Origin of the sequence: Rathayibacter sp. AY1C1 (assembly GCF_002932105.1) — a bacterium.
Classification (GTDB): domain Bacteria; phylum Actinomycetota; class Actinomycetes; order Actinomycetales; family Microbacteriaceae; genus Rathayibacter.
The window spans coordinates 1-110,361 of the sequence record NZ_PSWH01000006.1; the positions used below are offsets into that span (position 1 = coordinate 1).

Consider the following 110,361-nt stretch of genomic DNA (forward strand, 5'->3'; position numbering starts at 1 on the left):
GAGCCTTTCTCGGGGGAGGAGGGGACGGGGGTGCCGGCGATGCGGGCGACGCGGGCCTCGACGAGGGTCGCGGCGCGCTCGAGGGCGAGGCGGTCGTCCTCGTCGAGGTCCTCGAACAGCGGGGCCAGGGCGGCCTCGAGGCGGAGACGGTGCTCGGCGAGGGCTTCGAAGCCGGCGGGAGTGCCCTCGATCAGCCAGGCGCGGCCGTCGCCGGCGTCGTGGACGCGGCGGATCCAGCCGGCCTCGTCGAGCCGGGCGATGATGCCGGTCATCGTCGGCTGGGTGACGCGGACCCGCTCGGCGAGCTCGCCGAGACGGGAGGGGGAGGCGGTGCGCAGCTCGGCGAGCGTCGACCAGACGGCTCCGGACTGCGCGCCGAGCCCGGTCGCGCCGCTCGCCCGGCCCGCGAACCGCGTGAGGGCGGTGGCGGCGGAGGCGAGACGCACGGGGGCACTGGGATCGGGCACGAGAAACAATATAGCACGACTATGTAGTTCGGTGGAGGGCGCTTCGAGTCCACCCTCCATCGGGCGCACTCACTGACGTTCTCCTCCGCTTCTGTGACAGGATCGTCCGTATTCGCGCGTCCACTCCCGCGATCACCGATGGAAAGAGAAGTCATGTCCCCCAGCGAGCACGACGTCGTCGTGATCGGAGCCGGTGCCACCGGACTCACCGCGGCGCTCCGGCTGCAGCAGCACGGACTCGACGTCGTCGTCGTCGAGGCGCGCGAGCGCGTGGGCGGGCGGCTCGAGACCCGCGTGGTCGACGGGCAGCTCCTCGAGCTCGGCGGCCAGTGGGTCTCGCCGGACCAGACGGCGCTCCTCGAGACCCTCGACGAGCTCGGCCTCGGCACCTACTCCCGCTACCGCGAGGGCGAGAGCGTCTACATCGGCGCCGACGGCTCCGCTCGCCGCTTCACCGGCGACATCTTCCCGGGGAGCGAGCGCACCGAGTCCGAGATCTCCCGCCTGATCGAGGTGCTCGACCGCCTCGTGGCCCAGACCGATCCGGCGGCGCCGTGGACGCATCCGCTCGCCCGCGACTACGACCGCGTCACCTTCGCCGCCTGGCTGGAGCAGCAGAGCGACGACGAGGAGGCGCGGGCCAACATCGCCCTCTTCCTCGCCGACGCCATGCTCACCAAGCCGGCGCACGCCTTCTCCCTCCTCCAGGCGCTCCTCATGGCCGCGAGCGCGGGGAGCTTCAGCAACCTGGTCGACGCCGACTTCATCCTCGACAAGCGCGTGATCGGCGGCCTCCAGCAGGTCCCGGAGCGGCTCGCCGAGCGCCTCGGCGCCGAGCGCGTCCTGCTCGGGCACCCGGTCCGCTCCGTCCGCTACGGCGACGACGGGGTCGAGGTGCGCGCCGACGGCGTCGTCCTCCGCGCCCGCCGCGCGATCGTCGCCGTGCCGCCGAACCTCGTCGGCCGCATCTCGTTCGACCCGCCGCTCCCGCGCCTGCGGCAGCAGGCCCTGCAGCACCAGTCGCTCGGCCTCGTGATCAAGGTGCACGCCACCTACGCCACGCCCTTCTGGCGCGCCGACGGCCTCTCCGGCACCGCGTTCAGCCCGCACTCGCTCGTCCACGAGGCCTACGACAACTCGAACCACGGGGAGGAGCGCGGCACCCTGGTCGGCTTCGTCTCGGACGAGAAGGCCGACCGCGTGCTCGCGCTCGACGAGGCGGAGCGGAAGGCCGCGATCCTCGACTCGCTCGCCGCCTACTTCGGCCCGGCCGCACTCGATCCGGTCGTCTACTACGAGAGCGACTGGGCGTCCGAGGAGTGGACGCAGGGCGCGTACGCCGCGAGCTTCGACCTGGGCGGGCTGACCCGGTACGGCGCGCTGCAGCTGGAGCCGGTGGGTCCGCTCCGCTTCGGCACGAGCGACCTCGCCGCCGAGGGCTACCAGCACGTCGACGGCGCCATCCGCGTCGGCAGGCGCCTGGCACAGGAGATCATCGACGAGGACGGCGCGACCGCACCGGCCCCCCACAGCGAAGGAGCACAGCCCGCATGAGCACCCACTACGCCGTGATCGACCCGGCCACGGGGGAGACCCTCCGCGAGTACCCGACCCTCGGTGACGCCGAGCTGACCGCGGCGATCGGCTCGGCGCAGGACGCGTACTCCTCGTGGTCGCGGACCGTGCCCGTCGCGACCCGCGCGGCGCTGATCGCCCGCGTGGCAGAGCTGCACGTCGAGCGCGCCGACGAGCTCGCGGCGATCATCGTCCGCGAGATGGGCAAGCCGCTCGACCAGGCGCAGGGCGAGGTCGGCTTCGCCGCCGACATCTACCGCTACTACGCCGAGAACGGCGAGGCCTTCCTCGCCGACGAGCCGATCGAGCTCGCCGAGGGCACCGGCTCCGCGCTGATCCGCCGCGCCGGGCTGGGCGTGCTCCTGGGCATCATGCCGTGGAACTTCCCCTACTACCAGGTGGCCCGCTTCGCCGGCCCGAACGTGGTCGCGGGCAACACGATCCTGCTCAAGCACGCGCCGCAGTGCCCGGAGTCGGCCGCCGCCATCGCCGACATGTTCCGCACCGCGGCCGAGGAGCTGGGCGCGCCCGCCGGCGTCTACGTGAACCTCTACGCCACGAACGAGCAGGCCGCGACCGTCATCGCCGACCCCCGGGTCCAGGGCGTCTCCGTCACCGGTTCCGAGCGGGCCGGCGCGGCCGTCGCGGAGCTCGCGGGCCGACACCTGAAGAAGGTCGTGCTCGAGCTCGGCGGCTCCGACCCGTTCGTGCTCCTGTCGACCGACGACCTCGACAAGGCGGTCGAGGACGCGGTCGCCGCGCGCCTGGACAACAACGGCCAGTCCTGCAACGCCGCGAAGCGCTTCATCGTGATCGACGAGCTGTACGACGCGTTCGCCGAGAAGTTCACGGAGGCGTTCACCCGCGCCCAGCCGGCCGACCCGTTCGCGGAGGGCACCCTCCTCGGCCCGCTCTCCTCCTCCGCCGCGACGGAGCGACTCGAGGCGCAGCTGGCGGCCGCGCGCGAGCAGGGGGCCACCGTCCGCGCCAGCGGCGAGGTGACCGGCAACTTCTTCCCGCCCGCCGTGCTCGAGGGCGTCACGCCCGAGATGGACGCCTACCGCGAGGAGTTCTTCGGCCCCGTCGCCGCGCTCTACCGCGTCCGCGACGAGGACGAGGCGATCGCCCTCGCGAACGACACCCCCTACGGCCTCGGCTCCTACCTCTACACGACCGACCAGGAGCAGGCGCTGCGCCTGGCGGACCGGATCGACGCGGGGATGGTCTGGATCAACCTCGTCCTCGGCGACGCGGCCGAGCTGCCCTTCGGCGGCGTGAAGCGCTCGGGCACCGGCCGCGAGATGGGCCGCCCCGCCCTCGAGGAGTTCGTGAACAGGAAGCTCATCCGCATCGCGTGAGACGGGCGCGGGCCGGGCCCCGGAGTCGATCCGGAGCCCGGCCCGCAGCCGCTCGGCCTGCGCCCGCTCACTTCTTCGTCAGCGACGACTCCTTGTGCGCGGCCTTCGCGTCGGTCTTGTCGCTCTGCACGATCCAGTAGGGCTCGTCGTCCGAGGCGTTGAACTTCTGCCCCTCGAACTGGAACTCCTTCGTCTTCTTCTCGACCAGCTCGCCGTGGGTCTCGCCCTGCGAGGTGTTCCAGCTGATCTTGTCGCCCTTCTTCACGAGGCGGCTCCTCTCTCTCGGTCGCGCCGGAGCGCGGTGGTCCCCTCGCGCGGAAGCGCGATGGTGGTGGTGACGTCGACGATCGCCGGAGCGGCGGGCGCCGACGAGAAGCCGAACCGCACGGGCGGCGAGAGCGGGCGCAGCGGGCCGAGGTCCTCCTCCGCCAGCACCGCGTGGACGCCCTCGACGCGGCGGATCGCCCGCACGCCGTAGTACTCGCGGCGTCCGTGCCCGGCCGACCCGGCCGTGCTCACTCCGCGGACGAGCAGGGAGGCGACCGGCGAGATCGCGGTCAGCCATGCCGGGTGCTCGGCGAGCGGTCGCGGAACGATCCGCAGCAGCCGGCCGAGCGCAGTGAGACCGCCGAGCTCCAGTCGCACCGCGAGCGGTCCGGCCGCGACGGACAGGCCGCCCGCGATCCTCCGCCACGACACCGGCGCGATCCGCACCTCGTCGAACGCGTACGTCGACCCGATGAAGTCCGCGACCTCGCGGGTCGGTGCGATCAGGAGGCGGTGGCCGTCGCCGTCCTCGACCATCGCGTCGGCGAACGGGCCGAAGGGGGTGTCCTCCCAGAGGCCCAGCACGATCCTCGTGCCCGAGGACGTGCCGAACCCCGCGATGCGCCCGCCGAAGCGGAGGAGCCGCGGGGTCCGGCCGGTCATCAGGAGGCCGAGCGCAGCAGCGTGAACGAGCCGTCGCGGACGATCAGCGTGGTGACCTCGCCCTCGACGACCTGCTCCGGGTCGCTCGAGGCGGCCAGCCTCCACTCGGCGCCGGGCGCCTCGGGAACGGTGAACTCGACGCCGTTCTCCGCCGCGTTCAGCAGCAGGGCGAAGCTCGCGCTGCCCTCGTGCTCGAACACGAAGGTGATCGAGCGGGCGTCGGGGTTGTCCCAGTCCTCGTCGGCGAAGCCCTGCGCGTCGGAGCGGAGGATGTCGACCGTGTCGGGGCCGCCGTCGCCGGGGGCGCGGCGGAACCACTTCGGGCGCAGCGCCGGCTCCGCGGCGCGGAGGGCGATCAGCTCGCGGGTGAAGGCGAGCAGCTCGCGGTCCGCGTTCTCCCAGTCGAACCACGAGATCTCGTCATCCTGGCAGTAGGCGTTGTTGTTGCCGCCCTGCGTGCGGGCGATCTCGTCGCCGCCCAGGATCATCGGCACGCCGGCCGAGAGCAGCAGCGTCGCGAGGAAGTTGCGGCGCATGCGGTCGCGGCGCTCGTTGACCGCCTCGTTCTCGGTCGGGCCCTCGGCGCCGTTGTTGGAGGAGCGGTTGTCGCTCTCGCCGTCGTTGTTGTCCTCGCCGTTGGCTGCGTTGTGCTTGCGCGAGTAGGCGGTGAGGTCGGCGAGGGTGAAGCCGTCGTGCGCGGTGACGAAGTTGATGCTGGAGACCGGCGAGCGGCGGTCGGCCTCGTACACGTCGGGGGAGCCGAGGACGCGCTGCGCGGTCGTGCCGAGCACCGAGTCGGCGCCGTTCCAGAAGTCGCGCACGTCGTCGCGGAACTTACCGTTCCACTCCGACCAGTCCGCGGGGAAGCCGCCGACCTGGTAGCCGGCGGTGTCCCACGGCTCGGCGATCATCTTGACGGGCGCGAGCACCGGGTCCTGCGCGATCAGGTCGAGGAAGGCGCTGTGCACCTCGGCCTCACCGGTCTGGCGGGTGAGGGTGGTGGCGAGGTCGAAGCGGAAGCCGTCGATGTGCATCTCGGTCACCCAGTAGCGCAGCGAGTCCATGATCAGGCCGAGCGCGGCCGGGTGCGCGACGTTGAGGCTGTTGCCGGTGCCGGTGGTGTCGAAGTAGTTCGCGCGGTCCTCCTCCACCAGTCGGTAGTAGGAGCCGTTGTCGATGCCCTTGAACGAGAGGGTGGGGCCCTTGTCGTTGCCCTCGGCGGTGTGGTTGTAGACCACGTCGAGGATGACCTCGAGGCCGGCCTCGTGGAACGCCTTGACCATGGCCTTGAACTCGTCGACCTGCGAGCCGTCGTCGCCGGCGTGGGAGTACTCGTTGTGCGGCGCGAAGAAGCCGAGGGAGTTGTAGCCCCAGTAGTTGCGCAGGCCCTTCTCCTCGAGGTGCGAGTCCTGCACGAACTGGTGCACGGGGAGCAGCTCGACCGAGGTCACGCCCAGGTCGGTGAAGTGCTTGATCGCGGCGGGGTGAGCGAGGCCGCGGTAGGTGCCGCGGATGTCCTCGGGCACGTCGGGGTGCAGCTTCGTGAAGCCCTTCACGTGCACCTCGTAGACGACGGTCTCCTCGAGCGGGATGCGCGGCGCGGTGTCGCCGCTCCAGTCGAAGGAGTCGGGGTCGGTGACGACGCAACGGGGGACCGCGTGCGCGGAGTCGGCGTCGTTGCGGGTGTCGGCGTCCTCGTAGAACTGGCCGAAGACGTCCTCGGACCAGGTGTACGAGCCCTCGATCGCGGTGGCGTGCGGGTCGAGGAGGAGCTTGGCGGCGTTGTGGCGGAGGCCGTTGGCGGGGTCCCAGGGGCCGTCGACGCGCAGCCCGTAGCGGGTGCCGATGCCCATCTCGGGGACGAGGCCGTGGAAGACGTGGCCGGTCCGCTCGGTGAGGGCGACGCGGGTCTCTGCTCCGGACTCGTCGAAGAGGCAGACCTCGACGCTGTCCGCGGTCTCGGAGTAGACGGCGACGTCGGCGCCGGCGTCGCCGCGGAGGGAGACGCCGAGGGGATACGGGAAGGAACGGGGGGATGCGGGCATGCGTCCATCCTGACCGGGCGGCTCCGGGAGCTTCGCGCCCTTGTCGCCGCGCCCGCCTCCCGCTAATCTTCCAGGCCCTCCCTTCGACACGGCGCCCTCCGCGGGCATATAGTCAGCTGGCTTACTAAATCTCGGAGGAGAGCGTCGTGCGCAACCGCAAGTGGATCGGGCTGGTCGTCATCAGCCTCGGAGTGGCGACGATCATCGTCGACTCGACCATCGTCAACGTCGCCATCCCGTCGATCGTCGCCGATCTCGGGATCACCTCGACCCAGGTGCAGTGGGTGCAGGAGTCGTACACGCTCGTGTTCGCCGCGCTCCTGCTCGTCTTCGGCACCCTCGCGGACCGCTGGGGCCGGCGCCGCATGCTGATCGTCGGCGTCTCGCTCTTCGCGCTCTCCTCCGTCGCGGCGGCCCTCGCTCCGACCGGCGACCTGCTGATCCTCTCCCGGGTCGTGCAGGGCGTCGGAGGCGCGATGGTGCTGCCGACGACCCTCTCGCTGATCAACGCCACCTTCCGCGGGCGCGAGCGCGCCATCGCCTTCGCCGTCTGGGGCTCGACCATCGGCGGCATGACCGCGGTCGGCCCGCTGCTCGGCGGCTGGCTCACCACCGACTTCTCCTGGCGCTGGGCGTTCGGCATCAACATCCCGCTCGGCGTGATCATCGTGGTCGGAGCGCTGCTGTTCGTCGACGAGTCGCGGCAGCCCGACGGGCGGAGGGTCGACCTCGTCGGCGCCGCGCTCTCGATCATCGCCTCCGCCTCCCTCGTGTTCGCCCTCATCGAGGGGCGCACCCTCGGCTGGTGGGGCGTCGACGAGCGGCTGAGCGTCGGCGGCTGGAGCTGGCCGCTCGGCCTCTCACCGGTCCCGATCGCGTTCGCCGTCGCGGTGCTCGCCGGGGTCGCCTTCGTCCTCTGGGCGCGGGCCCGCGAGCGCGCCGGGCGCTCGGCGATGCTCGCGATCGGGCTCTTCCGCCTCGCCTCGTTCCGCAACGGCAACCTCGCCGCGATGATCGTCTCGCTCGGGGAGTTCGGGATCATCCTGGCGCTGCCGATCTGGCTCCAGAGCGTCCTCGGCTACACGGCCGTGCAGACCGGCCTGGTGCTCCTCGCGCTCGCGCTCGGCTCCTTCGTCGCCTCGGGCTTCGCCGGCGCCTTCGGCAACAGGGTCGCGCCGGTGCTGATCGTGCGGGTGGGCCTCGCGGCCGAGATCGTCGGCGTCGCGGGCATCGGCCTGGTCGTCTCCGACTCCACCCCGTGGTGGGCCCTCGTCCCGTTCCTCGCCGTCTACGGCTTCGGCGTCGGCCTCGCGACGGCGCAGCTGACCGGGGTCGTGCTCCGGGACGTGCCCGTCGAGCTCAGCGGGCAGGGCTCGGGCACGCAGTCGACCGCGCGGCAGATCGGCTCCGCGCTGGGCATCGCCGTGCTCGGGACGATCCTCTACACCTCGACCGCGGGGGTCCTCACGACCTCGCTCGAGCAGCAGGGCCTCCCCGCGGAGCAGGTCGCGAGCACCGTCGACGCGGTGGTCGACTCCTCCGGCGCCGCGATCGCCGGGCTCGCCGCGTCGCCGGCCACCGCCGACGCGGCCCGGGCGGCGGGCGAGGCGTTCTCGGACGGCACCCGCTATTCCGCCTTCGCGGCCGCCGGGTTCCTCGCCGTCGGCTTCCCGGCCACGCTCTCCCTCGGCCGAACGGCCGAGGAGGAGGAGGAGCCGGAGGTCAGCTCAGCGGAGCCGAGTCGTCGGCGGTGAAGACGATCTTGCCGATCGTGCGGTCGGCTCCGGTCGCTCGGCGCGACAGCACGTCGACGACGTCGCCCAGCGGATGCACGGCGCCCGGCCGGGGCCGCAGCTCGCCCGAGGCGGCGAGCGAGACCGCGCGCCCGATCCGCTCCGCCGTCGCCACCACGATCATGTTGCGCACCCGCGGGCGGTCGCGGCGGACGAGGCCCGTCGCCTGCGAGACCAGCGCCGGACCGCTCGGCACCAGCGTCGCGATGCGCCCGCCCTCGGCCAGGAGGATCGCCGCGTCGTCGACCGGCAGGTGGCCGGAGACGTCGACGACCACGTCGAAGCGGCCGCCCAGCACCCCGAGGTCGAGCGCGCGGTAGTCGTGCGGCTCGGCGCCGAGCGAGCGGAGCAGGTCGGCGGAGGCGGCCGAGCCGGTGGCCGCGACCGTGCAGCCCGCCCGCACCAGCAGCTGGATCGTCGGATCGCCGATGGCTCCCGAGCCGCCGCTGACGAGGACGCGCTCGCCGGCGCGCACGTGCAGTGCGTCCACCAGGCCCACCGCGGTGCCGCCCGACATCGCGAGCGTGACGGCCTCGACGAAGCCGAGGGAGTCGGGCATCGGGACGAGCGAGCGGCTGCGCGCGATGGACGCGTCGGCGAAGGCGTCGCCGTCGCGGGTCATCCCCACCACGCGGTCGCCGATCGCGACCGAGTGCGACCCCGGGCCGAGCGCCTCGACGGTGCCGGCGATGTCGAGGCCGAACCCGTAGGGACGGGAGCGGCCGACGGCCATGATCCGCGCGGAGCCGGACAGGATCTTCTCGTCGGTCGCGTTGATGCTCGCCGCGCGTGTGCGCACCAGGACCTCGCCGCGACCCGGCATGGGCACCGGCGCTTCCCGCCACGAGAGCAGATCGGGCCCGCCGAACCTGTCGTACCCGAGTCGTCGCATGTCGCTCCCGTCGTCCGTGCCAGCCCCCCGAGCCTAGGGCGTGGCCGCTGAGCGGAGGCGTCGCGGGAGCCCGGCGGAACCCCCTCCGGTGCCCGCGGGCCCGGTGCTACCGTGGCGGCCATGAGCGCAGACGACAGCCCCGAGTTCGCAGGCTTCGAGGCCACCCCCTCCACCGATGCGGAGAAGGCCGACGACGTCCGTCCCGCCGACGCCGAGGTCGAGGAGAACACGACGGCCGACGAGAGCCGCGACCCGGACCACGGCTACGACCCGATGAGCGAGAGCGGCTCCGAGAACGCCCCCGAGGACGAGGTCGGCCCCCGCGAGGACGAGGAGGGCCTGCTTCCCCCCGGCAGCACCGCCGAGGGAGCTGGCACCGCGCTCGGCGCCGACGCCGTCGAGGGCGGCGAGCCCCTGGGCGAGAACGCGAGCGCCGGCACCCCCGGCCAGCTCGCCGACGAGCGCTGGCGCACCAACGGCATCAACCCGCTGGGTTGAGCCTTCTCCCGCGGCGGGCGGGGACCGCCGCGGGAGTGAACACCGCACACAGCTGGCGTTCCGGTTGCTCGGAGGAGGAGCAGGGGTAAGCGCCGTAGCGTTCCGGGAGCGCGGCACGCCGGTCGCGCGGACGGGGAGTCCCATGTCGTTGTTCCTGAACCGCACTCGTGAGGTCCGATGGACCGAGGACGAGAGGCGGGCGCTGGCCGAGGCGGTGGCGGAGGACCGGGCCGACGCCTGGCGCGGAGTGGGTGCGCTCGATCGCACCGTCGTCGTCTCGACCGAGGATCCCGGCGTCCGCGGCGGCGCGCGCTGGCCCACCGATCACCGTGCGTTCCTGCGCGTCGACCGCGGCGCCTCCGTGGTGCTCGCTACCGACGGGCTGAGCGATCCCTTCGACCGGCTCGCGCATCCCGGCACCGGTCTCGGCCTCGAGCTGTGCCTCGAGACGTCCGCCGTCCGCGGCGTCCCCACCGCCGAGCTCTGGAACCACTGGCACTTCCGCCTGCTGTACGAGGCCGCCCGACGGGCCGCCCTCCAGGGGGTGTGCTGCCGCAGCTCCCTCGACACGGCGCGGCTCGCGAACGTCGCGGCGCCGCCCGCCTGGACCGATGAGCAGGGCACCGTCGGTGTCCTCCTGGGCCTGCGCAGCCCCGGCCTGCCCGAGCGGCTCGACCTGGCGACCGGTCACGCCGACCTGGTCACCCTCACGCCGCTGCGGCCGCAGGAGCACGCCCGGGCGTCGGTCGACGCAGGCGCCCGTGCCGAGATCGCCGAGCGCCTCGGGGCCCTGCCGCACGAGGAGCTCGTGCACACGGCCCGGCCGCTCGTGGTCTGAGGAGCGTCGCGGGTCAGGAGCCCTCGGCCGGCTCCGGCACCACGGTCATCTCGCCGGTGTTGTTCGCGCTCGCGATGAACTGCTCGATCCACAGGCGGTTGAGCGACGGGCGCTTGCTGCCGTGGAACCGGAAGTGCAGCGGAGTCGTCGGGTGCACCCAGACGGAGCTGCGGCCGTAGCCGGACGATTCCGGCTCGCTCCAGGAGAGGCTGAACGACTCGTTCCGCCGCATCTTGGTGAACATCGCGACCTTGAGGTGCGCGAGGAGCCGGTCCTCGAAGTCGATCTCGAGTGATTGCGGTCCGTAGATCAGTCGTCCCATTGTCTCCGCCGTGAAGTGGTGCCGACGCGCCGGAGTCCCGGACGGCGTCGCGGGCTCCGTGAGCTCGGGAGCCGCCACGGAGAGGATACCGATCCTTCGGTCCGGAGGGGTGACACGGGTTTCGCCTCCGCCGGCCGGGGGCGTAATCACCCCGTCAACGACGGACGCCCCGCCGACCGGATCCGGGGATCCTGGTCGACGGGGCGTCGGAAGTCGGAGATTACTCGCCGACGCCGCGGATGTTCGCGGCCTGCGGGCCCTTGCGGCCCTGCTCGACGTCGTACTCGACGTGCTGGTTCTCGACGAGCTCGCGGTAGCCCTGCTTCGCGATGGCGGAGAAGTGCGCGAACACGTCGGCGCCTCCGTCGTCGGGAGCGATGAAGCCGAAGCCCTTTTCGGAGTTGAACCACTTAACGGTGCCAGTAGGCATTTCTTTTCCTTATGTGTTAATGACGCCGACCGGGGCCGGCGTCGTCAGAGTCCGCACGAGTGTGCGGTACCCGCTCGACTCGGCCTCCGCGGGTGAAACACGCGTCTGCCGGAGTCGTCCGGGTCGTCTAGGGGCTGAGCTCGCGCCTCCGGGGGAGGGCGGCTCTGCGGGGGAGAACGTCCCGCGGACCGGGCGTGCCGGTGGAGCGGGGGTCGAACGAGGAACGGCGCGGCTTCCGCGGCGTCCTGTGAAGGGCGGTACCCGCGTGCGAGGCGGGCGTTCGAACCGGACGACCGAGGACGATGCTCTCGGTCGGTGCGGTCTCTATCAGGGGCTGAGTCTCTTCGTCGTCGTGCGACTTCTCAGCCGTGGAATTCGGGCGATCGCCCAGGAGATGTCTCGACTCTACGGGATCACTGCCCCCGAGCGCGACCGCCCGCGTCAGACGGCGCGCCGATCCGCGTGCGCGAGGCGGCCGGAATCGCTGTCCGGGCGGGTCGCGGTGTGCCACGATACGACTCGGATCGCGCCGTTCCCCGCCGCCGATCCCCGCCACAGCCTCCCCGCCACAGCCTCCCCGCCACCGTCGCCCCGGAACGAGCCCGGAGCCCGTCCTCCCGAGGTCACCGTGCCCCTGCCTCCCCGGCCCGCCGACGCCGCGGTGCTGCTGCGCGAGCAGCGCGAGGTCGGCGTGCTCTGCGCCCGGCGGGCGGGCGGGGTGCTGACCGCCGCCTCCGCGCTGCACCTGCTCGCCCTGACGCCCGCGCAGCTGACCACGGTGCTGCCGAGCCTGGCGCTGCTGGTCGTCTCGGCGCTCGTGCAGCTCGCGCCCGGCCGATCGGTCGCGACCGGAACGAGGGCCGTGATCCTGGGATCCGCGCTGGACGTCGCGGCACTCGCCGCCTTCCTCTCGCCGGGCGTCGACGCCTCCCTCCGCGCCGTTCTGGGCGGGATCACGATGCTCGCCTCGATGGCGCTGCCGTGCGCGCTGCTCGCCGTCGGCTCCTGGCGGGGCATGCCGTGGGCCGCGGTCCTCGCGCTGCTCCCGGTCCTCGCCCTCGGCGCGGCGGCGACGGGCGCGTCCGGGCGCGCTCCCTTCGTCCTGATCTCGGTCGTCGTCTGCTGGGCGCTGCTGCTGACCGCCGCGCGGTGGCTCGCGGGCAGCGTCGCGCGTGCGCACGTCGGCACCGCCCGCCTCCGGACCGCCCACGACGCCGAGCGCCGCTCGAGCGAGAGCGAGTCCCGGCACCGCGCCGACGCGCGGCTGATGCACGACACGATCCTGGCGACGCTGACGCTGGTGGCGCACCGGGGGGAGGGCGTGCCCGCTCCCGTGCTGCGCGACCGGGCCGCCGCCGACCTGGCCCTCCTGCGCGGTGTGGAGACGGTGGAGGAGCCGGACCCGGACGGGGCGGCCGGGGTGCCGGAGGCGCTCCTCGCGCTCGGTCGGCGGTCGGCGGCGGTGGGCGTGGAGGTGCGCTGGCACGGCGGAGCGCAGCCGCGGATCCGACCGGAGGTGCTCGACGCCGTGGTGCGCGCGACCGGGGAGTGCCTCGAGAACGTGCGGCGCCACTCCGGAGCGGCCCTGGCCCACGTGAGCGTGGCGGAGGAGGCGGGCTCGCTCCGCGTCGTCGTCTCGGACGAGGGGCGCGGTTTCGACCCGGCCGCGGTGGCGGCCGGACGCCTCGGCCTCGCGGAGTCGGTCGTCGGCCGGATCGAGGCGGTGGGCGGCGAGGTCCGGGTCTTCTCGGCGCCCGGGTCCGGCGCGACCGTGCTGCTGAGCGTGCCGCTGTGAGCGGGTCGCGGCAGGAGGAGGGGACGCTCCTGGAGCTGGTCCGGGCGGCGGACAGGAGCCCGGGCGCGCTGTGGAGCATCCGCGAGCGCCTCACCCGGCCGAACCGCCTGAGCGGGAGCTACCTCGGGCTGGGCTTCCTCACGATGGCGGTGCTGCTCGACATCCGCGGAGTGATCTCGTACCTCTGGTCCCTCGACGCGCGGTCCGCGACCTGGCTGAGCGGACTCTCCTGGCTGCTGGTCGTCGCCGCGAGCGCGGTGGGGGTCTCGATCGCCCTCCGCCGCCACGGCGAGCTGCCGCGCCGGGCCTTCGCGGGCGTCCTCGCCGTGGACGTGGCCGCGCTGCTGCTCGAGTTCGCCGACCACGCCCTGCCGACACCGGCTCCGATGTACTACCCGTCGGTCTGCGTGGGAGTGGGCGCGGGCGTGATCGCGCTGATCACCTTCCAGCCGCTCTCGCGCTCGTTCCTCGCTCTGGCGGTCCTGGTCGGGCTCACGGCGCTCGGCCTCGTCGGCCAGGCGCTCCTCGGCGACGGAGGCGCCGCCCTCGCGGTGAGCAACGTCCTCCTCGCCGTCGCGCCCGCGGCCGTGTGCGTCGTCGTGCTCACCTCGCTCGACCAGTACGTGCGGCGCACGCTCGACCGCAGCCTGGCCGACGGCACCGTCCACACCGCGGACGACGAGTTCTCGCAGGTGGACGCCCGCATCGAGGAGCTCCTCGAGCGGGTCCGGACGCCGGTGCCGCTGGACGAGGAGCTGGGCGAGCGGGCGCGGGTGCTCGGAGACGAGCTCCGCGAGGCGCTCGCCCGCAGCCACGACCGCACCTGGCTGAGGATCGCGGTGGAGGAGTCGGCGCTGCTGTCCTCCGCTGTCGCGCTCGACGATCCGAGCGGGGCCGCGGCGCTGCTGGCCCCGCTCGACCGCTCGCGGCTGCTCTCGGTGCTCTGGCTGCTCACCGCCCCCGCGGGGAGGATTCCGCTCGCCGTCCGCCTGGAGCCGGGCCAGGGCGGCGGGGTGGAGCTCGCCCTGGTCGCCGCGGGCATCCGCACCCGCGACCTCGACCGCTCGGTCTGGGGCATCCTCAGCGAGCTCGGCGAGTACCGCACGACGACCGACCACGGCGCGACGAGGATCCTCGTCGCCCACCGGCCCCGGAGGAGGACGACGACATGAGCGACGAGCCCGCGATCACGCTGGCCATCCTCGACGACCACCCGATCCTGCTGGCGGCGCTGGCGGAGTGGATCCGCCGCTCGGGCACGGACATCCGCGTGGCGGCGACGGTCGGCACCTGGACGGACCTGCTCGCGCATCCGGCCTTCCCGACCGACGTGGTGCTGCTCGACATCGACCTCGGCGACGAGCTCGACCTCGCCATGAAGATCCGGATCATCGCGGCCGCCGGCGCCGCCACGATCATCATCAGCACGCACTCCGAGCCGGGCACGATCAGCCGGGCGCTCGAGGCCGGGGCGCACGGCTACGTGGTCAAGAGCGAGCGGACCGAGACGATCCTCGCGGCGATCCGCGCGGCGGCGCGCGACGAGCGCTTCCTGACGGCGCAGACGCGGGAGCTGCTCGGGGCCGACCGCCCGGGCACCCTGACGCACCGCGAGCGGGAGATCGTCCGCCTCTTCGTCGACGGGATGCCGCTGAAGCAGGTCGCCACGCTCCTCGGCATCACCCAGGACGCCGCGCGGAGCTCGCTGCGCAGCGCCCGGGGCAAGTACCGGGCGGAGGGGCTGGCCGTCGGCACGAAGATCTCGCTCCGCCGGCAGGCGCTGCGCGACGGGATCGTCGAGCGCTAGGCGCGCGCTCGACGATCCCGGGGGCCTAGACCGTCTCGGCGCGCTTCTGCCGCGCGGGCTCGGCGGGGTCGGAGGGCCCGTTCCAGATCGAGACGATGCCCCAGACGACGGCCGCGATCGGCACGGCCAGCACGGCGCCGACGATGCCGGCGAGGACGGTGCCCACGGTCAGGGCGATCAGGACGATCAGCGGGTGCAGCTTCAGCGAGCGCGCCATCACGACCGGCTGGAGGAAGTTGCCCTCGAGCTGGTTGACCCCGATGACGACCAGGATCACGATCAGCGCGGCGACCGGGCCGTTGGCGACCAGGGCGACGAGAGCGGCGAGGATGCCGGCGGCCGTGGCTCCGACGATCGGGATGAACGCGGTGAGGAAGACGATGACGGCCAGCGGGATCGCCAGCGGCACCTGGATGATCGCCAGTGCGACTCCGATGCCGATCGCGTCGACCGCCGCGACGGTCGCCGTTCCGCGGACGTATCCGCCCAGCACGTCGACCGTCTTGTGCCCGACGCGCTTGGCGCGCTCGTAGCCCGAGCCGGTGAAGGGGCGCAGGAGGAACTCCCAGATCTTCGGGCCGTCCTTCATGAAGAAGAAGAGCACCACGATCATCAGCACGAGGCCGGTGATGAAGTTCGCCGCTGCGGAGACACCCGCGAGCGCGCCGTTGCCGAACGAGCTGGAGGTGAGGAAGTCGACGACCGACTGGCGGGCGGACTCGATCTGCTCGTCGGTGATCTGGAACGGCAGGTGCTGCACGTAGTCCTGCAGCGAGGTGATGCCGTCGGAGGCGCTGCTGACCAGCTCGTCCCACTGGTTGCGGACCGCGACCGTGATCAGCCAGCCGACCGCGCCGAGGATCGCGAGCAGCCCGATCAGCGCCAGCCAGGTCGCGAGGATCGACGGCACGCCCTTGCGCCGCATCCACGCCAGGACCGGGTGGATCGCCGCGGCGAGGATGAGCGCGATCATCACGGGGATGAGCACCAGCGTGAGCTGCGTCATCGCGAAGACGAGCACCGAGGCCAGCAGGAGGACGATGACCACCTGGAGGCAGCGGGTGGCGAACCGGCCGAGGCCGTCGCTCCAGACCCGCCGCTGCGGATCGGGTGCGCTCGGCTGCGGCGCGGCGGCGCTGGTCGAGGAGTCGTTGCGGTCGAAGAAGCCCATGGAGGGACGGTATCGGCTCGGGCCGACCTGCCGTCCCTCCTTGACACCCCGGCCGCGCCGCGGCGATCCGGGGGTCAGAGACCGGCGGGCTTCTCCTTCGTGCGCAGCCAGGTGTCGAAGAAGTCCGCCAGGTCGGAGCCGGAGACGTTCTCGGCCAGGGCCTGGAAGTCGGCGGTCGTCGCGTTCGAGTAGCGGTTCTCGGAGGCCCAGCGCTTCAGCAGCACGCCGAACGCGTCCGCGCCGATCCGGTCGCGGAGGGCGACGAGGGTCAGGCCGCCGCGGGCGTAGACGGGCGCGTCGAAGAGGCCCGCGGCTCCGGGGTCGGCGACGGCGGTCGACCAGAACGGGTCGTCGGCGGGAGCGGCGGCGACCCGGGCGGCGGACTCGGTGACGCTCGCGCCGCCGGTGTGCTCCTCCCAGAGCCACTCGGCGTAGGTCGCGAAGCCCTCGTTCAGCCAGATGTCGGACCAGGTCTCCGGCGTGACGCTGTCGCCGTACCACTGGTGCGCGGTCTCGTGCGCGACGGTCGACTCGTCCGCGCCGCCGGAGTAGAACGAGCGGCCCTGGGTCTCGAGGGCGTAGCCGATCCGCTCGTCGTCGACCACGGCTCCGGCCGAGCGGAACGGGTACGGGCCGAAGACGGAGGAGAAGTAGTCGATGATCGCGCCCTGCTTCGCGAGGGCCGCCTCGGTGCGGGCGCGGGAGTCGCCGGTGATGTCCCGGTCGATCGCGTCGATGGTCGTCACGCCGCCCTGGGTGGAGCGGACCAGGTCGTAGTCGCCGATGTTCACCATGGCGAGGTAGCTCGCCATCGGGCTGGTCTCGACCCAGCGGGAGGTCGTCCACCCCTTCGACGTGGTGGGGGAGCCGACCGGCAGGCCGTTCGCGACCACCGTCCGGCCCTCCGGGACCGTGATGCTGAAGGTGTAGCGCGCCTTGTCGGCGGGCGAGTCGTTGACGGGGTACCAGGTCGAGGCGCCGTCCGGCTCGCTGGCGACCAGGGCGCCGTCGTCCGTCGACCACCAGCCGAAGGGGGCCCCGGTGCCGTCGACGGGGTTCCCGGTGGTCCCGGCGTAGTCGATGCTCACCAGCGCGGGCAGGCCCTTCCGGAGGGTCCGGGCGGGCGTGACGGTCAGCTCGTCCCCCGACTGCGAGAACCGGGCGACCCCGGCGTTGACGGTGACCTTCGAGACGGTGAGGCCGGTCAGGTCGAAGGAGAGCGAGCGCAGGTCCTTCTGGGGCGCGAGGGTGACCACGGCCCTGCCGCCGAGGGCCCGGGTCGCCGGATCGTACTTCAGGACGAGGCTGTAGGTGAGGGCGTCGAAGCCGCTGCTGCCGAGGCCGGGGAAGTAGGGATCGCCGGCGCTGGTGCCCCCGTCGACGGCGCCCGCGCGGGCGGCGGGGGAGGCGATGGCGGCGGGTGCGAGGAGGAGGGAGGAGGCCACGAGCGCGCAGAGCGCGGCTGACGCACGGAATGTCATGTCGGCACGCTAGCGGGCGGGCGTTTCGTGCGCGTGTCGGCACCGTGCCGAGGAGAAGCCCCGTCGATCGACGGACGGGCGATCACGTTCCTGCCGGGGCGAGTCAGCTGCGGAATCCGTCGCGGTCACGGAGCATCGCACGGTGGAATTACCCATTCGAGCCGCCGGAGCCCCGCGGATCGTTGCGGCGGCGACGGATTCCGCACTACAGTCGCCGTGTTCATACAGGTGCATGGGGTGCGGTACCCGAAGCCGCACTGCACCGCCCTGCTCGGAGCAGACGCCTCCGCCGGGAGGGATGACGATCCTCTCTCCCGGCGGGAGGCGGACCGGGCGGATCCGCCCGGCCGCCGCCGGCGCTACGCCGGGACGCGCACCGTCAGCCCGCCGGGCTCGATCCAGGTGCGGAACGCCGAGGTCGAGCCGAACGGATCGCCGTCGAGCTCGATCTCCTGCGCGTGCTCGAGGCGGACCGTGAGGTCGCGGCCCTTCACGTACCGCAGGGCCGACACCTCCTTGGTCAGGCCCATCAGCTTCTTGCCGACGACGCCGCTGCGGCGGAGCACGCCGTTCTCCCACACCACCTTGAAGATGATCTGCACCCAGCCGAAGAAGCCCTCGGGGCGCAGCAGGACGATGTCGAACTCGCCGTCGTCGACGGCCGCGTCCGGCAGTAGGAGGATGTTCGCCGGCAGGGCGCCGCAGTTGCCCACGATGATCGTGTGCGCGCGCACCTTGCGGGTCTTCGAGCCGTCGAGGCGGTAGCGGAACTCGAGCTGGTTCTTGTCGAGCAGGGCCTTCCGCAGCGCGTCCACGTAGGCGAGCCAGCCGGCCCGCTTCTTGAGGTCGTCGTCGGTGTTGGCGAGCATCTTCGCGTCGATCCCGAGGCCCGCCATCACGACGTAGGCGTGGCGGTCGCGGCCCGTGGAGGTCTCGATGTCGATCATCCCGACGTCGATCGCCCGGTCCTGTCCGGAGAACGCGACGGTCAGGGAGTTGTCGATGTCGTCGAGCGTGAGGTTCAGGTTGCGCGCGAGCAGGTTGCCGGTGCCGGAGGGCAGCAGCGCGAGCGAGGCGTCGGAGCCTCGGAGGGCCTCCGCCACGACGCGGACCGTCCCGTCGCCGCCGGCCGCGATCACGACGTCGGCGCCCGCGGCGAGGGCCTCCTTCGTCTGACCGGCCCCGGGGTCCTCGACGGAGGTCTCGTACCAGAGCGTCTCCTCCCAGCCGGCGGCCTCCTCGGCGCGCTTCACAGCGGCCTTCACCGACTCCAGGTCGACCTTGACGGGGTTGTAGACGAGCGCGGCACGGCGGCGCTCAGGCATCGTCGCGGCTCTCGTCGAGCTCGTCGCCGTTCTCGTCGACACGGCCCGGTCGCACGGCGGCGTCCTCGCGGATGTCGATGCGGGTGTCGCCGGCCTCGGTGGTCGAGACCTCGATGCGGGGGGCCGCGTCGGCCTCCGTCGCCTTCGGGGCGCTGGTCAGCTGGTCGTGGCGGTCGTCCGCGCTCTGGTCGGTCATGCCTGGACGGTAGCAGCGGGCGATCCGCGCCCGCGCGGGCTTGCGTCAGCGGCTGCGTGCCGCCTGGAGACCCCAGAGCACGAGCGGGATCTGGAGCGGGAGGCGCAGCAGCGTGATCGCCCGGGTCCGCGTCCGACGGGCGTCCCGCGCCATCTGCACGTTGCCGGGGAGGACGGCGGCCATCAGGGCGGCGGAGGCGAGACCGCCGGCCGCGCGGGTCCGCGGGTGCAGCGTCGCGGCCGCGCAGACCAGCTCCGCCGCTCCCGAGACGAGGACCCATCCGCGCGCCGAGCCGGGCATCCCTCGCGGGACGACCGCGTCGAAGGTCCGCGGGTGCACCAGGTGCACGACTCCCGAGACCGCCATCGCCGACACGAGCACGAGCGGGCCCGCGCCCAGGCGGCTCATCGGCCCTCCGCCCCGCGCTCGAGCGGAGCGACGTGGTCGAGGATCCGGCGCCACTCGCGCACCAGCGCCAGCCGGCCGGCCCCGTCGACCGTCACGGTGCGCGCCCGCGCGAGGCGGCCGCGGTACCAGCGGCCGTCCTCGGCGCTCGCCACCGGGTCCGCGTCGCCGTGGACCAGGAGCGTCTCGGCGGTCACCCGGTCGAGGTCGTCGGCCCAGGAGCCGTCGCGGAGCGCCGCGAGGTCGGTCGCGGCGCCGCTCGAGCCCTGCCGCCAGCCCTCGGCGAGCATCCGCTCCAGCCGGTTGCGCAGTCCGCCGTGGGTGGCGAGCACCGGGTCGTCGGAGTCGATCCCGAGCGCGTCCAGGCCCGGCTGCGTCTGCGGGAGGGCGGCGGCGATCGCGTCGGCGTCCTCTCCGCGGAGGGTCTCGCGCCGCTCCCACGCGCTGGTGGGGTGCACGATCACGCCGGCCTGCGGGGGCGCGGGGGTGCCGACCAGCGCGAGGCGGTCCACGAGGTCGGGGTGCCGGGCCGCGAGCGAGAGCGCGAACGCGCCGCCGGAGCCCCAGCCGACCACGCCGACGCTGCCGAAGCGGGCGCCCTCGACCATGCGGGCGGTGCGCTCGGAGCGGCGCAGGTACTCGGCGAGGTCGTCCGCGCGGTCCTCGACGCGGCCGTGAGCGGCGTCGACCGGGTCCGAGGCGCCGTAGCCGGGGCGGTCGAGGATCAGCAGGTGCAGGCCCCACGGGCCGGTGACAATGGGGTCGGGGTCGAAGCCGCCGGCTCCGGGAGTGGGGTGGCAGAACACCACCAGCCGGTCGGCGACGGGATCGCCCGCCGCCGAGACGCCCATCCCGCGGCCGGACCGCAGCTCGAAACGGTGGTTCGCCATGTCGCCTCCCGGGTGCGCCGAGGGTCGGCGCGTCGCCCCCAGTCAAGCGGAGACGGCGGCCCGCGCGCTGGGCCTTGTGCCGGAGCGGGAGCAGTCGGACGCGTCCGGAGCGGGCGTGCTCGATGCGGGTGGTGCGACCGTCGTCAACCCCGGTGACGCGCCCTCCGCCGTCCGGTGGACTGGACGGTCCCTCGAGGAAGGACCACCCGTGATCCGCACAGCACTGCCCGCGACCGTCGACGACGTGGAGCTCGACCCGGTCGGCGACGACGGCTGGCGGGTCCGCGCCCGCACCGAGGACCCGCGGGAGCCGGAGGCCGTGCTCGGCTTCATCACGCCGGTCGACGGCGGCTTCGAGGCGCACCGCCTCGGGCTGCCGCAGGAGGACGTGACCTGCCCGTCGCTCGAGGACGCGCTCTCGAAGTACGTCGCCGAGGAGCCGCTGCCCGCGTGGATCCGCACCGCCCGGACGGAACCGCGCACCGGCTTCCTCGGCGAGCGGGAGGTCGTGGTCGGCACCCCCGAGGCCGAGGGGGCGGGCCTCCTGGTCGTGCACGTCGACGGCGAGCTCGCCGGGCACGTCGTCGCGACCACCCCGATCGCCTTCGTCGCCGAGCGCGGCGACCTCCCGCCCCTCGTCGTCGAGTCGATGGACGGGCTCCTCGCGCTCGTCTCGGGACTGCGCCCGTAACCCCTGACCCCCGCGGAGGTCGACCCCCGTGGCAGGCGGTCGGCCGCCGCCCAGCGTGCTGGGAGCGGGCCGGCACCGCCGCCGCCCCGCACCACGGACGACGAAGGGAATCACCATGACCGACTTCACCGACCGCACCGCGATCATCACCGGCGGCGCCGGAGGCATCGGCCTCGCGACCGCCCGCGCGCTCCTGGACGCCGGAGCCCGCGTCGTGCTGGTCGACATCGACCAGTCGGCGCTCGACGAGGCGGCCGCGGGCCTCGAGGCGGAGGGGCGCGTCCTCACCGTCCGCGCCGACGTCTCCGACCCCGACGACGTCGACCGCTACGTGAGCGCGACCGTCGACGCCTTCGGCGGGATCGACGTCTTCTTCAACAACGCCGGCATCGAGGGGAGGGTGGCGTCGATCGTCGACACGGCCCCCGAGGACTTCGACCGCGTCATCGGCATCAACCTGCGCGGTGCCTTCCTCGGGCTCCGCTCCGTGCTGCCGCGGATGATCGAGCAGGGGCGGGGCAGCGTGATCAACACCTCCTCCGTCGCCGGGCTCGACGGCGCCCCGGACCTCAGCCCCTACGTCGCCTCGAAGCACGGGGTCGCCGGGCTCACCAAGAGCGCGGCCCTCGAGGTCGCGGGCACCGGCGTCCGGGTCAACTCGATCCACCCGTCGCCCGTGAACACGCGGATGATGCGCTCGATCGAGGCGGGCGGCGGCGACGCTGAGAAGCAGCGTGCCGCCTACGAGGCCGGGATCCCGCTCGGACGCTACGCCGAGGCCTCGGACATCGCCGCGCTGGTGCTCTTCCTCGCCTCGGACGAGAGCTCGTTCATCACGGGCGCCCAGTACCGGATCGACGGCGGGATGGGCGCCGGGCAGTAGCGGCGCGGGCCGGGCCGCGGGCGGGAGCCGTCGTCGCCGACGCACCGTCCGTTCGCCCCATGTTCACGTGACGCCGCGGAGAAGGGGAGCGAGGATGGGGGCGTGTCCCGTCGCCTCCTCCTCCCCGTCGCCGGCGTCCTCGCCGCGGCCCTCGCCGCCGGCGGGCTGACGCTCCTCGTCTGGACGATCGACGAGACGCCGTTCGCACGGCCCGACGCCGGCTTCGACCGTCTGACGAGCGAGGTCGCCGCGGTGCCCGGAGTCTCCCTCGACGGCGCCGAGCGCTGGGTCGAGGCGCCGGCGTTCGGCCCGCCGACCTCCTGGGTCGGGGTCGCGGTCGAGGAGCCGGCGCTCGCCGACGCCCTCGCGACGGCCTGTGCGACCGAGTACGCGGATCCGGTGCTGTGGTCGTTCCGGGCGACGTCCGCAGGCGGGAACACCCTCTCCTTCGCGGGCGCGGAGGAGCCGACCGCCGCGTGCCCCGCTCCCGCTGTCGACGCGTCGGCCCTGCTCGAGCGGATCGACGGGCTCGGCCGCGGCCTGGAGCTGCACGCGTCGCTCCGCGAGGGGGCCTTCGCCCTCGACTCCTTCGAGGACGTCTCCGGCGGGCTGCCCGCGCTGCTCCCGATCGTCCGGGCGGCGGAGGACCTGCGGGACGCTGCGGGCGCGGAGCGGGGCGCCCCGGTCGAGATCTCCGGTCCCTGGGCCGCGATCACCGTCGGTCCCGGCGAGCAGGAGCGGACCGCCGCGCTGCTCACGACCCTCGTCGAGGAGCACGGCGTCACCGCCTACTGGGCGACCGAGGACGGCCTGCGGATCGTCGCGCCCGACGGCGGGCACGCCGCGATCGAGGCCGCCGTGCGCGACTCCGGGCTGCCGGTGGCCGACCGGTCCCTGCGCTTCGAGGCCGACGAGTCCTGACGCCGGGCGGCCGTGAACGGGTGCGGCCTGGCTCAGACCTCGGTGGCGGGTGCTCGACGGGCTCCCCGGCTCACGACGGGAGGCACCTCCAAGACGGGGACTGCACGCTTCATGAACCGGTCGAAGTCCGGAACAGTGAACGCGGCGTACCCGTGCTCGGGAGTGAACAGGAGCCATATCCCGATCAGCTCCGCGCGGACCGATCCGAGCTGAGTGGACGCGCGCTCCAGAAGCGCCGCGACGTCGCCCGCTTTCTGGGGCTCTGGTCCGAGCTCCGCCATGGCTCGCATGTACGCGGTCTGAAGTGGACTCGCCCGATCGAGTCGCACGCGGAAGAAGGAGCTGTCCAGCTTCGCCTCCTAGGCCTCCCTCGCCAATTCGACGTCCTCCCGGTGGATGCGATCGTTCTCAGCCACCGTCCAGACCTGGTAGCCCAGTTCCTGGATGAAAGAGGGGTATCCGCTCGTGATCTCGACTGCGAGCTCAACAGCGTCGTCGTCGTAGACCGCGCCCTCGGCCGCTGCCGGCTCTCGGAGAGCCGCTACCGCTTCGTCGTGATCGAGCGAGTCGATCCGCGGAAAGGTGAAGAGCCGCTCGGCGTACGATCTCGCATCGCCGACCAGCTCGGCGATCTGCGGAGGACCGGCACCGACGAACGTGACGGGGAGGCTCCGCTGCACGGTCTTGTGGATGGCTTGGATGAGCGCTTAGAGCTGCGGTGAGTCGAGGAACTGGACCTCGTCGATGAGCACGACGATCCCCTCGCCCTGCTCGGCCGCCGCTTCACCCACGGCGACGAGGACGTCCGTCAGGTCCAGTCCGAGATCCCGATGATCGGCCACCCCTTCTGCCGGCGGTACACCCCATCCGATGGACCACACGCCGTCCGCTCCGACAGACACCGCGAAGGCGCTCAAGACCGCGGCGGCGTGCCTCCCGCGGTCGGTCCATCTCGCGCCGGGGGACAGGCGGAGGAGCGCCGCCTTGAGCTGGGATGCCAGCACCTGGCGGAACCGGCCCTTGTCGTGCTTGACCGCCTCGAACTCGATCACTTCCCCGTTCTCCTCCTGGGCGATCGTCCGGAAGCTGTTGAGAAGGACCGTCTTTCCGACGCCCCGCAGACCCGTGATGGTCATCGACTGGTTCGTGCGGCCCCGTCGCAGGCGCGTCAGCAGCGTGCGGAACGCCTGGGTCTGCTCGTCTCTGCCGATGAGGATCTCCGGTCGCGCTCCAGCGTTCGGCGTGTAGGGATTGTCGACGGCATCCATACGGGCCGGTTCAGGAGTCTTACTGTGCTTTATCCAGATCGAGTGAAGCGCAGTAAAGCCATCGAACGGCGCCCGTCACGCGCGCCAGGCCGCCAGCTCCTCCGCAGCCGCCAGGACGCGGTGGGTCGGCGAGAGGTCGAGGACGCGCGCGCCTGAGCGCCTGCGAGGCCCGGATCCCGCCTCCTGGACCCGCGACCCAGGGAACGCTGGCAGGATGTACGGGACGGTCGGTGCGCGAGAGCGCGCCGCACGGACGGCACCGCCCGCTGAGAGCGGCCCCGCCCGGCCCCGTCCCGCACACCTCCACCCGCTCCCGACAGCGCTCACAGCGCCGGAGCGACACATCACCGCGGCCCGACCGGGCGCGCGGTCGGACCCTGCGCCGCGCGCCCGCGTCCAGCCACTCCCTCCCGGAAGAACCGCATGAGAAACGCCAGAACCGCCAAGCCCGCCCGCCACCACCTCGAGCTCCCCAAGCCCAAGCCCCTCGAGAAGGGCGCCATGCGGATCACTCCGCTCGGCGGCCTCGGCGAGATCGGCCGCAACATGACCGTCTTCGAGCACAAGGGCAAGCTGCTCATCGTCGACTGCGGCGTCCTCTTCCCCGAGGAGAACCAGCCCGGCATCGACGTGATCCTCCCCGACTTCGCCGCGATCCGCTCGCGCCTGAAGGACATCGAGGCCATCGTCCTCACCCACGGCCACGAGGACCACATCGGCGGCGTGCCGTACCTCCTCAAGGAGCGCGGCGACATCCCGATCATCGCCTCGACCTTCACCCTCGCGCTGATCAGCGCGAAGCTGCAGGAGCACCGCATCACGCCGCGCACGCGCCCGGTGAAGGAGGGCGACCGGATCGACGCCGGCGTCTTCGACCTCGAGTTCCTCGCCGTGAACCACTCCATCCCGGACGGGCTCGCCGTCGCGATCCGCACCGAGGCCGGCCTCGTGCTGCACACGGGCGACTTCAAGATGGACCAGTTCCCGCTCGACGGGCGCACCACCGACCTCCCCGGCTTCGCGCGCCTCGGCGACGAGGGCGTCGACCTGTTCCTGGTCGACTCCACGAACGCCGACGTCCCCGGCTTCGCGATCTCGGAGGGCGACCTCGCCCCCGCGATCGACCAGGTGTTCCGCACCGCGCCGCGCCGCATCGTCGTGTCCAGCTTCGCGAGCCACGTGCACCGCATCCAGCAGGTCCTCGACGCCGCGCAGCGCCACGGCCGCAAGGTCGCCTTCGTCGGCCGCTCGATGGTCCGCAACATGGGCATCGCCGCCGACCTGGGCTACCTCAAGATCCCGGCCGGCCTCGTCGTCGACATGAAGGTGCTCGAGAAGCTCCCCGCGACCGAGATCGTGATGATCTGCACCGGTTCGCAGGGCGAGCCGATGGCGGCGCTCTCGCGCATGGCCAACAAGGACCACATCATCGACATCGGCCCCGGCGACACCGTGCTGCTGGCCAGCTCGCTGATCCCCGGCAACGAGAACGCGATCTACCGGATCATCAACGCCTTCACCCGCTGGGGTGCCACCGTCGTGCACAAGGGCAACGCCAAGGTGCACGTCTCGGGCCACGCCAGCGCGGGCGAGCTCGCCTACTGCTACAACATCCTGCGCCCCACCGCGGTGCTCCCCGTGCACGGCGAGTGGCGCCACCTCACCGCGAATGCGGCGATCGCGACGCGCACCGGGATCGACGAGAAGGACGTCTTCGTCATCGAGGACGGCGTCTCGATCGACCTGGTGAAGGGCCGCTCGCGCATCAGCGGGCGCATCCCGGCCGACCAGATCCTGGTCGACGGCACCACGATGGGCGTCGCCACCGAGGACGCGATGAACGACCGCATCGTCCTCGCCGAGGAGGGGGCCATCACGGTCCTCGCCATCGCCGACCTCGACCGCGGCACGCTCGGCGAGCCCGTCGAGTTCTTCACCCGCGGCTTCGTCGAGGAGCCGGGCTGGAAGGCCAATGCGAGCAAGGCGATCGACGACGCCGTCCTGCAGGCCGCGGGCAAGCCGGTCGAGCTCGAGGCCATGGAGGCGCTGATCACGCGCACCCTCGGCCGCTGGCTGACCCGCCGCCACCGCCGGAACCCGGTCATCACCACCATCGTCGTCGAGGAGTAGGCGCCTTCCACGCCGCCCTCCGCCTCCGCTACCCCCTGCCCCGCGAGGCGCGGGCGGAGCAGAGTGGGAGGGTCGGCAGGTCGCCGACGCGAAGGGAGAGCGCCATGAGCACCGACCGCACCACGGGTGAGGACACCGAGAAGACCGAGGACCTCCCCGACGGCACCGGGACGGACACCTCCTCCGGTGGCGGCGACACCGACACCGTCTCCGGCGGCGAGCCGGACGAGCCCGCCGAGTAGGGCCGTGAACGACGAAGGGCGGGACCGCGAGGTCCCGCCCTTCGTCGTTCCGCCGATCAGATCAGCGGGCCGTCGCTCTCGCTCGAGCGGCGGGTGACCTGCTCGCCGCTGGCCGGGTCGACGGCCGAGCGCGTGGTCGAGACGGCCTGGCGGCGGCGCGTCAGCAGGACCAGCCCGAGGATCAGGCCGACCGCTCCGGCCGCCATGAGGATGTAGCCGACCAGCCTCAGGTCGATCCCGGACACCTGCACGTCCACCGCGAAGGCGAGGACCGCGCCGACGACGAGGAGGAAGATCCCTGCTCCGATGCTCATTGCGTGCTCCTTCTGACTGCCGCCGGAGCGCACGCGGGAAGCGCGCAGGGGCACCGGCGATCGCCCCACGGTAGACCCCGGGTCCGGCGGCCCCCAGGCCTTCCGGCGGGAGCCTCCGGGGGTGTAGGGCGGTGCGGGTCAGCGGTCGGAGACGCGGAGCATCACGCGGGTGCGGTCGGCGCGGGTGACCAGGCCCTCGATCAGGAGGAACACGCGGTACTCGAGCCGGTACTTCGCCAGGAACACGCGGCCCAGGCGCTCGACCTCGCCGGGGTCGGCGTCGATCTCCGCGGCGGCCTCGACCGGCACCGCGTAGTCGGAGACGCGGCCGCGGCGGTCGCACGGGACGAGGGTCACCCGCGCGTCGTTGCGGAGGCGCTTCACCTTGCCGCTGCGGCGGGGAGTGGTGACGATCAGCTCGTGGCCGTCGCGGGCGATCCAGACCGGGGTCGAGACGGCGTCCCCGGACTTCCGGAACGTGGTGAGCGAGACGAAGCGCTCGTCGGCGAGGGCGGTGAGGTCCTGGGAGAGGGGCATGTCCGAAGTAGAGCGGCCGGGAGCGGTCACCGCAAGCCTCCGTGGCACCTCGATCCGCCCCCGTAGGGTGGAGTGATGACCGACGCGACGCCTCTGATCGGCCCGACCGAGGCGCCCGATCTGCACGTGATGACCTACAACATCCGCCGGCGGATGCCGCGCCTCACCTCCCGCGCCGTCGACCAGTGGGACCGGCGCCGCCCGCTCGTCCAGCGGGTGCTGGAGCAGGAGCGCCCCTCGATCCTCGCCGTGCAGGAGGCGCTGCCGGACCAGTCGGCCGCCGTGCACGAGGCGCTGGGCTCCTCCTTCGAGGCGATGGGCTTCGGCCGGGACGCGGACCGCGGCGGCGAGCGCGTGATGCTCTTCGTGGACCGCAGCCGCTACGCCGTCCGGCACTGGACCCAGATCGCCCTCTCGGACACCCCGGACGTCGCCGGCTCGCGCAGCTGGGGCAACCGCATCCCGCGCACCGCCGTGATCGCGGAGCTGACCGATCACGCGACCAGCCGCGAGCTCACCGTGATCTCGACCCACTTCGACCACATCTCGCGGCGCTCGCGCCAGCGCTCCGCCGAGCTGATCGCCCGCCGCGTCCTCGAGCTCGGACGCCCCGCGATCGTGATGGGCGACACCAACACCGACGTCGACACCGTCCCCTACCGGACGATCCTCGAGGAGGGCCGCCTCGCGGACGCGTGGGAGACGGCGGAGAAGCACCTCACCCACTCGTGGAGCACCTTCTCGAACTACCGCCCGCCGGCGCCGGGCAAGCGGATCGACTGGCTGCTCGTCAGCGAGGGCGCGTTCGAGGTCGTCTCCGCGGGGATCAACGCCGTCCGCTACGGGGGAGCGGCGCCCTCCGACCACGAGCCGGTCCAGGCCGTGCTGCGCTTCACGAACCCGTGAGCGGCTCCGCCCTCGTCGAGACATTCCTGGTGCCCCCGCGCACCCGCGGGGAGTGGACGGCCGACGGCATCCGCGCGATCGGGGCGGCGAGCATCGTGGCGGCCGCGATCGGCTGGGACCTGGTCGACGTGGCGGTGCTCGCGCTCGCGGCGATCGGGCTGGTGCTGCCGCGCTTCCTCGGCATCCGTCCGGCGCTCGACGCCCTCTTCGGGCTCGCGCTGCTCGTGGCGTCCTGGAGCAGCGTCCTCGGCCTCTACGAGGCCTGGCCGCAGTGGGACCTGGTCGTGCACTGCGTGCTCAACGGGCTGATCGCCGCGGTGGCCTACATCGTCGCCGCGCGGGCCGGAGTCGTGCCTGCCGTCGCGGGCGATCGCGGGCCGCTGCTCCCGGCGGTCGTGCTCTGCGCCTGCTTCGGGACGACGGCGGGCGTCCTGTGGGAGTGGGGCGAGTGGGCGGGGCACCGCTTCATCGACTCCTCGATCTTCGTCGGCTACGAGGACACGCTCGGCGACCTCGCCGCAGGTGCGCTGGGCTCGATCCTCGCCGGCGCGCTGATGCGCTTCTGGTCCGCGAAGTCCCGGGTGGTCGGACCGGGCGCCTCGCGCGGCGTCGGAGGTGCGGCGTAGCCTGTCCCGCATGTGCGGCCGCTTCGCGATGGACTCCGAGACCGATGAGCTGATCCGCGAGTTCGTCGCCGCGGGCGGGCGCGCCGAGGACTGGGCGCCCGACTACAGCGTCGCTCCCACCGACGTCGCGCCGATCGTCCGCGAGCGGCTCCACGACGGCGAGCGGGAGCGCGAGCTGGAGCTCGCGTCCTGGGGCTTCACCCCGTCCTGGTCGAAGGGCAGGGGGCCCTCGCCGATCAACGCGCGCCTCGAGTCGGTCGCGACGAACGGCCTGTTCCGCGGGGCGTTCGCCAAGCAGCGCGCGATCGTCCCGATGCGCGGGTACTACGAGTGGGAGACCCGCGCCGACGGCAAGCAGCCCTGGTTCCTGCAGGGCGAGGAGCCGATCCTCGCCGCGGCCGGCCTCTACACGGCCCGCAAGGAGGGCGACGACTGGCGCGTCTCCTTCACGATCATCACCCGCGAGGCGCGCGACGCCTCCGGCGAGGTGCACGACCGGATGCCCGTGTTCCTCACGCCCGACGTGCGCGACGCCTGGCTCGACCCGGCTCCGCTCGCCTCCGCCGAGGAGATGCTCGCCACCCTCGATCGGGCGTCCGTCGCGATGGCCTCGACCGTCACGGCCCACCCGGTCGACCGCCGCGTGAACAACTCCCGCACCGTCGACCGCCGCGACCCGGGCCTGCTGACGCCGGTCGCCTGAGGCCGTTCGCTCGGAAGGCGCGGGACGATCCGCGCGATCTGCGGAACCCCCCGGGCGAGGGCGGACGACGGGTGGTGGGTGGACCGGAGAGCACGGGAGGGGCGGAGCCGCGGCCCCGCCCCTCCCGGGCGTCCTACTTCGTGCCGGCGTGACCCGGGAACGGCTTGCCGTTCAGCGAGACCTCGTCGGGGTCGACCTCGACGTCGCCCACGTCGTCCGGGCCGCCCGTGCCGGGCACGGCCTTCACCTCGGCCGAGCCGGAGACCTCGGTGCGGCTCTCCGCCGGATCCGAGTCCTGCTTGGCCTCGGTCTCGCGCTCGCTGCCGGGCGACTCCGAGATGTCCTTCTCGATGGTCTCGCTCTCGGAGGAGGTGGCGGGAGCCGCCCCGTCCGGCTTGCCGATGGTCGAGCCCTGGTCGTCCTGCTCCGTGCGGTCCTGGTCCATGTCGTCGCCTTTCGTCGGGACCTCCGACGCTACGTCGGGGCGCGCGCGGGGGCACCCGCTTGACAGCCCGGCCGGGGGAGGGCGGCGTGCAGGGTCGACGTACTACCCTGGGTCGACGGTCGCACCGGGGGGCGCGGCACACCCGCCGCCGACCGCGAGGAGGACCCGTGGCATCCCACCGGACAGGCGACACCCGCATCGTCGGGACGACGGTCGACGGCCGGTACACGATCGAGGAGCTCATCGGCCGCGGCGGCATGGCCACGGTCTACCGGGCGCGAGACGGCGTCCTCGGCCGCTCCGTCGCGCTGAAGATGTTCGCCCCCGGCATCGACGACGCGCAGGACCTGCAGCGCAAGGCATCCGAGATCCGGCTGCTCGCGGCCCTCAACCACCCCGCCCTCGTCACCCTCTACGACGCGCACGACGGCGGCGACGACACCAACGGCCAGGCCTACATGGTGATGGAGCTCGCCGAGGGCCCGAGCCTGTCCGAGCGGCTCGCCGAGGGCCCGGTCGCGCCGAACGACGTCGCCTCGATGGCGGGCGACCTCGGCGAGGCCCTGCACACGGTCCACGCGGCCGGAGTCGTGCACCGCGACGTGAAGCCGTCGAACGTGCTGCTCGTCCCGAGCCCGCTGACCAGCCGCGAGTTCCGCCCGAAGCTGGCCGACTTCGGCATCGCCTCCCTCATCGACGCGACGCGGATCACCGCGCCCGGCACCCTCATCGGCACCGCCGCCTACCTCAGCCCCGAGCAGGCGCACGGCGACCCGGTCACCTCGGCGAGCGACATCTACTCCCTCGGCCTGGTGCTCCTGGAGTCGCTGACCGGCCGCCGCCCGTTCACGGGCTCGGCGATCGAGGTCACGCTCGCCCGCCTGCTCCGCGACCCCGAGGTCTCGGAGTCGCTCGGCAGCGGCTGGACCTCGCTCCTGACCTCGATGACGCGGCGCGAGCCCGGCGAGCGTCCCGCCGCGCTCCAGGTGGCGGAGTCGGCACGTCGCCTGATCGATCCGCGGCGCGACTCCCCGCCGGCGGCCATCGTCGTCCCCGACGTCCCCGCCACCCGGGTGATGTCGACGGAGCCGCTCGCCGAGACCGAGCCGATCACGCGGACGGAGGCGCTCGACCCGACCCGCCGGCTCGCGGCCGACGCCTACCCGGCCACGGAGGCGATCGCTCCGACGCAGCGCTTCACCGCGACCGAGCGGATCGCTCCGGCACCGCGGATCGCTCCGGCACCGCAGACCGCTCCGGCGCCGCGCACGGCTCCGCTCCGCCCCGCGGCCGCCCCTCCGCAGCGCCGCGGCCCCAGCCCGTGGCTGATCGTGCTGGTGCTCGCGCTGGTCGCGGTCGCCGTCGGGCTCGCGATCATCCTGATCGACGGTCCCCAGTCGCCTCTGCCGCAGGTGGACGGCGAGCTGGGGGACCACCTCCGTCAGCTGCGCGAGAGCATCCGCTCGTGAGGGGCCTCCGACTGCGCGCCGCCGGCGCCGTGCTCGCCTCGGTCCTGCTGCTGAGCGGATGCTCCTCCGCGCCGCAGGGCATCGACGAGGGCACCGCCCAGACCCTCGACGACGCGGTGGTGGCCGTCGCCGAGAAGGCCTCGGCCGACGACTACCAGGGCGCTCTCACCGAGCTCGCCTCGCTGCAGTCGGCGCTGGACGCCGCGCTCGCCGAGGGATCCGTCAGCTCCGACCGCGCAGCGACGGTGCAGGCGCAGGTCGACGTCGTCCGCGGCGACCTCGAGGCCCTGATCGCGGGAGCCCCGGAGCCGGCACCGGCCGAGACGACCGAACCGGCTCCCGAGGAGACGACCCCGATCGAGGAGGAGCCGGAGGACACGCCGGCCCCCGTCGAGACCGAGGACGACCCCGCCCCCTCGCCCGAGGAGTCGGAGCCGGAGGAGACGCCGACCGAGCCGGAGGAGCCCGCGGAGGAGACCCCGGCCGCTCCCGGCGACGACGCTCCGGGGAGCAGCGGCGACGCTCCGGGGAACAGCGGCGACGCACCCGGCAACAGCGGGAACGCTCCCGGCAACGGCAACGGCAACGGCAACGGCAACGGCAACGCGGGCGGCAACGGCCCGGGCGCTCGCGGTGCGGCGACCGGAGTCGGCGCCCCCGCGGGCAGCGGTGCCGCACCCGGGGCCGCGAAGGGCCCCGGCGGCCGCTAGAGCGCTATTCCTGCGTCGAGAGCACGGCGAACGCGGCGTCGAGCTCGACGTCCACGTCCGTGCCGTCCTCGCGGGTGACCTCCACCTCGAAGGCGTGGTCGGCGTCGTCGCTGCGCTCGGCCTCGGTGACGGTCCCGGAGCCGACGGCGCCCAGCGCCGCCTCGCTCGCGCGGGCCAGGTCGTCGCCGGTGAGGTCGTCCGGGTCCACGGCGGCCGCCGTCGGGTCGCCGGCAGGTACGCCGTCGTCGCCCGAGCCGGCCTGGAGGGCGCGGTCGTCGGGGTCGACGGACACGACGGCGAAGGAGTCGTCGAGGCGCACCTCGTACTCGAGGCCGTCGCGGTCGGTCAGGTCCAGCTCGTAGCCGGTGGCGCCGTCGTCGTCGCGCTCGGCCGAGGTGACGGTCCCGCCGCCGATCTCGGCGAGCGCGGCCTCGCTCGCGCGGTCCAGGTCGCTGCCGGTGAGGGAGTCGGACCCCTCGAAGCCGTCGGTCGCGGCGTAGGCGATGCCCGTCCCGGCTCCGATCAGCACGACCGCTCCGGCGATCCCGGCGATGATCTTCGTCTTCTTCTGCACGATGGCTCCGTCCCGGCGCCGCTCGTCGACGCCTCCAGCACTCTCGCGGTCGGGCGCTGAAGCAGGCCTGAAGCGCCCGCTCAGCGGACGAGCGGCACCCGCACCTCGACCCGGGCGCCGCCCAGCGCCGAGTCGCCGACGACGACCCGTCCGCCGTGCGCCCGGGCGATCCCGGCGACGATCGCCAGGCCGAGGCCCGACCCTCCGGCGTCGCGCGCCCGGCCCTCGTCGAGGCGGACGAAGCGCTCGAGCACCCGCTCGCGCTCCGCCGCCGGGATCCCCGGCCCGTCGTCGTCCACCGCGAGCACCGCCTCCGCTCCGTCGATCCGGGTCGAGAGCGCCAGCTGCGAGGAGCGGTGCCGCACCGCGTTGTCGACCAGGTTGCGCAGCGCCCGCGAGAGCAGGGCCTCGTCGGCCACCGCCTGCACGGGCGAGATCCCGCTCGCGTCGACCCGGGCCCCGGAGTCGCGCAGGCGCCGCACCTCGCCGAGGGCGAGGTCGTCGAGGTCCACCGGGGCCGACGCCACGGCCAGGCGCGCCTCGTCCGCCCGGGCGAGCAGCAGCAGGCCCTCGATCAGCCCGCCGAGCCGCACCGACTCCTCCGCGACCGTCCTCGCCAGCCGGGCGGAGTCGAGCCGGTCCGGGTGCGCGAGCGCCACCTCCGCGGTCTGGCGCAGCGCCGCGACGGGGGAGCGCAGCTCGTGCGAGGCGTCCGAGACGAAGCGCCGCTGCCGCTCCTGCCCGCTCTGCAGCCGATCGAGCATCCGGTTGAGGGTGTGCGCCAGCCGGTCGACCTCGTCGCCGGAGCCGGGAGCGGCGATCCGGCGGTCCAGGGCGGAGGAGGTGACCGCCTCGGCCTCCTCGCGCATCCGCTCCACGGGGCGCAGCGCCCGGCCGACCACGACGGCGCACACCACCGCCACCAGCGCGATCAGCAGCGGGACTGCGACCGCGAGCAGCCCGATCGTCGTGGACACCGCCTCCTCGCGGCCCTCGTCGGGCACGCCGACCACGACGAGGGAGTCGTCGTCGAGCTCGCGGGCGGCGACCACCACCGCCCCCTCGTCGTCCACGTCGACCGTGGCCGGGTCGTCGCTCTCGGCCAGCGCGAGCGGAGGGAGGTCCTCCGCGTCCTCGCCCGCGGCGGTCACCCGCCCGTCGACCACGAGCTGGACCAGTCCCTCCGAGCCGCGGACGGCCTCCGGCCCGCCCTGCTCGACCAGCGCCGCGACCCGCTCCGCCTCGGCGGCGGCGGCGGAGGCGGCGCTCGAGGCGAGCACGGAGGAGAGGACCAGGACGAAGAGCACGCTCCCGAGGAGCGCGGCGGCGGCCACCACGGCGGTCGCGGCCGCGGTGATGCGGGTCCGCAGGCTCCGGCGGCTCACCCGGCCACCAGCGTGTAGCCCGCCCCGCGCCGGGTGCGGAGGGTGTCGCGGCCGAAGGGCCGGTCGATCTTGTTGCGCAGGGTGCGGACGTAGACCTCGACGATGTTCGGGTCGCCGTCGTAGTCGAAGTCCCAGACGGCTCCGAGGACGTCGCGTTTGGAGACGACCTCGCCCGCCCGTGAGACGAAGTATTCGAGGACGCTGAACTCGCGCGCGGTCAGCGGCACGGCGACTCCGCCCCGCTCGACGGTGCGGGAGGCCGGATTCAGCACGAGATCGCCGACGACGCGCACCGTGGGCCGCTCGGCGGCTCCGCGGCGGATGAGGGCGCGCAGCCGCGCGACGAGCACCGGGAACGAGAACGGCTTGGTGAGGTAGTCATCGGCGCCGGTGTCGAGGGCCTCGACCTGGTCGAGGTCGCCGTCCTTCGCGGTGAGCATCAGGATCGGGGTCCAGTCCTCGGCGGCGCGCAGCCGCTCGCAGACGCGGAAGCCGCTGACGTCCGGGAGCATCAGGTCGAGGACGATGGCGGCGTAGTCGGCCTCCTGCGCGTACCAGAGGGCGTCGGTGCCGGTGGTCGCGGTGTCCACGGCGAAGCCCTCGGCCTCCAGGCCCGTCTCGAGGGCGCGGAGCAGGTTGATCTCGTCGTCGACGACCAGGATGCGGATGGCGGCCTCCCCGGGCTCGGCGCGCGGGGCCCCGCGCGAGCCCAGGCTAGCCGCGGCCCCGCTGAAGCCCGCCTGAAGGGCCGGCGGACCACCTCCCCGCCGAGGCGCCGGCTCCCCGCCGGGACACCGGCCGGAGCGCGGTGTCCCGGCGGGACGCGCGGCGCCCGGGCGCGGGTCACTCGTCGCGGTCGGTGTACTCGCCCTCGCCCTCGGCGGAGGTGCCCGCGGCGCTGGTGTCGACGTAGCTGCCCTTGTCGGCGGTGCTCTGCTCGTTGACCGAGGTGTCGACGTAGCTGCCCTCGGCCTCGCCGGCGGTGTGCGAGACGCCCTCCGTCGAGGTGTACTCGCCGCCCTCGGTGTCCTCGGTGCTCGTGCCCTCGGCGACGTGACGGCCGTGGCCGGCGGTGTGCTCGTCGTGACCCTCGTGGTGGTCGTGGTGCTCGTGACCCTCGTGGTGCTCGTTGTCGTGGTCGTGGTGGGCCATGGCGGCCTCCTCGCTTCGTCGCGTCGGTGCGCGGTCGGATCCGCCGCGCTCGCTCCGAGACTTCTGCATCGGGGGCGGGGGTGCAAGACGTGGCGGCTGCACATCCGTGCCGCGCAACTCCTACCGGTGCCGGATCCGCCCGCCTAGCCTCCGAGGATGAGCAGACCCCCTCGCACCCGCTGGAGCGTCATCGGCCAGCTCGGACCGGCCTTCGACGACGGCGGTCCGATGCTGCTGGTCGAGGCCCGATCGGCGTTCGGGCGCCGCCCGATGCACCGCGCCAAGGCGCAGCTGCTGCTGTCGGCGCTCCGCCACCGCGCCCGCGAGCTCGGGGACCGCGCCGAGTACGTCCGCTCCGAGACCTTCGGCGAGGCCCTCGCCGGGCGCGACGACCTCGAGGTGATCGACCCGCCGACCCGCGGCGGCCGCCGCCTCGCCCGCAGGCTCGGCATGAGCGTCCTGCCCAGCCGCGGCTTCGTCACGGCCGAGGAGGACTTCCGCGAGTGGGCGCTCTCCCGCTCGGGCAAGCGCCTGCTGCTGGATTACTTCTACCGGTGGAGCCGCGAGCGCACCGGCGTGCTGATGCGCGGCGACCAGCCCGAGGGCGGCCGCTGGAACTACGACCACGACAACCGCCAGCCTCCGCCCAAGGGCGCCTCCCGGCTCGGCCTGCCGGACCCGTGGTGGCCGGAGGAGGACGACATCGACGAGGAGGTGCGCGCCGACCTCGCGCGCTGGGAGGCCGAGGGGACGGTCCGCCTGGTCGGCGCCGACGGTCCGCGCCGCTTCGCCGCGACGCCCGCCGAGGCCGAGGCGGCGCTCGCCGACTTCGTGTCGTCGCGCCTGGGCGACTTCGGGACCTACGAGGACGCGATGCTCTCGGGCGACTGGACGATGGCGCACTCGCTGCTCAGCGCCCCGATGAACCTCGGCGTGCTCGATCCGCGGACGGTCGTCGAGGCGGCCGAGGCGGAGTACGCCGCCGGGGGCGCGCCGATCGCGGCGACGGAGGGGTTCATCCGCCAGATCCTCGGCTGGCGCGACTACGTCTGGAACCTGTTCTGGCACCTCGGGCCGGACTACCGGAACCGCAGCCGTGCGCTCGGCGCCTCCACACCGCTGCCCGCGGAGCTGCTGAACCTCGACCCGAGCGGCATCGAGGCGAACTGCCTGCACGAGACGCTCGACGACGTGCACCGGCACGGCTGGGCGCACCACATCCAGCGCCTGATGGTGCTCGGCAACTGGGGACTGCAGCGGGGGTGGGATCCGGCGGAGCTCAACGACTGGTTCGTGGACGTCTTCGTCGACGGCACGGAGTGGGTGATGCCCGCGAACGTGATCGGGATGTCCCAGCACGCCGACGGCGGCGTCGTCGCGACGAAGCCGTACGCCTCGGGCGGCGCCTACATCAACCGGATGTCCGACTACTGCGGCGGCTGCCGCTTCGACCCGAAGGTGCGCCTGGGCGAGAACGCCTGCCCGGTGACCGCCGGGTACTGGGCCTTCCTCGACCGGGCCGAGCCCGTTCTCCGCGGCAACCACCGGATGGCGCAGCCCCTCGCGGGCCTGCGCCGCCTCGCGGACCGCGAAGCGGTGGTCGACCAGGAGCGCCTGCGCGAGACGTACTGACGCGGGGCCGGCGGCGCGCCCGCCGCTACTCCGCGCGCACGAAGCGCGACACGGTGACCGCGACCGTCACCGCGGTCGTCCCCTCCACCGCCGCGAGCCGCGCGTCCAGCGCCTCGGGATCCACGTGGTGGGCACTCGGCCCCATCAGCACCTCGGCGCGCAGCTCGTCGACGTTCATCAGCACCGTCGTGTCGAGCTCGATGCGCTCCTCGAGCGCGAACCCCGCCAGCTGCTCGTCGAGCCGCTCCGCCTTGCCGGCGTCGATGCCCAGCATCCCGAACCGCTCGCGGATCTCGTGCAGGTGCCTCTCGCGCGGAGTGACGACGACGGCGACGCCGCCCGGACGGAGCACCCGCCGCATCTCCGGGGCGTTCCGCGGCGCGAAGACGGTGAGCAGCGCGTCGGCGGAGGCGTCGGCCAGCGGGAGGGGCTGCCAGAGGTCGGCGGTCGCGATCGCCGCCCGGGGGTGCGCGCGGGCGGCGCGGCGGGCGGCCGGGGCCGAGAGGTCCAGGCCCAGCCCGTCCGCCGCCGGATGCGCCTCGAGCACGGCCGCGAGGTACGCCCCGGTGCCGCAGCCGAGGTCGACCACGAGCCGCGCGCCGGCGGGGACGGCCGCGGCGACCGCGTCCTGGATCACCCGGTAGTGGCCGGAGCCGAGCAGGTCGGCGCGGGCCTGCACCATCGCCGCGGTGTCGCCCGAGGTCGCGTGCCTCCCGCGCAGCAGCGAGGCGTAGCCCTGACGCGCGAGGTCGGCGCTGTGCCCGAGGGGGCAGCGGAGCGAGGAGGGGCGGGGGAGCGCGTCGGGGGCGAGCGCGCCGCCGCAGACCGGGCAGGCGAGGGCGGGCAGCACCGTCGATCCGGGTCGGGCGGCCGGATCGAACGCGCTCACTCCGCGCCGGGCGCGCGCGCCCGCATGGCGGTGACCGCCGCGTTCAGCGTCGCGATGGTCGGCACCGCGAACAGCGCTCCGGCGAGCCCGGCCACCTCGAGCCCGGTCGCGACTCCGAGCACCACGGCGAGCGGATGCACCTTCACGGCGGTCCCGAGGATGAGCGGCTGCAGCACGTGCCCCTCGAGCAGGTGCACCAGGATCACGACGCCGACCATCACCAGCGCGGCGACGGGCCCGCTGAACAGCAGAGCGACCAGCGCGGCGAGCGCACCGGTCACGATCGCGCCGAGGATCGGGACGAACGAGCCGAGGAACACCACGATCGCGATCGGCACGACGAGCGGCAGCTGCAGCGCGAGCGCGCCGATGCCGATGCCGACGGCGTTGATCCCGGCGACGCCGAGCTGCGCGATCACGAACTGGCTGAGGGTCCGCCAGCCGGCGGCGCCGCCGCGCTCCATCGCGGGGCGCGCGCGGCGGGGGAGGAGGCGGAGGAACCAGTGCCAGATCCGGCGGCCGTCGAGGAGCAGGAAGATCAGCGAGAACAGGGTGAGGAGGGTTCCGGCGAAGACCTCGGCCAGCTGGGAGCCGACGGCGAGGGCCCCGGACGCGATCGTCGACGCCTGCGCGTCGGCCCAGTCGACCGCGCGCTGCGCCCAGTCCGAGAGCTGGACGTCCGAGAACGACAGCGGCGGGCTCCGCAGCCACGCCTCGACGCCGTCGACCGCGTCGAGAGCGCGCTGCCCCACTCCGCTGAAGCCGGAGCGCGACTGCACGATCACCAGCCCGACGAGGCCGGTCAGCAGGAGGAGCATCAGGACGATCGAGACCAGGACCGCGAGCGGGCGGGGGAGCCGCAGGCGCTCGAGCCGGTTCCGCAGCGGGGTGAGGAGCGCGGTGAGCAGCAGCGCGATCAGCACCGGCACGACGATCACGGGCAGCAGCGAGACGAGGCGCACGAGGAGGTAGAGGAGCCCGGCGACGGCGAGGAAGCGCCACGACCAGGCGGCGGCGATCCGCATCCCGGTCGAGACGTCGCCCGAGGCGTCGTCCGGCGAGTCCGAGGGGGCCGGAGCCGTGACCGCAGCCGGGGGAGCGGCGGCCGCAGGCGGACTCGCCGCCGTGCCGTGCCGCTCGTCGCGCGCTCGCCGTTCCCGCATGACCCCTCCGATCCTCTCGCAGTGTACGGCGGAGCGGCCGTCCGGGACCGGGAGGGAGCCCGGGGGCGCCCCGCCTGGAGGGATCCGGGCGCCGGATGCGCCGGCAGCGGCTCGTCCGGAGGGCGGAACGCGCCGGATCGCGCCGTCTCCGCCCCGTTCCCCGCCTCGGCCGCGGGAGGCCGGTCCGTGCCGGTAGCGTCGTGCGGGTCGATGCCGAGCGAGGAGGGCGACGGATGCTGGAGGCGGTTCTCGCGATCGCCGCGTGGTGCGCGGGCGCGGTGCTCGTCGTCAGCGGCGCCCTGAAGCTCGGCCGCACGGAGCGGTTCCGGGCGAGCCTCGAGGCGCTCGGGGTCCCCCTCCTCCTCCGGCGCCGCGGCTGGTTCGCGGCCGCCTTCCCCGTCGTCGAGATCGCGCTGGGCGCCGCGGTGGTGCTGGCGCCCGCTCCGGCGCACCGTGCCGCCCTCGTGCCGGTGGCGCTCCTCGACGCCGTGTTCCTCGTCGTCGCCGTCCGCGCGGTCCGCGCGACGGAGGACGTCGACTGCGAGTGCTTCGGCGGGCTGGGCTCGGCACGGATGACCGGACGCACCGTCGCGAGGAACGCGGTGCTGCTCGCGCTCGCGGTCGCCGGGGCCCTCGGCGGGCTCGCTCCGGCCGCGCTGCTCGGCGGCGGCGGTGCCTCGGCGGCGGCGTCCGGGCTCGCCGCCGCTCTCGCCGCGGTCTCGCTCGTGCTGGTGCGCGACCGCCTTGCGGCGTCGACGGCCGCTCGCGTCCGGGCGGCCGCCCGCCTGTCCGCAGCCGACAGGGAGTCCGCGCCGGGGCGCGCGCCCGAGGGCGACCTCTCGGCCGCCGACCTCGCGTTCGTCACAGTGGCCGGCGAGCTCCTGACGCTCGAGGAGCTGTCCCGCCCGGCGACGCACCTCGTCTTCTTCTCGCCCTCGTGCGCCGCCTGCCACGCGCTCGTCGAGCGCTTCCGCTGGTGGCCCCACGGCCTGCGCCCGGGCGAGGAGCTGCTGCCCGTCCTCCTCGGCAGCCGCGAGGACTTCGCGGTGCACGCCGTCTACGGGCCGCTCGTCGACCACGCCCTCTACGATCCGGAGGGCCGCGTCGCCGCCGCCCTCGGCCGAGCGGGGACGCCGGGCCACGTGCTGCTCACGCCCGAGCGTCCGCTCGGCGACGGCTGGACCTCGGGAGCCGCGTCGATCGAGGCACGCGTGCTCCGGCCCGGATTCCTCGCCGAGCTGCAGGCGGCCGGCCCGGACCCGGCTCCGGCGGCCGGCGGCGCGGTACCGGCGGGGTGACGACGGCCGGCGGGCGGAGCGGTGCCGCCGGGCTGTCGACGACCGACCGACGGCGGCCGGGCTCAGCGGCGCTCGAACTCGCCGGACATCGAGCCGTGCACGGGGTGGGCGGGATCGTCACCCACGGCGCGGGCGGGATCGTCGATCTCCACGGCGCGGGACGGGGGCTCCTCGTCGCTCGCGTCGAGGCCGAAGCCGTCCTCGAGCAGCTCCTGGGCGATGCGGCTCGACAGGCCGCTCCTCTCGCCCGGTCCGGGGTCGCTCTCCGGGTCGACGGGGGCGGCGAACGCCTGCTCGAGTCCGGACGCCGGCATCCCGGCGTCGTCGATCGAGTCGGCTCGCCCGTCGGAGGGTCCTCGTGCAGGTCTCGGCATGCGCCCGAGCGTAGAGGACGGGCCCCCGGAGGTCGACGCTCCGTCGCGCACTGCCGGGCCGCCCGCGCGCCGGGTCAGTCGTGCAGCGACCAGGAGTGGGGAGCGACCTGGACGCCGCCGACGGTCGCCGTCTCGTCGCCGATGTTCAGCGCGAGCCGCGCGGTGCGTCCCTCCGGGCCCTCCGCCACGAGCATCACGGCGGTGTTGGAGAGGTCGACCGTGCGGGTGCTCGCGCCGACCAGCCACGGGTTCCGTCGGCGGAACGCGACGACCTCCTGGTGGGCCCGGTAGGCCTCCCCGCCCGGCCACTCGGCGGGCTCGGCCGGGAACTCCGGGCGGATCGCGTCGTCGCCGCCGATCCGCTCCTCCTTGACGCCGCGCAGGCCCCGCTCGTCGCCGGAGTAGATGCTCGGCACGCCGGCGACGAAGCCGAGGATCGCCGCGGCGTGGCCGTGGTGGCGCTCGTCGCTGACGGCGCTGGCGATCCGGGTGACGTCGTGGTTGCCGACGAAGGTGAGGGGCAGGAACTCGCGGACGAAGTCGTCGTGGCGCTTCAGGGACCAGGCCAGCTCGAAGAGGTTCGCCTCCTCGAGGGAGTTGCGGACGGCCTTCCAGAGCTCGTACTGCGTGACCGAGTCGAGCCCCGACTCCCGCACGTAGCCGGTGTAGTCGCCGTGGATGACCTCGCCGACGAACCACGCGTCGGGGAAGCGCTGCCGCACCGGGTCGATCGCCGCGTGCCAGGCCGCCGGCGCGACCGCGTACGCCGCGTCGAGCCGCCAGCCGTCGATGCCCCGCTCGAGCCAGTGCGCGAGCACGGAGGACACGTGCTCCGCGACCTCGGGGTTCCCGTTGTCGAGCTCGACCAGGGCGTCGTGCCCCTCGAACACGTCGACGCGGAGGCCGTCGACCTCCTGCGACCGCTCGCTGCGGGAGAAGCGCGCCGCCTCGGGGGAGCCCTCGCCGGCCGCGACGGCGGCACGCCACCAGGGGTGCTCCCGTCCCACGTGGTTGAAGACCCCGTCGAGCAGCACCCGGATCCCGCGCTCGCGGCACGCGGCGATCAGCGCGTCGAGGTCTGCCTCGTCGCCGAGGCGGGGATCGATCCGGAAGTGGTCGACCGTGTCGTAGCCGTGGGTGGAGGAGGCGAAGACCGGCCCGAGCAGCAGCCCGTTGCAGCCCAGCGCCAGCAGGTCGTCGAGCCAGGGGAGCAGGGCGCGGAGGCGGTGCTGCGGCTCGTCCTCCGGACCCGGACCCTCCGAGGCGCTCGCCTCGGCGCCCGTGAAGCCGAGCGGGTAGACGTGCCACCAGATCGCCGTCGAGATCCAACCGTCCGTCTGAGCCATCGTGGCCGTCCTCCCGGCCCGCTCGGGCGCGGGCCGCCGTCACTGTAGCGAGGCGGGCTGGACCGGAGCCGCGCCCGCTCACGGGCCGGGCCGCAGGGCGGTGATCCAAGCCAGCACGGCCAGGCCCGCCCGCACGGAGGCGGGTGCCGTGACGGAGCAGACGAGCAGTGCGAGAGCCGCGCAGGCGAGCCCGGCCACCGCGCTCCTCCGCTCGCCCGCCCACCGCAGCGCCCGCACGGACGCGATCACCGTGGCGACCGCCACGGCGACGGCGGGGAGGGCCCAGAGCGGATGCACGGAGGACGCGAGCGCGAGCAGGCCCAGCGCGAGCGCGGCGAGACCGGGCTCGTACGGCCTGCGGGCGGGAGGGTGCCGCCGGGGAGGGCGGAGGAGGGCCGCGTCGGCCGGAGCGGGTGGAGGGAGGAGTGCCGTCGTCGTCATGAGCCGATCCTCGTCAGGCCGCGGGCCGCGCGGAGAGGCGATCGGCGGATCGGTGGACGAGGGGCGCCGAGCGCCTCCTGTGGAGGGACCGACCGGCGCGATCGGCGTCGTTCCGGGCGTCTCGAGGCCGGAATCGCCGGAGATCCGGGGCGGGGCTGGTAGGTTACCGACGGTCCGACCGGTTGAGGACGTCCGTCCCCGGCCGAGGACGATCCATCGAAACCAGCTGTTCCGACAGCGAGAACGTCCTGGGAGGACACTCCATGGCTGACAAGTCGCTCAACCGCACCGAGCTCGTCGCGAAGATCGCCGCCGACTCCGGCCAGAGCCAGGCCGCCGTCAACGGCGTCCTCGACGCGCTCTTCACCACCCTCGCCGACTCCGTGTCGAACGACGTGAAGGTCACCATCCCCGGCTGGATCGCCGTCGAGCGCACCTCCCGCGCCGCACGCACCGGCCGCAACCCGCAGACCGGCGAGACCATCCAGATCGCCGCCGGCCACTCGGTCAAGGTCTCCGCGGGCACCAAGCTCAAGGCCGCCGCGAAGTAGTCGCGCCCTCCGACACGGCCCCGGCACTGCGCCGGGGCCGTCGTCGTCCGCGGACGCGGCTGCCGATCAGCCGCGGAACGTAGGCTGGACCGGTGAATCGAACCGTCCGGATCGTCGGCCCTGCGCTCGTGCTCGTCGCCGCAGCGCTCGTCGCCCTTCTCGCGGCCCTGGCCTTCGGCGGGGGAGCCGCGGCTCCGCTGCTGAACGATCCCGGCCCCGTGGTCCGCTACGGCCTCCCGATCGCCAAGCTGGCCGTCAATCTCGGCGCCGCGGGCATGATCGGCTCGCTCGTGCTGACGCTGTTCGCGCTGAGCCCCCGCGCCGCCGCTGCCCGCGACGCCCGATCCTCGTCCCGCGCCTCGACCGCTCACGCCTCCTCGCGCGGCGGCCAGTCCTCGCGCGGCGGCCAGTCCTCCTCCCGCGCAGGATCGACGCGCACCGCGGTCGCCCCCGCGCGCCCTGCGCCCGGCGAGGCCGCGCCCGAGCCGCGCACCGAGTTCTCGATCGCCCTCGACGTCGCCGCCGCCAGCGCCGCCTTCTTCGCGGCGGCCAGCGCGGTGACCGGGTTCCTCACCTTCCTCAACGTCACGCAGACGCCCCTGAGCCTCGACCGCGACTTCGGCACCAAGCTCAGCTACTTCATCGGCAGCATCGAGGTCGGCCAGGCCTGGCTCATCACGACGCTGCTCGCGGCCGTCGTCACCGTCCTCTGCTTCGCCGTCCGCAACCAGACCGCGCTCGTCTTCGTCACGGGCCTGGCCCTGCTCACGCTGCTGCCGATGGCGCAGCAGGGGCACGCGGCCGGAGCGAGCGGGCACGACGCCGCCGTCACGGCGCTGGGCCTGCACCTCGTCTTCGCGGCGATCTGGCTGGGCGGCCTCATCACCGTCATCGCCCTGCGGCCCCTGCTCGGCGGCTCCCGCCTGCTGCCCGTGATCGAGCGCTACTCCAGCCTCGCGCTCGTGAGCTTCGTCGTGGTCGCGGCGTCCGGCTACGTCAGCGCCGAGCTCCGGCTCGCCACCCTCGACAACCTGCTCACCGGCTACGGGATCCTCGTGCTGGTCAAGGTCGCGGCGCTGGTCGCGCTGGGCCTGTTCGGCGTGCTGCAGCGCCGCTACCTCATCGAGCGGATGCGGAAGGCCGGCGGTGTCGGCGGCCGCAGCTTCTGGTGGCTCGTCGGCGCCGAGATCGCCTTCATGGGGATCGCCTCCGGAGTCGCTGCGGCGCTCGCGCGCACCGCGACCCCGGTCGACCAGATCGCCGCCAGCCAGCTCACGGATCCGACCCCGGCCCAGCTGCTGACGGGCGAGCCCCTGCCGCCGCCCGCGAGCGCGATGAACTTCCTCACGCTCTGGAACATCGACCTGGTCTGGCTCCTGGTCTGCTCCTTCGCCATCGCGTTCTACGTCGCCGGAGTGGTGCGCCTGCACCGCCGCGGCGACCGCTGGCCCCTGCACCGCACGATCCTCTGGATCGCGGGCATGCTCCTCCTGGCCTACATCACGAACGGCGGGGTGAACGCGTACGAGAAGTACCTGTTCAGCGCCCACATGCTCTCGCACATGGTCCTCACCATGGCGGTGCCGCTGCTGCTCGTCCCGGCGGCACCGGTCACGCTCATCGCCCGCGCCGCCGCCCGCCGCACCGACGGCTCCCGCGGTGCCCGCGAGTGGGTGCTGCTCGCCGTGCACTCGCGCTTCGCCACCGCGATCTCGCACCCGATCGTCGCCGCGCTGCTGTTCGTCGGGTCGCTCTGGGGCTTCTACTACTCCCCGCTGTTCCGCTGGGCCACCACGGACCACATCGGCCACGAGTGGATGATCGTCCACTTCCTGATCACCGGGTACCTCTTCGTCAGCGTCCTGATCGGAGTGGACCCGAGCGTGCACCGCGTGCCCTTCGCGATGCGCCTCCTGCTGCTGCTGGGCACCATGGCGTTCCACGCCTTCTTCGGCCTCGCGCTGATGACGGGGGAGGGGCTGCTCCTCGCCGACTGGTACGGAGCGATGGGCTGGGGCACCTCCGCGCTCGCCGATCAGCAGGCGGCCGGCGGCATCGCGTGGAGCATCGGCGAGATCCCCACCCTCGCGCTCGCGATCGTCGTCGCGATGATGTGGAGCCGCTCCGACGCCCGCGAGACCAAGCGCCGCGACCGCCAGGCCGACCGCACCGGAGAGGCCGAGCTCACGGCCTACAACGACCGCCTGGCCGCCCTCCAGAAGCGCGGCTGATCCGCGCCCGGGCCCCGGGGGTCCCTGCGGCCCGCGGGTACAGTGGAGCGGTGACTCAGCCGACCCTCTCCGACGAGCAGCAGCGGGTCTTCGACCTCATCGAGAACACGCGCGAGCACCTGTTCGTCACGGGTCGCGCGGGCACGGGCAAGTCCACCCTGCTCAACCACCTGAGCTGGAACACCGACAAGCAGATCGTCATCTGCGCCCCCACCGGCGTCGCGGCGCTGAACGTCGGCGGCCAGACCATCCACTCGCTCTTCCGACTGCCGATCGGCGTCATCGCCGACTCCGACCTCGACCAGCCGCCCGAGCTGCGCAAGCTCCTCAACACCATCGACACGCTCGTCATCGACGAGATCTCCATGGTCAACGCCGACCTGCTCGACGGGATCGACCGCAGCCTCCGGCAGGCGCGGCAGCGGCGCTCCGAGCCGTTCGGGGGCGTGCAGGTCGTCCTCTTCGGCGACCCGTTCCAGCTCGCACCCGTTCCCGGCGATCCGGAGGAGCGCGCCTACTTCGCCGACCGCTACCGCTCGCTGTGGTTCTTCGACGCCCTCGTCTGGCAGGAGGCGCCGCTGCGGATCGTCGAGCTCGGCCGGATCCACCGGCAGAGCGACGAGCGCTTCAAGTGGATGCTCAACGCGGTCCGCTTCGGCATGGTGACGAAGGAGATCGCCGACGTGCTGAACGCCGCGGGCGCGCGGACGCCTCCGGCGGACGACGCGATCACGCTCGCGACCCGCAACGACACGGTCAACCGCATCAACCAGGCGGCGCTCGCGCGGCTGAAGGGCCCCCTGAAGACCGCCTCGGCCGAGATCAGCGGCGACTTCGGCGGGCGCGCCTATCCGGCGGACCAGAACCTCGAGCTCAAGATCGGCGCGCACGTGATGTTCCTGCGCAACGACTCCGAGCAGCGTTGGGTGAACGGCACGATCGGCCGGGTGACGAAGGTCGCGGGGACGGTGTGGGTCGAGGTGGACGGCGAGGTCCACGAGGTCGAGCCCGCGACCTGGGAGCGCTACCGCTACTCCTACTCCGCCGCGACGAAGAAGCTCACCCGCGAGATCGTCGCCGAGTTCGCGCAGTTCCCGCTCCGCCTGGCGTGGGCGGTCACGATCCACAAGTCGCAGGGCAAGACCTACGACTCCGCCGTGGTCGACCTCGGGCAGCGCGCCTTCGCCCCCGGGCAGACCTACGTGGCGCTCAGCCGCATCACGAGCCTCGAGGGGCTCTACCTGACGCGGCCGCTCCGGCCGAGCGACATCATCGTCGACAAGGACGTGCTGCGCTTCATGTCCGAACGGCGAGCCGAGCCGGCCGCCGTCGCGGAGGCGTCCGCGGACTGACGCCCCGCGGAGGACGTGGGAGCAGGGGCCTCAGGCCGCCGCGCAGGTCCGGGCGAGATCGCGGAACAGCTCCGTCGTCAGCCGGTACGCCTCCGCGACCTCCGCGATGACCCGCTCGCGCTCCTCCTCGTCCCAGCCCGCGGCGTCGAGCTGCTCGCGATAGGTGGCGCGGAAGGCCGACGGTGCGGCGATCTCGCCGAAGAGGAAGAAGCCGACGCCGTTGGTCTCGAAGCCGAACCGCCGCTGCAGCAGCCCGCGGACGATCGCGCAGCCGGAGAGGTCACCGAGGTAGCGCGTGTAGTGGTGGGCGACGAAGCCGCCGCTCCAGCCCGAGGCCACGGTGCGGATCCGGTCGACGTAGGCGCTGGTCGAGGGCAGCGGGCGGATGCGCTCGCGCCAGTCCTCGCCGACGAGGAAGCGCAGGTCCTCCGCGATCGCGGGGAGCCGGGTGAGCTTGGCCGAGAGGAAGGGCTCCGCGACCGGATCGCCGGCCATGTCCTCCGCCACGGCCTCGAGGGCCTCGTAGACGAAGTAGTGCTGCGAGATGAGCGCGATGTAGTCGTCGCGGCTGCCGGAGCCGGTCATCAGCGAGGTCATGAAGGCGGCGCCCTCGTCGTCCGCGCCGGACTGCCCGATGCGCAGGCGTAGGGCCTCGGAGAACGGGATGACGTTCGACACGGTGGCCTCCCTCGGCGACTGAGGACTGCCTTACCTTAGCCGAGCGGAGCCGCTGGGACCAGAGGCGTCAGTGCCCGTGTCCGCCGTCGACGACGGAGTGCATCATCCCGCCCATGTCGCCCGAGCCGCCCGAGGAGGCGGCCATGGCGGGGGTGGCGAGGGCGGAGACGGTGAGCGCGCCGGCCAGGAGTCCGACGAGAGCTCGCGACGGCGAGACGGCCTTCTCCTCGACGCGCGGAGAGCGGAGCGAGACGGCCACCACGGCGACCGCGATCAGCTGGAGGACCGCGGCGGCCAGCGCGGGGAGGGGCTCGGCGAGTGCGCCGAGGGCCAGAGCGAGGGCGAACGCCGCCAGGGAGGCGACCGCGACGACCAGCGCGGAGCGCGGCACGACGATCCGGCCGCGTGCCAGGACGAGGACCGCCCAGAGGATTTCGACAGCACCGAGCGCTCCGATCACCGGAGCCTGCACGCCCTCGCCGCCGGCGGCGAGCGAGAGGTGGACGAGCCCGGCGCCGAGTCCGGCGAAAGCGGCGTTGCAGCGGGCCACGGTGGTCATAGCGGCTCCTTCGCTGAATCGAGGAAGAAGAGGAGGCCCCGGATCGACACACCGCATCGTGTCGTCCGGGGCCGTTCAGTCCGTCCGCCGCGGAAAACGGCGGGCCCACGGCGGACGGAGTAGAGGGGGGCGGCGGGTGCCGCCCGGGTCAGGCGGTCGCGGTGGTGCGCGTCCTCGCCGTCTTCTCGGTGCCGAGTCCGACTCCCAGGAGCACCAGCGCGCTGGCCAGGTGCAGGAAGTGGTCGGCGGTGTTCAGCGCCAGCACGTTCAGAGCGGTGTCGACCAGGAAGAAGCCGACGATGCCGAGCAGCAGGTACACCGCTCCGACGGTCACGTTGACGGTCTTCGCCGCGGCGACGGTCGACAGGCCCGCGATCAGCAGCGCGCCTCCGATGAGCAGGTGGGCGATGTTGTGCAGCGGGTTCACCTCGAAGATGCCGAGCAGGAGCCCGCCTTCGGTCGAGAGGAACTGCACGCCTCCGGTCACGACGAAGCCGAGCAGCCCGACGACGACGTAGACGGCTCCGAAGAGAGTCGCCAGCAGTCGATTGGGGGATCTGCGCATGGTCTCTTACCTCCTTCGAGCAGCGCCTCTGCGCTGTACTCCCTCTCTTCGTAACCGGGCGCCTGCCGGTTTGGGAACGGGGTGGACTCCGCCGGTCACGGTCAGGACACGAATCGCGATCGGGCGCTCAGCGGCCCTCTCCGGCCCGACGGAGCCCCCGTACAGTGGTGCCGTTCGCAGACGACGGGGGAGTCGCACGGCATGGGATCTCGCAGACGGACGCGGACGGGGCTGCTCGTCGTCCCGGTCCTCGTGCTCGCACTGGCCGGCTGCACGCCCGCCGCCGCCTCGCGCGTGGCGGAGGCTCCCGCGCAGGCGGCGTCGGAGGAGCTCGCCTCCGCCCTGTCGGGGTTCCTCGACGAGACGGTCGGCGTCGCCGGCGCGACCGGAGCGGTCGCCGGGGTCTGGTCGCCGTGGGGCGGCAGCTGGGAGGGCGCGGTCGGCTGGGAATCGGACGAGCGCACCACCGCCCTCACCACCGACGCGCACCTGCGGCTCGGCACCGGCGGCACCGAGGCGATGACCTGCGACGTGGTCCTCGCCCTCGCCGACTCCGGCCGGGTCGACCTCGACGCCGACGTCGGCGAGACGCTGCGCTCCCTGCCCGGCATCGACGGCCTCACGCTGCGCGAGCTCTGCGCGCACACCTCCGGCCTGGCCGACTTCCGCTCGGCGCTCTGGCCGACCGTGCTCCAGAACCCCCCGCGGCAGTGGCCGACGCTCGAGCTGCTCGCCGCGGCCCAGGTGCGCGGCGCCTCGGCCGAGCCCGGAGCGGCGTGGTCCGACTCCGCCACCGGTCCGCTGCTCGCCGGCATCGTCGCCGCGCAGGTGACCGGTCGGAGCATCGGGGAGCTCTACGACCAGTACGTGGTGCCGCGGTACGGGCTGCGCAGCACGGAGCTGCCAGACGCCTCCGAGGTCGACCTGCCCGCTCCGTCCCCCCGCGGCTACGCGGTCGCGCTGGACCCGGCGACCGGGGAGAAGCGCTGCGACGTGCGGCTCGACGTCACCGCCGCGTCCCCGTCCGCGCTCGGCGCCGCGGGCGGAGCGCTGACCGATCTGGAGGACCTCCGGCGGCTGGCGATTGGTCTCGCGGCCGATCCCGCGGGCGACGCCATGTGGCAGGACCCGGTCGTCCAGGGCCAGGGCCGCGCCGACTACCTCCGCGCCGGGCTCGGCGGGCACGAGGCGGGACCCCTCCGCGGCTTCTCGGGCCTCGCGCCCGGCTTCGTCACCGCGGCCTACTCCGACCCGGTCTCGGGCCTGACCGTGGCCGTCTCGATCAACAGCTCGACGCCCGGCGGCGACTTCGCCGCAACGGTCGCCCGCACCCTGGCCGCCATCGCGGTCGAGCAGGGAGCCGCGGCGGGAGCCGAGGGCCTGCCCCGGCTCCCGTGGACGGCCGACGGCGAGCGCGGCGCCGTGCAGGGGACCCCGACGCGCTGCTGATCCGGCGGCGCCCTACTCTGGTGCCATGCCGATCACTCCCGACACCAAGGACTGGACCTGGGTCCTCGAGCGCCCGTGCCTCGAGTGCGGTTTCGACGCCTCGCTCGTCGACGCCGACGAGGTCGCCGAGCTCATCCGCGAGAACGCCGCCGCCTGGCCCTACGTGCTCGACCGCGACGACGCGGCGGGCCGGCCCGACGACGAGACCTGGTCGCCGCTCGAGTACGCCGCGCACGTGCGCGACGTGCACCGCATCTACCGCACCCGTGTGCAGCTGATGCTCGCCGGCGACGACCCGCTCTACCCCAACTGGGACCAGGACGTCACCGCCGTGGAGGAGCGCTACGACCAGCAGGACCCCGCGACGGTCGGCCGCGAGCTGGTCGAGGCGGCTGAGCGCATCGCCGAGGTGTTCGACTCCGTCGCCGGTGCCCAGTGGCAGCGCCGAGGCCGCCGCAGCGACGGCGCGGCGTTCACGGTCGACACGATCGCCCGCTACTACCTGCACGACGTCCAGCACCACCTGCACGACGTGCAGGGCTGAGCTCAGGTGTCGATGAGCTGGGGATTGAGGAACGAGAGCGTCCGCGCGTAGGCGAGCGCCGCGGAGGCGGGGCTGACCGCGTCGCGCAGGTTGCCGTTCGCGAAGTGCCGCTGCGTGTCCGGGTAGGTGTGCGCCGTGACCGGCGTCCCCGACTCCTTCAGCCGCCCGACGAACGACTCCGGGTCGTCGCCCGCGGGCCACTCGTCGCTCTGCGCGTAGTGCAGGAGGGTGGGGCACGGGACCAGCACGTGCTCCTCCCCACCGAGGGTGGCGTAGTACGCGACCACCGCGTCCACGAGCCCGGTGCCCGCGGCGAGCAGCCCGAGGCGGCCGCCGAAGCCGAAGCCGATGACGGCGCTGCGCGGCGCCCCGGCCGCGACTCCGGTGCCGACCGCCTCGGCGACGGCGGCGAGGGTGCGGTCCTGCGCGGCCATCGCGGCGAGGTCGCGCGCGTCCTCCGGGGCGAGCGTGGCCCAGCCGTCGTAGAGGTCGGGCACGAGCACGTGGTAGCCGTGCTTCGCCACGGCCTCGGCGAACGGCTCCAGCCACGGCAGGCGCCCGAACACGTCGTGCAGCACGACCACCACGGGCCGGCCGGGGTGCCCGTACTCGAGGGCGACGCCCGGCGACGGGATCTGGACGAGCTCTGTCACCCCTCCACCCTGCCCTCTGCGTCCCGCGATCCCGCGCGCTGCCGCGGATCCGCCCGGCGTGTCGCGTCGAAACGCCGCGCGGGCGCCTCACCGCTCCGCGCGACCGTGCGGCTTCAGCGGCAGGACGACCTGCTCGCGCAGGTGCTCGTAGACGACCGAGGTGCGCACGTCGGCGACCTCGCGGCGCTGCGTCAGCTCGTCGATGACGAAGGCGTAGAGGTCCTGGTTGTCGCGGACGGCGACGTGGATGAAGAAGTCCTCCGAGCCGGAGGTGACGAACACGCCGACCGTCTCGTCGAGGCCGGCGACCCAGTCGCGGAAGGCCTCGATGATCTCGCGCGACGGCGGACGGATGCGGACCGCGATCAGCGCCTGCACGCCGCGCCCGAGGGCCGCGAAGTCGAGAGTGAGCGTCGCGCCGGTGATCACGCCGCGGCGCCGGAGGCTCCTCGTGCGGTCGAGGGCGGTGGTCGGCGAGACGTGCACGGCGGCTGCGAGGTCACGGTTCGTGATCCGTGCATCCGACTGCAGGACCTGCAGGATCCGGACGTCGAGTTCGTCGAGTGCCGCTCCTGGGCCGTTCTGCTGGTCGTTCATACGGAGATCCTGCCGAAGGGGAGCCCTCCTGCCTACTGTTCGTGACGTCGCTGCGCACGAACCGAGGAGCATCATGACCATCCCCGCCCCCGACGCCGTCGGCTTCCACCCCGACGAGATCGACACCGCCGCGCCCACCCGCTCGGCCCGCCTCAAGTGGGTGGTCGTCGTCGACGAGTCCCTCCCCGCCGGCCGCGCCGTGAACGCCGCGATCTGCGTGGGCGCCGCGACGGCCGCGCACGTCGCGGGACTGCTCGGACCGAGCCCCGCCGACGCGTCCGGATCGCTGCATCCCGGTCTGCCGTGGGCCGGCTGCACGGTCCTCGCCGCCGACGCGGCGACCCTGCTCGCGATCCGCGCGAAGGCCGAGGCGCACGACGGGACGTTCGTCGCCGACATGCCCGCGTCGGCGCAGGCCACCGGGTGTACGACGAGTACCGGGAGGCGGTGGCGGCGAGCGGCTCCGACGAGCTGCAGTACCTCGCGGTCAGCCTGGTGGGGCCGAGGAACCGGATCGACAGGATCGTCGGGCGGCTGCCGCTGCTGGGCTGACGGACACCGCGGGGCTGCCGGACGCCGCTGCGCTGACGGACGCCGCTGCAGCGCCGGAGGAGGAGCCGCTCGCGTCGGGCCGGAGGAGGAGCCGCTCGCGTCGGGCCGGAGGACCGGCCGCAGACGAGGGGGGGGAGGAGAGCGAGTGACGGGAATCGAACCCGCGCCATCTGCTTGGGAAGCAGAAGTTCTACCATTGAACTACACTCGCGCGGCGCCGCTCGGGCGCACCAGGACATCGTAGCAAGGCCCGGAGCCGGCCCATGCCCCGGGTCGCGCCACGCCCTAGGATCGCAGCGTGCTCCTCTCCGACCGCGACATCTCGCTCGAACTCGCCTCCGGCCGCGTGGGGCTCGCCCCGCACGATCCGTCGATGCTGCAGCCGTCGTCCGTCGATGTGCGCCTCGACCGCTTCTTCCGGCTGTTCGACAACCACCGCTACCCGTACATCGATCCGGCCGAGGACCAGCCCGAGCTGACCCGCCTGGTCGAGACGCCGCAGGGCGAGCCGTTCATCCTCCACCCGGGAGAGTTCGTGCTCGGCTCGACCTACGAGGAGGTGTCGCTGCCGGACGACATCGCGGCGCGCCTCGAGGGCAAGAGCTCTCTCGGACGGCTCGGGCTGCTGACCCACTCGACCGCCGGGTTCATCGATCCGGGCTTCACCGGCCACGTCACCCTCGAGCTCAGCAACGTCGCGACGCTCCCCATCACGCTCTGGCCGGGGATGAAGATCGGCCAGATGTGCTTCTTCCGCCTCAGCTCGCCCGCCGAGAAGCCCTACGGCTCGGCGGAGTACAGCTCGCGGTACCAGGGCCAGCGCGGTCCGACCGCGTCGCGCTCGGCGCTCGGCTTCCACCGCACGGACGTCTACACCGACTGACGCCGGCGAAGGGATCAGGGCGCGGGGGTCAGCCCAGCAGGCGGGGGAGCTGCAGCACGAGCCAGGGGGAGAACGCCCAGGGGGTCGAGCGGACGGCGGCGAGCGTCGACTCGGCATCGACCCACTCGTAGTCCATGACCTCGTCGAGGCGCGGATCGAGGGCGTCGCGGCTCGACAGCGTCGCCGTGTAGACGGGGCAGATCTCGTTCTCGACGACGCCGGACGCGTCGACCGCGCGGTAGCGGAAGTCCGGCAGGGCGACCTCCAGCGTGGCCAGCCGGGCGCCGAGCTCGCGCTCGGCCCGGCGGACGACGGCGTCCTCGATCCGCTCGCCCGGGGCGGGGTGCCCGCAGAAGGAGTTGGTCCAGACGCCCGGCCAGGTGCGCTTCTCGAGCGCGCGGCGGGTCACCAGGAGCGCGCCGTCCGGGGAGAAGACGTGGCAGGAGAACGCGAGGTGCAGGGGGGTGGCCGTGTCGTGCACGGTCGCCTTGTCGGCGACCCCCACGGCGTTCCCGGCCTCGTCGAGGAGGACCACCTGCTCGATCCGGTCCGTCTGCACAGTGGCGGCTGGCGAAGTCATACCCGCAAGTCAAGCACGCCGCAACACATCAGCCGGCTTATCGTCCTGGTTCTCCCCTTTGTTAGCCTTCCCACGTGGATACGCGCGACCCCGTGGTTCTGTCCCGGTTGAGGCAGGAGCACGTCGATGCCGTCCTGGACAGGTTCTTCTCGTTGGCGAGGTCCCGGGCGGTGCGTCTCGGACCCCGCTACCTGACCCTCTGGCAGACGCTGGAGGCCAACACCCGCGGCGGCAAGCGCTTCCGCCCGCTGATGGTGATCTCGGCGTACGAGGCCCACGGCGGCCAGGATCCGGAGGCCGCCGCCCACCTCGGCGCGGCGTTCGAGCTCCTGCACACCGCGCTGATCGTGCACGACGACGTGATCGACCGCGACTTCGTGCGCCGCGGCGGCCCGAACGTCTCGGGCAGCTACCGCGACGAGGCGACGACCGCGGGCCTCTCCATCCCGATCGCCGAGCACCGCGGGACCTCGGTGGCCGTGATCGCCGGGGACCTCGCCCTCACCGGCGCCCACCGCCTCGTCGAGGGCGTCGGCGCCTCCGACGGCGTGCGGGCCCGCCTGCTCACCCTGCTCGACGAGGCCGTCTTCGCCTCCGCCGCGGGTGAGCTGGCCGATGTGGACTTCTCCCTCATGCCGGGCATGCCCTCGGTCGACGAGGTGCTCGAGATGGAGCGCCTCAAGACGGCCGTCTACTCCTTCGAGGCGCCGCTGCAGGCCGGAGCGATCCTCGCGGGGGCCTCGGACGCCGCGGTGGACGCGCTCGGCGAGTTCGGCCGCTGGATCGGCATCGCCTATCAGATCGTCGACGACCTGCTCGGGGTCTTCGGCTCGGAGGGGCAGACCGGCAAGACCACGCTGGGCGACCTCCGCGAGGGCAAGCGCACCGTCCTCATCGCCCACGCGGCCGGCACGGACTGCTGGCCCGACATCGAGGCGCTGATCGGCGACGAGCACCTCGCGCCCGAGACCGCGGAGAAGGTGCGCGGCATCCTCGAGGAGTGCGGCGCCCGCAGCTACGCCGAGGGGCTCGCGAACCAGTTCGCCGATCGCGCCTGGGCGGCTCTGGAGACGCCCGCGGTGTCGGAGGCCTTCCGCAACGAGGTCCGCCCGCTCGTGGCCAGCGTGGTCGGGCGCACCCGATGAGCGCTGTCCGCCACGCGCGGATGCGCGCGACGATGCGCTCCGCCCGGCCGAGCCCCCGTACGGTGGCACGATGAGCCGCCAGAGCGAACTGTACGACCGCGTCGCGCACGAGTCGTCCGCGCAGGTGATCCGCCGCTACTCCACCTCCTTCGGGCTGGCCACTCGCCTGCTCGCGCCGGGCGTCCGCGAGCGGGTGGAGGACGTCTACGCCCTCGTGCGCGTCGCCGACGAGATCGTCGACGGCGTCGCCGCGGAGGCCCGTCTCGACCGGGCCGCGGTGGAGGAGTCCCTCGACGCCTTCGAGGCCGAGACCGAGCGCGCGCTCGCCTCCGGCTACAGCTCCAACCTCGTGATCCACGCCTTCGCGCGGACCGCGCGGGCGACCGGATTCGGCACCGAGCTCACCCGGCCGTTCTTCGCGTCGATGCGCGCCGACCTCCGCGAGACCGAGCACACCCCCGAGTCCTTCGAGGCCTACGTCTACGGCTCCGCCGAGGTCGTCGGGCTGATGTGCCTGCACGTGTTCCTCGCGGCGCCGGACGCGGGGCTCGTCTCCGAGGCCGCCCGCGCGCGGCTCGTGGCCGGAGCGCGCCGCCTGGGCGCCGCGTTCCAGAAGGTCAACTTCCTCCGCGATCTCGCCGCCGACGTCGACGGTCTCGGCCGCAGCTACTTCCCCGGAGTCGACCCGCGGGCGTTCTCCGAGCGCGACAAGGCCTCGCTGCTCGCCGACCTCGACGACGATCTCGCCGAAGCCGCCGCCATCGTGCCCGAGCTCCCGCGCTCGAGCCGGCGCGCGGTCCTGCTCGCCCACTCCCTCTTCGCCGCCCTGGCCGACCGGATCCGCGCGACGCCCGCCGAGGAGCTCCTCCGCGCCCGCGTCAGCGTGCCCACGGCCGCCAAGGCGGCGCTCGCGGCGAAGGCAGCCGTGTCGACGCTGGGCCCGCGCCTGGGCCCCGGCCCCGTCCGCGCGACCCGCTCGAGGACCGGCCCGCACCGCGCCGTCGTCATCGGCGGGGGGATCGGCGGACTCGCCTCCGCCGCGCTGCTCGCGCGCGACGGCTACGACGTGACCCTCCTGGAGGCGCGCGAGGCCGTCGGCGGCCGCGCCGGCTCGTGGGAGCACGAGGGCTTCCGCTTCGACACCGGTCCCTCCTGGTATCTGATGCCCGAGGTGTTCGACCACTTCTTCCGCCTGATGGGCACCAGCGCCGAGGAGCGCCTCGACCTCGTCACGCTCGACCCCGGCTACCGGGTCTACAGCGAGGGCGTCGACGAGCCGATCGACGTGCTCGCCGACCTCGAGTCGAACCTCGCGCTCTTCGAGAGCATCGAGCCCGGAGCGGGCGAGCGGATGCGCGCGTACCTCGACTCCGCGCGCGACACCTACGAGATGGCCAAGCGCCGCTTCCTCTACACGAGCTTCTCGTCCTTCCTCCCGCTGCTGCGCCGCGACGTGCTCAGCCGGACCGGGAGGCTCGGCCGCCTGCTGCTCACTCCGCTCGACACGTTCGCGGCGACGGCGGTCACCGACAACCGGCTGCGCCAGATCCTCGGCTACCCGGCCGTCTTCCTCGGCTCCTCGCCGTTCGCCGCGCCGAGCATGTACCACCTGATGAGCCACCTCGACCTCGCCGACGGCGTGCTCTACCCGATGGGCGGATTCACGAAGCTGATCGAGGCGGTCGCCGACGTCGCCGAGGAGGCCGGCGTCACCGTCCGCACGTCCTCGCCCGCGACGCGGATCCTCACCGCCCGCTCGCCCCGCGGCGGACGCCGCGGCGCCGAGGTCGTCGGAGTCGAGTTCACGGGCCCCGACGGCACGGAGCGGATCCCCGCCGACCTGGTCGTCAACGCCTCCGACCTCTTCACCACCGAGCAGTCGCTCCTCCCCGAGGAGCTGCGGACCTACCCGCCCGCCTACTGGGAGAAGCGCGAGCCCGGCCCGAGCGCCGTCCTCGTCCTCCTGGGCGTGCGCGGGGAGCTGCCCGAGCTCGAGCACCACACCCTGCTCTTCACGAAGGACTGGCGCGACAACTTCGACAAGATCTTCGGTGAGCACCCGACCGTCCCCGATCCCGCGTCGATCTACGTCTGCCGCCCGAGCGCGACCGACGCGAGCACGGCTCCGGAGGGGCACGAGAACCTGTTCGTGCTCGTGCCGATCCCGGCCGACACCTCGATCGGCCACGGCGGAGTCGACGGCGCGGGCGACGCGCGCGTCGAGGCCATCGCCGACCAGGCCATCGCGCAGATCGCGTCCTGGACCGGCGCGACCGACCTGGCCGAGCGGATCGTCGTCCGCCGCACCATCGGCCCGGCCGACTTCGAGAGCGACCTCGGCGCCTGGCGCGGCTCGATGCTCGGACCGGCCCACGTCCTCTCGCAGAGCGCCTTCTTCCGCGCCGGGAACGTCAGCAGGCACGTCGACGGCCTGCTCTTCGCCGGCAGCTCCACGATCCCCGGCATCGGCCTGCCGATGTGCATCATCAGCGCCGAGGTCATGCTCAAGCGCGTGCGCGGCGACGTGTCGACCGAGCCGCTGCCCGTGCGGGAGGCGCCGTCCGCTCCGGTCGCGCCCGTCGCCGTGGGGGAGTAGGCGTGGGGATCCTCTACCTGCTCGCGCTCCTCGTCTCGATCACCGGGATGATCGTGCTCGACCGCCGCTTCCGGCTGTTCTTCTGGGCGGACGCGCGACGCGCGGCGATCGTGCTGCCCGTGGGAGTCGCGTTCTTCCTGGTCTGGGACCTCGTGGGGATCGGCCTGGGCGTCTTCTTCCGCGGAGAGACCTCCTACATGACCGGCCTGCAGATCGCGCCGGAGCTCCCGGTCGAGGAGGTCCTCTTCCTCACCCTGCTCTGCTACCTGACGATGGACGTGCACGGCTTCCTCTCGCAGCGGGTCGCCCGGCGGGCGGAGGCGCGCGCGTGACCTACCTCCTCCTCAACGCCGTGTTCCTCGCGGTGGTGCTGGTGCTGCTGCTGCTCGCGCTGCGCCGACGCGTCCTGCGCCTGCCCGCCGTCCTCGGCACCCTCGCCGTGCTGCTGGTGATGACCGCCGTGTTCGACAACATCATGATCGGAGTGGGCCTGCTGGTCGCCTACGACGACGACCTGATCTCGGGCATCCGGATCGGTGTCGCTCCGATCGAGGACTTCGCCTACGCGATCGCCGCGGCCCTCGCCCTCCCGGCGCTCTGGGTGCTCCTGCCCTCGCGTCGTCGGAGCGAGCCGTGAACCGGCTGCGCGCGCTGTTCGTCTCGAGCCGCCCGCTGAGCTGGGTCAACACCGCCTACCCGTTCGCGGCGGCGTACCTGCTGACCACCCGCGAGATCGACCTCGCCTTCGTGCTCGGCACGATCTACTTCCTCATCCCCTACAACCTCGCGATGTACGGGATCAACGACGTCTTCGACTACGAGTCCGACCTGCGGAACCCCCGCAAGGGCGGCGTCGAGGGCGCCGTGCTCGACCGGAGCGAGCACCGCGCGACGCTGATCGCGGCGGTGGCCACGAACGTGCCGTTCCTGGTGGCGCTCGTGCTGCTCGGATCCCCGGTCTCGTGGCTGGTCCTCGCGATCAGCGTCTTCGCGGTGATCGCCTACAGTGCGCCGGGGCTCCGCTTCAAGGAGCGTCCGTTCGTCGACTCGCTGACCTCGGCGACCCACTTCGTCAGCCCGGCCGTCTACGGGATCGCCCTCGCGGGCACCGTGGTCACCGGACCTCTCGTGGCGCTGCTCGTGGCGTTCTTCCTCTGGGGGATCGCGAGCCACGCCTTCGGCGCGGTGCAGGACATCCTGGCCGACCGGGCGGGCGGCATCGGCTCGATCGCGACCGTGATCGGAGCGAAGGCGACCACGCGCTTCGCCATCGCCGCCTACGTCGCGAGCGGCCTGCTCCTGCTCCTGCTGCCCTGGCCGGGGACTCTCGCGGCGATCCTCGCGGTGCCGTACGCGGTGAGCATCTGGCCGTACCGGTCGCTCGAGGACGCCGAGGCGGAGCGGGCGAATGCGGGCTGGAAGCGCTTCCTCGCGCTGAACTTCCTGACCGGCTTCCTCGTCACGCTCCTGCTGATCGTGTTCTGGATCGCCACGGTCTGATCCGCGGCCGGCGGCGCGCGGGGAGGGGCGTCGCCAGCGACTCCGCGGTCCGGGCCTCGTCAGTCCCGGCGGGCGTGCGGAGCGAGCCGCGGCTCCGGCACGACGGGGGCGGTGGCCGGCGGGCGGCGCACCGGCAGGAGCAGCACCAGCCCGACGGCGAGGACGAGGACGAGCCCGAGGATGCCCCAGTACTGCACGTTCGCCTCGCCGCTGCCCGAGACGGCCGCGGCGATCGAGACGGCGGCTGCGAAGGCGGCGGGCGCGAGGAACGAGGCCGCCCGCCCGGTGGTCGCGTAGAGGCCGAAGATCTCGCCCTCCCGTCCCTCCGGAATGAGGCGGGCCAGGTAGCTGCGGCTCGCCGACTGCGCCGGGCCGACGAACAGGCACAGCAGCAGGCCGAAGATCCAGAACACCGTGCTCCCCCCGTCGTGCAGGACGAAGACGGCGGTGCCGCAGACGACCAGGCCGATGAGCGAGGCGACGATCACGGCCTTGGGGCCGATGCGGTCGTCGAGCGCGCCGACCGAGATGGTCGCCACTCCGGCCACGACGTTCGCCGCGATGGCGAACAGGATCACCTCGCCGGCGTCGAAGCCGAAGGTGCCCTGCGCCAGCACGCCGCCGAAGGTGAAGACCCCGGTGAGCCCGTCGCGGAACACCGCGCTGGCGATGAGGAAGGCCACGGTGCTGCGGCTCTCGCGCCAGAGGCCGGCGACCTGCGCGAAGAGCGCGCGGTAGGAGGCGATCACCCCGACGCGCTCCGCCCGGCTCGCGCGCGCCGGCGTCTCCGGCACCGCGACCAGCACAGGGAGGGCGAAGACGGCGAACCACACGCCGGCGACCAGGATCGAGACGCGCACGTCGAGGCCGTCGTCCCCCGTCACTCCGAAGAGCCCGACCTCGGGCGAGATGAAGCCGAAGTACACGATCAGCAGCAGGACGATCCCGCCGACGTAGCCCATGCCCCACCCGAAGCCGGAGACGCGGCCGATGGTCGCCCGGGTCGAGACCTGGAGGAGCATCGCGTTGTAGTTGACGCTCGCGAACTCGAAGAAGACCGTGCCGACCGCGAGCAGTCCGAGTCCCAGCCAGAGGAGGGCCGGGTCGGGGCGCACGAGGAACATCAGCAGGATGCAGAGGACGACGACGGCGGAGTGGATCCCGAGCCAGAGCCGGCGGTGCCCGCCGAGGTCGGCCCGGCGGCCGGTGATCGGCGCGATGACGGCGACGACCACGCCGGCGGCGGCGAGGGACCAGCCGAGCGCGGCCGAGACTCCGCTCGAGGTGCCGAAGAGCCCGTCGGTGGTCAGGTAGACGGTGAAGACGAAGGTGGTCACCACCGCGTTGAAGGCCGATCCGCCCCAGTCCCACAGGCCCCAGGCGAGGACGGGCCAGCGGCCGGTGCGCGTCGTCATGGGCCCACCGTAGGGGGAGGAGGTGAACGGCCGGAAGCGGCGGGACCCGTGAGTCTGAGAGTTGAGCCGATGCGACTCAACTTCTCGCCTCCGGACTTGACGCGAGACGACGGATGCGTAAACTTGAGCGTGCGGGGCTCAACTCCCGCAGAGGATTCCGCACCACCCGTCAACTGACCGGCAGCCGCCCGCGCGACGCCGATCGCGAAGGAGAACAACGCATATGTCCCGTGCCGTAGGCATCGACCTGGGAACCACCAACTCTGTCGTGGCCGTCCTCGAGGGAGGCGAGCCCACCGTCATCGCCAACGCCGAGGGCTTCCGCACCACGCCGTCCGTCGTGGCGTTCACCAAGGACGGGGAGGTGCTCGTCGGCGAGACCGCGAAGCGCCAGGCCGTCACCAACGTCGACCGCACCATCGCGTCGGTCAAGCGCCACATGGGCACCGACTGGACCTTCGGCGTGGAGGACAAGAAGTACACCCCGCAGGAGATCTCGGCCCGCATCCTGGGCAAGCTCAAGCGCGACGCGGAGCAGTACCTGGGCGACAAGGTGACCGACGCGGTCATCACCGTCCCGGCCTACTTCAACGACGCCGAGCGCCAGGCGACCAAGGACGCCGGCGAGATCGCCGGACTCAACGTCCTGCGCATCATCAACGAGCCCACCGCGGCCGCGCTGGCCTACGGCCTCGACAAGGGCAAGGAGGACGAGCTCATCCTCGTCTTCGACCTCGGCGGCGGAACGTTCGACGTCTCCCTCCTCGAGGTGGGCAAGGACGACGACTTCTCGACCATCCAGGTCCGTGCGACCTCGGGCGACAACCGCCTCGGCGGCGACGACTGGGACCAGCGCGTCGTCGACCACCTGGTCAAGCGCTTCAAGGACTCGACCGGCGTCGACGTCTCGAAGGACAAGATCGCGCGTCAGCGCCTCAAGGAGGCCGCGGAGCAGGCGAAGAAGGAGCTCTCCTCGAGCACCTCGACCAGCATCCAGCTGCCCTACCTCTCGCTCACCGAGAACGGCCCGGCGAATCTCGACGAGACGCTCACCCGCGCCAAGTTCGAGGAGCTCACCAGCGACCTGATCGAGCGCACCCGCAAGCCCTTCACCGACGTCATCGCCGAGGCGGGCGTCAAGGTCGAGGACATCGCGCACGTGGTCCTCGTCGGCGGCTCGACCCGCATGCCGGCCGTGGCCGAGCTCGTCAAGAAGCTCACCGGCGGCAAGGAGCCCAACAAGGGCGTCAACCCGGACGAGGTCGTCGCCGTCGGCGCCGCGCTGCAGGCCGGCGTCCTCAAGGGCGAGCGCAAGGACGTCCTCCTGATCGACGTGACCCCGCTCTCGCTGGGCATCGAGACCAAGGGCGGGATCATGACGAAGCTCATCGAGCGCAACACCGCGATCCCGACCAAGAGGTCCGAGACCTTCACCACGGCCGACGACAACCAGCCGTCCGTCGCGATCCAGGTCTTCCAGGGCGAGCGCGAGTTCACCCGCGACAACAAGAACCTGGGCACGTTCGAGCTGACCGGCATCGCGCCGGCCCCGCGCGGCATCCCGCAGGTCGAGGTCACCTTCGACATCGACGCCAACGGCATCGTCCACGTGTCCGCGAAGGACAAGGGCACCGGCAAGGAGCAGTCGATGACGATCACGGGCGGCTCGTCGCTGCCCAAGGACGACATCGACCGCATGGTCCGCGAGGCCGAGGAGCACGCCGCCGAGGACAAGGCCCGCCGCGAGGCCGCCGAGATCCGCAACAACGCCGAGACCCTGGCGTACTCGATCGACAAGCTGATCAAGGACAACGAGGACAAGCTGCCCGAGGACGTCAAGTCCGAGGTGCAGGGAGACGTCGACGCGCTGAAGACCGCGCTCGCCGGCGACGACGACGCGGCCGTCAAGACCGCGTTCGACGCCCTCAACGCCTCGCAGACCAAGATCGGCCAGGCGATCTACTCCCAGGACCAGGCCGCGCAGAGCGCCCCCGCGGACGCTCCGGCCGACGGTGACAAGAAGGACGACGAGGACATCGTCGACGCCGAGGTCATCGACGAGGACGAGCCGAAGGACACGAAGTAGCCATGGCAGCCGAGAACGAGCCCCAGGACCTCCCCGAGGAGCAGCCGGTCACCGGCGGCGAGGCGGGAGCCGAGGCGGCGCAGGACGCCCAGGACCAGGAGGGCCTCATCGAGGCCGAGGGGCCCGACGTCGAGACCAGCCTCTCGGACGCCGACCTCTCGTTCCTCTCGGGACAGTCCAGCGCCGAGACGCTCGCGGCCGAGCACCTCGCCGACCTCCAGCGGGTGACCGCCGAGTACGCGAACTACCGCAAGCGAACCGAGGCCAACCGCCAGGTCGACAAGGAGCGGGCGATCGGCGACGCGGTGAAGGTCATCCTCCCCGTGCTCGACGACCTCGACCGCGCCGAGAAGCACGGCGACCTCGCCGAGGGCGGGCCCTTCACGGCCATCGCGCAGAAGCTGCGCGGCGGAGTGGAGAAGCTCGGCCTGGTGAAGACCGGCGCCGTGGGCGACCTGTTCGACCCGAACATCCACGAGGCGATCTTCCAGCAGCCCACCCCCGGCGCCGAGACCTCCACGGTCGCGGACGTCGTCGAGGCGGGCTACTACCTCGGAGGCTCGCTGCTGCGGGCCGCCAAGGTGGTCGTGGCAGTCCCCGCCGACTGACCCCGCCACCGGCACCACCACCGCGGAGGACCCCGCCCCGCTCGGCAGCACGCTGCCGGACCGGGGCGGGGTCCATCGCCGCATTCGACACAGGAAGAGGCACATGGCCAGCCAGGATTGGTTCGACAAGGACTTCTACAAGGTCCTCGGCGTGTCCAAGGACGTCTCCGCCGCGGACCTGAAGAAGACCTACCGCAAGCTCGCCCGCCAGTTCCACCCCGACTCCAACCCGGGGGACGCGAAGGCCGAGGCGCGCTTCAAGGAGATCAGCGAGGCGTACACCGTGCTCTCGGACGCCGAGCAGCGCAAGGAGTACGACCAGATCCGCGCCATGGGCGGCGGAGCGCGCTTCACCGCGGGAGGCCAGCCCGGAGGGTTCGACGACGTCTTCGGCGGCATGTTCGGCCAGGGCGGGCGCACCTCCTACAGCACCCAGCAGGGCCCGCCGCCGGGCTTCGAGGACATCCTCGGCGGCATGTTCGGTGGCGGAGGCAGCCGCTTCGGCCAGCCCAGCGGCGGCTACCGCGGCTTCGGCGGCCCGCAGAAGGGCGCCGACGTCACCGCCAGCACCACCATCGACTTCCGCACCGCGACCCGGGGCGACACCGTCCAGCTGCAGACCGGCGACGGGCGCACCCTCTCGGTGCGCATCCCCGCCGGCGTGGCCGACGACCAGAAGATCCGCGTCCGCGGCAAGGGCCGCCCCAGCCCGGACGGCGGCGATCCCGGCGACCTGGTGCTCACCGTCTCGGTGCGCAAGCATCCGGTGTTCGAGCGCGACGGGCTGAACCTGCGCGTGACGGTCCCCGTGACCTTCGTCGAGGCCGTCTTCGGCGCGACGATCGAGGTGCCGACCCTCGGCGGCGAGCCCGTCAAGCTCCGGGTCGCCGCAGGCACCCCGAGCGGCCGCGTCCTGCGCGTCAAGGGCCGCGGCGTCACGACCCCCAAGGGCACGGGCGACCTGCTCGCCGTCTTGCAGGTCGCCGTCCCGAGCCACCTGTCCGCCGCCGCCCGTGAGGCCCTCGAGGCCTACGCCGCCGCCGAGCCGGACGAGGACCCGCGCGAGGACATCCTGGAGAAGGCCCGCTACTAGCACCGGATCGGCGCGACCGGTCGGAGGAGGAGACATGGACGAGAACACGCCCGTCTTCGCGATCGCCGTCGCCGCCGAGCTGGCGGGGATGCACCCGCAGACGCTCCGGCAGTACGACCGGCTCGGGCTCGTGAGCCCGACCCGCACCGCGGGCAAGTCGCGCCGCTACTCGATGCGCGACGTGGTGCAGCTGCGCGAGGTCGCCCGGCTCTCCTCCGAGGGCGTCTCGCTCGAGGGCATCGCGCGCATCCTGCAGCTCGAGAACCAGGTGCAGTCGCTCTCGCAGCGGGTGCGCGAGCTGGAGTCGGCCCTCGCCGACGAGCTCCTGAACCGGCCGGGCCGCCGCGTGTTCGCCGCCGGACTCGAGGGGGACGTGGTCACTCTGCGCCACGGCACGCGCGCGCAGCGCCGGACCGAGCTGGTCGTCTGGCGCCCCGCGCCACGATCAGGGGCCGCCGACGACGCCACACCCTGAACGAGGGGTAGCCTGACCGGGCGCCGCCCCGTCATCGCGGCGCCTGCCCCTCCGCTCGGGGCGGAGAGCAGGAGGACCGCCGTGGACCACGACAGCAGCACCCCGCGCGACGAGCGCGACGCCCGCCGGGAGCAGGCCGCCCAGGAGCAGGCGTCGGACGCCTCGCGACAGGAGCAGGCCCCGGACGCCACGCGCGCGTCCCGCAGGACGCCCGTCGTCCCCGACAACGGGTTCTCCCGCGAGTCCTACGCGATCCACGCCAGCCGCGGCGACCTCCCCCTCTTCTCGGATGCGCTGAACGCCGGCCGCGACGACTCCGGCTGGCTGTCGTCGCTCTCGAGCACCCTCGCCGGTCCCACCGGGCCGGTCGGCTCCCCGGACTCGGCCGCCGAGACGGCGCAGGCCGCGCTCGACCGCCGCACGCGCCGTCGGAGCGACGAGTCCGACTCCTGAGCCGCGGCCCCGGCTAGTCGCGCAGGCGAGTGGCGGCCATCCGGGCGTCGACCAGGCGGCCGCCGCTGAGGCGGGCGAGGATCACGGAGCCGAACGGCAGCGCGCGCACCAGGGGCAGACCCTCGACCCGCTCCTCGTCCGTGTAGCCGAGGAGGACGTACATCCCGACCACGGCGATCGCGGCGATCGTCGCGACCCGCGCCGGGATCTGGTCCATCGTGCCGCCTCCGCCGTCGATCGGCTCGGCGAGCGTGACGCACATGAGGAAGATCGACGCGTAGACCGCCAGGTGCACGTGGGAGCGGCTCCACGGGCGCGCGAGCGCGGCGATCGGCAGGATCCAGAGGGCGTACCAGGGGTGGATGGCGGTCGACGCCGTCACGAACGCGAGCAGCGCGCCGGACAGGCGGGCGAGCGGATCGATGGAGCGCCGCGACAGCATGAGGCGCGCAGCGATCAGGCCGGCGAGCCCGAGCGCGAGGATCTTGACCACGGCGATCGCCGCGGCGGGGTCGTGACCGGTGAACTCGACGGCGCGGGAGACCGAGACCGTGACGAACGACATCGGCGCGTACCAGTGCAGGATCGAGCCGGGCACGACCATCGCCGCGACCCAGCCGACCCCGACGCCCGCGAGCAGCCCGACGGCGACCACGAGGCCGAGCGCTCCGGCGCCCGTCCAGAGCCAGCCGCGGGTGCGCTCACGCCACGTCGCGTCGTGGCGCAGCCACAGGAGCGCGAGCACGGGGAGCGCGATCACGGCGATCGGCTTGATCGCGATCGCTCCGGCCATCAGCACGACGGCGGCGATGCGCCGGTCGGTCTGGGCGTAGTAGAGCGACGCGAGGATGAGCGCCAGCATCACGGAGTCGTTGTGGCCGGCGACGACGAAGAGCACGAGGGTCAGCGGGTTGGCGACGATCGTCCAGGCGGTGAGCGGGACCGAGAGGCCGCGCAGGCGCGCCAGGCGGAGCGCGTAGACGGCCATGACGGCCACGCCCGCGACCGACACGGCGCGGAGCATCGCGATCGAGAGCTCCGGTGCGCCGTAGCCCGCGAACTGCACGGCGGTGCGCTCGATCAGGAGGTAGAGGGGCCCGTAGGGCGTGGGCGTGTCGGCCCAGAGCGGGTCGACGCCGAGGTCGAACCAGCCCGGGAGCGTCGCGACGCCGTGGGTGTAGGGGTCGATGCCCTGGGTCATCAGGCGACCCTGCGCCACGTAGGAGAACATGTCGTGGCTGAACAGCGGCACCGTCACGAGGAGCGGAGCGGTCCAGGCGAGGGCCGCCACCACGATGGTGCGGACGGAGCCGGGGCCCGCCGCGAGCGCGACCGTGCGCAGGCGGAGCCACGCGATCAGCAGCAGCATCCCGCCGCCCACGACGAGGGCGCCGCTGGACTCGGTGAGCCAGCCCGTGGCGCGGATCGAGGCGACGAGAGGCCAGTCGCGGATGGGCGAGCCGGCGGGCAGGTAGCCCACGCCGAGCGAGCCGAGGAGGATCGCGATCGAGCCCAGCAGGCCCGTCGCCAGCGGTGCGGCCTCCATGAAGCGGAGCCGCGGTCGGCGCTGCCGTCCCGTTGCCCGGGCCGTGTCCGGCCGCTCGATCGTCCCCCGTGAAGCCATCGGAGCCACGCTAAAGGATGGGACTCCGAAGTGCATGGACGGCCGGTGAACGGTTGATCAGTCGGCGCTCAGGTTGTACAAGCACCCGCACGCGCACCGATCAGGGCAGGCGCGGCACCGGGGCCGGCTCCGCGAAGCGCAGCTGGTTGCCGAACGGATCGATCACGTCGAGCGCGAAGCCGAACGGCGTGCGGGTGATCCGCGGGTTGAGGTAGGGGTACGCCTTCGCGTCGAGCTCGGCGTGCAGCTCGCGGACACCGCGGAGGGCGACGTGCACCGCGGCGCCGGGACTGCCGTCGCGGTGGTGCTCGCTGAGGTGCAGGCGGAGCCCCGAGCGCGACACCTGCAGGTAGAGGGGGGCGTCGAGCGCGGCGCGGTGCTCCCAGTCCACCTCGAAGCCGAGGTAGTCGACGTAGAACTCGCCCGCCTTGGCGACCGAGAAGATCCGCAGGATCGGCACGGCCGCCTCCAGTCGCACCGGCTCGAGCCGGTCCGGCTCCTCCGCGCTCGACCGGTCCCGTGCACGCCGTCTCGTCTCCACGCCACGAGGCTAGCCGCCCCGCGGTCGGCCCGGCGCCGGAGGGTCAGTCGACGAGATCGAGACCGCGCAGCAGCCGGAGGGTCTCGACCCCGGCGGGCGGGCAGCGGCCCGCATCGGAGCCGTCGACCCAGTGCAGCGAGTCGATCTCGCCGCTCGGGCGCGCCTCCCGGTCGAGCTCGGCGGCGAAGACGCTCATGTGGACCTCCCGCCCCTCCGGCTCGCCGTGCGCCTGGGTCCGGACGGTGAACAGGGGCACGAGGCCGAGGGCGACGGCGCCGAGCTCCTCGCGGGTCTCGCGGGCCGCCGCCTCGATCCCGCTCTCGCCCTCGTCGACCTTGCCGCCGGGGAGGTAGAGGACGTCGCGGCCCCGCGCCGTGACCATCAGGACCTGCCGGTCGCGGAGGACGGCGACGGCGGACACGATGATCGGCGGGAGGGTGCTCATCCGCTCATCATGCCCGCCGCGGGCGGACCGTCGCGGCGCCCCCGCGGCTACCATGGGGGCACACCAGAAGGACGCGCGCAGCCGGCGCGCGCCGGGGCCCCGTGCGCCCGAACAGCTGAGGAGCAACCCGTGGCAGAACCCACCACCCTCGACAAAGTCATCACCCTCGCGCAGCACAGGGGATTCGTCTTCCCCTCGGGTGAGATCTACGGGGGCACCCGCTCCGCGTGGGACTACGGGCCGCTCGGCGTGGAGTTCAAGGAGAACATCAAGCGCCAGTGGTGGAAGACCTTCGTGCAGGGCCGGGGCGACGTCGTCGGCCTGGACTCCGCGGTCATCCTGCCCTCGGCGATCTGGCACGCCTCGGGACACGTCGGCGTCTTCTCGGACCCGCTGACCGAGTCGCTGATCACCCACAAGCGCTACCGCGCCGACCACCTCTTCGAGAAGTACGAGGAGGTCAACGGCCACCCGCCCGTGAACGGCCTCGCCGACATCCCGGACCCGGAGCACCCCGACAAGGTCGGCCAGTGGACCGAGATCAAGCAGTTCTCGGGCCTGATGAAGACCTACCTCGGCGTCGTCGACGACGAGTCGGGGCTGCACTACCTGCGTCCCGAGACCGCCCAGGGCATCTTCACCAACTTCGCGAACGTGCTGCAGAGCGCCCGTCGCAAGCCGCCCTTCGGCATCGGCCAGATCGGCAAGGCGTTCCGCAACGAGATCACCCCCGGCAACTTCATCTTCCGCACCCGCGAGTTCGAGCAGATGGAGCTCGAGTTCTTCGTCGAGCCCGGCACGGACGAGGAGTGGCAGGAGACCTGGATGCAGCTCGCCTGGGACTGGTTCGTCGGGCTCGGGATGAACCCCGAGAACATCCGGCAGTACGAGCACCCGAAGGACAAGCTCTCCCACTACTCCAAGCGCACCGTCGACATCGAGTACCGCTTCAGCTTCGCCTCGGGCGAGTGGGGCGAGCTGATGGGAGTCGCGAACCGCACCGACTACGACCTCAAGACGCACATCGAGCACTCGGGCAAGGACCTCTCGTTCTTCGACCAGAACAAGAACGAGCGCTACGTGCCGTTCGTGATCGAGCCGTCGTTCGGCCTCACCCGCGCGCTCATGGCGTTCCTCGTCGACGCCTACGAGGAGCAGGAGCTGCCGCCGAACGCCAAGGGCAAGGTCGAGACGCGGACCGTGCTGCACCTCGACCCGCGCCTGGCGCCGGTGAAGGTGGCCGTGCTGCCGCTCTCGCGCAACGAGGCCCTCTCGCCGCTCGCGCGCCGCGTCGCCGACCAGCTGCGCCAGCTCTGGAACGTCGACTTCGACGACTCCGGAGCGATCGGCCGCCGCTACCGCCGCCAGGACGAGATCGGCACCCCGTACTGCGTGACCGTCGACTTCGACTCGCTCGAGGACGACGCCGTGACCGTCCGCGACCGCGACACGATGAAGCAGGAGCGCATCCCGCTCGAGCAGCTCGAGTCGTACCTCTTCACCGGGCTCCGCGGGGCCTGACGCTCCTCCGGGACGCCGCCGACCGGACGGGCCGGCGGCGTCCCGCCGAACGCGGACCAGCCGGCCCTGCGGTCAGCGCTCGCGGGCGAGCAGGGCGAAGACGAGGGTCGAGGTCCACTCGCCCTTGCAGAACTCGTCCTCCCGGTGATGCGCCTCGAGGCGCATCCCGAGGCGCTCGCAGAGGCGGGCGGACGCGGTGTTCCAAGCGTCGAGCTGCGCGACCACGCGGTGGGCGCCGAGGGTGTCGAACGCGAGGTCGAGCAGCGCCCGGGCGGCCTCGGTCGCGTAGCCGCGCCCCTGCGCCTCCGGGTGCAGCACCCAGCCGATCTCGACCGCCTCCTGCTCGACGGACGTCGCGATGAGCGTGAGGTCGCCGATCATCCGCCCGGCGAGGACGCCCTCCCGGGGGACGATCGCCAGCACGGCCACGTCGCCGTCAGCGGCGAGCCGTGTCGAGGGGAGGCGGCGCTGCAGGTGCGCCCGCGACTCCTCGGGGGTGCGCACCGGCCAGCGGAGGAACCGAACGGCGTCGGCGTCGCCCTGGTAGCGCGCGTGGTCCTCGGCGTCCTCCGGTCCGAGGGGACGCAGGAGCAGGCGCTCGGTGAGCAGCGGCGCGGAGCGCAGCGGCTCCGCGTCGAAGGGGAGCCGGAGGCTCACGCGGTGGCGGCGTCCGCGTCGGGGCGGGCGGCGGCGGCGGGCTCGGCCGGGACCTCGATGCCGAAGAGCGCCTCGAGCCCGGTGAGGTACGCCTCCTGCGCTCCGGCGCGCGCGTAGTCGCGGGCGCGGACGCTCGGGGTGTGCAGCAGCACGCCGGCGAGGTGGCGGAGCGCCTGCTCGGTGCGGCCGTCCTCGTCGCCGCGCGAGCGGGCCCGCTCGATCTCGGCGTCGAGCGCGTCGAACACGTGGGCGCGCAGGGCGACGACGGCCGGAGTGAGGCTCTTCTCGTCGGCGACGTCCGAGAACTTCCGGGCCGCCTTGTCGACGAGCGCGCGCGCCTGCTGCGACGCGTCGAGCACGTCGAGAGGTGCGTGCAGGCTGATCGTCTCGAGGTCGAGGAGCTCGACGCCGGCGACCGAGGTGACGTCGGAGGCGACGTTGCGCGGCAGGCCCAGGTCGATCACGAGCTGGCGCTCGCGGGAGAAGCCCTGGAGGCGCCCGGCGGCGAGCAGGGCGGCGTCGAGCACCGGCTCCTGGGTCGTGGTGCAGGTGATGACGATGTCGGCCGAGACCGCCTCGAGCGCGAGATCGGCGGCGGCGATGGGCCGGAGCGAGCGGCGGGCGGCGAAGCCCTCGGCGCGGCCGGAGGGGGAGTGCACGGCGATGTCCACCACTCCGCGGTCGCGCAGGGCCGCGACGGTCGCCCGCGCGTAGCTGCCGGTGCCGACGAGGAGGACGCGGGCGGCCCGCCAGTCGGTGACGCGGCTCGCGGCCAGGTCGAGCGCGAGGCGCACGATCGAGCGGCCGGCGCTGCCGAGGCCGGTGCGGTTCTTGATGCCGCGCGAGGTCTGCGAGGCGCGCTGGAACAGCCGCTCGAGCTCGGAGGAGGTGGTGCCGAGGCGGCGCGCCTCCTCGAGGGACCGGCGGACCTGGCCCGCGATCTCGCCCTCGCCGACCACGACGGACTCGAGCCCGCTGGAGACGGCGAAGAGGTGCTCGGCCACCCGGTCGCCCGAGACGACGTCGACGCTCCCGCGCAGCTCGTCCTGCTCGACGCCGGTCGCGGCGCTGACGGCGGCGGTGGCGGCCTCGACGGCGACGGCCTGCGCGGCGGTCAGCGGCTCCTCGATGTCGAGGTAGGCCTCGAAGCGGTTGCAGGTCGCGACGACGACGGCTCCGGAGACGAAGTCGATCCCCTCGGAGAGGGCCGCGGTCACGGCGGAGGAGTCGACGGAGAGCTTCTCGAGGAGATCGAAGCTGGCGTTCTTGTGCGACGCCGTCAGACACAGAAGCACCACGTCAGTCTACCCGCGCTCTGCGGGGCGAGGTCCCGGACTGGGGAGGAATGCACGGATGCGCCTGGAATAATGCCGCGGTGACCTCCCCCACCGACGGCCTGCTCGATCCGCTGCACCCCCTCTCCGCCGGCCGCACGGCCGACTCGCTGCTCCTGCGCGCCTACCGCTCCGAGCGGGGCGAGAGGACGCCCGTCTGGTTCATGCGCCAGGCCGGCCGCAGCCTCCCGGAGTACCGGGCCCTGCGCACCGACACGAAGATGCTCGACGCCTGCCTCGACCCGGCGCTGGCGAGCGAGATCACCCTGCAGCCGGTGCGGCGCCACGGAGTGGACGCGGCCATCTTCTTCAGCGACATCGTGATCCCGCTGCGGCTCGCGGGCGTCGGCGTCGACATCGTCCCCGGGCGCGGTCCGGTGCTCGAGAAGCCGGTGCGCACGGCCGCCGACGTCGCCGAGCTCGCCTCGATCGACCCGTCCGTCCTCGACGAGACGCTCGAGCCCATCCGCGAGGGCGTGCGCCGCACCGTCGCGGGCCTCGGCGACACCCCGCTCATCGGCTTCGCCGGCGCTCCCTTCACCCTGGCCGCCTACCTGGTGGAGGGCGGCCCGTCCAAGGACCACCTGCGCGCGCGGACGATGATGCACGCCGACCCCGCCGCCTGGGCCCAGCTGATGGAGTGGACCGCCGAGGTCACCGGCCGCTTCCTCCGCGCGCAGGTGCTCGCCGGGGCCAGCGCCGCGCAGCTCTTCGACTCCTGGGCCGGGGCGCTCTCGCTCTCGGACTACACGACCCACGTCGCTCCCGCCTCCGCGCGCGCCCTCGTCCACGTGCGCGACCTGGCGTTCGACCACGGGGAGACGCGCCGCAACGTCCCGATCGTGCACTTCGGCGTCGGCACCGGCGAGTTGCTCGGAGCGATGCACGGTATCGGCGCCGACGTGGTCGGCGTCGACTACCGGATCCCGCTCGACGAGGCCAACCACCGCCTCGGCGGCTTCGTGCCGGTGCAGGGCAACGTCGACCCGGCGCTGCTGACCGCGCCGTGGGAGGTCCTCGAGTCCCACGTCGACGACGTGCTCCGCCGGGGCCTGAGCGCCCCCGCGCACGTGCTCAACCTCGGCCACGGCGTGCCGCCCGAGACCGACCCCGACGTGCTCACGCGCCTCGTCGCGTTCGTGCACGCCTGGCGGCCGTGAGCGAGGAGCGCCCCCGCGACGCGGCGTCGTACGACGTCGCCGTCGTCGGCGGCGGAGTGGCGGGGCTCGCCGCCGCCGCGGAGTGCCTGCGCATCGGCCTGCGCGTCGTGGTGCTCGAGGCGGGGGAGCGGGTCGGGGGCTCGGTCTCCCCGCTCGCGCTGGCCGGCGCTTTGCTCGACGCGGGCGCCGAGAGCTTCGCCACCCGGGGCGGCCACGTCGAGCGGGCGCTCGCCGCGCTGACCCTCGACGGCGTCCCGCTCGCCGAGTCGATCGTCGAGCCGCGGACGCACGGCTCGTGGCTGCACCTCTCGGGCGGCCGCTCCGTGCCGTCGCCCCGGGCCGGCATCCTCGGCATCCCCGGCACGCCGCTCGCCCCCGACGTCGTGCGGGCGATCGGCCGCCGCGGCGCCTGGCGCGCCTGGCTCGACACCCTGATGCCGGTGCTGCGCATCGGCCGCGCCCACTCCCTCGCCGAGCTGGTGCGCACCCGGATGGGCGAGCGCGTGCTCGAGGACCTGGTCGCGCCGGTCGTCTCCGGCGTCTACTCGAGCCGGCCGGACGACATCGACGTCGACCTCGCCGCACCCGGACTGAACGGCGCGCTCACCCGCGCGGGCTCCCTCGCCCGGGCAGTGGCCGCCCTCCGCGCGAACCTCCCGGCCGGAGTCGCGGTCCGCGGGCTCGAGGGCGGGATGCACCGCCTGGTCGCCGCGCTGGTCCAGCGGATCGACTACCTCTCCGGCGAGATCCGCACCGGAGCCTCCGTGCAGCGGCTCGAGGGCTCCGACGGGGACTTCGTCCTGACCCTCGCCGACGGCACTCTGAGCGCCCGAGCGGTGATCGTCTCGACGCCGGAGCGCGACGCCCGGGCGCTGCTGGCCGGCCTCGCCCCCGCCGTCGCGGAGCGCGCCGACGAGGCGCCCCACGACTCCGTCGAGCTGGTGACCCTCGTCCTCGACGACGCCCGCCTGGACGCAGCCCCCCGCGGCTCCGGTGTGCTCGTGGCGCCCACCGCCACCGACGTCACGGCCAAGGCGATCACGCACGCGACCGCGAAGTGGGACTGGCTGGCCGCCTCCCTCCCTCCCGGGCGCCACGTGCTGCGCCTCTCCTACGGGCGCCCGGGCGAGCGCCCGCCGCTCGAGGGGCGCACCGATGCCGAGGCGGCGGCGATCGCCCTGCTCGACGCCTCGACGCTGCTCGGACTCGCCCTCGATCCGGCGTCGCTCGTCGACTCCGCCCGGGTGAGCTGGGCCAACGTCCGGCCCGCCGCGGCGCTGGGCCGCCGTGCGCACCTGGAGGCGTTCCGCGAGGCGCTCCTCCCGATCGAGGGAGTCGCCGTGACCGGCACCTGGATCGCGGGCACGGGCCTCGCCTCGGTGCTCCCGCACGCCGCCGAGACGGCCGCCCTTATCCGGCGCCGACTGGTGCGTCAAGGAGTCGGGCTGCCGAGCGACGCCCGCGACGCCGACGGCTACTCTTAGGCCCAGGCATCCGCGCGAGCGCGCGGCGTGCCCCGGCACGAGTGGTCACCGACCGCGTGGACGATCGCGAGAGCGACCCAGGACGAGGAGTAGGCGTGAAGGGCAAGATTCTTTTCGTGGCAGGAGCCGCAGCCGGGTACGTGCTGGGAGCACGCGCCGGCCGCAAGCGGTACGAGCAGATCGCCTCGGCGGCAGGCCGCTTCTGGCGGACCCAGCCGGTGCAGGACGTCGCGGGCGCCGTCGGCGGTGCTGCGAAGACCCAGCTGAGCAGCGTCTCGGACAAGGCGTACGAGGTCGTGCGCTCGGTGGTCGTCAAGGCCGTGTCCGGCGGCAGGAAGGCCCAGGGAGCGAGCGACGCGGAGGCGTCGGCCGCCGCCCGCAAGGCGGCCTCGAAGGTCGATGAGGCCGCGGCGTCGGCCGGCTCCGGCGGGTCGACGACGTCCACCTCCACCAGCAGGGCCTAGTGCTCATCCCCCCGGCCGTGCCAGGCGCGCGCCGGCCGGCACGTCCCACCCTCGAGGAGCTCCCGTGGTGAACGAACGCAATCCCAAGAACGCCCGATCACTGGGAGAGCTGGTCAGCGACCTGCCCGGCCTCGTGATCGAGCTCGTCAAGGCCGAGGTCGCCTCGCTGAAGAACGAGCTGGCGGGCAAGGCGAAGAGCGCGGGTCTGGCCGTCGGCCTGTTCGCGGTCGCGGCCTTCCTCCTCCTGACCGCGTGGGCGACGCTGGTCGCCTTCGCGATCATCGGCATCGCCTCCTGGCTTCCGGCCTGGCTGTCGGCGCTGATCGTGACGGTCTTCTTCCTCCTGGTGGCCGTGATCCTCGCCCTCGTCGGCGTGCGCACCATCAAGAAGGCCGTGCCGCCGGTGCCGCAGGACTCGATCGACAGCATCAAGAAGGACGTCCAGGCGTTCAAGGGAGTGGGCAGCTATGACAACTGAGCGATCCGTCAGCAGCACCACGCCCCGCTTCGTCGACCCGGCGGAGCTGAAGCCCGGCCAGCTGAAGGCCGACATCGAGCGCGCTCGCTCCGAGCTGGCCGCGACGCTCGACGCGATCGAGTACAAGGTCAACGTGCCGCGCAAGGTGCGCACGGCCCAGCGGACGATCGAGCGCAAGCTCCAGGTGGTGCGCCGCCAGAACCCCTCCGCGCTGATCGCCGGAGCGGTCGGCGCCGCCGCCGCCGTGGGCCTCGTCGTCTGGGGCGTCGCGAAGCAGATCATCGAGGACTGAGCGCCGGAGGGCCCGGGGTGCTAGCGTCCCGGGCCCTCCGGCGCCAGAGCCCCCGCCGCTTTTGTGCATCGGCACGAGCGGAGGGATGATGGATCAATGACCGATCAGACCGCCGGCACGGCGGGTCCCGTTCAGTCCGCCCCCGACACGAGCGCCGCCGCTCCGGCGCCGCAGCCCCCCGCCGATCAGGATCACTCCGATCAGGCCCTGGGATACACGCTCTGGGCGGTTCTCCGCAGGGATCCCGCACGTCCGTTCACCCTCTCCAGCGACGCCGTGGATCCCGCGGTGAAGCAGTACGAGCACCTCGTCGCCCAGCTCGAGGGCGAGGGCGTGACCGTCCGCGGCACCTACGACGTCTCGGCCCTGCGCGCCGACGCCGACATCATGCTGTGGCTCACGGGCCCGGCGCCCGAGGAGCTGCAGCGGGCCTACCGCGAGCTGCGGCGCACGGAGCTGCTGGTCGGCCTCCTGCCGACGTGGAACGCGATGGGCGTGCACCGCGACGCCGAGTTCAGCTCGAACCACCTCCCCGCCTACATGCGCGGGAAGGCGCCGGCCCGCTGGCTCACGGTCTACCCCTTCGTCCGCTCCTACGAGTGGTACATCCTCCCCGAGGAGGAGCGCCGCGCGATGCTCGCCCAGCACGGGCGCCAGGGCTCGCGGTTCCGCTCCGTCCTGACCAACACGGTCGCCTCGTTCTCGCTCGGCGACTACGAGTGGATCCTCGCCCTCGAGGACGAGGAGCTCGTCAACCTCGTCGACCTCATGCGCGACCTGCGCGCCACCGAGGCCCGCCGCCACGTGCGCGAGGAAGTCCCCTTCTACACAGGCCGGCGCATCGACGCCGACCAGATCGCCGAGGTGCTCCGATGAGCGACACGACCAGCGAGCCGATCCTCGTCCGCGGGGCCACCCCTGCGGCGGCGTCCGGCCCCGAGCACGTCGAGGTCCCCGTGGCCTACGACGCGATCCTCCTCGCCGGCTTCGGCGGGCCGGAGGGTCAGGACGACGTCATCCCGTTCCTCCGCAACGTCACCCGCGGCCGCGGCATCCCGGAGGAGCGCCTCGAGGAGGTCGCCCACCACTACCGCCACTTCGGCGGCGTCAGCCCGATCAACGCGCAGAACCGCGCGTTGAAGAAGGCGCTCGAGGCCGAGCTCGCGAACCGCGGCATCGACCTCCCCGTGCTCTGGGGCAACCGCAACTGGGCGCCCTACATGAGCGAGGCCGTCGCCGAGGCGAAGGAGCGCGGGTTCACCAACCTGCTCGCCATCGCCACCAGCGCGTACTCCTCTTTCTCGTCCTGCAGGCAGTACCGCGAGGACTACGCGGCGGCGCTCGACGCGACCGGCCTCGAGGGCGAGCTGCGGATCGACAAGGTGCGCCAGTTCTTCGACCACCCCGGCTTCGTCATGCCGTTCGTCAAGGCCGTCCACGACGGGCTCGACGAGCTGCGCGAGCGGATGCCCGACCTCGATGTCACGTCCGAGGTGGAGGTGCTGTTCTCGACGCACTCGATCCCCATGGCCGACGCCGAGCGCAGCGGACCCCACGAACGCCACGACGACGGCACCGTCGTCGACGTGCACGAGTTTGGACCGGGCGGTGCCTACGAGGCGCAGCACCTCGCCGTCGCCGAGGTCGTCATGGCCGCCGCCACGGACGAGGACTTGCCCTGGCAGCTGGTCTACCAGTCGCGCTCCGGCCCGCCCACCCAGCCCTGGCTCGAGCCGGACATCAACGACGCCATCGCGGAGCTGCCGGCCCGCGGCCGCCGCGCGCTGCTGATCGTCCCGCTCGGCTTCGTGTCCGACCACATGGAGGTCATGTGGGACCTCGACAACGAGGCCCTCGAGACCTCGGAGGAGCACGGACTCGTCGCGCTCCGCGTCGCGACCCCCGGCACGGACCCGGTCTACGTCTCCGGCCTGATCGACCTGGTCCTCGAGCGCGTCAACGGCGTGCCGACCGAGGACCGGCCCTCGATGACGGCGCTCGGCCCCTGGTACGACGTCTGCCGCCCCGGTTGCTGCGAGAACGTGCGAGCGGGGTTCAAGCCCGCCCTGGCGGGAGTCGCACCGTGATGAGGAGTCGTCTGTCGTGAGCATCAGAGTCGGCACCCGCGCGAGCGCGCTCGCGGTGGCGCAGACCCGGATGACGGCCGATCTGATGTCGGCCGCCGCGGGGGTCCCCGTGGAGCTGGTGCGCATCGAGTCGGACGGCGACCGCATGCGCGGCTCGCTCGCCTCCCTCGGCGGCACCGGCGTGTTCGTCAGCGCCCTGCGCGACGCGCTGCTCGCCGGGCGCTGCGATGCGATCGTGCACTCGCTGAAGGACCTGCCCACCGCTCCGGTGGAGGGCCTGCTGCTCGGAGCGGTCCCCGAGCGGGAGGACCCGCGCGACGCGCTCTGCGCCCGCGACGGGCTCACCCTGGCGAGCCTGCCGGTCGGAGCCCGCGTGGGCACGGGCTCGCCCCGCCGGCGCGCGGCGCTGCTGGCCGCCCGTCCGGACCTCGAGATCGTGGACATCCGCGGCAACATCGACACCCGGCTCCGGAGGGTGCTGCCCGGCAGCGACTCGCCGCTGGACGCGATCGTGCTCGCCCTGTCCGGCCTGCGCCGCCTCGGCCGGGTCGACGCGATCACCGAGGTGCTCGGCTTCGACGTCTCCCCGCACGCCCCCGGTCAGGGAGCGCTGGCCATCGAGGTGCGCGACGAGGAGCCGTCGGAGGAGCTTCGCGCCGCTCTCGCAGCGGTCGAGCACGTGCCGACCCGCGCGGCGATCACGGCCGAGCGGTCGCTCCTCGCCTCCCTCGAGGCCGGGTGCGCCGCTCCGATCGGGGCCTCCGCGGTCGTCGAGGAGGACCGCGTCGTCCTGCACGGCGTGGTCTTCGCCGTCGACGGCGCGGCGTCCCTCGCTCGGGAGGTCGCGGAGCCGGTCGATAACGGTTCGGTCGGCGGTAGTCGACACCGGGCGGATCCGCAGTATGGTGGTCGCGAACTGCCCGTCGTCGAAGCCGCGTTCCGTTGCGGCTCTCTGCTCGCTGACGCGCTTCTCGGTGCGGGTGCCGCCGAACTCGCACCCCTGGGAGCCCCTTCGTGATCGTCCCCGCCGCCTACTCCCAGTGGGAGAAGCCGTTGCAGGGGTGGCGCATCCTCGTCCCCCGCGGAGGCCCGTGGGGGGACGGTGTCGCCGCCGCTCTCCGAGCCAAGGGAGCCTCGCCCGTCGTCGCTCCGATGATCAACTTCGCGCCGACCGACGACTTCCCCGCGCTCGAGCAGGCCCTCGCCGACCTCGAGGCCGGCGCCTTCGACTGGATGACCGTCACGAGCGCCACCACGGTCGATGTCCTCTCCCTCCTGCGCACCACCGTGCCCGCGAGCACCAAGGTGGCGGCGGTCGGCGAGACCACGGCGGCCGCGCTCGTCGCCGCCGGGTACTCCGTCGACCTCGTCCCCTCCGAGGACAACTCCGCCCGCGGCCTCCTGGCCGAGTGGGAGGAGGCCACCGGCGGCCGACACCCCCTGCGCGTGCTGACGCTGCGGTCCGAGATCGCCAAGCCGCTGCTCACCGAGGGCCTCACCCGCATCGGGCACGACGTGCGCTCCGTGGTCGCCTACCGCACGGTCGGCGTCCCGGTGGAGGAGCGCGTCGTGGCGGATGTCGCCGGCGGAGCCGTGCACGCGATCCTCGTCACCTCGGGCAGCGTGGCGGAGCAGGTCCAGAAGCAGCTCGGCCCGGTGCCCGAGTCGATCCTCGTCGCCGCGATCGGCCCGCAGACCGCGAAGGACGCCCGCGCCTTCGGCCTGCGCGTCGACGTCGTCGCCGACGAGCGCTCGGCCTCCTCCCTCATCGACGCGGTCGCCGCCGTCGCCACGGAGCGCGCTCCCCGCTGAGCCGCCTCCCCGGCGCGACGTCGGCCGGGAGGGGCGGGCCTCGCCCCGCAGGCCAGGGATCCGCCTCTCGGCTGATGTCGTGCGTCCGGAGCACCTCCACGGGGTGAGGCGTCCGCGCTCCCGGGAGGTGCTCGGCGGGGCGGGATTACGCTGGAGGACATGACTGCCATCCGCCCGCGCCGCCTCCGCACGACCCCCGCACTCCGCCGTCTCGTCCAGGAGACGCGCATCCACCCGGCGCAGCTGATCCTGCCCCTCTTCGTGGCCGAGGGGACCACCGAGGCCCGGCCGATCGGGTCGATGCCGGGGGTGATGCACCACTCGCTGGACAGCGTCCGCGGAGCGGTGACGGAGGCGGCCGAGGCGGGGATCGGCGGTGTGATGCTGTTCGGCGTGCCGACCACGCGCGACGCGGTCGGCTCCGGTGCGACCGACCCCGACGGCGTGCTCAACGCCGCGACGCGGGTCGTCGTGGAGGAGGTCGGCGACGCGCTGGTCGTGCAGACCGACCTGTGCCTGGACGAGTTCACCGACCACGGCCACTGCGGTGTCCTCGACGACCGCGGGCGCGTCGACAACGACGCCACGCTCCTCCGCTACGAGGAGATGGCGCTCGCCCAGGCCGAGGCCGGCTCCCACCTGCTCGGGCTCTCGGGGATGATGGACGGCCAGGTCGGAGCGATCCGCGCCGCTCTCGACGGCGCCGGGCACCTGGACACCGCGATCCTCGCGTACTCGGCGAAGTACGCCTCCAGCTTCTACGGTCCGTTCCGCGAGGCCGTGCAGTCCACGCTCGAGGGCGATCGCCGCACCTACCAGCAGGACCCGGCGAACCGCCGCGAGGGCCTGCGCGAGGCGACCCTCGACCTCGCCGAGGGCGCCGACGTGGTGATGGTGAAGCCGGCCATGAGCTACCTCGACGTGCTCTCGGACGTCGCATCCGTCTCGGACGTGCCGGTCTGGGCGTACCAGGTGTCGGGGGAGTACGCGATGATCGAGGCCGCCGCCGCGAACGGCTGGATCTCGCGCGAGCCGGCGATCCTGGAGTCGGTCACGGGGATCCTCCGCGCGGGGGCCGACGCGGTTCTCACCTACTGGGCCGTCGAGATCGCTCGCGACCTGCTGAGATAACCGCCTCCTCCTCCCGGGAGCGAGCCTCGGCATCTCGTCCGAAAGCGCCTCTCCGGCGCGAGGGCGCCGGGCGGCGCGCGTACCCTGGAGGGGTGACCACCTCGGCGAACGACACCCTGTACGAGCGTGCCCGGCACGCGATCCCCGGAGGCGTCAACTCGCCCGTCAGAGCGTTCCGCTCGGTCGGCGGGACCCCGCGCTTCATGGTCTCGGCCGCCGGCCCGTACATCACGGACGCGGACGGGCGCGAGTACGTCGACCTCGTCTGCTCCTGGGGCCCTGCCGTCCTCGGGCACGCGCACCCCGAGGTCGTCGCGGCCGTGCAGGAGGCGGCCGCCCGCGGTCTCTCGTTCGGCGCGTCCACTCCCGCCGAGACGGATCTCGCCGAGCTGGTCGAGGCGCGGATCACGGCCGGGGGAGTCTCGCCGATCGAGAAGCTCCGCCTGGTCTCCACCGGCACCGAGGCGACGATGACGGCGATCCGCCTCGCCCGCGGCGTCACCGGCCGCGACCTGCTGATCAAGTTCTCCGGCCACTACCACGGCCACTCCGACGGGCTGCTCGCCGATGCCGGCTCCGGTCTCGCGACCCTCTCGCTGCCCGCCTCCGCCGGCGTCACGGCCGCGACCGCGGCCCAGACGATCGTGCTGCCGTACAACGATCTCGAGGCGGTGCGCGCGGTCCTGGCCGAGCGTGGCGCCGACATCGCGGCGGTCATCACCGAGGCCGCGGCCGCCAACATGGGCGTGGTCGCTCCGGACCCGGGCTTCAACGCGGCCCTCGCCGAGCTCGTGCACGCGAACGGATCGCTGCTGATCATGGACGAGGTGCTGACCGGCTTCCGCGTGAGCGCCGGCGGCTGGTGGGGGCTCGAGAACCGCGGCGCCGAGGCTCCGTACCGGGCCGACCTCTACACCTTCGGCAAGGTCATCGGCGGAGGGATGCCGGTCGCGGCTCTCGGCGGCCGTGCGGACGTCATGGACCACCTGGCGCCGCTCGGGCCGGTGTACCAGGCGGGCACCCTCTCCGGGAACCCGGTCGCGTTGGCCGCGGGCATCCGGACGCTGCAGCTGGCCGACGACGCGGTCTACGCCTCGCTGGACGCCACGGCGCTGACGCTCCAGCGCGAGGTGTCGGCGGCGCTGACGGCCGAGGGCGTCGCGCACACGGTGCAGACGGCCGGGAGCCTCTTCAGCTTCATGTTCACGGACCTGGGCCGGCCGGTGCGGGACTACGCCGAGGTCCAGGCGCAGGAGTCGTTCCGCTACCCGGCGTTCTTCCACGCGATGCTCGACGCGGGCGTCTCGCTGCCGCCGTCGGTGTACGAGGCCTGGTTCGTCTCGGCCGCGCACGACGACGCGGCGATCGGGCGCATCGTGGACGCGCTGCCGGCGGCGGCGAAGGCCGCGGCGGCCGCTCGGGCGTAGGCTCCGGGGCCACCCGCGGATCAGGCGGGGGCCCGCCGCGCTGAAGCGGCGGACGTCCCGCGCGCCCGGCCGCCGGCGTGCGGCGACCGGGCAGGGGCCCTCAGCCCCGGCGCGAGACCGACTTCGGCAGAACGAACACCAGCGCGAAAGCGGCGACCGCCATCAGGGTGCTCAGGAGCATCGCGGGAGCCGCGGCGTCGAGGAAGCCCGAGGCGACCGTGTCCGGACCCGTGATGACGAGGCTCCCGAACAGCACGCTGCCGATGACCGCGATGCCCACGGCCGAGCCGATGCGCTGGATCGCCGAGATCACGCCGCTCGCCGCGCCCGCGTCCTGCGGGTCGACGGTCGAGACGATGAACTGCACGTTCGGGGCGATGAAGAAGCCGTTGCCGAGGCCCGCGATCAGCAGCGGCGGCAGGAGCTGCCAGTTGCTGATCGAGTCCGGGGTCGCGGTCAGCAGCACCAGCCAGACCCAGCCGAGCCCGATGGCGAGCAGTCCGCTGCCCATCACCAGGACGTTGCGCCCCAGGCGCGCGGTCATCCGGTTGCTCTGCGAGGAGCTGATGATGCTGCCGATCGCGAAGGGGATCGACACCAGGCCCGACTCCAGCGCGGTGTGGCCGAGGCCCGACTGCCAGAGCAGCGAGATGGTGAAGAAGATGCTCGTGAAGGCCGCGAAGTAGACCAGCGCGAGGATCACGCCTCCGGTGAAGGCCGGGTGGCGGAACAGCGACGGCGGCACCAGGGGAGCGCGGCCGCGGCGGACGTGGAGGACCTCCCAGGCGCCGAACGCGGCGAGGAGCAGGACTCCGCCGGCGATCGAGAGGAAGGTCCACAGCGGCCAGCCCTCGTCCTCGCCCTGGATGAGCGGGACGAGCAGGGCGACCAGGCCGCCGGAGACGAGCACGAGGCCGAGCCAGTCGACGCCTCCGCTCGGGGCGCGGTCGCCGGCCTCGAGGTCGCGGCGGGCGGGGAGGAGGACCGCGGCGGCGATCAGGGTCGCGACGCCGATCGGCAGGTTCACCCAGAAGACCAGGCGCCAGCCGTTCTCGTCGCCGAAGGCCTGGATGATCAGGCCGCCGATGATCGGACCGAGCGCCGACGAGACGCCGAGGACCGCGCCCATCACCGCGAAGGCCTTGCCGCGCGAGGGGCCGCGGAAGAGGAGCTGGATGTAGGCGTTGACCGCCGGGACGAAGACGCCGCCCGCCAGGCCCTGCACGATGCGGGCGATGACGAGCTGGGTGTCGTCCGCGGCCAGTCCGCACGCGAAGCTGGCGACGGTGAAGAGGGCGATGCCGCTGACGAAGACCCACTTGTGCCCGAAGCGGTCGCCGAGGCGGCCGGCAGGGATCAGGGCGAGGCCGAACGCGAGGGCGTAGCCGGAGATGATCCAGGAGAGCGTCGACTCGGAGGCGTCGAGCGTGGTGCGGATGGTGGGCAGCGCCACGTTCACGATGGTCGTGTCGAGCAGGGCGATGAACATGCCCGCGAGCAGGACGATCAGCGAGCGCCAGGCGCGCTTGTCGGGGGCGGGAGGGGCGCCGGTCGATCGGGCGGTCGACGTCTCGGTCATCGCAGGAGTGCCTTTCGAGCAGGGGGGGAGGGGGGGTCCGTCAGACCTGTTCGAGGGACGCGACCGGGTGTGAATGCTCGCAGGAGAAACCGGGTTTCCGCACGCCGGGATCTGTGGGGGCCTTCAGGCGGAGGGCATGCCGCAGGCTCGCCTCGCGGGGCGTCAGCGGATGCGCGACTCCGCCAGCCGGGCGCAGTCGATGCAGAGCTCGGCCGTGGGCCGGGCGGCGAGGCGGGCGGCTCCGATCGGGCGGCCGCACGAGGCGCAGTCCCCGTAGCCGCCGGTGCCGAGGCGGGTGCGAGCGGCGTCGAGCTCGCGCGCCGTGCGGGCGAGAGCGTCGCGGACTCCGGCCATCCGCGACCACTCGGCCGAGAGCGGCGTGCCCTCCGGGTCGTGCTCGTCATCGGCGGTGCCGTCGGCACGGTCGCGCAGGAGCTCGGCCAGCGAGGCCTCGAGCCGGGCCGCCTCGTCGCGCGTCTCGGCCTGCCGCTCGGCCAGCAGCGCGTCGAGGAGGCGCGCCTCGTCCGGATCCATCGGCATCCGACCATGCTGCCACCCACGCGAGCGGCGGGGCATCGTTGTGCGATCCGGCGCTGACCCGGCGGCGGGCGGCGGGGCAGACTAGAGGCATGCCCGTCGTGACCGTGCTCCCCGACCGCCTCGAACTCCGCCTCACCGCGGCCGAGCGACTGCTCGCGTTCCACCGCAGCGACGTCGTCGTCGACCGGTCGAGCATCCGCTCGGCGACGGTCACCGAGGACCCCTGGATCTGGGTCCGGGGCATCCGCGCGCCGGGCACCGCGGTGCCGCTCACGCTCGCAGCCGGCACGTGGAAGTTCCACGGCGGCAAGGACTTCCTGCTGATCAAGCGCACTGCCTCGGCCGTCGTGATCGACCTGGTCGACGAGGACTACTCCCGCCTGATCGTGAGCACCAAGCACGCGCCCGAGCTGATCGCGGCCCTCCAGCTGGGGACGACGACCGCGGCGATCCCCGTGATCGAGGCCGACGACCTCGTGATCGTCCCCGAGGTCGCCGAGCAGGCGGAGCGGGCCCAGGCGGCCGCCGCGAAGAAGAAGGCGAAGGCGGCGAAGGCCGCGGCCGTGGCCGCGGAGGCGGCGGGTCCGGCGACGGTGGTCGAGGGTCAGGAGGCGGCGAGCGGCGTGAGCGCGGCGGCCGCGGCTCCGGAGGCGGACGGCGCCGCGGAGGACGTCGCGGCTCCGACGGAGTCAGCAGCGGGGGCCGCTCCGAAGAGCCCGAAGGCCACGCCGAAGGGCGCTCCGAAGACGAGTGCTCGGACCGCCGCGAGCACGCCGGCCGGGTCCGGGGGTTCCGCGCCCGTGGACGTCATCGGCTCCGAGCCGATCGAGTCCGCAGCCCCGATGAAGCCCGCGGAGCCGAAGCCCGCCGAGCCGAAGCCCGCCGAGCCGAAGCCCGCGGAGCCGAAGCCCGCCGAGCCGAAGTCCGCGGGATCGAAGCCCGCCGAGCCGAAGCCCGCCGGATCCGAGTCCGCCGAGCCCGCCCCCGCGAAGCCGGCTCCGGCCGCGAAGCCCGCGCCGAAGCCCCGCACGCCGGCGAAGCCCCGCGCCGCGCGCCCCGACTCCTCCGTCGGTCACGCGTCGGCCGAGCCGAGCGGCGCCACGGAGGCCGCGGAGTAGCGCACCGCCGCACGAGCAGCCGCCCCGCAGCGCCGGCCGGGGCGCCCCCTCCTCCACGCTCGAGGCGGGCGGACGCCCTCCGGCGAGGCCGAACCGTCAGGCGCGGACGTCCACCACAGTCCGACCGTGCGAGCGGCCGGCGAGCACGTCCTCGGCCGCGTCGACCGCCCCGCCGAGCGGCACCGTCGTCGTCAGCTCGTCGAGCAGCTCCAGGTCGAGGTCGTGAGCGAGGCGGCGCCAGGCCTCCTCGCGGAGCTTGCGCGGCGCCTCCACCGAGTTGATGCCGGCCAGCGTCACTCCGCGCAGGATGAACGGCATCACGCTCAATGGCAGGTCCGGGCCCTGCGCGAGACCGCACGCCGCCACGGTGCCGCCCCACCGCGTCTGCGCGAGGGCGTTCGCGAGCGTGTGCGAGCCGGCGGAGTCCACCGCTCCCGCCCAGCGCTCGGACTGCAGCGGCTTCCCGCCCTCCTGCAGCTCGGCGCGGTCGATGACGTCGGAGGCGCCCAAGCGCTGGAGCAGAGCGCCGTGCTCGCCGAGCCGGCCGGTCGAGGCGACGACCTCGTGGCCGAGGCGCGCCAGGAGCGCGACGGCGAGCGACCCCACGCCTCCCGAGGCCCCCGTCACCAGGACGGGACCGCTGCCCGGCCGCACGCCGTGCCGCTCGAGCGCCAGCACGGCCAGCATCGCCGTGAAGCCCGCGGTGCCGATCGCTCCGGCCCGTGCCGCCGAGATGGCGCCGGGCAGCCGGAGCAGCGACGCGGAGTCGACACGCGCCCGCTCGGCGAGCCCGCCGTCGTGGCGCTCGCCGAGGCCGGCGCCGTTGAGCACCACCCGGTCGCCGGAGTCGAAGCGCTCGCCCGCCTCGCCGTCCGCGTACTCCACGGTGCCGACCAGGTCGATGCCGGCGACGAGCGGGGTGCGGCGAACGATCCCGGGCCGCCCCGCCAGCGCCAGGGCGTCCTTGTAGTTGACGCTCGAGTACTCGACGGCGATCGACACGTCGCCGTGCGAGCGGTCGGGATCGTCGCGCTCGAGGAGGCGGGCTCGGTTGGGGGTGTCGGTGTCGGAGTCGGAGTGCCGCTCGACGACGATGGCTCGGTACATGGGCCCACGCTACGCCCGCGGGCCCGCGGCCGGGCGGTCAGTTCAGGGGCCGGGTGCCCTCGGGGAGCGATCCGCCGGAGTAGAGGGCGGACGCCGCGTCCTGGAGCGCCGTCAGGGCGACGCGCTGCGTCCACGGACCGTAGGAGACGCGGGCCAGCCCGAGCTCCTCGAAGCGGGCGGGGGACTGCGATCCGGGGACGCCGATGACGCTGACGCGCTGCCGCCCGAGGGCGGCGACGAGGGACTCCAGCTCGGCGTCCTGGAGCAGCCCGGGGACGAAGAAGCAGGTGGCGCCGGCGTCGAGGTAGGCGCGGCCGCGCTCGACGGCGTCGGCCAGGACCTCGCCGCGGTCGCGGTCGCCGGCGCGGAGGAGCACATCCGTGCGGGCGTTGAGCGCGAAGGGCACCGCCTCCTCCTCGGCCGCGGCGACGGCCTTTTCGACCGCTCGCAGCGCCTCCGGGAGCGGCTTCGCCTGGTCCTCGAGGTTCGCGCCCACGACGCCGATCCCGATCGCGCGGCGGACCGTCTCGCCGGCGTCGCCGTAGCCCGCCTCGAGGTCGGCCGAGACCGGGACCTCGACGGCGGCGACGATGCGCTCGATCATGCCCAGGTGCAGCTCCAGCGGGATCCGCTCGCCGTCCTCGTAGCCGAACGCCGCCGCGATGGAGTGGCTGGCGGTCGCGAGCGCCCGGGTCTCCGGGAGCGCGGCGACCGTGGTCGCGCTGATCACGTCCCAGACGTTCACCACCTGCAGCAGCTCGGGGTTGGTGTGGAGGTCGACGAGGGTGCGCCCGCGCGCTTCGATGCTCATGGCACGAGCGTAGGGCCCGCGTGCGCGGCGCAGGCCGCCGCATCGCAGTCGGCGCAGACCACGAGCTGGGCGCGGCAGGAGAGGTCGGTGCAGTTGCGCATCCGGCTGGTCGGCGCGGCGCACGAGGTGCAGCGGCCCAGCACCTCGGCGTCGGGGGAGAAGGAGACGGAGCCGCGGCCGTCGAAGACGTACAGGGCCCCCTTCCACAGACCGCGGTCGCGCCGCGCCTCGGCGTAGCGGACGACGCCTCCGTCGAGCTGGTACACCTCGCCGAAGCCGCGCGCCGTCATCAGGCTCGACAGCACCTCGCAGCGGATGCCGCCGGTGCAGTACGTGACCACGGGCCGGCCCTTGAGGTGGTCGTAGACGCCGGCGTCGAGCTGCTCGACGAACTCGCGGGTGCTGGAGACCCCCGGCACGATCGCCCCCTCGAACCTGCCGATCTCGGCTTCGAAGGCGTTGCGGCCGTCGAAGAGCACCACGTCGTCGCGCTCGGCGACGAGGGCGTCCAGCTGGTCCGGGTCGAGCCGCGGAGCCGTCCCGACGACCCCGTCGGCGTCGACCCGCAGCTCGTCGCGCGCGCCGAACGAGACGATCTCGTCGCGCACCTTCACCGAGAGACCGGGGAAGTCGAGGCTGCGGCCGTCGTCGTCGAGGCCGGAGCCGTCGCTCCACTTCACCTCGAGTCCGTGGAATGCCGAGTGCTCACGGGTGCGGCGGACGTAGCGCTTCAGGGCGTCCATCCCGCCGCCCAGCGTGCCGTTCACCCCGTGCTCCGAGATCAGCAGGCGCCCGCGCAGGCCCAGCGACTCGCACAGCTCGCGCTGCCACAGCCGCACGGACTCGGGGTCGGCCAGCGGCACGAAGCGGTAGAACAGCAGGATCTTCGGCAGCACCGGCACATCCTACGAGGACGTCCGGACCGGGGCGCGGCGTGTGGCAGCATCGTCGGGTGCCCGACGCCTCCGCCCCCGTGCCGCACTCCCGCCTCGAGGACGTCTTCGGTCTCGTCACCGGTGCGTTCGTCGTGTCGCTCGGCCTCTACCTGCTGCGCGCGAGCCAGGCGGTCACGGGCGGCACCGCGGGTCTCGCACTGCTGCTGGGGTACCCGCTCGACATCCCGTTCGGCGTGATCCTCGTCACGGTCAACGTGCCGTTCCTCGCCCTCTCGCTGTGGAAGAAGGGCTGGCGCTTCACGCTGCGGACCATGTTCTCGATCGTGCTGGTCTCGGTCCTGGCGGGCCTGCACCCGCTGGCGTTCGGCGAGCTGCGGATCGAGCCCGTCTACGGCGTCCTCACGGGCGACGTGCTCGCGGGGATCGGCCTCCTGATCCTCTTCCGGCACGGGTCGAGCCTGGGCGGATTCAGCATCGTCGCCCTGATCGCGCAGGAGCGGCTCGGCTGGCGGGCGGGCTACGTGATGATGGCGCTCGACGCGTGCGTGGTCGCGGCCGCGCTGCTGGTGGTGCCTCCGCTGAACGTGCTGATCTCGGCGGCGGGAGTGGTGGTGCTCAACCTGGTCCTGGCGTTCAACCACCGGCCCGGGCGCTATCTCGGGTCCTGACCCCCTCCGCAAGCCCTTCGGCGCGCACCGCCGGGTTCCTAGGCTGAGGGCGCGGGCCCCCGCCCGCCCTTCCCGAACGGAGAAACCGGATGTCCGACTGGACCTACGACCCCTACGCCCGCCTCGGCGAGGTGCCGACCTTCGCGCTCGAGAGCGACGACATCGCCGACGGTGCGCCCCTGTCCGCCCGCCACTACGGCGAGGGCTCCGGCGGCGAGGACGTCTCGCCGCACCTGCGCTGGTCGGGAGCCCCCGCCGAGACGAAGAGCTTCGCCGTGACGGTGTTCGACCCCGACGCGCCCACCGGCTCCGGCTTCTGGCACTGGGCCGTCTACAACCTCCCGGCCGACACCACGGAGCTCCCGACGGGAGCCGGAGCCGCCGGCTTCGAGCTGCTCCCGGCGGGCGCGCAGACGCTGCCCAACGAGATGCGGCTGCGCCAGTTCGTCGGAGCGGCGCCGCCGGACCGCGAGCACCGCTACTTCTTCGTGGTGCACGCCCTCGATGTCGAGTCGCTCGACCTCGACCCGGAGTCGACGCCGGCGATCCTCGGCTTCAACGCGCACTTCCACACCCTAGCGCGGGCGCAGATCGTCGCCACGGCGACGCCGGACGGCGCGAAGGACTGACCGCTCTGCGGGGAGCGCGCGCTACCCGAAGAGGGTGCGCGCCTCCTCGTAGCGGGCGTCCGGCACCGTCTTGAGGGTGCCGAGCGCCTCGGCGAAGGCCACGTGGTAGATGTCGGTGCCGCGCAGGGCGACCATGCGGCCCCAGTGCTCGGCGACGACGGAGTCGATGGCGGCCATGCCCAGGCGGGTCGCGAGGACGCGGTCGAACGCGGTGGGCGTGCCTCCGCGCTGGATGTGGCCGAGCGTGGTGGCGCGGGTCTCGATGCCGGTGCGCTCCTCGATGAGCGGAGCCAGCAGCTCGCCGATGCCGCCGAGGCGGGGCCGGCCGAAGGCGTCGAGGCCGCGCTCGGAGTGGGCGTCGTCCATCGTGTCGAGCGAGAAGCCCTCGGCGACCACGACGAGCGGTGCGCGCCCGCGGTCCTGCGCGCTCTGCACCCACTCGACGATCTGGTCGAGGGAGGTGCGCTTCTCCGGGATGAGGATGACGTGGGCGCCCGCGGCCATGCCGGAGTGCAGGGCGATCCAGCCGACGTGGCGGCCCATGACCTCGGCGACCATGCAGCGGCCGTGCGAGTCGCCGGTGGTGCGGAGGCGGTCCATCGCGTCGGTCGCGATGCCGACGGCCGTGTCGAAGCCGAAGGTGTAGTCGGTGGCGCCGAGGTCGTTGTCGATGGTCTTCGGGACGCCGACGATCTTGAGGCCCGCGTCCGTGAGGCGCTTGGCCGCGGCCAGGGTGCCCTCGCCGCCGATCGCGATGATCGAGTCGATGCCGTTGCGGTCCATCATCTCGGCGATCTTCTCGGGGCCGCCGTTCTCGCCCTCGAAGGGGTTCGTCCGGCTGGTGCCGATGATCGTGCCGCCCTGCTTGGCGATGCCCTGGATCTCGGGGCGGCCCAGGGGCAGGAGGTCGCCGTCGACCACTCCGCGCCAGCCGTTCCGGAAGCCCACGAACTCCTGGTCGTAGACCTTGATGCCCTTGTAGACGGCACCGCGGATGACGGCGTTGAGGCCGGGGCAGTCGCCACCGGAGGTCAGGATCCCGATCTTCACCCGCTCAGGTTAGAGGACCCGGTGAACGGATGTGCACGCGGACGACGACGGGCCCCTCCTCGCCGCCTCGAGGAAGGGCCCGTCGTCGTGCTCTGTGCTGGTGGGACTAGGTCGTGACGAGCTCGCCGTTGACGCCGCGGGGGAAGAATCCGCCGGTGCGCGTGCCGGCCGCGGGGTTCAGGTACACGATGTTGAGGACCTGGCCCGGGGTGCGGCTGAACGCGATGGAGCTGCCGTCGGTCGGGACGATGTTCGCCTGGCCGTTGACCTTGACGCCCTGGTCGAGGTCGGTCTTGCCGTCGAGGCTGTCGCGCGCGTCGGAGAGCTTATTCGCCGAGTCGGACAGGTCGGCGGCGTAGATCGCCGAGCGGATCGCGCCCGCGTGGTACGCCTCCACCGCGAGGATGCCGGCGGCCGCGTCGAGGTAGGTCTTCGACTGGATGAGCGGGGCGGCGCCCTTGTAGGCGGTCACTCCCACGTCCTCGAAGACGAAGGCGCCGAGCAGGAAGTTCGACTCGCTCGCGAACGGGTCGAACGACTGACCGGCCTTGATCAGCCCCGCCGCAACGGCGGCGGAGTTGAAGCTGTCCTTCAGGTTGATCGCCGGGCGGGCCACCTTCGCGGTGCCCAGCGCGGCCCGCAGGAACTGCACGTGGGCCTTCTCGTCGTTCGCGACCTCGGTGGCGAAGCTCTTCAGCCACGGGGTCTTGAAGTCGACGGGGCGGCCGCCGATGACGCCGCCGGGCGTGCCCTTGCCGGTCACGTCCGAGCCGCCGAGGCCGGTGCCGTAGACGGCGCGGAGGTAGAACTCGGCCTCGAGGTACTCGAGGTTGAGGGCGAAGTTGAGGATCGAGGCGTCGCTGGGGCCGCTGGCAGCGACCTCCTCGGCGGAGGCGGTGGGCGCGGCGAGGGCCGCGGCTCCGATGCCGAGGCCGGCGACGCCGGTGGCCTCGAAGAAGCGGCGACGGTCGAGAGCGGTCTCAGAGCTCTTGACGATCGCGTTGCGGATGAAGGTCGTGTCGAACATGTGCGCATCTCCAGTGATAGGCGGGTGCCGGGCGGCTGGAGCGCCGCCGCGACAGCGCGAAGCTACGCCAGGGATCGACCTGCTGACCAGTGGAAACGGGCGATCGGATCCGCGCATGTGTTCACGCCGTCTGAACCAATCCGCCGGGCGTGTCGCTCCGAACACGTCGTGGATGGGGGTTCTGTGGAGGAGCGTCCGATCCGGTGTCGGAGCCGCCGGTTACCATCACTGCGTGTCGATCCCCGCCCCTGCTCCGGAGCCCGCCTGGGCGACGGTCTACGCGCCGGCGGAGCCGGTGAGCCTCGCGCTCACCCTCCGCACGCTGCTGCGGGGCTCGGGCGACCCGACCATGCTCCTCGACGCGTCCGGCTTCTGGCGGGCGTTCCGCACGCCGCTCGGCCCGGGCACCCTGCATCTGCGGCAGGCGGTGGACGGCGCGGTCCACGCGCGCGCCTGGGGCGGGGGAGCGGAGTGGCTGATCGACGCGGTCCCCGAGCTCCTCGGCCACGGCGACGACTGGAGCGGGCTCGACCTGTCGGCCCACGCGCCGCTCGCCGAGGTGCTCCGCCGCTCGTCGGGCCTGCGCCTCACGCGCGCGAACCTGGTGTTCGAGATGCTCGCGCCGTCGGTCCTCGAGCAGAAGGTCACGAGCACGGAGGCGTGGCGCGCCTACCGGGTGCTGGTGCGCCTCCACGGGGAGCCCGCCCCGGGGCCGGTCGCTCTGCACGTGGCTCCGAGCGCGCAGCAGTGGCGACGGGTGCCCTCGTGGGACTGGCACCGCGCGGGAGTGGATCCGCGGCGCTCGCGGACCGTCCTCACCGCCGCGCTCGTCGCCTCCGGCCTCGAGCGGACCCTCGCGCTCGGGCGGGGCGGCGACGAGGTCGCCCGCCGGCTGCAGTCGGTGCCGGGGATCGGGCCGTGGACGGCGTCCGAGGTGATGATGCGCGCCCACGGCGATCCGGACGCGGTCAGCGTGGGCGACTACCACCTGGCCGCGGCCGTCGGCTTCGCGCTCACGGGTCGGCTCGGGGTCGACGACGACGGCATGCTCGAGCTCCTCGAGCCGTGGCGCGGGCACCGGCAGCGGATCATCCGGCTGATCGGCTGCAGCGGAGCGAGGAAGCCGCGGCACGGCCCGCGGATGACCATCCAGGACCACCGCCGGCACTGATCCGCTCCTCCACAGGGGCGGCTCGCGGGCGAGTCGGCGCGACCACCGCGTCACGCCGCGTTCGCGCGGCGGGTCGGGCTTAGCCTCGGAGGATGCAGCAGTCGACGACCCCAGGTGTGCCCGGCAGCGACCCGGAGCGCGAGCCCGACGAGGCGGCCGTGCGGAGCGGGGTCGACGCGACGATCGGTGGTCGGACGCCGGAGGGCGGCACGGGGTCGGACGACGAGGTCGAGGCCGGTGAGGCGCGCGACTCCGTGAGCGGGGCCGAGGTCGTGCCGGCGCCGGAGTCCGCGTCCGAGAACGTGGCCGAGCCTCAGGACGACCAGGAGTCCGACGCTGAGGACGTGGCTGAGCCTCAGGACGAGCAGGAGTCCGACGCTGAGGACGAGGACCTGCGCGAGCCCGGTGTTCAGGACGAGGACGAGGTCGTGCGCGACGCTCAGGACGAGGCCGTGAGCGAGCCCGATGCAGAGGACGAGGTCGTGCGCGACGCTGAGGACGAGGTCCTGCGCGGGCCCGACGCCGCGTCGGAGTCGGAGCTCGCCGCGCCCGCCGCCGCCGAGCCCGAGGTCGACGACCGCCCGATGATCGAGCGCGTCGAGTCCCTGGTCCGCCGCTGGATCGCGCGCAGCGGCGAGTTCCCGGTCGAGCCCGCCGCCCAGCGGCTCGCGGGCGTGCTCCAGGACCCGAACGGACTCGACTTCACCGTCGGGTTCGTCGACGGCGTCGCCCGGCCCGAGGACCTCTCGGTCGCGGCCGAGAACCTCGCGGCGCTCACCGCGAAGACGCCCGCCTTCCTCCCCTCCTACCTGCGCGCCGCGATCAGCACCGGCGGCGCCGTCGGCCCCGTGCTGCCCTGGGTGGTCGTGCCCGCGGCCCGCCGGGTCCTCCGCCGCCTCGTCGGGCACCTCGTGGTCGACGCCTCGGAGGCGCGTCTCGGTGCGGCCGTCGCCGCGCTGCGCGAGGGCGGCGACCGGCTCAACCTCAACCTCCTCGGCGAGGCCGTGCTCGGCGAGCGCGAGGCCCGCCGCCGCCTCGAGGGGACCCTCCGCCTGCTCGAGCGGCCGGACGTCGACTACGTCAGCGTCAAGGTCTCGAGCGTCGTCAGCCAGCTGTCGATGTGGGCCTTCGAGGAGGAGGTCGACCGCGTCGTGGAGCGTCTCACCCCGCTCTACCAGGCCGCCGCGTCCGGAGCCGACCCCACCTTCATCAACCTCGACATGGAGGAGTACCGCGACCTCGACCTGACGGTCGCCGTGTTCCGGCGCCTCCTCGAGCAGCCGGGCATGCTCGACCTCGAGGCGGGCATCGTCCTGCAGGCCTACCTGCCCGACTCCGTCCGCGTGCTCGACGAGCTGACCGGGTGGGCGCAGGAGCGCCGGGCCCGCGGCGGAGCCCCGATCAAGGTGCGCGTCGTGAAGGGCGCGAACCTCGCGATGGAGCGGGTCGACGCGGCCCTGCACGACTGGCCGCTCGCGACGGTCGGCAGCAAGGTGGAGGCCGACACGAACTACAAGCGCCTGCTCGACCGGGCACTGCGGCCGGAGCGCGTCGACGCGGTGCGCGTGGGCGTCGCCGGGCACAACCTCTTCGACCTCGCCTGGGCGTGGCTCACGGCGACCGAGCGCGGGGTGACCGGCGCGGTCGAGATCGAGATGCTGCTCGGGATGGCGACCGGGCAGGCGCGCGCCGTCCGCGAGGACGTGGGACGCCTCCTCCTCTACACGCCCGTCGTGCACCCGCACGAGTTCGACGTGGCCATCTCGTACCTCATCCGCCGGCTCGAGGAGAACAGCAGCCCCGAGAACTTCCTCTCGGCCGCGTTCCGCCTCGACGACGAGGAGGTGCTGCAGCGGGAGCTCGGCCGCTTCCGCGCCTCGCTCGAGGCCCTCGACGACTCCGTCCCGCCGCCGAACCGCACGCAGGACCGCCTGCGGGAGTGGTCCTCCGGCTCCGGCCGCCGCCTCGTGCAGGAGCACGCCCGCGCCGGCGAGCGGGCGCAGGACCCGGCCGCCGCGGGCCTGACGCAGGCCGTCCTCGGCCTCAGCCGCGGCTCCGGTGCCGCCGCCGCGACCGCGGGCTTCCACAACGAGCCCGACACCGACCCCGCCCTCCCCGGCAACCGCCGCTGGGCGCGCCTGATCACCGAGCGCATCGCCGGCTCGACCATCGGAGCGGGCACGGCCGACGCCGCGCGCGTGAGCACCGAGGCGGAGCTCCAGGAGGTGCTGCGCGCGGTGTCCCGCCGCGCGGAGCGCTGGGGCGAGCGCCTGGGCTACGACCGAGCGGCCGTGCTCGACCGCGCCGGCCTCGTCCTCGCCGCGAACCGCGACCGCCTGATCGAGGTGATGGCCTCCGAGACCGGCAAGACGATCGCCGAGGCCGACCCCGAGGTCTCCGAGGCCATCGACTTCGCCCACTACTACGCCACCCGCGCCCGCGAGCTCGACGCCGTCACCGGGGCCACCTTCGTCCCCGCGCGGGTCACCGTCGTCGCTCCGCCGTGGAACTTCCCGGTCGCCATCCCGGCCGGATCGATCCTCGCGGCGCTCGCCGCCGGCTCCGGAGTCGTGGTGAAGCCGGCGCCCCAGGCCCGCCGCTCGGCGGCTGTGCTCGTCGAGGCGCTCTGGGACGCGGGCGTCCCGCAGGAGCTCCTCGCCCTGGTCGACCTCGACGAGGAGGAGCTGGGACGGGCGCTGATCACCGACCCCCTCGTGGACCGCGTGCTGCTCACCGGCTCCTACGAGACCGCCCGCCTCTTCCGCTCCTGGCGGCCCGGCCTCGCACTGCAGGCCGAGACCAGCGGCAAGAACGCGATCATCGTCACTCCCCACGCCGACTACGACCTCGCCGTCGCCGACATCGTCCGCAGCGCCTTCGGGCACGCCGGCCAGAAGTGCTCCGCCGCCTCCCTGGTGATCCTGGTCGGCTCGGTCGCCCGCTCCAAGCGCTTCCGCGCCCAGCTGGTCGACGCCGTCACGTCGCTCCGCGTCGGCCGGCCCGACGACCCGTCGGCGGTGATGGGGCCGCTCATCGAGGAGCCCACCGGCAAGCTCCTGCACGCGCTCACCACGCTGGGCGGAGGCGAGTCGTGGCTCGTCGAGCCGCAGCGGCTCGACGAGAGCGGCACGCTCTGGTCGCCCGGGATCCGCGAGGGCGTCACCGAGGACAGCTACGTCCACCTCACCGAGTTCTTCGGCCCGGTGCTCGGGATCATGCACGCGGCGACCCTCGAGGACGCCGTCCGGATGCAGAACGGCACCGAGTACGGGCTCACGGCCGGGCTCCACTCCCTGCACGCCGACGAGCTCGCCCTCTGGATCGACTCGGTCGAGGCGGGCAACCTCTACGTCAACCGGGGCATCACCGGAGCCATCGTCCGGCGCCAGCCCTTCGGCGGCTGGAAGCGCTCGTCCGTCGGCGGCGGCGCGAAGGCGGGCGGACCCAACCACCTCATCGGCCTCGGCTCCTGGAAGCCCTCGCCCGCGCGCTCCTCCTCGACGCTGCACCTGCGCGGCCTCGACGACCGCGCGCGCCAGTTCATCGAGGCGGCCCAGTCCTCGCTCCGGTTCGAGCAGTTCGACCTGCTCCGCCGCTCCGCCCTCTCCGACCAGCTCGCCTGGGCGACCGAGTTCGGCGTCGTCACCGACATCTCGAAGGTCGGCGTCGAGCGGAACCTGTTCCGCTACCTCCGCGTGCCGATCGCGCTGCGCCTGGCCGACGGCGGCGACCTCGGAGAGCTCCTCCGCGTCATCGCCGCGGGCCTGCTGACCCGCTCCCGGATGGACATCTCCACGTCCCTCCCGCTCCCGCCGCGGGTCCAGGAGATGCTCGGCGGCGACGAGCTCGCCGAGATGGCGGGCCTCGTCCCGCGCATCGTCGTCGAGACCGACGCCCAGTGGCTCGAGCGCGCCGCGGCCGGCCGCATCACGGCGCCGCGCATCCGCATCATCGGCGACATCGTCTCCGACCGCGTCGACGGCTATGCGGGCCCGCAGGCCCCCGGCAGCCCGACGCACGGACAGCAGGCCGTCGTCCGCCGATCGTCCGACTCGACCGGCTCCTTCACCGACGTCGTCGCCGGCATGACCCGCGGCAGCACGGGAACTCCGGTCCCGCTCACCCGCGCCGACGGATCCCGCGTCCCCCTCGCGACCGCCCTCGCCGAAGCCCTCGGCGGCGCCCTCGACACCGCCGTCTACGCCGACCCGGTCACCCCCGCCGGCCGCGTCGAACTGCTGCCCTTCCTCCGCGAGCAGGCGATCTCGATCACGAACCACCGCTTCGGCAACCCGATCGATCTGAGCGACGACGTGCTGTAGTCGATTCCACGCCCGTCCCTGACGGGCGTGGCGCGGTCGGCTTCTCGACGGGGTGCGTTCTGAGGAGCGGGGGGCGTTCGGCTACAGCGATCCGCTGGTACGCGGATCGCTGGTTCGCCTCGGTGGCGGTGCTCGCGGGGATGGTGTGGATCGAGTGTGGCGCGGTCGGCTTCTCGACGGGGTGCGTTCTGAGGAGCGGGGGGCGTTCGGCTACAGCGATCCGCTCGCACGCGAATCGCTGGTTCGCCTCGGGGACGGTGCTCGCGGGGATGGTGTGGATCGTGTGTGGCGCGGTCGGCTTCGTGACGGGGCGCGTTCTGCAGGGCGGGGTGCGTTCGGCTGCAGCGATCCGCTGGTACGCGGATCGCTGGTTCGCCTCGTGGGCGGTGCTCGCGGGGATGGTGAGATCAGGCTGGCGCGGGTCGGCCTCCCGACGGAGCCCCGGGACGCGGCTCGACGAGGCGCGGGGGACTTACTTGTCGCGGCAAGTAGTGGGTAGGGTGGAGGGATGAGTGCGCCCGAGACACGCTGGCTGACGCCCGATCAGCTCGACGCCTGGCTGCGCTTCATCGCGGTCGTGGAACTGCTGCCGGGCGCCCTCGACACGCAGCTGCAGCGCGACGCAGGGCTCACGCACTTCGAGTACCTGACCCTGGCGATGCTGTCCGAGGCGCCCGACCGCGCCCTCCGGATGACCACGCTCGCCGCCCGCACCAACGCGACCCTGCCCCGGCTCTCGCACGTGGTGACCCGCCTCGTCGCCCGCGGCTACCTCGAGCGCCGCCCCTGCGCCTCCGACGGCCGCGCCACGAACGCGGTGCTCACCGACGCCGGCCTCCAGAAGATCGTCGACACGGCGCCCGGTCACGTCGCGACCGTGCTGGCCGACGTCATCGATCCGCTCGACGCCGAGCAGATCCCGCAGCTGGCCGACATCATGTCGCGCATGCTCGCCCGGCTCGACCCCGAGGGCAGGATGACGGTCGACGCCGTGCGCTCCTCCCTCGGAGACCCCGACACCCGCTCCTGCTGAGCGCACCGACCCCTCGCTCCCGGGGCGGACCGGCGTCGGCCGCGGCCGAATTCATGTACAGGGACTCCCGGACGTGCCCGTCAGGGTCCTCGAGGCCGCGCCCGCATGGAGCCGAGGTCCTGCACCGCGACCGGCTCGGCGCCGCCGGAGGCCGGCCCGTTCCCGAGCACCTCGCCGACCTCCTCCCTGCTGCCGACGCTCACCGCGAAGAGGCCCTGCACCCGGGAGCGCGCGACGATGATCTCCTTCGACCTGGAGGTCGAGAAGGAGGGGTGCGGGAGGAGCATCGCGGACACGGGCTCGGAGGCGACGGAGCAGGCGGCGTCATCGCTGAACAGAGGATGCAGGGCTGAGCAGAGGATTCAGGGTCCGGCCGAGCGCCGGGGAGAACGCCCTCGAGCGCTCCGGATCCGTGAACGGGAGGTCGACGAGGATCGAGTCGACGGCCCTCCTCGTCAGTACAGCGATCGGCCGCGCGACACGCGGGAGTCCGTGCCATCATCGCCTCGTGCAGTTCACCACGACGCTCTTCCAGATCGGCAACAACACCGGCATCGAGGTGCCGCCCGAGGTCCTCGAGGCACTCGGCGGCGGCAAGCGTCCCGCCGTCGCGGTGACGGTGAACGGCTACCGCTTCACCAGCACGGTCGGAGCAATGGGCGGACGCGCGCTCATCCCGTTCTCGGCCGAGAAGCGCCGCGAGACGCAGCTCGCCGGCGGTGACGCGATCGACGTCGTGATCGAGCTCGACACCGCGCCGCGCGAGGTCGCCGTGCCGGAGGACCTGGCGTCCGCGCTGGCCTCGGCGGGCGCTGCGGAGCGCTTCGCCGCGCTCTCGCCGAGCGCGCGGAAGGCCCACGTCACGTCGGTCGAGGGCGCGAAGGCCGCCGAGACGAGGGCGCGCCGCGTCGCCTCGATCGTCGCGGCGCTCGTCGGCTGACGGGCGCGCCACGGTCCGTGACGCGACCTCCCCGCCGGATAGGCTGCCTCCGGCGCCCCACGGCGGAGCGCCCTGGAAGCGGAGTCGGGGGACTTGATGGGTGCGGTTCGGCGTTGGGTGTTCCCGATCGTGTGGATGGTCATCATCGGAGCGGCGAGCATCGCCCTGGTGAAGATCGCGTTCTTCCCGGACGGCGCGGCCGAGGCCGATCCGACGCAGCCGACCGGTGAGATCACCGAGCCGACCGTCACGGTCGCCCGCGGCACGGTCACCAACGACCTCACCCTCCAGGGCACCGTCGCCGCCGACCCCGCCGTGCCGCTGAAGGCGACGGCGGCCGGAACGGTCGACGACGTCTACGTGCAGCAGGGCGCGGCCGTCGCGTCGGGCGATCTCATCTACGACATCCGCGTCGAGACTCCGCGCGACCCGGTCGAGACGACCGGCCCGGACGGCGCCGTCACCCTCACCCAGCAGGAGCCCTCCGTGCGCTTCGAGCGGGTCTACGCCGCGACCGGCGGCACCCTCAGCGCGCTCGGCGTCATCCACGACCAGGCCGTCACGGTCGGCGAGGTGACCGGACAGGTCGCGCCGCCGAGCTACGCCGTCACCGGCACGATCGACGCGCAGCAGCTCTACCGCATCCAGAACCGGCCGACGGAGGCGCAGGTCGCGATCACTGGCGGGCCCGCCGGCTTCACCTGCACCGACCTCACCATCAGCACCCCTCTCGCCGGAGCCGGCGAGGGCGGCACGACCGGCGGAGCGACGGACGGCGGCGGTGGAACCTCCACCGGCGGCTCCGGCACGAGCTTCACCTGCCAGGTGCCGACGGAGGTCACCGTGTTCCCCGGGCTCGCCGCCTCGGTGACGCTCGCGGGAGGCAAGGCGGAGGACGTCCTCGTCGTGCCGACCACCGCGGTCGAGGGCACCGCCCAGTCCGGCGTCGTGTTCCGCCGGGCGGACGACGGCAGCACCGAGGAGGTCCCGGTGACGCTGGGACTCACCGACGGCAGCTCCGTCGAGATCACCGGCGGAGTGGAGGAGGGCGCCGAGCTCCTGCAGTTCGTGCCGGGCGCGGAGGAGGCTGCTCCCGACGTCCAGCTGGGCGGCGACTGCATCGCGCAGCCCGACGGCTCGGTCTTCTGCTCGTGACGATCCTCCGGCTCGAGGGGATCCGCAAGGTCGTCCCGCTGCCCGACGCGCCGCCGCTGACGATCCTCGACGGAGTCGATCTCGAGGTGGGCGAGGGCGACCACGTCTCGGTCGTGGGCCGCAGCGGTTCCGGCAAGTCGACGCTGCTCAACATCCTCGGACTCATCGACGAGCCCACCGAGGGGCGGATGCTGCTCGAGGGCGCTCCCACCGAGACCCTGTCCTCGCGGGCCCGCGCGCGCATCCGCGGCGGCAGCATCGGCTTCATCTTCCAGCAGTTCAACCTGCTGGAGGGGCGGACCGCCCGCGAGAACGTGATGACGCCGCTGCTCTACGCGACCGGATCGGAGTTCTGGCGCCGCCGCGACCTCGCGGCCGAGATGCTGGAGCGGGTCGGCCTCGGGCACCGCGTGGACTCGATGCCCGGGCGCATGTCCGGCGGCGAGCAGCAGCGGATCGCGATCGCCCGCGCCCTGGTGCGCCGACCGCGGCTGATCCTCGCCGACGAGCCGACGGGCGCCCTCGACACCGACACCGGCGAGAGCGTGATGGGCCTGCTCGACGAGATCGCCCGCGAGTCCGGCTCCGCGCTGGTCACCATCACCCACGACCCGGCCATCGCGGCGCGGGCCGAGCGCCACTACCGGCTCGACCACGGCCGCCTGGGCTCGACCGCGGATGCGGGCTCCGTCGCCGAGGCGGCGGTCCTCTGATGCGCGCGCTCGTCGGGATCGCCGGCGCGATCGTCGAGGCGTGGACCGAGCTGCGGATCCACCGCGGACGCGTGCTGCTCTCGCTGATCGGAGTCGCGGTGGCCGTCGCCGCCCTGACCGCGGTCGTCGCCGCCGGTGGCATCGCCCGCCAGGCCAGCATCGAGCAGGCCGAGCGCTCCAGCGGGCGCCCGGCGAGCCTCTTCCTCTCCGCCTACCCCTCCGGCACCGGCACCGCCGAGGTGGATGCCGACGCACTCCAGGCCGCATGGACCGGTGCGCTCGAGCGCTACTCCATCACCTACGCGAGCCGCTCGACCTACGGCAGCGCGCGCGTCCAGTTCGCCGACGGCGCCGTCGACGTCGCGGTGCAGGCGGTCGACCAGCCCTTCGCCGAGATGCACCGGCTGAAGATCGTGGACGGCTCCTGGTTCACCGCCCGCGACTCCCAGCGCCTCGCTCCCGCACTCGTCGTCAACGAGCGCTTCTGGGAGCGGATCGGGAGCCCGGATCTGCGCACCCACCCGGTGGTCACCCTGCTCGGCTCCGAGCGCGACGTCACGGGCGTGGTGGTCGGCGTGACTCCCTCCTCGCAGTTCGAGACGGATCCGTCGATGATGATGCTCGCGGACGCCTACCCGGCGGTCGCCCGCGACGCCGACCCGCAGTACGGCGGGCAGGGCGTGCCGAACTACGAGATGTGGGTGCCGCTCGACCTGGCCGAGCCCCTCGCCGCGGCGGTGGAGCGCGACGTGGCCGGCGCCCTGGGATCCGACTTCGAGGTGTCGGTCGACCGGCAGGACTACCTGGTCTACGACTCCGACCCCTTCGGCGTGCTGACCTGGGTGATCGGCGGCGTGGCGGGCCTGGTGCTGGCGCTCGGCGCGCTCGGACTGCTCAACATCGCCCTGGTCACGGTCCGGCAGCGGATCCGCGAGATCGGCATCCGGCGCAGCTTCGGCGCCTCCTCCGGCCGCATCTTCTTCTCGATCATGATGGAGAGCGTCGTGGCGACCGTCGTCGCGGGAGTGGTCGGCGTGACGGTCGCGGTCATCCTCGTCACAAACCCCTGGACGGTGGCCTTCGTGCAGGACAACGGGATCGCCGACATCCCGCCTTTCCCGGCCGAGGCGGCGCTGCTCGGGCTCGGGGCGGCGACCCTCGTCGGCGCGCTCGCGGGCCTGGTACCGGCGATCGTCGCCGTGCGGGTGAAGGTGATCGACGCGATCCGCTACTGAGGCCCGCCGAGGGTGACGACGAGCTCGTCGCCCTCGAGCGCGGCGTGCGCGTCGGAGTAGTGCGCGATCCGGGGCAGCCCCCGGGTGCTCGCACTCTCGTGGCTCCCGACGACGATCACGCGCATCCCGGCGTCCAGACCCGCCCGGATGCCGGCCTCGGCGTCCTCGAACACCAGCGCCTCCTCGGGGGAGACGCCGAGCAGGGCCGCGGCGGCGAGGTAGCCGTCGGGAGCAGGCTTGCCGTTCGCGACGTCGTGCGCGGTGACGACGGTGTCGGGGGAGGGGACGCCCGCCGCAGCCAGACGTGCGGCCGCCAGCGCCGGGCTCGCGGACGTGACCAGGGCGACGCGCTCGCGGGGGAGTGAGGCGAGGAACGCCGTCGCGCCGGGGATCTCGACGGTGCCCTCGGTGTGCTCGAGCTCGTACGCGTCGAGCTCCGCGACGATCGCGTCGACGTCGCTGCCGGCCGGAGCGAAGCGGCGGACGCTGTCGGCGGCGCGGACACCGTGAACGGCGCCGAGCACCGCGTCGTAATCGAGAGCGAAGCGCTCGGCGAAGGCGCCCCAGATGGTCTCCACGACGGCCGTCGAGTCGACGAGCGTCCCGTCCATGTCGAAGAGGGCGGCGCGGGCTCGGAGGAGGTGGGGCATGCGTCCATCCTGGCGGTCGGCGGCCTCCGGTGCCTGCCGGTGCGGACAGCGCTCGGACAGCGCGCGATCAGCCCGCCCTCAGGCCACGCATCGTGTCGCGGCGCTACGGTGGTCCGAGATCGCGGGCAGACGCCCGGAGGGGAGTGGAGGACGCCATGACGGACGACAACGGAACCGGCACGGACCAGGGCGCGAGCACGGGCGGCGAGGCCTCCGGACCCCGCGCCGGGTGGTACCCGGACCCGGCGGGCTCGTCCCGTCAGCGCTGGTGGGACGGGACCGGCTGGACGGAGTCGCTCCGCGACGCGCCGGCGGCCACTCCCACCGCCCCGGCCGAGAGCGGGTCGGCGCAGGCCGCCGCGACTCCCGTTCCGCCGACCGCACCGACTCCGCCCTCGCCGCCCGCCGAGCGTCCCGCCTACGGGGAGACGTCGAGCGGAGCGGCGACGAGCTACGGGCAGTCGGCCTCGGGTCGGTATCCGCAGCAGCCGTCGTCCGCCGACCCGCAGCAGAGCTACGGGCAGCAGGGCTACGGCCAGCAGGGCGCCGGTCAGCAGCCGCAGCCGCAGCAGCCCTCCGGCCAGCAGCAGCCGCAGCAGGGCTACGGCCAGCAGGCTCCCCAGCAGTACGGCCAGCAGGGGTACGGCCAGCAGCCCTACGGCCAGCAGCCGCAGCAGCCCTACAACCAGCAGCAGCCGCAGTACCCGGCCTACTCCGCGGCTCCCGGAGCACCCGTGCAGCAGCGTGACACGAGCATCGTCACGTCCACCCCGTGGATCTGGGTGGTGGTCCTCCTGCCGCTGCTCTCGGCGCTGTCGATCTTCCTCCTCCCGCCGAGCGCGATCGTCGACTCGTCGATGGCCTCGACCTACGGGCCGAGCTCCTCGATGGGGATGTCGACGGCCTACCTCGTCGGCCTCGGCGTGCTCCAGGTCGTCGGCTTCCTGATCTACGCGGCGGAGGTCGTCTTCGCCTTCCTCGACTGGCGCCAGCTGAAGCGAGCCGGCCTGCAGCGTCCGTTCCACTGGGCGTGGGCCTTCCTCGCCGCTCCCTACGTCTACGTGATCGGCCGCAGCGTGGTCGTGAAGCGCGTGACCGGCGGCGGCCTCCTCCCGCTCTGGGTCTTCCTCGGCGTCGTGGTCGTGTCGTTCCTCATCGCGATCGGCTGGACGGTGTCGCTCTTCTCCCAGATGACGCAGGCCTTCGCTCCCGCGGGCTTCTGAACCCGTGCGCGCCGCCGATCTCGTCCTGACCGGCGGCGCCGTCTTCACCGCCGACGCCGTGCGCTCCCGAGCGCACGGCGTCGCTGTCGTCGGAGGGCGGATCGTCGCGGTCGGCGCCGACGCCTCCGACCTGATCGGGCCGCGCACCGAGGTGGTCGACCTCGAGGGCCGGATGCTCGTCCCCGGCTTCCAGGACGCCCACGTGCACCCGGTCTGGGGCGGCGCCGCGCTGCTGCGCTGCTGGCTCGGAGCGGGTGGATCGCCCGCCGAGCACCTGGCGACGGTCGCCGGGTACGCGGCTCGGGAGAGCGGAGCGGAGTGGATCCTCGGCGGCGGCTGGAACCTGCCCGACTTCCCCGGAGGAACCCCGACCGCCCGCGAGCTCGACACGGTCGTCCCTGACCGGCCCGCCTTCCTCACCAACGCCGACGGGCACGGCGCCTGGGTCAACTCCGCCGCACTGCGCCTCGCGGGGATCGACCGCACGACGCCGGACCCCGCCGACGGCCGCATCGAGCGCCTGGCCGACGGCACCCCCTCCGGCACCCTGCACGAGGGGGCGATGGACGCGGTCCGCCGCCATCTCCCGCCCGCCAGCGCGGACGAGCTCCACCGCGCGCTGCTCCTCGGGCAGGAGACCCTGCACTCGTTCGGAGTGACGGCGTGGCAGGACGCGATCATCGGCTCCTACGGCGATGTGGGCGACCCCGGTCCGGTGTACCGCCGCGCGGCGCTGAGCGGCGAGCTGACCGGGCGCGTCCGCGGTGCGCTGTGGTGGGACCGGGGCCGCGGCGTCGAGCAGATCCCGGAGCTCGTCGAGCGGCGCGCGGCGCTCGCCGCCGACCGCTTCGCGCCGACGACCGTCAAGATCATGCAGGACGGGGTCGCCGAGAACTTCACGGCGGCGATGCTCGAGCCCTACCTCGACGGGCACGGCGGCCACGGTCACGGCGACGGCCTCTCGATGGTCGACCCGCGCCTCCTGAGCGAGGCCGTGCCGCTCCTGGACGCGGCCGGGTTCCAGGTGCACTTCCACGCGATCGGCGATCGCGCCGTGCGCGAGTGCCTGGACGCCGTCGAGCGGGCGATCGAGGCGAACGGGCGCCGCGGCAACCGCCACCACCTCGCCCACCTGCAGGTCGTGCATCCGGACGACCTGCCGCGCTTCCGTGCGCTCGACGTCGCGGCCAACCTGCAGATGCTGTGGGCCTCGCTGGAGCCGCAGATGGTGGAGTTGACGCTGCCGTTCCTCGGTGAGCGGCGCGGCTCGTGGCAGTACCCGTTCGGCGACCTGCTCCGCTCGGGCGCGGTGCTCGCCGCGGGGAGCGACTGGCCGGTGTCGACGCCCGACCCGCTCGCCGCGATCCACGTCGCGGTGAACCGGCTCTCGGCGCCGTCCGAGCGCGAGCCGGGGTGGAGCGAGGAGGTGTTCCTCCCGGGGCAGCGCCTCGACCTCGCCACCGCCCTCTCCGCCTCCACGGCCGGCTCGGCGTGGGTGAACGGCCTGGAGGGCGAGTCGGGCTCGATCGCCGTGGGACTCGCGGCGGACTTCGCCCTGCTGGACCGGGACCCCTTCGCCGGCGACCCCCGGGCGATCGGGGACACCCGGGTGCTGGGCACCTGGATCGGCGGCGAGCGCGTCCACACCGCAGCGGACGCGCCCGCCTGATCCGGGTCGTTCAGGAGGCGGCGCTCAGCAGGTGATCGCTCCGCCGATGATCCCCGCGAGCAGCCCGCCGGTCGCGGAGGCGATCGCGCCGGGACCGGAGATCGCACCGATCACCTCGCCGGTCGCGGCACCGCTGACGCCGCTCCCGGCGACGCAGTGGCCCCATTCGGGCGAGCTCCAGTCGCTGTTCAGGTGCAGGCCGCCCACCGCCGAGCGGGACGCCGAGTCCGGGGCGAAGTGGAAGGTGAGCGTGTCGGAGTCGTCGATCGACCAGTGGCCCGACACGGTGCGGCCGCGTCCGACGTCGATCCTCTCCGGGAGTGCGTCGGACGTCTCGGCGCCGTCCGTGAAGCCGACCCCGCCGCCCGCCAGCTCGACGATCCGCGTGTCGTCGGTGACGTCGAAGGTCACCGTCGACGCCGATCCGCCCCGTGCCTCGAGGTGCACCCGGCTGCTCGTCTCCTGCCTCGCCGGCTCGGCGTGCGCGGCCTGCGCTGTGAACAGCGGCACCGCCAGCAGAGCGGCCGCCGCCGCGACCAGTGCCGTGCTCGTCCTCTGTCGTTCCATCGTCGTTCCCTCCCTCGGATTCCGATCCAGGAGGGAGGGCTCAGCGCCGCCGGTCGACGAGGGCGAGGACGACGGACGCCACCGCTGCCGCGACGGCGGCGGTGACCACGACGTCCCACGGATCCTCAGCGCCCACCGCGGTCGCGACGAGGTGCCCGGCCAGGACGCCGACGAACAGAGCCGGCAGCATCAGCCAGATGCGCCGTCTGCGTCGTGCCGCCGTACCGGCCTGTTCCCTGTCGCTCATGCTCGCCCTCCTGGATTCACCATAAAGGTATGGAGTACCAGGCGGTCGCGACGCGCGTCGAGGAGGTGGCGCGATCCGTCAGGCCTCGCTGCGCTGGATGAGGCGGGAGAGGACGATCGCGGAGCGCGTGTGGTCGACGTTGGGCGCGATGCGGACCTTCTCGAGGGCGAGCTCGAGGCTGGGGATGTCGCGCGAGCGGATGTGGACGATCGCGTCGGCGGAGCCGGTGACCGTGCCCGCGTCGACGACCTCGGGGACCGCGGAGAGGATGCGGCGGAGCTCGTCCGGAGCGACGGTGCCGCGGCAGAAGAGCTCGACGTAGGCCTCGGTGGCCATGCCGTCGACCGCGGGGTCGACCTTGATCGTGAAGCCGCGGATCACGCCGTCGGCCACGAGGCGGTCGACGCGGCGCTTCACCGCGGAGGCGGAGAGCCCGACCACGCCGCCGATGTCGCCGTAGCCCGCGCGGGAGTTCTGGCGCAGCAGATCGAGGATCTTCCGATCGATGTTGTCCATGCTCCGAGGATAGGCGCGGCCGGAGCGGCGCCTGGACGGCAGCAGAGTGCCACTGGAGATTCGTGACGCCCGGCTATATAGTTGCTCTCGGTCAATAGTTGATCGCAGTCAACTAGAACCGCCGCCGTGCTGAAGAGGAGCCCATGTCACACCCCGAACACCGCGCCGCATCGCGCGGAACCACCGCGCCGCACGCCCCCGCCGGGCCGGACGGCGCCATGTCGCACCGCCAGGTGCTCGAATCGCTCAGCGGCCTGCTGCTGGGCATGTTCGTCTCGATCCTCGCGGGCACGGTCGTGTCGACCTCGCTGCCCCGGATCATCTCCGACCTCAAGGGCGACCAGAACGCCTACACCTGGGTCGTCACCGCGACCCTGCTCGCGACCACGGTCTCCACTCCGCTCTGGGGCAAGTTCGCCGACCTGTTCAACCGCAAGCTGCTGATCCAGCTCGCCCTCGGCCTGTTCGTCATCGGCTCCGCTCTGGCCGGCTTCTCGCAGGACACGAACATGCTGATCGTCTTCCGCGTGTTCCAGGGCCTGGGCGCCGGCGGACTCGCCGCGCTGAGCCAGATCATCATGGCCGACATCATCAGCCCCCGTGAGCGCGGCAAGTACGCCGGCCTCTTCGGCGGCGTGATGGCGATCGGCACCGTCGGCGGCCCGCTCCTGGGCGGCGTCGTGACCGACGCGTTCGGCTGGCGCTGGAACTTCTTCATCGCGATGCCCGTCGCGATCGTCGCGATCGTCCTCCTCCAGATGACCCTCCGCCTCCCCGCGCACCCGAAGCGCAAGGTGCGGATCGACTACCTCGGCGCCGTGCTCATCGCGGGCGGTGTCTCGCTCCTGCTGATCTGGGTCTCCCTCGCCGGCAAGAACTTCGACTGGGCCTCGTGGGAGACCGCGGTCATGGTCGGCGGTGCCGTCGTGCTGCTGATCGCCGCCGTGATCACCGAGCTCACCGTGGCCGAGCCGATCATCCCGATGGGGATGTTCAAGAACCGCACCTTCAGCCTCGCCGTCGTGGCGAGCATCTCGGTCGGCGTCTCGATGTTCGGCGTCGCCGTCTTCCTCGCGCAGTACATGCAGCTGGCCCGCGGAGCCACGCCGACCCAGTCGGGCCTGCTCACCATCCCGATGATGGCCGGCCTGCTGATCGCGTCGACGATCTTCGGCGGGATCATCTCGCGCACCGGCAAGTGGAAGGCGATCATGATCAGCGGCGGCGTGCTCGCCGTGATCGGCACCTCCCTCCTCAGCACCCTCCGCTACGACACGGACCTGGTCCTCGTCGGGATCTACATGGCCGTCCTCGGTGCCGGCCTGGGCATGCTGATGCAGAACCTCGTCCTGGTGGTGCAGAACTCGATCGAGGTGAAGAACCTCGGCGTCGCGACCAGCGCGGTCACGTTCTTCCGCAGCCTCGGCGGCACCGTCGGAGTCTCGGTCCTGGGCTCGATGCTCGGCACCGTGATCGCCGACCGCATCAAGACCGGCATCGCGGGGCTCGCTCCCGCCGACCAGGCTCTCGCCGCGCAGGCGCTGGGCAGCGGCACGATCCCGCAGCCGGCGACCCTGCCCGACGCCGTGCGCGTCGTGGTCGAGAGCGCCTACGGGATCGGCGTGGGCGACGTGTTCCTCTACAGCATCCCGCTCGCCGTGGTCACGCTGATCGCCGTCGTCCTCCTGCCGAACGTGAGCCTCGGCTCGAAGAACGCGGTGCAGCTCAAGGCGGAGCCGACCACTCCGCTGCAGGCCGCGGAGGACGCCCTCATCGCCGCCTCGGACGGCCAGGCGGCGCTCCGCCCCGTCGGCCAGGCCCGGCGGACGGACGACGCGACGCACGCCCGGGAGGGTCGCGAGGCCACTCCCGTCGGACACGGCCGCCACGCCGACGAGGAGCGGCAGGAGGAGCCGGTCGGGCACGCCCGGCACGCCGCTCCCACCGGCTCCGTCGACGTGATCGAGCGCTCCTGATGCCCGCCGCCGCGCCCTCGGCCGAGGCGCTGCACGAGGTCGAGGAGCAGATCACCGTGCTCGCCGTCCAGGTGCGCCTCGCCGTCCGGGACGCGGCGGCGTCGATCGACCCGGCGCTGCCGCCCTTCGGACTGCGGCTGCTGCGGATCCTCGAGCGCTGCGGTCCGGTCCACTCCGGCGCCGCGGCGGAGCGGCTCGGGGTCGACCGCAGCGCGATCAGCCGCCAGGCCCGCCAGCTCGCCGAGCTGGGCCTGGTCGAGATGACCTCCGATCCCGCCGACGGCCGAGCGCGGTTCCTCTCGCTCAGCGCGGCCGGATGCGAGCGGATGCGCGACCTCGGCGGCCGTCAGCGGCAGCGGATGCAGGAGGCGCTGAGCGCCTGGCCCGAGGAGGACCTGCGTGCGTTCGCGGGATACCTGGAGCGGCTGACCGCGGCGGAGTGAGCCGCGTGATCTGGACGAGTGGCGCGGACCGACGGGGTCCGCGCCACTTCTGCGTGCGGGCCGCCGGACGCGGCGCGGGCGCGCTGACCGCGTGCCGTCTCGCGCCACCCGATGCCGACGGCGTCGTGGCCGTTCTACATTTCCTGAGATGTTCTCACTCAGGAGGCGATGACCCTGTTCTCTTTCGACCGCGCAGCAGCGGCGGAGCTGGTCCGCGCCTCGGACGAGGCGGCGGAGGCGCTTGCCTCCCAGGGGCTGCTGAGGTCCGTCGCTGCCGAGTACGCGCTGGGCGAGTTCCGCGGCGCGTACGCCGAGCTGTTCCGCCGAGTCTGCGTCTGCGACAGGGAGAACCGCGGTCGGCTGAGCGCCGAGCTGCACGAGCTCGCCGACACGGTTCGGCTCGTGGCGAGGAAGGCCGAGGAGGAGCGTCGGCGCCGGGAGGAGTACGCGGCCTGGGAGCGGCGGGCGGACGAGCGCGAGCAGCAGCGCCGCCTCGATCCGGTCGCGGCCCTCGCGGCGGGAGTCGAGGAGGTCGTCGACCGGCCGCCGTCCGATCGGCCGGTCGTGCCTCCGCCGATCCGTGCGCTGTTCTCCCCCCGGTCGGTGCCCCGCACGTCCCCGGGCGGCCCCGCCGCGGGAGGCACGACCTCCGCCGACCCCGAGCGCCTCGACGTCTTCGTCTCGCAGACCCGGCAGGCGGACGAGGCGATGCGCTCCCGGCTCCAGGATCTGATGGCCGCCTGGGGAGCCTTCGGCAACCGCTGCTCGTGGGCGCCGGTCGAGTCCTTCTCGGTGCTCCGGGGCTTCCGCGAGCTGCTGTCGATCGGTGCGGCCGACGCGACCTGGGTCGAGCAGATCTCCCTGGCCTTCACCGCCGCGGGTGGAGCGGCGCTCTCCGTTCCCGTCCTCGACGCCGTCGGCACCCTGGCGCGGCCCCGGGGCGGCCGGAGCCTGCTCGACTCCCTCGCGGCGCTCTCGTCCGACGATCTCGCGACACTCCTGGCGGCGTCGCCCGACCTCGCGGCGCGCCTCGGGCGACTGGCTCCGACCCTCGTGAACGACTGGTGGCGGAGCCTCGACTCCACGGACGGCGCGCGCTTCTCGCCGCAGCAGGAGGCGCTGGTCGCCGGTCTGCCCGGGGTGATCGGGAATCTGGAGGGTGTTCCCTACCGCGCCCGGGTGAGGGCGAACGAGAGGGCGCTGAGGGCGCGGATCGCGGCGCTGAGGAGCGAGGCGGCGGGCCTGCGCGGGAAGGCGGGCGACGGGGAGCGACTCGCGGCGGTGGAGTCGCAGCTGGTGGCGCTGAGGGACGTGCGGGCATCGCTCCGGCGCGGTCTCGGTCAGGACCCGCGCTTCCTCGTCTCCCTGACCGCCGACGAGCCTCCGCTCGCCGCCGTCTCGATCGGCGATCCCGACACCGCCACGAACGTCACCTACGCCGTCCCCGGGATGGGACAGACGACGGAGAGCATGACCCGATGGACGAAGGCGTCGCAGAATCTGCAGTCGCTCCTCCCGCCCGGCAGCGCCGTCGTCTCCTGGATCGGCTACGAGACCCCGCCGATGGCGCGGCTCGGCGGGAACGGCATGGACGTCCTCACCTCGAACCAGGCGGTCGCCGGCGGCGCCGCACTCGCCTCGGCTGTCCAGGGGCTCTCCGCGGTCCGGGGCGACGACCTGCCGAAGCCGAACGTCGTCGCACACTCCTACGGCAGCACCGTCATGGCCGTCGCCGCC

General features: G+C 73.3%; 115 protein-coding genes, 1 tRNA gene and 1 pseudogene (1 of these 117 only partly in view). 64 read left to right on the forward strand and 53 right to left on the reverse strand.

Annotated elements, in window-relative coordinates:
- A partial coding sequence (locus C5C71_RS04220; protein ID WP_181065642.1) for a MarR family winged helix-turn-helix transcriptional regulator occupies positions 1-467 on the reverse strand: 467 nt, incomplete at its 3' end.
- A gap of 153 nt (positions 468-620) precedes the next feature.
- On the opposite strand from C5C71_RS04220, the gene C5C71_RS04225 reads away from it, so the two are divergent.
- A complete protein-coding gene (locus C5C71_RS04225) occupies positions 621-2,021 on the forward strand; it encodes an NAD(P)/FAD-dependent oxidoreductase (protein WP_104337196.1) in 1,401 nt (466 codons plus the stop codon).
- Positions 2,018-3,400 carry an NAD-dependent succinate-semialdehyde dehydrogenase gene (locus tag C5C71_RS04230; RefSeq protein ID WP_104337197.1) on the forward strand — a complete coding sequence of 461 codons (1,383 nt, stop codon included), beginning with the start codon at positions 2,018-2,020 and terminating at the stop codon, positions 3,398-3,400. Before C5C71_RS04225 ends, C5C71_RS04230 begins: the two co-directional genes overlap by 4 nt.
- A gap of 67 nt (positions 3,401-3,467) precedes the next feature.
- Here C5C71_RS04230 and C5C71_RS04235 read toward each other — a convergent pair whose 3' ends face one another.
- Genes C5C71_RS04235 through glgX form a run of 3 tightly spaced genes read right to left on the reverse strand, consistent with a single transcriptional unit; the run spans position 3,468 to position 6,375 of the window.
- On the reverse strand, positions 3,468-3,665 hold the full coding sequence (locus C5C71_RS04235; protein WP_056866275.1) for a DUF2945 domain-containing protein: 198 nt from the start codon (positions 3,663-3,665) through the stop codon (positions 3,468-3,470).
- Complete coding sequence (locus tag C5C71_RS04240) at positions 3,662-4,330, reverse strand: hypothetical protein (protein WP_104233046.1); 669 nt, start codon at positions 4,328-4,330, stop codon at positions 3,662-3,664. The genes C5C71_RS04235 and C5C71_RS04240 overlap by 4 nt, the downstream gene beginning before the upstream one ends.
- A complete protein-coding gene (gene glgX / locus C5C71_RS04245; RefSeq protein ID WP_104337198.1) occupies positions 4,330-6,375 on the reverse strand; it encodes a glycogen debranching protein GlgX in 2,046 nt (681 codons plus the stop codon). The genes C5C71_RS04240 and glgX overlap by 1 nt, the downstream gene beginning before the upstream one ends.
- A 146-nt stretch (positions 6,376-6,521) precedes the next feature.
- On the opposite strand from glgX, the gene C5C71_RS04250 reads away from it, so the two are divergent.
- Entirely contained in the window at positions 6,522-8,129 is a 1,608-nt protein-coding gene (locus C5C71_RS04250) for a DHA2 family efflux MFS transporter permease subunit (protein WP_104337199.1), read from the forward strand.
- On the opposite strand, the gene C5C71_RS04255 is transcribed toward C5C71_RS04250, so the two are convergent.
- Positions 8,098-9,060: an NADP-dependent oxidoreductase gene (locus C5C71_RS04255; RefSeq protein ID WP_104226099.1), complete on the reverse strand. Its 963-nt coding sequence runs from the start codon at positions 9,058-9,060 to the stop codon at positions 8,098-8,100. The two genes, C5C71_RS04250 and C5C71_RS04255, sit on opposite strands and share 32 nt — an antisense overlap.
- A gap of 120 nt (positions 9,061-9,180) precedes the next feature.
- Here C5C71_RS04255 and C5C71_RS04260 point away from each other — a divergent pair, with 120 nt between their 5' ends.
- Entirely contained in the window at positions 9,181-9,558 is a 378-nt protein-coding gene (locus C5C71_RS04260) for a hypothetical protein (RefSeq protein ID WP_104314845.1), read from the forward strand.
- A 142-nt stretch (positions 9,559-9,700) separates the two neighbouring features.
- A complete protein-coding gene (locus C5C71_RS04265) occupies positions 9,701-10,396 on the forward strand; it encodes a hypothetical protein (protein WP_104257992.1) in 696 nt (231 codons plus the stop codon).
- Between the two features lie 13 nt (positions 10,397-10,409).
- On the opposite strand, the gene C5C71_RS04270 is transcribed toward C5C71_RS04265, so the two are convergent.
- Positions 10,410-10,718, reverse strand: a complete 309-nt coding sequence (locus tag C5C71_RS04270) for a hypothetical protein (RefSeq protein ID WP_104226101.1) — start codon at positions 10,716-10,718, stop codon at positions 10,410-10,412.
- A 220-nt stretch (positions 10,719-10,938) separates the two neighbouring features.
- On the reverse strand, positions 10,939-11,148 hold the full coding sequence (locus C5C71_RS04275; protein ID WP_055786246.1) for a cold-shock protein: 210 nt from the start codon (positions 11,146-11,148) through the stop codon (positions 10,939-10,941).
- A 628-nt stretch (positions 11,149-11,776) separates the two neighbouring features.
- On the opposite strand from C5C71_RS04275, the gene C5C71_RS04280 reads away from it, so the two are divergent.
- Genes C5C71_RS04280 through C5C71_RS04290 form a run of 3 tightly spaced genes read left to right on the forward strand, consistent with a single transcriptional unit; the run spans position 11,777 to position 14,750 of the window.
- A complete protein-coding gene (locus C5C71_RS04280) occupies positions 11,777-12,943 on the forward strand; it encodes a sensor histidine kinase (RefSeq protein WP_104226102.1) in 1,167 nt (388 codons plus the stop codon).
- Positions 12,940-14,115, forward strand: a complete 1,176-nt coding sequence (locus C5C71_RS04285) for a hypothetical protein (protein WP_104226103.1) — start codon at positions 12,940-12,942, stop codon at positions 14,113-14,115. The genes C5C71_RS04280 and C5C71_RS04285 overlap by 4 nt, the downstream gene beginning before the upstream one ends.
- Positions 14,112-14,750 (forward strand): response regulator, encoded by a 639-nt coding sequence (locus C5C71_RS04290; RefSeq protein ID WP_104257995.1) that lies wholly within the window; start codon positions 14,112-14,114, stop codon positions 14,748-14,750. Before C5C71_RS04285 ends, C5C71_RS04290 begins: the two co-directional genes overlap by 4 nt.
- A gap of 25 nt (positions 14,751-14,775) precedes the next feature.
- Here the strand turns inward: C5C71_RS04290 and C5C71_RS04295 are convergent, their stop codons facing one another.
- The 6 genes from C5C71_RS04295 to C5C71_RS04320 form a co-directional block, all read right to left on the reverse strand.
- Positions 14,776-15,921: an AI-2E family transporter gene (locus C5C71_RS04295; protein ID WP_104226105.1), complete on the reverse strand. Its 1,146-nt coding sequence runs from the start codon at positions 15,919-15,921 to the stop codon at positions 14,776-14,778.
- 74 nt (positions 15,922-15,995) lie between these two features.
- Positions 15,996-17,402, reverse strand: coding sequence for a M1 family metallopeptidase (locus C5C71_RS04300; protein WP_104337200.1), 1,407 nt, complete (start codon positions 17,400-17,402; stop codon positions 15,996-15,998).
- A gap of 359 nt (positions 17,403-17,761) precedes the next feature.
- Complete coding sequence (locus C5C71_RS04305) at positions 17,762-18,727, reverse strand: diacylglycerol kinase family protein (protein ID WP_104222931.1); 966 nt, start codon at positions 18,725-18,727, stop codon at positions 17,762-17,764.
- Positions 18,720-18,923, reverse strand: a complete 204-nt coding sequence (locus C5C71_RS04310) for a multidrug transporter (RefSeq protein WP_104222930.1) — start codon at positions 18,921-18,923, stop codon at positions 18,720-18,722. The genes C5C71_RS04305 and C5C71_RS04310 overlap by 8 nt, the downstream gene beginning before the upstream one ends.
- A gap of 45 nt (positions 18,924-18,968) precedes the next feature.
- Complete coding sequence (locus C5C71_RS04315) at positions 18,969-19,331, reverse strand: hypothetical protein (protein WP_104337201.1); 363 nt, start codon at positions 19,329-19,331, stop codon at positions 18,969-18,971.
- Positions 19,328-20,218: an alpha/beta fold hydrolase gene (locus C5C71_RS04320; protein ID WP_104337202.1), complete on the reverse strand. Its 891-nt coding sequence runs from the start codon at positions 20,216-20,218 to the stop codon at positions 19,328-19,330. Before C5C71_RS04320 ends, C5C71_RS04315 begins: the two co-directional genes overlap by 4 nt.
- 208 nt (positions 20,219-20,426) lie before the next feature.
- Here C5C71_RS04320 and C5C71_RS04325 point away from each other — a divergent pair, with 208 nt between their 5' ends.
- From C5C71_RS04325 to C5C71_RS04335, 3 genes are all read left to right on the forward strand, one after another.
- A complete protein-coding gene (locus C5C71_RS04325) occupies positions 20,427-20,909 on the forward strand; it encodes a hypothetical protein (protein WP_104337203.1) in 483 nt (160 codons plus the stop codon).
- Between the two features lie 115 nt (positions 20,910-21,024).
- Entirely contained in the window at positions 21,025-21,792 is a 768-nt protein-coding gene (locus tag C5C71_RS04330; RefSeq protein WP_104337204.1) for an SDR family NAD(P)-dependent oxidoreductase, read from the forward strand.
- Positions 21,793-21,894: 102 nt separating this feature from the next.
- Positions 21,895-22,713, forward strand: a complete 819-nt coding sequence (locus C5C71_RS04335) for a hypothetical protein (RefSeq protein ID WP_104323656.1) — start codon at positions 21,895-21,897, stop codon at positions 22,711-22,713.
- A gap of 32 nt (positions 22,714-22,745) precedes the next feature.
- Here C5C71_RS04335 and C5C71_RS17855 read toward each other — a convergent pair whose 3' ends face one another.
- The 3 genes from C5C71_RS17855 to C5C71_RS17865 form a co-directional block, all read right to left on the reverse strand.
- Positions 22,746-22,994, reverse strand: a complete 249-nt coding sequence (locus C5C71_RS17855) for a hypothetical protein (RefSeq protein ID WP_258068640.1) — start codon at positions 22,992-22,994, stop codon at positions 22,746-22,748.
- A gap of 78 nt (positions 22,995-23,072) precedes the next feature.
- Positions 23,073-23,393 carry a hypothetical protein gene (locus C5C71_RS17860; RefSeq protein WP_258068642.1) on the reverse strand — a complete coding sequence of 107 codons (321 nt, stop codon included), beginning with the start codon at positions 23,391-23,393 and terminating at the stop codon, positions 23,073-23,075.
- A 27-nt stretch (positions 23,394-23,420) separates the two neighbouring features.
- Positions 23,421-23,981 carry an ATP-binding protein gene (locus C5C71_RS17865; protein ID WP_258068643.1) on the reverse strand — a complete coding sequence of 187 codons (561 nt, stop codon included), beginning with the start codon at positions 23,979-23,981 and terminating at the stop codon, positions 23,421-23,423.
- Between the two features lie 423 nt (positions 23,982-24,404).
- Between C5C71_RS17865 and C5C71_RS04345 the strand changes: the two genes are divergently transcribed.
- Together C5C71_RS04345 and C5C71_RS17480 are read left to right on the forward strand one after the other, a co-directional pair.
- The gene (locus C5C71_RS04345; RefSeq protein WP_104222925.1) at positions 24,405-26,111 is read left to right on the forward strand and encodes a ribonuclease J; all 1,707 of its coding nucleotides are present in this window, start codon (positions 24,405-24,407) and stop codon (positions 26,109-26,111) included.
- Between the two features lie 104 nt (positions 26,112-26,215).
- Complete coding sequence (locus C5C71_RS17480) at positions 26,216-26,353, forward strand: hypothetical protein (RefSeq protein WP_159940924.1); 138 nt, start codon at positions 26,216-26,218, stop codon at positions 26,351-26,353.
- Between the two features lie 56 nt (positions 26,354-26,409).
- On the opposite strand, the gene C5C71_RS04350 is transcribed toward C5C71_RS17480, so the two are convergent.
- Both C5C71_RS04350 and C5C71_RS04355 read right to left on the reverse strand, forming a co-directional pair.
- Positions 26,410-26,667 carry a DUF6458 family protein gene (locus C5C71_RS04350; RefSeq protein WP_104262774.1) on the reverse strand — a complete coding sequence of 86 codons (258 nt, stop codon included), beginning with the start codon at positions 26,665-26,667 and terminating at the stop codon, positions 26,410-26,412.
- Positions 26,668-26,805: 138 nt separating this feature from the next.
- The gene (locus tag C5C71_RS04355) at positions 26,806-27,204 is read right to left on the reverse strand and encodes a PPOX class F420-dependent oxidoreductase (RefSeq protein WP_104246944.1); all 399 of its coding nucleotides are present in this window, start codon (positions 27,202-27,204) and stop codon (positions 26,806-26,808) included.
- Between the two features lie 75 nt (positions 27,205-27,279).
- Between C5C71_RS04355 and C5C71_RS04360 the strand changes: the two genes are divergently transcribed.
- Genes C5C71_RS04360 through C5C71_RS04370 form a run of 3 tightly spaced genes read left to right on the forward strand, consistent with a single transcriptional unit; the run spans position 27,280 to position 29,439 of the window.
- The gene (locus tag C5C71_RS04360; RefSeq protein WP_104337205.1) at positions 27,280-28,110 is read left to right on the forward strand and encodes an endonuclease/exonuclease/phosphatase family protein; all 831 of its coding nucleotides are present in this window, start codon (positions 27,280-27,282) and stop codon (positions 28,108-28,110) included.
- A 29-nt stretch (positions 28,111-28,139) separates the two neighbouring features.
- Positions 28,140-28,736 (forward strand): hypothetical protein, encoded by a 597-nt coding sequence (locus C5C71_RS04365; RefSeq protein WP_146078785.1) that lies wholly within the window; start codon positions 28,140-28,142, stop codon positions 28,734-28,736.
- Between the two features lie 10 nt (positions 28,737-28,746).
- Positions 28,747-29,439, forward strand: a complete 693-nt coding sequence (locus tag C5C71_RS04370; RefSeq protein ID WP_104226115.1) for an SOS response-associated peptidase — start codon at positions 28,747-28,749, stop codon at positions 29,437-29,439.
- Positions 29,440-29,572: 133 nt separating this feature from the next.
- Here C5C71_RS04370 and C5C71_RS04375 read toward each other — a convergent pair whose 3' ends face one another.
- Positions 29,573-29,884 carry a hypothetical protein gene (locus C5C71_RS04375; protein WP_104222919.1) on the reverse strand — a complete coding sequence of 104 codons (312 nt, stop codon included), beginning with the start codon at positions 29,882-29,884 and terminating at the stop codon, positions 29,573-29,575.
- Between the two features lie 167 nt (positions 29,885-30,051).
- On the opposite strand from C5C71_RS04375, the gene C5C71_RS04380 reads away from it, so the two are divergent.
- Positions 30,052-31,353 carry a serine/threonine-protein kinase gene (locus C5C71_RS04380; RefSeq protein ID WP_104226116.1) on the forward strand — a complete coding sequence of 434 codons (1,302 nt, stop codon included), beginning with the start codon at positions 30,052-30,054 and terminating at the stop codon, positions 31,351-31,353.
- Complete coding sequence (locus C5C71_RS04385) at positions 31,350-32,063, forward strand: hypothetical protein (protein ID WP_104337206.1); 714 nt, start codon at positions 31,350-31,352, stop codon at positions 32,061-32,063. The genes C5C71_RS04380 and C5C71_RS04385 overlap by 4 nt, the downstream gene beginning before the upstream one ends.
- Positions 32,064-32,067: 4 nt before the next feature.
- Here the strand turns inward: C5C71_RS04385 and C5C71_RS17485 are convergent, their stop codons facing one another.
- The 4 genes from C5C71_RS17485 to C5C71_RS17490 form a co-directional block, all read right to left on the reverse strand.
- Positions 32,068-32,637: a PepSY domain-containing protein gene (locus C5C71_RS17485; RefSeq protein WP_104233065.1), complete on the reverse strand. Its 570-nt coding sequence runs from the start codon at positions 32,635-32,637 to the stop codon at positions 32,068-32,070.
- An 80-nt stretch (positions 32,638-32,717) separates the two neighbouring features.
- Positions 32,718-34,022, reverse strand: coding sequence for a cell wall metabolism sensor histidine kinase WalK (locus tag C5C71_RS04395; protein WP_258068644.1), 1,305 nt, complete (start codon positions 34,020-34,022; stop codon positions 32,718-32,720).
- Positions 34,019-34,690 carry a response regulator transcription factor gene (locus C5C71_RS04400; RefSeq protein WP_104337239.1) on the reverse strand — a complete coding sequence of 224 codons (672 nt, stop codon included), beginning with the start codon at positions 34,688-34,690 and terminating at the stop codon, positions 34,019-34,021. Before C5C71_RS04400 ends, C5C71_RS04395 begins: the two co-directional genes overlap by 4 nt.
- Positions 34,691-34,865: 175 nt before the next feature.
- Complete coding sequence (locus C5C71_RS17490) at positions 34,866-35,174, reverse strand: hypothetical protein (protein ID WP_181027115.1); 309 nt, start codon at positions 35,172-35,174, stop codon at positions 34,866-34,868.
- 156 nt (positions 35,175-35,330) lie between these two features.
- Here C5C71_RS17490 and C5C71_RS04410 point away from each other — a divergent pair, with 156 nt between their 5' ends.
- Positions 35,331-36,806 carry a cryptochrome/photolyase family protein gene (locus C5C71_RS04410; protein WP_104337207.1) on the forward strand — a complete coding sequence of 492 codons (1,476 nt, stop codon included), beginning with the start codon at positions 35,331-35,333 and terminating at the stop codon, positions 36,804-36,806.
- A 25-nt stretch (positions 36,807-36,831) separates the two neighbouring features.
- On the opposite strand, the gene C5C71_RS04415 is transcribed toward C5C71_RS04410, so the two are convergent.
- Entirely contained in the window at positions 36,832-37,695 is an 864-nt protein-coding gene (locus C5C71_RS04415; RefSeq protein ID WP_104337208.1) for a methyltransferase domain-containing protein, read from the reverse strand.
- A complete protein-coding gene (locus C5C71_RS04420; RefSeq protein ID WP_104337209.1) occupies positions 37,692-38,858 on the reverse strand; it encodes an AI-2E family transporter in 1,167 nt (388 codons plus the stop codon). The genes C5C71_RS04415 and C5C71_RS04420 overlap by 4 nt, the downstream gene beginning before the upstream one ends.
- Before the next feature lie 233 nt (positions 38,859-39,091).
- Here C5C71_RS04420 and C5C71_RS17870 point away from each other — a divergent pair, with 233 nt between their 5' ends.
- Positions 39,092-40,156, forward strand: coding sequence for a MauE/DoxX family redox-associated membrane protein (locus C5C71_RS17870; RefSeq protein ID WP_104269452.1), 1,065 nt, complete (start codon positions 39,092-39,094; stop codon positions 40,154-40,156).
- 62 nt (positions 40,157-40,218) lie between these two features.
- Here the strand turns inward: C5C71_RS17870 and C5C71_RS17875 are convergent, their stop codons facing one another.
- The 3 genes from C5C71_RS17875 to C5C71_RS04440 form a co-directional block, all read right to left on the reverse strand.
- Positions 40,219-40,530 (reverse strand): hypothetical protein, encoded by a 312-nt coding sequence (locus C5C71_RS17875; protein ID WP_146084422.1) that lies wholly within the window; start codon positions 40,528-40,530, stop codon positions 40,219-40,221.
- Positions 40,531-40,604: 74 nt separating this feature from the next.
- Positions 40,605-41,876: an alpha-amylase family glycosyl hydrolase gene (locus C5C71_RS04435; protein WP_104337210.1), complete on the reverse strand. Its 1,272-nt coding sequence runs from the start codon at positions 41,874-41,876 to the stop codon at positions 40,605-40,607.
- A gap of 78 nt (positions 41,877-41,954) precedes the next feature.
- Entirely contained in the window at positions 41,955-42,317 is a 363-nt protein-coding gene (locus C5C71_RS04440; RefSeq protein ID WP_104337211.1) for a hypothetical protein, read from the reverse strand.
- 263 nt (positions 42,318-42,580) lie between these two features.
- On the opposite strand from C5C71_RS04440, the gene C5C71_RS04445 reads away from it, so the two are divergent.
- The 3 genes from C5C71_RS04445 to C5C71_RS04455 all read left to right on the forward strand — a co-directional run bounded on the left by C5C71_RS04445 (position 42,581) and on the right by C5C71_RS04455 (position 46,451).
- The gene (locus C5C71_RS04445; protein WP_104337212.1) at positions 42,581-42,868 is read left to right on the forward strand and encodes an HU family DNA-binding protein; all 288 of its coding nucleotides are present in this window, start codon (positions 42,581-42,583) and stop codon (positions 42,866-42,868) included.
- 92 nt (positions 42,869-42,960) lie between these two features.
- Positions 42,961-45,099 (forward strand): bifunctional copper resistance protein CopD/cytochrome c oxidase assembly protein, encoded by a 2,139-nt coding sequence (locus tag C5C71_RS04450; protein WP_258062207.1) that lies wholly within the window; start codon positions 42,961-42,963, stop codon positions 45,097-45,099.
- A gap of 50 nt (positions 45,100-45,149) precedes the next feature.
- On the forward strand, positions 45,150-46,451 hold the full coding sequence (locus C5C71_RS04455; RefSeq protein WP_104222908.1) for an ATP-dependent RecD-like DNA helicase: 1,302 nt from the start codon (positions 45,150-45,152) through the stop codon (positions 46,449-46,451).
- A gap of 30 nt (positions 46,452-46,481) precedes the next feature.
- Here C5C71_RS04455 and C5C71_RS04460 read toward each other — a convergent pair whose 3' ends face one another.
- The 3 genes from C5C71_RS04460 to C5C71_RS04470 form a co-directional block, all read right to left on the reverse strand.
- On the reverse strand, positions 46,482-47,129 hold the full coding sequence (locus C5C71_RS04460; protein WP_104226125.1) for a heme oxygenase (biliverdin-producing): 648 nt from the start codon (positions 47,127-47,129) through the stop codon (positions 46,482-46,484).
- 67 nt (positions 47,130-47,196) lie between these two features.
- Positions 47,197-47,688, reverse strand: a complete 492-nt coding sequence (locus C5C71_RS04465; protein WP_104267179.1) for a hypothetical protein — start codon at positions 47,686-47,688, stop codon at positions 47,197-47,199.
- Positions 47,689-47,836: 148 nt separating this feature from the next.
- Entirely contained in the window at positions 47,837-48,253 is a 417-nt protein-coding gene (locus C5C71_RS04470; RefSeq protein ID WP_104262763.1) for a DUF4383 domain-containing protein, read from the reverse strand.
- A 201-nt stretch (positions 48,254-48,454) separates the two neighbouring features.
- Between C5C71_RS04470 and C5C71_RS04475 the strand changes: the two genes are divergently transcribed.
- Entirely contained in the window at positions 48,455-49,702 is a 1,248-nt protein-coding gene (locus C5C71_RS04475) for a serine hydrolase (protein WP_104246934.1), read from the forward strand.
- 25 nt (positions 49,703-49,727) lie between these two features.
- Positions 49,728-50,246 (forward strand): DinB family protein, encoded by a 519-nt coding sequence (locus C5C71_RS04480; RefSeq protein ID WP_104222903.1) that lies wholly within the window; start codon positions 49,728-49,730, stop codon positions 50,244-50,246.
- Positions 50,247-50,248: 2 nt separating this feature from the next.
- On the opposite strand, the gene C5C71_RS04485 is transcribed toward C5C71_RS04480, so the two are convergent.
- Complete coding sequence (locus C5C71_RS04485; RefSeq protein WP_104233076.1) at positions 50,249-50,899, reverse strand: dienelactone hydrolase family protein; 651 nt, start codon at positions 50,897-50,899, stop codon at positions 50,249-50,251.
- A gap of 87 nt (positions 50,900-50,986) precedes the next feature.
- Positions 50,987-51,496, reverse strand: coding sequence for an Lrp/AsnC family transcriptional regulator (locus C5C71_RS04490; RefSeq protein WP_104246932.1), 510 nt, complete (start codon positions 51,494-51,496; stop codon positions 50,987-50,989).
- 73 nt (positions 51,497-51,569) lie between these two features.
- Here C5C71_RS04490 and C5C71_RS04495 point away from each other — a divergent pair.
- A pseudogene (locus tag C5C71_RS04495) lies at positions 51,570-52,048 on the forward strand (DUF2000 domain-containing protein).
- A 140-nt stretch (positions 52,049-52,188) separates the two neighbouring features.
- Here the strand turns inward: C5C71_RS04495 and C5C71_RS04500 are convergent.
- Positions 52,189-52,259, reverse strand: a tRNA-Gly gene (locus tag C5C71_RS04500).
- Positions 52,260-52,346: 87 nt separating this feature from the next.
- Between C5C71_RS04500 and dcd the strand changes: the two genes are divergently transcribed.
- On the forward strand, positions 52,347-52,931 hold the full coding sequence (gene dcd, locus C5C71_RS04505) for a dCTP deaminase (protein ID WP_104246931.1): 585 nt from the start codon (positions 52,347-52,349) through the stop codon (positions 52,929-52,931).
- Between the two features lie 28 nt (positions 52,932-52,959).
- On the opposite strand, the gene idi is transcribed toward dcd, so the two are convergent.
- Positions 52,960-53,511, reverse strand: coding sequence for an isopentenyl-diphosphate Delta-isomerase (gene idi / locus C5C71_RS04510; RefSeq protein ID WP_104337213.1), 552 nt, complete (start codon positions 53,509-53,511; stop codon positions 52,960-52,962).
- A 170-nt stretch (positions 53,512-53,681) separates the two neighbouring features.
- Between idi and C5C71_RS04515 the strand changes: the two genes are divergently transcribed.
- From C5C71_RS04515 to C5C71_RS04535, 5 genes are all read left to right on the forward strand, one after another.
- Positions 53,682-54,656, forward strand: coding sequence for a polyprenyl synthetase family protein (locus tag C5C71_RS04515; RefSeq protein WP_244229492.1), 975 nt, complete (start codon positions 53,682-53,684; stop codon positions 54,654-54,656).
- A gap of 70 nt (positions 54,657-54,726) precedes the next feature.
- Complete coding sequence (gene crtI, locus C5C71_RS04520; protein ID WP_104337214.1) at positions 54,727-57,252, forward strand: phytoene desaturase family protein; 2,526 nt, start codon at positions 54,727-54,729, stop codon at positions 57,250-57,252.
- A 2-nt stretch (positions 57,253-57,254) separates the two neighbouring features.
- A complete protein-coding gene (locus C5C71_RS04525; RefSeq protein WP_104222894.1) occupies positions 57,255-57,584 on the forward strand; it encodes a lycopene cyclase domain-containing protein in 330 nt (109 codons plus the stop codon).
- Positions 57,581-57,889, forward strand: coding sequence for a lycopene cyclase domain-containing protein (locus C5C71_RS04530; RefSeq protein ID WP_104222893.1), 309 nt, complete (start codon positions 57,581-57,583; stop codon positions 57,887-57,889). The genes C5C71_RS04525 and C5C71_RS04530 overlap by 4 nt, the downstream gene beginning before the upstream one ends.
- A complete protein-coding gene (locus C5C71_RS04535) occupies positions 57,886-58,752 on the forward strand; it encodes a prenyltransferase (RefSeq protein WP_104222892.1) in 867 nt (288 codons plus the stop codon). The genes C5C71_RS04530 and C5C71_RS04535 overlap by 4 nt, the downstream gene beginning before the upstream one ends.
- 59 nt (positions 58,753-58,811) lie before the next feature.
- On the opposite strand, the gene C5C71_RS04540 is transcribed toward C5C71_RS04535, so the two are convergent.
- Positions 58,812-60,167 carry an MFS transporter gene (locus C5C71_RS04540; protein WP_104333232.1) on the reverse strand — a complete coding sequence of 452 codons (1,356 nt, stop codon included), beginning with the start codon at positions 60,165-60,167 and terminating at the stop codon, positions 58,812-58,814.
- A 223-nt stretch (positions 60,168-60,390) separates the two neighbouring features.
- Between C5C71_RS04540 and dnaK the strand changes: the two genes are divergently transcribed.
- From dnaK to C5C71_RS04565, 5 genes are all read left to right on the forward strand, one after another.
- On the forward strand, positions 60,391-62,253 hold the full coding sequence (gene dnaK / locus C5C71_RS04545; RefSeq protein ID WP_104222890.1) for a molecular chaperone DnaK: 1,863 nt from the start codon (positions 60,391-60,393) through the stop codon (positions 62,251-62,253).
- 2 nt (positions 62,254-62,255) lie between these two features.
- Complete coding sequence (locus C5C71_RS04550) at positions 62,256-62,861, forward strand: nucleotide exchange factor GrpE (RefSeq protein WP_104237617.1); 606 nt, start codon at positions 62,256-62,258, stop codon at positions 62,859-62,861.
- Positions 62,862-62,964: 103 nt separating this feature from the next.
- Complete coding sequence (locus C5C71_RS04555; protein ID WP_104222888.1) at positions 62,965-63,954, forward strand: DnaJ C-terminal domain-containing protein; 990 nt, start codon at positions 62,965-62,967, stop codon at positions 63,952-63,954.
- A 34-nt stretch (positions 63,955-63,988) separates the two neighbouring features.
- Positions 63,989-64,429: a heat shock protein transcriptional repressor HspR gene (locus C5C71_RS04560; RefSeq protein ID WP_104226135.1), complete on the forward strand. Its 441-nt coding sequence runs from the start codon at positions 63,989-63,991 to the stop codon at positions 64,427-64,429.
- 81 nt (positions 64,430-64,510) lie between these two features.
- Positions 64,511-64,882, forward strand: a complete 372-nt coding sequence (locus tag C5C71_RS04565; protein WP_104337215.1) for a hypothetical protein — start codon at positions 64,511-64,513, stop codon at positions 64,880-64,882.
- 13 nt (positions 64,883-64,895) lie between these two features.
- On the opposite strand, the gene mptB is transcribed toward C5C71_RS04565, so the two are convergent.
- The 3 genes from mptB to C5C71_RS04580 all read right to left on the reverse strand — a co-directional run bounded on the left by mptB (position 64,896) and on the right by C5C71_RS04580 (position 67,492).
- Positions 64,896-66,506, reverse strand: a complete 1,611-nt coding sequence (gene mptB / locus C5C71_RS04570; protein WP_146078786.1) for a polyprenol phosphomannose-dependent alpha 1,6 mannosyltransferase MptB — start codon at positions 66,504-66,506, stop codon at positions 64,896-64,898.
- Between the two features lie 100 nt (positions 66,507-66,606).
- Positions 66,607-67,047 carry a glyoxalase superfamily protein gene (locus C5C71_RS04575; RefSeq protein WP_208543318.1) on the reverse strand — a complete coding sequence of 147 codons (441 nt, stop codon included), beginning with the start codon at positions 67,045-67,047 and terminating at the stop codon, positions 66,607-66,609.
- A 43-nt stretch (positions 67,048-67,090) separates the two neighbouring features.
- Entirely contained in the window at positions 67,091-67,492 is a 402-nt protein-coding gene (locus tag C5C71_RS04580) for an NUDIX domain-containing protein (protein WP_104337216.1), read from the reverse strand.
- Between the two features lie 129 nt (positions 67,493-67,621).
- Here C5C71_RS04580 and C5C71_RS04585 point away from each other — a divergent pair, with 129 nt between their 5' ends.
- A complete protein-coding gene (locus tag C5C71_RS04585) occupies positions 67,622-69,013 on the forward strand; it encodes a glycine--tRNA ligase (protein ID WP_104337217.1) in 1,392 nt (463 codons plus the stop codon).
- 72 nt (positions 69,014-69,085) lie between these two features.
- Here the strand turns inward: C5C71_RS04585 and C5C71_RS04590 are convergent, their stop codons facing one another.
- Together C5C71_RS04590 and C5C71_RS04595 are read right to left on the reverse strand one after the other, a co-directional pair.
- Entirely contained in the window at positions 69,086-69,670 is a 585-nt protein-coding gene (locus C5C71_RS04590; protein ID WP_258068645.1) for a GNAT family N-acetyltransferase, read from the reverse strand.
- Positions 69,667-70,965: a glutamyl-tRNA reductase gene (locus C5C71_RS04595; protein ID WP_104328846.1), complete on the reverse strand. Its 1,299-nt coding sequence runs from the start codon at positions 70,963-70,965 to the stop codon at positions 69,667-69,669. The genes C5C71_RS04590 and C5C71_RS04595 overlap by 4 nt, the downstream gene beginning before the upstream one ends.
- A 50-nt stretch (positions 70,966-71,015) precedes the next feature.
- Here C5C71_RS04595 and hemE point away from each other — a divergent pair, with 50 nt between their 5' ends.
- The 11 genes from hemE to hemL all read left to right on the forward strand — a co-directional run bounded on the left by hemE (position 71,016) and on the right by hemL (position 81,339).
- Positions 71,016-72,164, forward strand: a complete 1,149-nt coding sequence (hemE, locus tag C5C71_RS04600) for a uroporphyrinogen decarboxylase (RefSeq protein ID WP_104222882.1) — start codon at positions 71,016-71,018, stop codon at positions 72,162-72,164.
- On the forward strand, positions 72,161-73,648 hold the full coding sequence (locus C5C71_RS04605; protein ID WP_258065386.1) for an NAD(P)/FAD-dependent oxidoreductase: 1,488 nt from the start codon (positions 72,161-72,163) through the stop codon (positions 73,646-73,648). The genes hemE and C5C71_RS04605 overlap by 4 nt, the downstream gene beginning before the upstream one ends.
- Before the next feature lie 116 nt (positions 73,649-73,764).
- Positions 73,765-74,112: a YtxH domain-containing protein gene (locus C5C71_RS04610; protein WP_146076886.1), complete on the forward strand. Its 348-nt coding sequence runs from the start codon at positions 73,765-73,767 to the stop codon at positions 74,110-74,112.
- A gap of 67 nt (positions 74,113-74,179) precedes the next feature.
- Complete coding sequence (locus C5C71_RS04615; protein ID WP_244229489.1) at positions 74,180-74,590, forward strand: phage holin family protein; 411 nt, start codon at positions 74,180-74,182, stop codon at positions 74,588-74,590.
- The gene (locus C5C71_RS04620; RefSeq protein WP_104222879.1) at positions 74,580-74,882 is read left to right on the forward strand and encodes a DUF3618 domain-containing protein; all 303 of its coding nucleotides are present in this window, start codon (positions 74,580-74,582) and stop codon (positions 74,880-74,882) included. The genes C5C71_RS04615 and C5C71_RS04620 overlap by 11 nt, the downstream gene beginning before the upstream one ends.
- A 96-nt stretch (positions 74,883-74,978) precedes the next feature.
- Positions 74,979-75,758, forward strand: coding sequence for a hydrogen peroxide-dependent heme synthase (gene hemQ, locus C5C71_RS04625; RefSeq protein WP_104233087.1), 780 nt, complete (start codon positions 74,979-74,981; stop codon positions 75,756-75,758).
- Entirely contained in the window at positions 75,755-76,969 is a 1,215-nt protein-coding gene (locus tag C5C71_RS04630) for a ferrochelatase (protein ID WP_104337218.1), read from the forward strand. The genes hemQ and C5C71_RS04630 overlap by 4 nt, the downstream gene beginning before the upstream one ends.
- 16 nt (positions 76,970-76,985) lie before the next feature.
- Entirely contained in the window at positions 76,986-77,987 is a 1,002-nt protein-coding gene (gene hemC, locus C5C71_RS04635) for a hydroxymethylbilane synthase (protein WP_104337219.1), read from the forward strand.
- Complete coding sequence (locus tag C5C71_RS04640; protein ID WP_104222950.1) at positions 77,987-78,781, forward strand: uroporphyrinogen-III synthase; 795 nt, start codon at positions 77,987-77,989, stop codon at positions 78,779-78,781. The genes hemC and C5C71_RS04640 overlap by 1 nt, the downstream gene beginning before the upstream one ends.
- A gap of 159 nt (positions 78,782-78,940) precedes the next feature.
- Positions 78,941-79,912, forward strand: a complete 972-nt coding sequence (hemB, locus tag C5C71_RS04645; protein WP_104287844.1) for a porphobilinogen synthase — start codon at positions 78,941-78,943, stop codon at positions 79,910-79,912.
- A 92-nt stretch (positions 79,913-80,004) separates the two neighbouring features.
- A complete protein-coding gene (gene hemL, locus C5C71_RS04650) occupies positions 80,005-81,339 on the forward strand; it encodes a glutamate-1-semialdehyde 2,1-aminomutase (RefSeq protein WP_104337220.1) in 1,335 nt (444 codons plus the stop codon).
- Positions 81,340-81,439: 100 nt separating this feature from the next.
- On the opposite strand, the gene C5C71_RS04655 is transcribed toward hemL, so the two are convergent.
- Together C5C71_RS04655 and C5C71_RS04660 are read right to left on the reverse strand one after the other, a co-directional pair.
- Positions 81,440-82,918, reverse strand: a complete 1,479-nt coding sequence (locus C5C71_RS04655; protein ID WP_104233092.1) for an MFS transporter — start codon at positions 82,916-82,918, stop codon at positions 81,440-81,442.
- Between the two features lie 162 nt (positions 82,919-83,080).
- Complete coding sequence (locus tag C5C71_RS04660; protein WP_258059381.1) at positions 83,081-83,458, reverse strand: TraR/DksA family transcriptional regulator; 378 nt, start codon at positions 83,456-83,458, stop codon at positions 83,081-83,083.
- A gap of 89 nt (positions 83,459-83,547) precedes the next feature.
- On the opposite strand from C5C71_RS04660, the gene C5C71_RS17885 reads away from it, so the two are divergent.
- Entirely contained in the window at positions 83,548-84,576 is a 1,029-nt protein-coding gene (locus tag C5C71_RS17885; protein ID WP_258068646.1) for a hypothetical protein, read from the forward strand.
- 96 nt (positions 84,577-84,672) lie between these two features.
- Here C5C71_RS17885 and C5C71_RS04670 read toward each other — a convergent pair whose 3' ends face one another.
- From C5C71_RS04670 to C5C71_RS04680, 3 genes are read right to left on the reverse strand one after another with little or no spacing between them, the layout of a single operon-like run.
- Complete coding sequence (locus C5C71_RS04670; protein WP_104337221.1) at positions 84,673-85,683, reverse strand: MDR family oxidoreductase; 1,011 nt, start codon at positions 85,681-85,683, stop codon at positions 84,673-84,675.
- Positions 85,684-85,720: 37 nt separating this feature from the next.
- Complete coding sequence (locus C5C71_RS04675) at positions 85,721-86,494, reverse strand: isocitrate lyase/phosphoenolpyruvate mutase family protein (protein ID WP_104337222.1); 774 nt, start codon at positions 86,492-86,494, stop codon at positions 85,721-85,723.
- On the reverse strand, positions 86,491-87,390 hold the full coding sequence (locus C5C71_RS04680; protein WP_104337223.1) for a rhodanese-related sulfurtransferase: 900 nt from the start codon (positions 87,388-87,390) through the stop codon (positions 86,491-86,493). The genes C5C71_RS04675 and C5C71_RS04680 overlap by 4 nt, the downstream gene beginning before the upstream one ends.
- A 56-nt stretch (positions 87,391-87,446) precedes the next feature.
- Here C5C71_RS04680 and C5C71_RS04685 point away from each other — a divergent pair, with 56 nt between their 5' ends.
- Both C5C71_RS04685 and C5C71_RS04690 read left to right on the forward strand, forming a co-directional pair.
- The gene (locus tag C5C71_RS04685; RefSeq protein WP_244230588.1) at positions 87,447-88,058 is read left to right on the forward strand and encodes a YitT family protein; all 612 of its coding nucleotides are present in this window, start codon (positions 87,447-87,449) and stop codon (positions 88,056-88,058) included.
- Between the two features lie 89 nt (positions 88,059-88,147).
- Positions 88,148-88,687: a YbhB/YbcL family Raf kinase inhibitor-like protein gene (locus C5C71_RS04690; RefSeq protein WP_104249897.1), complete on the forward strand. Its 540-nt coding sequence runs from the start codon at positions 88,148-88,150 to the stop codon at positions 88,685-88,687.
- A 21-nt stretch (positions 88,688-88,708) separates the two neighbouring features.
- On the opposite strand, the gene C5C71_RS04695 is transcribed toward C5C71_RS04690, so the two are convergent.
- Together C5C71_RS04695 and C5C71_RS04700 are read right to left on the reverse strand one after the other, a co-directional pair.
- Positions 88,709-89,737, reverse strand: coding sequence for a 6-phosphofructokinase (locus C5C71_RS04695; protein WP_104246916.1), 1,029 nt, complete (start codon positions 89,735-89,737; stop codon positions 88,709-88,711).
- Positions 89,738-89,843: 106 nt separating this feature from the next.
- Positions 89,844-90,764, reverse strand: coding sequence for a ferritin-like domain-containing protein (locus C5C71_RS04700; RefSeq protein ID WP_104222865.1), 921 nt, complete (start codon positions 90,762-90,764; stop codon positions 89,844-89,846).
- A gap of 232 nt (positions 90,765-90,996) precedes the next feature.
- On the opposite strand from C5C71_RS04700, the gene C5C71_RS04705 reads away from it, so the two are divergent.
- The 3 genes from C5C71_RS04705 (at position 90,997) to C5C71_RS04725 (ending at position 97,290) form a co-directional block, all read left to right on the forward strand.
- Positions 90,997-91,935 (forward strand): DNA-3-methyladenine glycosylase, encoded by a 939-nt coding sequence (locus C5C71_RS04705; protein ID WP_258064157.1) that lies wholly within the window; start codon positions 90,997-90,999, stop codon positions 91,933-91,935.
- A 584-nt stretch (positions 91,936-92,519) separates the two neighbouring features.
- Positions 92,520-96,257, forward strand: a complete 3,738-nt coding sequence (locus tag C5C71_RS04715; protein ID WP_104260431.1) for a proline dehydrogenase family protein — start codon at positions 92,520-92,522, stop codon at positions 96,255-96,257.
- Between the two features lie 508 nt (positions 96,258-96,765).
- Positions 96,766-97,290: a MarR family winged helix-turn-helix transcriptional regulator gene (locus C5C71_RS04725; protein WP_104233099.1), complete on the forward strand. Its 525-nt coding sequence runs from the start codon at positions 96,766-96,768 to the stop codon at positions 97,288-97,290.
- Positions 97,291-97,370: 80 nt separating this feature from the next.
- Here the strand turns inward: C5C71_RS04725 and C5C71_RS17495 are convergent, their stop codons facing one another.
- Positions 97,371-97,586, reverse strand: a complete 216-nt coding sequence (locus C5C71_RS17495) for a hypothetical protein (protein ID WP_181065644.1) — start codon at positions 97,584-97,586, stop codon at positions 97,371-97,373.
- A 212-nt stretch (positions 97,587-97,798) separates the two neighbouring features.
- Between C5C71_RS17495 and C5C71_RS04735 the strand changes: the two genes are divergently transcribed.
- The 4 genes from C5C71_RS04735 to C5C71_RS04750 all read left to right on the forward strand — a co-directional run bounded on the left by C5C71_RS04735 (position 97,799) and on the right by C5C71_RS04750 (position 101,333).
- Positions 97,799-98,230 (forward strand): YdeI/OmpD-associated family protein, encoded by a 432-nt coding sequence (locus C5C71_RS04735; protein WP_104233100.1) that lies wholly within the window; start codon positions 97,799-97,801, stop codon positions 98,228-98,230.
- Positions 98,231-98,365: 135 nt separating this feature from the next.
- Entirely contained in the window at positions 98,366-99,385 is a 1,020-nt protein-coding gene (locus C5C71_RS04740; protein WP_104222862.1) for an efflux RND transporter periplasmic adaptor subunit, read from the forward strand.
- Complete coding sequence (locus C5C71_RS04745) at positions 99,382-100,098, forward strand: ABC transporter ATP-binding protein (protein WP_104337225.1); 717 nt, start codon at positions 99,382-99,384, stop codon at positions 100,096-100,098. The genes C5C71_RS04740 and C5C71_RS04745 overlap by 4 nt, the downstream gene beginning before the upstream one ends.
- On the forward strand, positions 100,098-101,333 hold the full coding sequence (locus C5C71_RS04750; RefSeq protein WP_104233103.1) for an ABC transporter permease: 1,236 nt from the start codon (positions 100,098-100,100) through the stop codon (positions 101,331-101,333). The genes C5C71_RS04745 and C5C71_RS04750 overlap by 1 nt, the downstream gene beginning before the upstream one ends.
- On the opposite strand, the gene C5C71_RS04755 is transcribed toward C5C71_RS04750, so the two are convergent.
- Positions 101,327-101,983, reverse strand: coding sequence for an HAD-IA family hydrolase (locus C5C71_RS04755; protein WP_104337226.1), 657 nt, complete (start codon positions 101,981-101,983; stop codon positions 101,327-101,329). The two genes, C5C71_RS04750 and C5C71_RS04755, sit on opposite strands and share 7 nt — an antisense overlap.
- A 155-nt stretch (positions 101,984-102,138) precedes the next feature.
- Between C5C71_RS04755 and C5C71_RS04760 the strand changes: the two genes are divergently transcribed.
- Together C5C71_RS04760 and C5C71_RS04765 are read left to right on the forward strand one after the other, a co-directional pair.
- Positions 102,139-103,206, forward strand: coding sequence for a DUF2510 domain-containing protein (locus tag C5C71_RS04760; protein WP_146081478.1), 1,068 nt, complete (start codon positions 102,139-102,141; stop codon positions 103,204-103,206).
- Positions 103,207-103,210: 4 nt separating this feature from the next.
- On the forward strand, positions 103,211-104,875 hold the full coding sequence (locus C5C71_RS04765) for an amidohydrolase (RefSeq protein WP_104337227.1): 1,665 nt from the start codon (positions 103,211-103,213) through the stop codon (positions 104,873-104,875).
- A 24-nt stretch (positions 104,876-104,899) separates the two neighbouring features.
- On the opposite strand, the gene C5C71_RS04770 is transcribed toward C5C71_RS04765, so the two are convergent.
- The 3 genes from C5C71_RS04770 to C5C71_RS04775 form a co-directional block, all read right to left on the reverse strand.
- Complete coding sequence (locus C5C71_RS04770; protein ID WP_104337228.1) at positions 104,900-105,442, reverse strand: hypothetical protein; 543 nt, start codon at positions 105,440-105,442, stop codon at positions 104,900-104,902.
- 40 nt (positions 105,443-105,482) lie between these two features.
- Positions 105,483-105,689 carry a hypothetical protein gene (locus C5C71_RS17235; RefSeq protein ID WP_146076614.1) on the reverse strand — a complete coding sequence of 69 codons (207 nt, stop codon included), beginning with the start codon at positions 105,687-105,689 and terminating at the stop codon, positions 105,483-105,485.
- 78 nt (positions 105,690-105,767) lie between these two features.
- The gene (locus C5C71_RS04775) at positions 105,768-106,205 is read right to left on the reverse strand and encodes an Lrp/AsnC family transcriptional regulator (protein ID WP_104222855.1); all 438 of its coding nucleotides are present in this window, start codon (positions 106,203-106,205) and stop codon (positions 105,768-105,770) included.
- A 218-nt stretch (positions 106,206-106,423) separates the two neighbouring features.
- Here C5C71_RS04775 and C5C71_RS04780 point away from each other — a divergent pair, with 218 nt between their 5' ends.
- The 3 genes from C5C71_RS04780 to C5C71_RS04790 all read left to right on the forward strand — a co-directional run.
- A complete protein-coding gene (locus tag C5C71_RS04780; RefSeq protein WP_104273714.1) occupies positions 106,424-108,181 on the forward strand; it encodes an MDR family MFS transporter in 1,758 nt (585 codons plus the stop codon).
- Entirely contained in the window at positions 108,181-108,624 is a 444-nt protein-coding gene (locus C5C71_RS04785) for a MarR family winged helix-turn-helix transcriptional regulator (protein WP_104222853.1), read from the forward strand. Before C5C71_RS04780 ends, C5C71_RS04785 begins: the two co-directional genes overlap by 1 nt.
- Before the next feature lie 168 nt (positions 108,625-108,792).
- Positions 108,793-110,361, forward strand: partial view of an alpha/beta hydrolase gene (locus C5C71_RS04790; RefSeq protein ID WP_104337229.1) — the 5' portion only. 450 nt of this gene lie beyond the right edge of the window; only the first 1,569 of its 2,019 coding nucleotides appear in the window; its start codon is at positions 108,793-108,795; the stop codon falls past the right edge of the window.

Bases quoted from the DNA above. Each gene is read 5' to 3' on its own strand.
- C5C71_RS04225 (WP_104337196.1), top strand. From the start codon at position 621: ATGTCCCCCAGCGAGCACGACGTCGTCGTGATCGGAGCCGGTGCCACC.
- C5C71_RS04230 (WP_104337197.1), top strand. From the start codon at position 2,018: ATGAGCACCCACTACGCCGTGATCGACCCGGCCACGGGGGAGACCCTC.
- C5C71_RS04240 (WP_104233046.1), bottom strand. From the start codon at position 4,330: ATGACCGGCCGGACCCCGCGGCTCCTCCGCTTCGGCGGGCGCATCGCG.
- glgX (WP_104337198.1), bottom strand. From the start codon at position 6,375: ATGCCCGCATCCCCCCGTTCCTTCCCGTATCCCCTCGGCGTCTCCCTC.
- C5C71_RS04255 (WP_104226099.1), bottom strand. From the start codon at position 9,060: ATGCGACGACTCGGGTACGACAGGTTCGGCGGGCCCGATCTGCTCTCG.
- C5C71_RS04260 (WP_104314845.1), top strand. From the start codon at position 9,181: ATGAGCGCAGACGACAGCCCCGAGTTCGCAGGCTTCGAGGCCACCCCC.
- C5C71_RS04265 (WP_104257992.1), top strand. From the start codon at position 9,701: ATGTCGTTGTTCCTGAACCGCACTCGTGAGGTCCGATGGACCGAGGAC.
- C5C71_RS04270 (WP_104226101.1), bottom strand. From the start codon at position 10,718: ATGGGACGACTGATCTACGGACCGCAATCACTCGAGATCGACTTCGAG.
- C5C71_RS04275 (WP_055786246.1), bottom strand. From the start codon at position 11,148: ATGCCTACTGGCACCGTTAAGTGGTTCAACTCCGAAAAGGGCTTCGGC.
- C5C71_RS04290 (WP_104257995.1), top strand. From the start codon at position 14,112: ATGAGCGACGAGCCCGCGATCACGCTGGCCATCCTCGACGACCACCCG.
- C5C71_RS04295 (WP_104226105.1), bottom strand. From the start codon at position 15,921: ATGGGCTTCTTCGACCGCAACGACTCCTCGACCAGCGCCGCCGCGCCG.
- C5C71_RS04300 (WP_104337200.1), bottom strand. From the start codon at position 17,402: ATGACATTCCGTGCGTCAGCCGCGCTCTGCGCGCTCGTGGCCTCCTCC.
- C5C71_RS04305 (WP_104222931.1), bottom strand. From the start codon at position 18,727: ATGCCTGAGCGCCGCCGTGCCGCGCTCGTCTACAACCCCGTCAAGGTC.
- C5C71_RS04310 (WP_104222930.1), bottom strand. From the start codon at position 18,923: ATGACCGACCAGAGCGCGGACGACCGCCACGACCAGCTGACCAGCGCC.
- C5C71_RS04315 (WP_104337201.1), bottom strand. From the start codon at position 19,331: ATGAGCCGCCTGGGCGCGGGCCCGCTCGTGCTCGTGTCGGCGATGGCG.
- C5C71_RS04320 (WP_104337202.1), bottom strand. From the start codon at position 20,218: ATGGCGAACCACCGTTTCGAGCTGCGGTCCGGCCGCGGGATGGGCGTC.
- C5C71_RS04330 (WP_104337204.1), top strand. From the start codon at position 21,025: ATGACCGACTTCACCGACCGCACCGCGATCATCACCGGCGGCGCCGGA.
- C5C71_RS17855 (WP_258068640.1), bottom strand. From the start codon at position 22,994: ATGGCGGAGCTCGGACCAGAGCCCCAGAAAGCGGGCGACGTCGCGGCG.
- C5C71_RS17865 (WP_258068643.1), bottom strand. From the start codon at position 23,981: ATGGATGCCGTCGACAATCCCTACACGCCGAACGCTGGAGCGCGACCG.
- C5C71_RS04345 (WP_104222925.1), top strand. From the start codon at position 24,405: ATGAGAAACGCCAGAACCGCCAAGCCCGCCCGCCACCACCTCGAGCTC.
- C5C71_RS17480 (WP_159940924.1), top strand. From the start codon at position 26,216: ATGAGCACCGACCGCACCACGGGTGAGGACACCGAGAAGACCGAGGAC.
- C5C71_RS04350 (WP_104262774.1), bottom strand. From the start codon at position 26,667: ATGAGCATCGGAGCAGGGATCTTCCTCCTCGTCGTCGGCGCGGTCCTC.
- C5C71_RS04355 (WP_104246944.1), bottom strand. From the start codon at position 27,204: ATGCCCCTCTCCCAGGACCTCACCGCCCTCGCCGACGAGCGCTTCGTC.
- C5C71_RS04360 (WP_104337205.1), top strand. From the start codon at position 27,280: ATGACCGACGCGACGCCTCTGATCGGCCCGACCGAGGCGCCCGATCTG.
- C5C71_RS04370 (WP_104226115.1), top strand. From the start codon at position 28,747: ATGTGCGGCCGCTTCGCGATGGACTCCGAGACCGATGAGCTGATCCGC.
- C5C71_RS04375 (WP_104222919.1), bottom strand. From the start codon at position 29,884: ATGGACCAGGACCGCACGGAGCAGGACGACCAGGGCTCGACCATCGGC.
- C5C71_RS17490 (WP_181027115.1), bottom strand. From the start codon at position 35,174: ATGGCCCACCACGACCACGACAACGAGCACCACGAGGGTCACGAGCAC.
- C5C71_RS04410 (WP_104337207.1), top strand. From the start codon at position 35,331: ATGAGCAGACCCCCTCGCACCCGCTGGAGCGTCATCGGCCAGCTCGGA.
- C5C71_RS04420 (WP_104337209.1), bottom strand. From the start codon at position 38,858: ATGCGGGAACGGCGAGCGCGCGACGAGCGGCACGGCACGGCGGCGAGT.
- C5C71_RS17870 (WP_104269452.1), top strand. From the start codon at position 39,092: ATGCTGGAGGCGGTTCTCGCGATCGCCGCGTGGTGCGCGGGCGCGGTG.
- C5C71_RS17875 (WP_146084422.1), bottom strand. From the start codon at position 40,530: ATGCCGAGACCTGCACGAGGACCCTCCGACGGGCGAGCCGACTCGATC.
- C5C71_RS04435 (WP_104337210.1), bottom strand. From the start codon at position 41,876: ATGGCTCAGACGGACGGTTGGATCTCGACGGCGATCTGGTGGCACGTC.
- C5C71_RS04440 (WP_104337211.1), bottom strand. From the start codon at position 42,317: ATGACGACGACGGCACTCCTCCCTCCACCCGCTCCGGCCGACGCGGCC.
- C5C71_RS04445 (WP_104337212.1), top strand. From the start codon at position 42,581: ATGGCTGACAAGTCGCTCAACCGCACCGAGCTCGTCGCGAAGATCGCC.
- C5C71_RS04465 (WP_104267179.1), bottom strand. From the start codon at position 47,688: ATGACCACCGTGGCCCGCTGCAACGCCGCTTTCGCCGGACTCGGCGCC.
- C5C71_RS04470 (WP_104262763.1), bottom strand. From the start codon at position 48,253: ATGCGCAGATCCCCCAATCGACTGCTGGCGACTCTCTTCGGAGCCGTC.
- C5C71_RS04475 (WP_104246934.1), top strand. From the start codon at position 48,455: ATGGGATCTCGCAGACGGACGCGGACGGGGCTGCTCGTCGTCCCGGTC.
- C5C71_RS04480 (WP_104222903.1), top strand. From the start codon at position 49,728: ATGCCGATCACTCCCGACACCAAGGACTGGACCTGGGTCCTCGAGCGC.
- C5C71_RS04490 (WP_104246932.1), bottom strand. From the start codon at position 51,496: ATGAACGACCAGCAGAACGGCCCAGGAGCGGCACTCGACGAACTCGAC.
- idi (WP_104337213.1), bottom strand. From the start codon at position 53,511: ATGACTTCGCCAGCCGCCACTGTGCAGACGGACCGGATCGAGCAGGTG.
- crtI (WP_104337214.1), top strand. From the start codon at position 54,727: ATGAGCCGCCAGAGCGAACTGTACGACCGCGTCGCGCACGAGTCGTCC.
- C5C71_RS04540 (WP_104333232.1), bottom strand. From the start codon at position 60,167: ATGACGACGCGCACCGGCCGCTGGCCCGTCCTCGCCTGGGGCCTGTGG.
- dnaK (WP_104222890.1), top strand. From the start codon at position 60,391: ATGTCCCGTGCCGTAGGCATCGACCTGGGAACCACCAACTCTGTCGTG.
- C5C71_RS04550 (WP_104237617.1), top strand. From the start codon at position 62,256: ATGGCAGCCGAGAACGAGCCCCAGGACCTCCCCGAGGAGCAGCCGGTC.
- C5C71_RS04555 (WP_104222888.1), top strand. From the start codon at position 62,965: ATGGCCAGCCAGGATTGGTTCGACAAGGACTTCTACAAGGTCCTCGGC.
- C5C71_RS04560 (WP_104226135.1), top strand. From the start codon at position 63,989: ATGGACGAGAACACGCCCGTCTTCGCGATCGCCGTCGCCGCCGAGCTG.
- mptB (WP_146078786.1), bottom strand. From the start codon at position 66,506: ATGGCTTCACGGGGGACGATCGAGCGGCCGGACACGGCCCGGGCAACG.
- C5C71_RS04580 (WP_104337216.1), bottom strand. From the start codon at position 67,492: ATGAGCACCCTCCCGCCGATCATCGTGTCCGCCGTCGCCGTCCTCCGC.
- hemE (WP_104222882.1), top strand. From the start codon at position 71,016: ATGCACGGATGCGCCTGGAATAATGCCGCGGTGACCTCCCCCACCGAC.
- C5C71_RS04620 (WP_104222879.1), top strand. From the start codon at position 74,580: ATGACAACTGAGCGATCCGTCAGCAGCACCACGCCCCGCTTCGTCGAC.
- hemQ (WP_104233087.1), top strand. From the start codon at position 74,979: ATGACCGATCAGACCGCCGGCACGGCGGGTCCCGTTCAGTCCGCCCCC.
- C5C71_RS04630 (WP_104337218.1), top strand. From the start codon at position 75,755: ATGAGCGACACGACCAGCGAGCCGATCCTCGTCCGCGGGGCCACCCCT.
- hemB (WP_104287844.1), top strand. From the start codon at position 78,941: ATGACTGCCATCCGCCCGCGCCGCCTCCGCACGACCCCCGCACTCCGC.
- C5C71_RS04655 (WP_104233092.1), bottom strand. From the start codon at position 82,918: ATGACCGAGACGTCGACCGCCCGATCGACCGGCGCCCCTCCCGCCCCC.
- C5C71_RS04660 (WP_258059381.1), bottom strand. From the start codon at position 83,458: ATGCCGATGGATCCGGACGAGGCGCGCCTCCTCGACGCGCTGCTGGCC.
- C5C71_RS17885 (WP_258068646.1), top strand. From the start codon at position 83,548: ATGCCCGTCGTGACCGTGCTCCCCGACCGCCTCGAACTCCGCCTCACC.
- C5C71_RS04670 (WP_104337221.1), bottom strand. From the start codon at position 85,683: ATGTACCGAGCCATCGTCGTCGAGCGGCACTCCGACTCCGACACCGAC.
- C5C71_RS04675 (WP_104337222.1), bottom strand. From the start codon at position 86,494: ATGAGCATCGAAGCGCGCGGGCGCACCCTCGTCGACCTCCACACCAAC.
- C5C71_RS04690 (WP_104249897.1), top strand. From the start codon at position 88,148: ATGTCCGACTGGACCTACGACCCCTACGCCCGCCTCGGCGAGGTGCCG.
- C5C71_RS04700 (WP_104222865.1), bottom strand. From the start codon at position 90,764: ATGTTCGACACGACCTTCATCCGCAACGCGATCGTCAAGAGCTCTGAG.
- C5C71_RS04715 (WP_104260431.1), top strand. From the start codon at position 92,520: ATGATCGAGCGCGTCGAGTCCCTGGTCCGCCGCTGGATCGCGCGCAGC.
- C5C71_RS04725 (WP_104233099.1), top strand. From the start codon at position 96,766: ATGAGTGCGCCCGAGACACGCTGGCTGACGCCCGATCAGCTCGACGCC.
- C5C71_RS04740 (WP_104222862.1), top strand. From the start codon at position 98,366: ATGGTCATCATCGGAGCGGCGAGCATCGCCCTGGTGAAGATCGCGTTC.
- C5C71_RS04750 (WP_104233103.1), top strand. From the start codon at position 100,098: ATGCGCGCGCTCGTCGGGATCGCCGGCGCGATCGTCGAGGCGTGGACC.
- C5C71_RS04755 (WP_104337226.1), bottom strand. From the start codon at position 101,983: ATGCCCCACCTCCTCCGAGCCCGCGCCGCCCTCTTCGACATGGACGGG.
- C5C71_RS04760 (WP_146081478.1), top strand. From the start codon at position 102,139: ATGACGGACGACAACGGAACCGGCACGGACCAGGGCGCGAGCACGGGC.
- C5C71_RS04770 (WP_104337228.1), bottom strand. From the start codon at position 105,442: ATGGAACGACAGAGGACGAGCACGGCACTGGTCGCGGCGGCGGCCGCT.
- C5C71_RS17235 (WP_146076614.1), bottom strand. From the start codon at position 105,689: ATGAGCGACAGGGAACAGGCCGGTACGGCGGCACGACGCAGACGGCGC.
- C5C71_RS04775 (WP_104222855.1), bottom strand. From the start codon at position 106,205: ATGGACAACATCGATCGGAAGATCCTCGATCTGCTGCGCCAGAACTCC.
- C5C71_RS04780 (WP_104273714.1), top strand. From the start codon at position 106,424: ATGTCGCACCGCCAGGTGCTCGAATCGCTCAGCGGCCTGCTGCTGGGC.
- C5C71_RS04785 (WP_104222853.1), top strand. From the start codon at position 108,181: ATGCCCGCCGCCGCGCCCTCGGCCGAGGCGCTGCACGAGGTCGAGGAG.